This window comes from Stenotrophomonas sp. SMYL89, from assembly GCF_036319985.1.
GTDB classification, from domain to species: Bacteria; Pseudomonadota; Gammaproteobacteria; order Xanthomonadales; family Xanthomonadaceae; genus Stenotrophomonas; species Stenotrophomonas maltophilia_Q.
Genome location: NZ_JAWIRW010000003.1, coordinates 54,667 through 169,210, shown reverse-complemented (window position 1 = coordinate 169,210; position 114,544 = coordinate 54,667). Strand labels below are relative to the sequence as shown.

Genomic DNA, 114,544 nt, shown 5'->3' with positions numbered 1-114,544 from the left:
ATAGCGGGTCAGGTCGCGGTGCGAAGCATCGTGCAGGCCATCGCTGGCGTTGCCGCCGGCCGAGGCCAGGCGCGCTGCCGGTGAATCCACCTCGCTGCGCATGAAGTCCATGTCGGCCAGCACGCTCACCTTGCCCTGGCCATGGCGCAGGCGTGCGTACACGAGATCGCGATCACCGCCCCAACGGCGTTCGGCCTGCGCGCTGGCCGCAAAGCCCAGGGTAAAGCGGCGGCCACCGCAGAATTCAACGTGGCCCGGATCATCATCGACATGGAAAGGCTGGCACTCGCTGCGCTGGAACAGGCTGTCCACGCCCAGCCGGTCCAGCAACGGACCCTGCGAGCTGCTGGCGTCGTCCTCGGCCGGTGGCGGCGTGCGTACCAGCAGGTGTCCACCATCCTCGACCCAATCCAGCAGGGCATTGGCGACGGGCGGCGGCAGTTCGCTGCTGTCCTGCAGCAGCACCACCGTATCGTGCGGCCCCAGCGTCATCTGCTGCAGGTCCAGCCGGGGCAGTGAATGCACGTCGATGCCGTCGGCACGCAGGGCCTGGCCGAGCACGTACAGCGGGTTGTAGGCCGCCTCGCCCTGCGGTGGCAGCCGGATGGTCTCGGTCACGCGCTCATGCGTGCGCAGGTAGAGGATGGTCAGCGGCACGCCGAACAGCACCAGCACGCCCAGCAGCAACGACCAGAACAGGCGCGGGCTCATGCCTGCCACCCGTACTGCTGGCGCAGCGTTGCGGCCAGTGCGTCGAAATCGCTGCGGCTGGGCAGGCGGCCACCGTAAGCCGCGTACTGCCACATGCGAACGATGCGCGCGAACAGGTCACGGTCGATGGCGTCAGGCATGCGTCGCGATGCGCGCAGGCATTGTGCTTCGGTGGCGCCCGGCGGAAGCGCGATGCCGCTGCGCTCGCCCACGGTGCGCACGCTGGCACGGTAGAGCAGGGCCAGCGCCTGGCGTGGGCGCCCCTGGTCCCAGAGCAGGCCGGCCTGGGTGGCCACGTCCGGCGGCAGCACCAGGGGCAGTTCCACCTGTTCCTCCATCACCTGCGGTGGTGCATCGGCCTTGCGCCGGCCGCTGCCGCGCAGCCAGGGCAACCACATCCGCGCCGTCAGCAGCAGCACCAGCAGCAGGACGCCCAGCAGTCCCCACAGGCCCCACTCGGCCAACCGTGCCAGCCAGGCGATGCCCTCCTTGCGCGCCTTGCGTTCGCCCCGGGGGCTGCTGTCACTCTGCAGCTGCTTGTCGTCCTTCTTTTTTTCCCCGGCCTGTTCGATCGGCTTCCAGCGGGTGACCTGGCGGGTCGGGCGCTGCAGCGGATCCTCGTAGGCGCGATTCACCGCCTGGCGGAAACCGGCGGTGTCCACCGGCGTGCCACCGAAGATGGTGGCCGGCGTGTTGGCCGGGTCGATGGTCGGTTCTTCGTCGTGCTCTTCGGAGGCAATGCCGCTGTCGCTGGGTTTGCCCATGGCGCGTTCAGGCTCGGCATCTGCGTCCTGCGCGTGCACCGGGGCGGAGACCAGCGGCAGTGCCAGGCACAGCAGCAGGGCCAGCGTCGACGCCACCGGCAGCAGGCGATCGCGCAGGCGGCGCAGGGCGATTTCGACGTCCCAGGCTTCCATCTGCGTACGCCGGTTCAAGTACAGGCCAAAGCCCGCACCGACGAAGAACGGGCCGATCAGCGCCGAGGCCAGCCAGCAGGCCAGATTGAAACCGAAACGTGCCCAGGCCGGCGTGTCCTTGCCGATCATTTCCCACGCCGCACGCCAGGATTCGGACATCAGGTCCAGTGGCATGAACATGAACACTGCACCGATGGCACCGGACACCAGCACCGCTTCGAACGCCATGCAGGTCACGGTCAGCACTGTCGCCGCACCTGCGGCGCCGGCCGCCACCGCACGGCGGCGTGGACCGCGCTGGCCCGGTGCGTTGCCTTCCAGCAGGTTCACCGGCAGACACAGGCTGCGCAGCACGCTGAAACGACGCCAGCCCAGGTAGCCCCAGAAACCGGAGTTGCCCCAGTGGCGCTGCGCACGCAGCGCCGAAAGCGTGCTGACCGGTTCGCCGAAGATGCCGCGTGACAGCACATACAGCGGCGCACGCTCGAACAGTGGCTTGCACCACCACATCGCCAGCCAGGCCCAGCCGAAGGCATCCAGCCACCATCCCAGCGCGTTGAAGATCACGAACAACGGAGCACTGGCCAGCAGCCAGCTGCCCCACACGGCGCGCGCATGGCGGCGGGCGAGGGCACTGCCCAGCTCCATCGCCTCCCAGCCGCTGCGTGCACGCAGCACCACGTCAAGGCGGTCAATGCGCATGGCCGCTTCCACGCCCGCCACGCCACAGCCACAGCAGCACGCCGGCCCAGAGCACTCCGGCGACGCTGAACTTGATCCATGCGGGGACTTCGGCGATCGACGACCAGAACGCTTCGATGAAGGCCGCGACCAGCAGCATGAACGCCACGCCCAGGCACAGCCGGGCACCGATGCGTCCACCGTCGACCAGCGCATCCAGGCGGCTGCGCCGGCCCGGTGCCAGCAGTTTCATGCCCAGCTGCAGGCCGGCACCGCCGGCGATCACGATCGCGGTCAGCTCGAAGGCGCCGTGGCCGACCACGAAGCGCCAGAACGGTCCACCGTGCCCGATGTGCTGCAGGTGGCCGGCCACCGCCCCGATGGTGACGCCGTTGAACAGCAGCACCAGCAGCGTGCCCAGCCCCGCCAGCAGGCCGCTGGCGAACGTGCGCAGGGCAATGCTGATGTTGTTGAGGATGTAGTGGCCGAACATCATCCAGTCGGTGCCGCTGTCGCGGCCCAGTCGTTCGGCGGCAGGGTCGTACATGCGCTCCATCGCGGCGATCTGGCGGTTGTCCATCAGCGTGTGGATCAGGTCCGGGTAGACCTGTGCAAGCACGAAGCAGGCGATTGCCGGCAGCGCGAACATCGCCAGCGCTACCCACATGCTGCGTGCCTGGCTGCGCACGAGCAGCGGGAAGTCGGCCACCAGGAATTCCAGCGCGGCGCGCCAGCGCGTCGGCCGTGTGCGGTACAGCATGCTGTGGCCCTGCTGCATCAGCTGCTGCAGGCGCTGGACCAGCTGCGGGCTGTAACCGCGCTCGCGGGCCAGCGCCAGCTGCTGGCACAGGCGCCGATAGCGTTGCGGGACGGTGGCATCGTCCAGTGCCAGGCCGCTGGCCTTGCGGCGCGCACGGCGCGAGGCGCCGGCACGCAGCAGCAGCCACTGTTCCAGGTCCTGCCATTCCTGCTGGTAACGGGCGACGAACTGTTCCTGTTTCATCGCCGCCCCAGCAGCCAGTTGGCCATCGCATACAGGCGCAGCACACCGATCTGGCCCAGGCTGCCGGTCAGGGGTTCGGCGATGCCGGCCAACTCCTGCTGGCGGGGCGCGGACAGACGCGGGGCGCGCTCGGCGAAGGCCATCAGCGCGGCCTGTTCCTCCGGCCGCAGCGGCTGCGGCGGGGCCAGCACGCTGTCGATGGTAGGTGGCGGCGGCAGGTACAGGACAGGCGCGTGCACCACCACGGTGCCGGCCACCAGGTCGCCGAGGCGGCGGCCGTGCGGATCGAACAGGCTGCTGACCAGGCCCAGTGCATAGCCGAACGGCAGCATGTCCACCGTACGCAGCAGGTTGCGGGTGATCGCCGCCATCCAGCCCACGGGCGCGCCATCGCGGGACAGCACGCGCAGGCCCAGCGCGCGCTTGCCCAGGGTGCGGCCCCACAGCGCCTCGCACACGATCGGGTAGACCCAGTAGACCAGGAACATCAGCACCAGGTTGAGGCCGGAGCCGAATTCGTCCAGCACCGCCAGCGGAATCGCCATCAGCACCAGTGCCGCGATGCGCACACCAAGATCGACCAGCCAGGCCATGGCCCGCGGCAGCGGTCCGGCTACTGGCAACTGAAGCAGCACACCCTCCGGCGTCACCACCTCACGGTAGGTATCGAGCATCGGTGCGGCCATCAGCGCGATGGCCTTCGTTGCGGGCACCGGAGTCCTCTCCGGCTGGCAACCACAGGCATGGGGGGTCTCGACAGGTCCTGGTCGGGCCCAGACTTTAGCAGAGCCGCGTGGCGGCGTTGGCTGCTCAGCCCCGGTATTCGTCCTTCAGCCGCACGTAGTGGTCGGCCGAATAGTGCAGCGACTCGATTTCCTTGTCGCTCAGCGTGCGCGCCGGCCGGGCCGGGTTGCCGACCCACAGCTCGCCTTCGCCCACCACCTTGCCGGGGCCGATCACCGCGCCGGCACCGACGAAGCCATGGCGCTCCACGCGGGCACCGTCGAGGATGCAGGCGCCCATGCCGATCAGGCTGTAATCGCCGATGGTGCAGGCATGGATGATGCAGCCGTGGCCGACGGTCACGCCCTCGCCGATCAGGGTCGGGTAGCCGGCCTTGTTGTACGGGCTGTGGTGGCTGACATGGATGATGGTGCCGTCCTGCACGTTGGTGCGCGCACCGATGCGCACGTAATTGACATCGCCGCGGATGACCGTGCCCGGCCACACCGACACGTCGTCGCCCAGTTCCACATCACCGATGACGGTGCAGGCCGGGTCGATGTACACACGCTCGCCGAGGACGGGCATCTTGTCGCGAAAGGGGCGCAGCGGGTTCATCGGCATCTCCGGAAATCAGGGCGTTCGCGACGATGATACCTGCGTGGTGCGTTGTAGAGCCGAGCCCATGCTCGGCTCCCTACGCAGCCGAGCATGGGCTCGGCTCTACAGGGAGCTCAGGGTTCGTAGCTGTAGCCCATGCCGTACACCGAACGGATCGGCTCGCCTTCCATGCCGGCGTCGGCCAGCTTGCGGCGCAGGTTGCGCACATGGCTGTCGACGGTGCGGTCGACCACCACGCGATGGTCCAGGTACAGCCGGTCGAGCAGTTCATCGCGCGCCCAGATCCGGCCTGGCGTGGCCAGCAGCGTGCGCAGCAGGCGGTATTCCACCGGAGTCAGGTCCAGGCCCTTGCCGTTCCAGGTGGCGCGTGCGGCCGGCTCGTCGATGTGCAGGCCGCCGTTGGCACGCGCACCGGGGTCTGGGCGGTAGCGGCGCAGCACCGCCACTACCCGAGCGACCACTTCGCGCGGACTGAACGGCTTGCAGATGTAGTCGTCGGCACCGATCTCCAGGCCCAGCAGGCGGTCGATCTCTTCCACCCGTGCCGTGACCATGATCACCGGCACATCGCTGCTGGCGCGCAGTTCGCGGCACAGGTCCACGCCGTCGCGCTGCGGCAGCATCAGGTCCAGCAGCACCAGGTCGGGCTGGTAGCGCGCGAACGCGTCGATCACCTGGCCACCGTCGTCCACCCACTCGCTGGCCATGCCGGCAGCGGCCAGGTAGTCGCGCAGTACCGAGGCCAGGCGTGGCTCGTCCTCGACGATCAGGATCTTCGCGCACATGGCGGGCGACGTGCTCATGCAGGCTCCGGCAGGGTGATGACCACGCGCAGCCCGCCCAGTGGCGAGGGCTCGGCGTGGATGACGCCGTGGTGGGCGAGGATGATGTTGTGGCTGATGGCCAGGCCCAGCCCGCTGCCACCACTGGCGCGGTTGCGCGAACTTTCCACGCGGTAGAAGCGTTCGAACAGCAGCGCGCACTTGTCGGCAGGCACGCCCGGCGCGGTGTCTTCCACGATCAGCTGCACGCCGGCAGGCACGTGCGCTGCCTGCACGAGTACGCGGCCACCGGCGTGGGTGTAGCGCAGTGCATTCTCCAGCAGGTTGGCCAGCACCTGCTGCAGGCGCCGTTCGTCACCGGACACCTGCAACGGCGTGGCGGGCAGATCTTCTTCCAGCGCCAGGCCTGCATTGGCGAAGCGCACGCGCATGCCGTTGAGTTCGCTGCGCAGCAGCGCCGCCAGGTCCAGTGGCGCGAAACGGTACGCCAGGCCGCCGGACTGGGTCATCGACAGGTCGTGCAGGTCGTCGATCAGCTTGCCCAGCTGGCGGATCTCGCCCTGCAGGCCCACCAGGTTGGCGCGGTCCAGCGGACGGATGCCATCTTCGATCGCCTCCAGCTCGGCGCGGACCACCGCCAGTGGCGTGCGCAGTTCGTGCGAGATGTCGGCGATGAAGGCGCGGCGGTTGCGCTCGGTATCGTCCAGCGCCTGCGCCATCCGGTTGAAGTCGTTGACCAGTGCGTCCAGCTCATCGTCGCTGGTTCGCTCGATGCGGGTGCCGTAGTCACCGGCGGCCAACCGGTGGGTGGCCGCGGCCAGCTTGGCCAGGCGCTGGCGCAGCGCGCGCGACACCAGCCAGGCCAGCAGCACCGTCACCAGCAGCAGCGAAATGCCGATCACCCACCAGGCGCGCACCTGGGTGTTGTAGAAATTCAGGTCGTTGGTGGCGATGACGGTCTGGAACGGCACCATGCCCAGCCAACCGACGGTCTGCCCGTCCACCTGCACCGCATGCGGCTCGTCATCGCTGGTGGCGTCGGGGTTGCCGGCCACGAAGCGGTGCCGTGCATCGAACAGGCCCAGACGCGACGGCACGCCGGTCTGGTCGGACAGCGGCGGCACCGGTCCTTCGTGCCCATGGGCCAGGTCCGGGCGCAGCAGCCGCGCCCAGCGGTCGCCATCACCGTGCAGATGCTCCCAGCCACCGTGCTCGCGGTACTCGCGCTGCAGGTGGGGCATCAGCCGCTGCATGCGCAGGTCGCCCTGGTCGTTGAGGTAGTCCAGGAAGCCGGTCTGGAAGGCCACGCGGCTGGCAATACCGTTCACTGCCAGCACCAGCAGGCAGGCGGTGAAGATCGCGAGGAAGGTCTTCGCGGTCAGGCCGAATTTGAGTCGAATCTTCGCCATCGCGGAGGCCATTAGCGGCGCATGCGGCGCCGAAAGCAAGCGCCAGCTGAGCCGGTCGCACAATCTCCATATTCTCTGCACAGTTCCACGGCAGCGTGCACGGGTCTACGCAAGGCCCCTACGCCCCCCATGTCCCTCCTGCGCCCGCTGTCCCGTTCCCCGCGTCCCCTGCTGCTGCCCCTGCTGCTGGCCCTGGCGGCCTGTTCGGCGGGCAGGACTGAAGCACCGGCCATGCCCGAAGTGGGCGTCATCACGGCCAGCGCGCGGCCGCTGGCACTACAGCAGACCCTGCCCGGCCGCGCCGTGCCGTTCGAGATCTCCGAGGTGCGGCCGCAGATCGGCGGCCTGATCCGCCAGCGGTTGTTCACCGAAGGCCAACAGGTCAAGGCAGGGCAGCTGCTGTACCAGGTCGATCCGGCGCCATACCAGGCGGCCTTCGATACCGCCCGCGGCCAGCTGGCGCAGGCCGAGGCCACCGTGCTGTCGGCCCAGCCGAAGGCCGAGCGCACCCGCGCGCTGGTGAACATGGATGCGGCCAGCAAGCAGGATGCCGACGACGCCACCTCGGCGTTGAAGCAGGCGCAGGCCAACGTGATCGCCGCGCGCGCTGCATTGCAGGCCGCCCGCATCAACCTCGACTACACGCGGGTGACCGCGCCCATCGACGGTCGCATCGGCACCTCCAGCGTGACCGCGGGTGCGCTGGTCGCGGCCGGGCAGGACGCCGCGCTGGCCACCATCCAGCGGCTGGACCCGGTGTACCTGGATGTCACCCAGTCCAGCACGCAGATGCTGGCGCTGCGCAAGCAGCTCGATGCGGGCCTGGTGAAGGCCATCGATGGCAAGGCACAGGTGAAGGTGCTGCTGGAGGACGGCAGCACCTATGCGCATGAGGGCACCCTGGAGTTCGTCGGCAGCGCGGTGGATCCGGGCACCGGCAATGTGGTGCTGCGTGCGGTCATCCCGAACCCGGAGGGCCTGCTGCTGCCCGGCATGTACCTGAAGGCGGTGCTGCCGATGGCCACCGACGCGCGCGCGCTGCTGGTGCCGCAGAAGGCGGTGGTGCGCAACGAACGCGGCGAGCCGCTGCTGCGCCTGCTCGATGCCAAGGATCATGTGGTCGAGCGCCGGGTCAGCATCGGCCAGGTGGTCGGCAACCAGTGGCAGATCACCGATGGTCTCAAGTCCGGCGAACGGGTGATCGTCAGCAACGGCAGTGCGGTATCACTGGGCCAGCAGGTGAAGGCGGTGGCGGCCACGACGGCGCAGCTGGCGGCGATGCCGGCGATCGACCCGAACGGCAACACCGACGAAAAGTCGCACTGAGGCCTGCCGCGCATGGTTCGTTTCTTCATCGACCGGCCGATCTTCGCCTGGGTGATCGCCATTGCGGTCAGCCTGCTCGGCCTGCTTGCGATCCTGATCCTGCCGGTGGACCGCTATCCGCAGATCGCCCCGCCCACCATCACCATCCGCGCCACCTACACCGGCGCCTCGTCGCAGACCGTGGAAAACGCGGTCACCCAGGTCATCGAGCAGTCCCAGCAGAGCCTGGACCACCTGATGTACATGACCTCCACCAGCGCCTCCGACGGCTCGGCGCAGGTCAACCTGGTGTTCGCCACCGGCACCAACCCGGACACCGCGCAGGTGCAGGTGCAGAACCAGCTGCAGGCCGCCATGGCCACGCTGCCGCAGGCGGTGCAGCAGAACGGCCTGACCATCACCAAGTCCAGTGGTTCGATCTTCGAGGTGCTGTCGTTCACCAGCGAAGACGGCAGCATGGACAACTTCGATGTCGCCAACTTCATGGAAGCGCGCATCGATGACCAGATCAGCCGCGTCAGTGGTGTCGGCAACATCCAGCCGATCGGCCAGGAGTACGCCATGCGCATCTGGCTGGACCCGGAGAAGATGCGCCAGTACGCGCTGATGCCGTCGGACATCGAGACCGCGCTGCAGGCACAGAACACCGACGTCTCGGCCGGTGAACTCGGCGGCCAGCCGGCGCTGAAGGGCCAGCAGCTCGACGCCACGGTGACCGCGCGCAGCCGCCTGCACACGCCCGAACAGTTCGCGCAGGTGGTGCTGAAGGCCGATGCCAACGGCAGCGTGGTGCATCTGGGCGACGTGGCGACGATCGGCCTGGGCCCGGAGAGCTACGACAGCATCAGCACCTTCAACGGCAAGCCGTCGGCCTCGCTGGGCATTGAACTCAATGCCGGTGCGAACGCGATCGCCGTGTCCAAGGCCATCGATGCGCGGCTTCAGCAGCTGCAGAAGTACTGGCCGCATGGCTACACCGCCCACGTGGCGTTCACCACCACGCCGTTCGTGACCATCTCGCTGAAGGAAGTGATGATCACCCTGGTCGAGGCGATCATCCTGGTGGTGCTGGTGATGTACCTGTTCCTGCAGAACTGGCGCGCCACCCTGATCCCGACCATCGCGGTGCCGGTGGTGCTGCTGGGCACGTTCGGCGTGCTGGCCGCGTTCGGCTATTCGATCAACACGCTGACCATGTTCGCGCTGGTATTGGCCATCGGCCTGCTGGTGGACGATGCCATCGTGGTGGTGGAGAACGTGGAACGGGTGATGACCTTCGAAGGGCTGGCGCCGAAGCCGGCCACGCTGAAGGCCATGGGCCAGATCACCGGCGCGCTGGTCGGCATCGTGCTGGTGCTGACCGCGGTGTTCCTGCCGATGGCGTTCTTCAGTGGTGTCACCGGCGTGATCTACCGCCAGTTCTCGGTGACGATTGCTGCAGCGATGATCCTGTCGGTGCTGGTGGCGATGACCATCACCCCGGCGCTGTGCGGCAGCATCCTGCACCAGATTCCCAAGGGCGGCCATCCGCATGGCGACCACGGCGGCGAGCCGAGCCTGCTGGGCAAGTTCTTCATCTGGTTCAACCACCGTTTCGAGCGCACCTCCAACGGCCTGCGTCGTCGGGTGGATGGCTTCCTCGGCCGGCGCACGCTGGGGGTGGTGTTCTACCTGGTGCTGAGCGTGGTCACCGGCCTGCTGCTGTGGCACCTGCCGGGCGCGTTCCTGCCCGACGAGGACCAGGGCATGCTCAATGCACTGGTGAAGCTGCCGGCCGGCTCCACCCTGGAGCAGACCCGCGCGGTGATGGATCGTCTGAGTGCCGCCGCGGTGAAAGACGACAGTGTGCTGTCGATCCAGGCCACCGCCGGCTTCAGCGTGACCGGCAGCGGCCAGAACGTCGGCCAGGCCTTCATCCGCCTGAAGGACTGGGATGACCGCAAGGATGATGCCGATACCATCGCCGCGCGGTTGACCAAGGCCATGGCCAGCGTGCCCGATGCGCAGGTGTTCATCACCTCGCCGCCGGCCATCCTCGGCCTGGGTGATGCGGGCGGATTCACCCTGGAACTGCAGGACGAAGGCGGTGCCGGCCATGCCGCCGCCGTGGCCGCGCGCAACACCCTGCTGAAGGAAGCTGCCAAGGATCCGAAGCTGGTCAACGTGCGCTATGCCAGCCTGGAAGATGCACCGGTGTATGCGGTGAAGGTGGACGACGCCAAGGCGCAGGCGATGGGCGTGAATCCACAGGACATCAATGACACCTTGAACGCGGCGCTGGGCGGCGACTTCGTCAACAACTTCATCTACAAGGGCCGCATCAAGAAGGTCTTCATCCAGGGCACCGCCGAAGCGCGCATGCAGCCGCAGGACATCGAGCGCTGGAGCGTGCGCAACCAGGCCGGACAGATGGTGCCGCTGTCATCGCTGGTCAGCGCGCACTGGTCCAGCGCACCGGCCGCGCTGCAACGCTACAACGGCATCTCGGCGATGGAGATCACCGGCCAGCCGGCGCCCGGCGTCAGCTCCGGTGAGGCGATGGCCGAGATCGCGCGCCTGGCCGATACGCTGCCGGAGGGCTTCAGCCACGCCTGGTCGGACATGGCCTACCAGGAACAGCTGTCGGGCAACCAGGCACCGATGCTGTACGCCATCTCGCTGCTGTTCGTGTTCCTGTGCCTGGCCGCGCTGTATGAAAGCTGGGCGGTGCCGTTCGCGGTGATGCTGGCCGTGCCTGTGGGCGTGTTCGGCGCGGTGCTGATGATGAACCTGCGTGGCCTCAACAACGACGTGTACTTCCAGGTCGGCCTGCTGACCACGATTGGCCTGGCGGCCAAGAACGGCATCCTGATCGTCGAGTTCGCGCGCATCCTCGAACACCAGGGCAAGAGCACCCGCGAGGCGATCCTGCAGGCGGTCTACCTGCGGCTGCGGCCGATCGTGATGACCTCGCTGGCGTTCCTGATGGGCGTGCTGCCGCTGGTGTTCGCCACCGGTGCCGGTTCAGCCGCGCGCCGATCGCTGGGTACCGGCGTGGCCGGCGGCACGGTCGCCTCGATGGTGCTGGGCATGTTCTTCGTGCCGCTGTTCTACCTGCTGGTGCGCCGCCTGTTCCCGGGGCGCGCAGCGACTCACGCCACTGCCCCGGAGGCACGTCCATGAAGCCGATGCTGATGCGCGCCCTGGCGGCCGCAACGATGACCACCGCGCTGGGCGGCTGCGTGAGCATGGCGCCGCACTACCAGAGGCCCGAGGCCCCGGTGCCGGGGCAGTTCGGCAACGCGGCAACGGGCGAGGCTGATCCTGCGCTGGCGATGCCGGCATGGCGCGAGGTGTTCCTCGAACCGCGCCTGCAGCAGGTGATCGCGCTGGCGCTGCAGAACAACCGCGACCTGCGCGTGGCCGTGCTGCAGGTGGAGAAGGAACGCGCGCAGTACCGTATCCAGCGTGCGGCGCTGCTGCCGTCGGTGGATGCCAGTGGCAGCGTCACCCGCTCGCGCGTGAGCGATGCGAACAGTGAAGCCGGGGCCACCCAGGTAACCGAATCCGATGCCGTGCAGGTCGGCATCAGCAGCTGGGAACTGGATCTGTTCGGACGCATCCGCAGCCTGAAGAACGAGGCCCTGCAGAACTGGTTGGCCAGTGCCGAGAACCAGCGTGCGGCGCGCACCAGCCTGGTCGCCGAAGTGGCGACGGCGTGGCTGGCGCTGGCGGCCGATGGGCAGTCGCTGGCATTCACGCAACAGACCCTGGACAGCCAGCAGCAGACCCTGCAGCGCACCGAGGCCCGCCATGCGCAGGGGCTCGCCTCGGGGCTGGATCTGTCGCAGGTACAGACCAGCGTGGAAGCCGCGCGCGGCGCGCTCGCCAAGCTGCAGACACAGCAGGCGCAGGATCGCGATGCATTGCAGCTGTTGGTGGGGTCGCCGCTGGATCCGGCACTGCTGCCGACCGCGCAGGTGCTGGAGGGCAGCGTGGCACTGGCGCCGCTGCCTGCCAATCTTCCTTCAAGCGTGCTGCTGCAGCGCCCGGATGTGCTGTCCGCTGAGCATGCGTTGCAGGCCGCCAACGCCGATGTCGGTGCCGCGCGCGCTGCATTCTTCCCGACGCTGACATTGACTGCCAACTACGGCCACAGCTCCACCGCGTTGTCGACGCTGTTCTCGGCCGGCACCCGTGGCTGGTCGTTCGCGCCCAGCATCACCGCGCCGATCTTCCATGCCGGCGCACTGAAGGCATCGCTGGATGCCTCGAAGATCGGCAAGGACATCGGCATCGCGCAGTACGAGAAGGCGATCCAGCAGGCCTTCAGCGAAGTGGCCGATGCGCTGGCCACGCGTGACCACCTGACCGCGCAGATGGACGCGCAGCGCGCGCTGGTCGCCGCCAGCCAGCGCAGCTACACGCTGGCCGATGCACGTTACCGCACCGGGCTGGATGGCTACCTGCAGTCGCTGGATGCACAGCGCAGCCTGTATGCCGCGCAGCAGGACCTGATCTCGCTGCAGCAGCAGGAAGCGGGCAACCGGGTGACGTTGTTCAAGGTATTGGGCGGCGGCGCGGACGCACGATAGCGCGTTCGTTCCGGTAGCTGCCGACCTTGGTCGGCACGGAGGCCTTCATCCACGCATGGCGTGGATCTACCAGGGCGGGCGGCAGTAGATCCACGCCATGCGTGGATGAATCCCCGCCAATGCACGGTAGCGCCGGGCCATGCCCGGCGAGCGCAGCGGCGCGTTACGCCACGCGGCTGCGGCGCGCCCGCTCCAGGTGCACCAGCAGCAGCGAGATCGCCGCCGGGGTCATGCCGGGAATCCGCTGCGCCTGGCCGATGGTCTGCGGGCGCACGCGCTCCAGTTTCTGCAGCGCTTCGGCCGACAGCCCGCGCACGGTCGCGTAGTCGAACGCCTCGGCGATCGGCGTGGCCTCATGCCGCTGCTGGCGCTCGATTTCCTCGCGCTGGCGATCCAGGTAGCCGGCGTACTTCACGCCGATCTCCACCTGTTCGGCCACCTTGCCGTCGGCTACCGCCGGGCCCAGCGAAGGCACCTGCATCAGCTGCGCGTAATCCAGCTCGGGGCGCTTGATCAGGTCCAGCACATTGGTTTCGCGGCTGACCGCCACGCCCAGCGTGTCCTGCACTTCACGTCCCAGCGCATTGGCCGGGGTCGCCCACAGCGCACCCAGGCGCGCGCGCTCGGCGGCCACCGCAGCCTGCTTGGTCTCGAACGCGTTCCAGCGGCGGTCATCGACCAGGCCCATCTCTCGGCCGGCCGGGGTCAGGCGCTGGTCGGCATTGTCCTCGCGCAGCTGCAGGCGGTACTCGGCGCGGCTGGTGAACATGCGGTACGGCTCGTTGGTGCCGTGGGTGATCAGGTCATCCACCAGCACGCCCAGGTACGCCTCGTCGCGGCGCGGGCACCAGCCGTCCAGCCCACGCACCTGGCGTGCGGCGTTGAGGCCGGCCAGCAGGCCCTGCGCGGCGGCTTCTTCATAGCCGGTGGTGCCGTTGATCTGGCCGGCGAAGAAAAGGCCGTTGACCAGCTTGGTTTCCAGCGAGGCCTTCAGCCCGCGCGGGTCGAAGAAGTCGTACTCGATCGCATAGCCGGGGCGGGTGATGTGCGCGTTCCCGAAACCGCGGATGCTGCGCACCATCTCCAGCTGCACGTCGAACGGCAGCGAGGTGGAAATGCCGTTGGGGTAGATCTCGACGATGCCCAGGCCTTCGGGTTCGACGAAGATCTGGTGGCTGGCCTTCTCGGCGAAGCGCACCACCTTGTCTTCGATGGAGGGGCAGTAGCGCGGGCCGATGCCTTCGATCTGGCCGCTGTACAGCGGCGAGCGGTGCAGCGCGTCGCGGATGATCTGGTGGGTCTGCTCGGTGGTATGGGTGATCCAGCAGCTGACCTGCTGCGGATGTTCGTCCACCGAGCCGAGGAAGGACATCACCGGCCGAGGCGTATCGCCGGGCTGCTCGTCCATCACGCTGTAATCCAGCGAGCGACCATCGATGCGCGGCGGCGTGCCGGTCTTCAGGCGGTCGACCTGGAACGGACGCTCGCGCAGGCGCGCGGCCAGTGTGGTGGCCGGCGGGTCGCCCATGCGGCCGGCGGCGTACTGGGTCGGGCCGACGTGGATCTTGCCGGCCAGGAAGGTGCCGGCGGTCAGCACCACCGCCTCGGCGTCGAAGCGCAACCCGGTCTGGGTGATGACCCCGCGCACGGCGTCGCCTTCGATCACCAGGTCATCGACCGCGGCCTGGAACACCGTCAGGTTGGCCTGGCCTTCGACGATGGCACGGATCGCCATGCGGTACAGGTTGCGGTCGGCCTGGCAGCGGGTCGCGCGCACGGCCGGGCCCTTCGATGCGTTGAGCGTGCGCCACTGGATGCCGGCGCGGTCGGCGGCATGCGCCATCGCACCGCCCAGGGCGTCGATTTCCTTGACCAGATGGCCCTTGCCGATGCCGCCGATGGCCGGGTTGCAGCTCATCGCGCCCACGGTTTCGATGTTGTGGGTCAGCAGCAGGGTGCGCACGCCGGTACGGGCTGCGGCCAGCGCGGCTTCGGTGCCGGCGTGGCCACCGCCGATGACGATGACGTCGTAACGATGGAAGGACGGGTTCATGGGGGCTGTTCAGCTTGGGGCAGGCGCGGCCGGGGGCGGCGCCGGGGTGGCGATTTTAGCGCCATTCGGGGCCCGGACGCCGGCGCCGGCCCGTTGGCGGCGAAATCGGCCCTAAAGTTGGCAGGATTTTTGCAGATAACCCAATAGCACCCATCGTGGCTGGCGCCGAAGGCGCCCGTGACCGGAATTGGAACAGGGGCCGGTACAGGCGCACGATGGGGGAGCAGAGGGCCGGCAGTCGGGGGACTGTCCGGCCCTGTTTTTTTTGGGGCTGTAGGGAGAGCTTCATCCACGCATGGCGTGGATCTACTGAAACCGGGCCTGCGCGAATGGCGCTTGGACTGTCCCCAAAACAAACGGCCCCGCAATGCGGGGCCGTCTGCCTTCAGAGGTGCCGACATCCGACAGGGCCGGAACAGGGGGGATCCAGATGTTCCTGTCGGATATCGACGTAGAGCTTTTTGCGGCGGCCCGTGTCGTTTTTGTCACTTTGTGACGCGGGCCGTCACTGTCCGCGTAGATTGCGGCTTAGACCGTGTGAAATGCAAGACGGTTCAGCGCTCAACTGTGCGCTGCGTCGCACGATCCATGTTGCGCCAGGGGGAACCATTCATCCTCGGCGCACTCGGTGCCGGGGCCGGACGGGCCTGCGGCGCGGGCGCCGGCGGCTGCATGTTCGACTGCGGCGGGCGGCGCATCGAATCCATGTTCCGCCACGGGGAACCGCCGTTGTACGACGGCCGCGGCGGCGGCGGCGGCCGGTTCTCGCCACCGTTGCCGGGCGGGCGCGGCGGCGGGCGGTGGTTGTGCGGCGGACGGTAGATCGGGCGCGAGTAGTACGGGTTGCCATAGCCGCCGTAATAGCCGCCATAGCCACCGTAGTACGGGTAGCCGTAGTTGTAGGGATAGCCGGCCGGGTAGCGGTACTCCACCGACGGCGCGCCGTGGTAGTAGCCGCCACCGCGGCCACCGCCTACATAGTCGTAGGTGGTGCAGCCAGTCAGGCCCAGCAACAGGCCACCGGCAAGCAACAGGCGCATTTTCATGGTGGGTCCCCCCAGAGGACGGGTGTGCAGCCAGCTTCGTGCGCGGGCATTGAATCGGCCCTTAATTCGGCTGGCCAGGATGAATGGAGGCGTAGGCCCGCATGCTGGCATGACCTGTGCCCCGGTCGCCAGCGCAGGGGCATACGTTAATCTTGCGTCATGAGCGATTCACTGTTCCCCCGCGCCGATGACGTCCTGCTTGCTGCTGCGAGGATCGCCTCGCATGCCAGCGTGACCCCGGTGCTGCGCTCGCGCACGCTCGATGCAATGAGCGGCGCACAGTTGGCGTTCAAGGCCGAGCACCTGCAGCGCGGCGGCGCATTCAAGTTCCGCGGTGCCTGCAATGCCGTGTGGTCGCTCGATGCTGATCGCGCCAGTGCTGGCGTGGTGACCCATTCCTCCGGCAACCACGGTGCCGCGCTGGCCCTGGCCGCACGCACCCGCGGCATCCCCTGCCATGTGGTGGTGCCGGAAGGGGCGGTGGCCGCCAAGCTGGCCAACATCGCCCGCCACGGCGCCACGCTCTGGCGCTGCCCGCCGACCATCGCCGACCGCGAGGCCACCTGTGCCAGGGTGCAGGCCGATACCGGCGCGACCCTGGTGCATCCGTATACGGACCCGGCGGTGATGGCCGGGCAGGGCACTGCGGCCCTGGAACTGCTGCACAGCGACGGCCCGTTCGATGTGCTGGTGGTGCCGGTGGGCGGCGGTGGCCTGGCCAGCGGTACCGCGCTGGCCCTGCAGCACGCCAGTCCGCACACGCGGCTGATTCTGGCCGAGCCGGCCGGTGCCGATGACACCGCGCGCTCGCTGGCCACCGGCGAGCGCCATGGCGCGTTTACCCCGGACACCATCTGCGATGGCCTGCGTACCCTGATCGGCGCGCCCAATTTCGAGTTGCTGCGCGCCGCGGGTGCCGAGGTGATCGTGGTCGATGACGCCGCGACGCTGGTGGCGATGCGCCTGCTGTGGGAGGTGCTCAAGCAGGTGGTGGAACCCTCTTCGGCCACCGTGCTGGCTGCGGTGCTGGCGCAGCCGCAGCGCTTCGCCGGCCTGCGCGTGGGCCTGGTGCTGTCCGGCGGCAACGTCGACCTGCCAGCCCTGCGCTGGGAGGCGGCGTGAGCCGCGGGCGGCACCGCGAACGCACCGGCCTGCTGGGCTGGTTGTGGCGGCTGTTCGTGCTGCTGGTGATCTGGCTGCTGGGCGTGACCGCCTGGATCGTCTGGATCGGTGAACGCGACCAGGCCGCCAAGGCCGACGCCATCATCGTGCTGGGTGCCGCGGCCTATGACGCCAAGCCGTCACCGGTGTTCGAGGAGCGCATCCGCCACGGGCTGGACCTGTATGAAGCACGCTACGCGCCGCTGCTGATCTTCACCGGTGGCTATGGTGGCACCGGCGCGCGCTTCTCCGAATCGCAGGTGGCGCGGCGCTACGCGCTGAAGCATGGCGTGCCGGATGACGCGATCCTGATCGAGACCGCGTCGCGCAATACCGTGCAGAACCTGGTGGAAGCCAAACGCTTGATGGACCAGCGCAACCTGCACCGGGTGATCATTGTCAGCGACCCGCTGCACATGGCGCGCGCGCTGCGCCTGAGCAAGGCGCTGGGCATCGATGCGCTGGCCTCGTCCACACCCAGCACGCGCTTCCGCAGCTTCCATACCAGCTGGCGCTTCCTGGTGCAGGAAATCTACTTCTTCCACCGCGACCTGGTGCGCCCGCCGCTGAGTTCGCCGGCCAATACCTGAGCGGTGGCCGCCTGCTTTGGGTGGCTGCCGACCTTGGTCGGCACAACCTGCCAGATCGCGATGCCGCCGGCACTACCAGGCAGTCAGGTCTGCTTGCGCCGGATCGGAATTGCCGACACCGGCACCGAGGCCACGTCATGCCCGCCTTCGCGGATCGGCGCACCGGGGTCCGGTGCCCAGGCGTGGGCGTAGATCACTTCCCAGCTGCTGGGCAGCTTGCCGTCGGCGCCACGCATCGGTTCGTACGCGGCCGCGGCGGCAGCGAAACGTCCGCGCCCGGTCAGGGTATGGCGGCGGTCTACCCGCGCATTGGTCGCGCCCATCGCGCGCAGCTCGCGCATCAGCGATGGCAGGTCGTCGTAGGTCAGGGTGAACAGATCGCGGTCCAGCACCGGGTCGCGGAAGCCAGCCATCATCAGTGCATCGCCGAACTGCGCGATCTGCGCGAAGCGGCTCACGTGCGGGCGGTCGTCGGCGGCGGCGAAGGCTTCGTTGAGTTCGATCAGCGTTTCCGGGCCGAACGTCGAGCACAGCAGCAGGCCACCCGGCTTGAGCACGCGGCGGAACCCGGCGAACACCGCCGGTAGGTCATCCACCCATTGCAGGCACAGGTTGCTGAAGATCACGTCCACGCTGTTGTCGGCCAGCGGCAGCGCACTGGCATCGCCGCACAGGCGCTGGAACGGCTTCCACCAGCCGGCCTGGCGCTTGGCCTGGTCCAGCATCGGCAGCGCCACGTCCAGCGCGATCACCTGCGCCTTCGGCCAGCGCTTCTTCATCAGCGCACTGGCGTGGCCGGTGCCTGCGCCAATGTCCAGCACCACCTCGGGCTTGCGTGCCTCCAGGTAGTCCAGCGACTCGATCAGCCGCGACTGCACCTCGCGCTGCAGGGCGGCGGCAGCGTCGTAACTGGTGGCGGCACGCGCGAATGCGCGACGGACATGGCGGGCATCGAAGTGGGACGGCATTGCGAAAGTCTCTTAGAACGTACCGGGGTAGGCGCCGCCGTCGATCAGCAGGTTCTGCCCGGTGAGGTAACCGGCCTGTGCACTGCACAGGAAGGCGCAGGCGGCGCCGAACTCGTCCGGCGTGCCGAAGCGGCCGGCGGGAATCTGCTGGCGGCGGCGCTCGGCCACTTCCGCGGCGTCGCCGTCCTTGCCCGCACTGTGGGCGAAGTTGGCGCGCAGGCGATCGGTGTCGAACTGGCCGGGCAGCAGGTTGTTGATCGTGACGTTGTGGGCCACGGTGCGGCGCGACAGGCCGGCGACGAAACCGGTCAGGCCGCTGCGCGCGCCGTTGGACAGTGCCAGGATGTCGATCGGTGCCTTCACCGCCGACGAGGTGATGTTGACGATGCGGCCGAAGCCGCGCTCGATCATTGCATCCACGGTGGCGCGAATCAGCGCGATCGGCGCCAGCATGTTGGCATCCAGTGCGGCAATCCAGTCGTCGCGCTCGAAGGTGCGGAAATCACCCGGCGGTGGGCCACCGGCGTTGTTGACCAGGATGTCCACCTGCGGGCAGGCGGCCAGCGCCGCCGTACGGCCGGCCTCGGTGGTGACGTCGGCGGCGACGGCGCGTACCTCACCGGCACCGGGCAGTGCACGCAGTTCGTCGGCGGCGACCTGCAGTGCAGCCTCGCCACGCGCTACGACCACCACGTTCACGCCCTCACGCACCAGCGCGCGCGCGCAGCCCAGGCCCAACCCCTTGCTTGCGCCGCAGACCAGTGCCCAGCGACCAGTGATACCCAGATCCATGCGTCAGTCCTGCGGAATTCGGTAGGCGCTCATTGTCCGCCATCGGCCGGTGACAGGCGGGCAACGAAGTGTTGCAGGGCGGCGGCCACCTCATCGGCATGGCCGAGGAAGGGCGCATGGCCGCCGTGGGCGACGGTCAGTGACTGCGCGCCCGGGGTCAGCGCCGCAGCGGCCTGCATGGCGACCGGTGACACGAGGCGGTCGCGCTGGCCGGCGATCCACAGGCTGGGTTTGCCCAGCGTTGGCAGTGCACCGCGCAGGTCGGTGCTTTCGAGCAGGCGCAGGCCTTCCAGCAGGGCGCGTTCAGTGGGGGCACCGCGCTCGACCAGGCGCTGGCGCAGCGTGCGCAGCTCCTCGCGGGCGTGCGCCGAGCCCATCACGTCCAGCGCCAGGAAGCGCTCCAGGGTACCGCCGAAATCGTTGGCCAGCTCGCGCCCGAACTGCTCGAACACTGCCGGTTCCACCGCGTGCGGCCAATCCTCGCCACGCACGAAACGCGGCGTGGCGGCGATCATTGCCAGGCCGCGTACCTTCGGCAGCGTTGCCGCCGCGTGCAACGCTAACAGGCCGCCCAGCGACCAGCCGCACCACACCGCCGGTGGCGTGGCCGCAGCAATGGCGCTGACCACGAACGGCAGGCGCAGCGGCGTGGTGTCCTCGCGGCTGTGCCCATGGCCGGGCAGGTCGACCAGATGCAGGGTGAACTGGTCCGCCAGCCGCTGTACCAGCGGCGCGAACACGCCGCCCTGCAGGGCCCAACCGTGGATCAACACCAGGTCCGGCCCACGGCCGGTGACTTCAATATGCATGGGCAACGAAGCGGAACTCAGGCAAAAGCGGGCAGCGGCGGCGGGGCGGCTTCGCGTACGGCCAGGTCGAGGCGATCCCGCGCGTTGGCGATGGCCTCGACCAGGCCCCGCACCTGTTCCGGCGCATGCAGTGCGGACAGCGTAACGCGCAGGCGCGCCTTGCCTTCCGGCACCGTCGGCGGGCGGATCGCGCCGACCAGCCAGCCGGCCTGTTCCAGCGCCTTGGACATCGCCATGGCGCTGTGGTCATCGCCGCACAGCAGCGGCTGGATCGGCGTTTCCGAGGCCATCAGGTCCAGCCCGTGGCGGCGTGCTTCGCTGCGGAACAGCGCGATCAGGTCGGCCAGCTTGGAACGGCGCCAGTTGTCCCGGCGCGCCAGGCGCACCGCCTCGAGTGCAGCGGCGGCCATCGCCGGTGGCACGGCGGTGGTGTAGATGTACGGGCGCGCGGTTTCGGCCAGGTGCTCGATCAGATCGTCGCGGCCCAGCACCAGCGCACCGGAACCGCCCAAGGCCTTGCCCAGCGTTACCAGCTGCAGCGGTACGTCGTCCACGCCCAGGCCGGCGGCAGCAACGGCGCCACGGCCATCACCCACCACGCCCACGCCATGCGCGTCATCGACGTAGAACAACGCCTGCTGCAGGCGCGCGACCAGCGACAACGCACGCAGCGGCGCGATGTCGCCATCCATGCTGAAGACACCGTCGGTGGCGAGCATCGCCGCGCCGTCCGGCGCGTGCTTGAGCTGGCGCATCGCGCCTTCCGCATCCAGGTGCGGGTAGCGGCGCAGGCGCGCACCGGCCAGCCGCGTCGCATCGAGCAGGCTGGCGTGGTTGAGCTTGTCCTGCACGCATACGTCGTTCTCTTCGCTCAGCAGCGCCTGCTGCACCGCCAGGTTGGCGGCGAAGCCACTGCCGAACAGCAATGCACGCGGGTAACCCAGCCATTCGGCCACTTCGCGTTCGAGGGCGTCGTGCATCGCGTGGTGGCCGCAGACCAGGTGCGAGGCACCGGCACCGGCACCTTCGCGCGCAGCGGCGTCCTGCAGCGCATTGACCACGCTGAACTGCTGCGCCAGGCCCAGATAATCGTTGCTGCAGAAGCCGGTCAGCCACTGGCCGTCCACCTCAAGGCGCACGCCATCGCGACGGGTGACCGTACGTCGCGGGCGGCGACGGCCTTGGACATCGCGCAGAGCGCGCTGGGCGTGGAGGCGGGCGGTCAGGTCGGGGCGGGCCATGGTGGCTGAATGCGTCGACGGGGCGGCTAGGGTAGCGCGTTGCCGCGGCGCCTGCTTGCGGCCCGTCTCAGGCGGCGTGAGCGCAGCCGCAGCCGGGTGCATCGGCGCTGATATCGGCGTGCACGGTGCCGCCGTGGTCGTGGCCTTCGGCATCCACCTGCACCGCCATCGGCTGCAGCCCGAGCCGGGCGAACAGGGCCAGGTCGCGTTCGCTTTCCGGGTTGCCGGTGGTCAGCAGCTTGTCGCCGTAGAAGATGGAGTTGGCGCCGGCCAGGAAACACAGCGCCTGCAGTTCGTCACTCATCGCCTCGCGCCCGGCCGACAGCCGCACCATCGAGCGCGGCATGGCGATGCGGGCCACCGCGATCATGCGCACGAACTCGAATGGGTCCAGTTCGGCGCTGCCATGCAGCGGCGTACCCGCCACCTGCACCAGCTTGTTGATCGGCACCGAATCCGGATGCGCCGGCAGCGTGGCCAGCGCCAGCAGCAGGCCGACGCGCTGCGCGCGCGTCTCGCCCATGCCGACGATGCCGCCGCAGCAGGTCTTCAGGCCGGCATCGCGCACGTGTTCCAGCGTATCCAGGCGGTCCTGGTACTGGCGCGTGTGGATGATCGAATCGTAGTAGTCCGGCGCGGTGTCGATGTTGTGGTTGTAGTAGTCCAGGCCGGCGTCCTTCAGCGCACGCGCCTGCTCGCCGCTGAGCATGCCCAGCGTGGCGCAGGTCTCCAGACCCAGCGCCTTCACCCCGGCGATCATCGCCGCGACCTTCGGAATGTCTCGATCCTTCGGCGAACGCCATGCGGCACCCATGCAGAAGCGCGATGCACCGGCGGCCTTGGCCTGGCGTGCCTTGGCCAGCACCGCGTCGGTCTCCATCAGCTTCTGCGCGTTCACCCCGGTGCTGTAGCGCTGCGCCTGCGGGCAGTACGCGCAGTCTTCCGGGCAGCCGCCGGTCTTCACCGACAGCAGCGTGGACACCTGCACCTGCGAAGGGTCGAAGTGCTCGCGATGGACCGCTGCGGCGCGAAACAGCAGCTCTGGGAACGGCAGATCGAACAGCGCCTGCAGTTCGTCGTGTTGCCAGTCGTGGCGGATGGCAGCAGCCATGGCGGGACCTTGGGTACGAATGGAGCGAGGGCGGCAGTGTGGGTGGGTTGATGAATGCTGTCAACCGCGATGATGTTATTGTGGTTTACGGGTGGCCACTCCCATCAAGCTTGGCGGAAACGCCGCATTTCACCGCATCCTGCAAGGGCTTCGGCCAAAGTGGCCGCTGCCCAACGGAAGTGCTGGCGCGCAGACTCTTTCCCATGACCGATCTCCATCGTCTCCGCGGCCGCATCAGCGCGCTGGTCCTCAGCGAGGCCTGGCGCCGCCGCGCCGCGCTCTGGGGCGGTGCCGTGGCCGTGGCGCTGGTGGCGATCCTGTTCGCCAAGGCCAGCGATGCGGCCTTCCATCTGTTCCAGCGCATCACCTCGCACTCGCCGTGGTGGGCCCTGCTGCTCACGCCGGGCATCTTCGCGCTGCTGGCCTGGCTGACCTCCGGCGTGCTGAAACCCACGCGGGGCAGCGGCATTCCGCAGGTCATCGCTGCGTTGGACAAGCCCGATGAGCCATTCCGGAAGACCAATCTTTCGCCTGCGGTCTCAGCCGGCAAGCTGCTGCTGACCTCGTTGTCGCTGCTCGGTGGCGCGTCCGTTGGCCGCGAGGGCCCGACCGTGCACGTGGGTGCCAGCCTGATGTACCTGTTCGGCCGCTGGTTCGGCTTCAAGGATCCCCGCGAGCTCTCGCACTTCCTGTTGGCCGGTGGCGCTGCCGGTATTGCGGCGGCGTTCAACACGCCGCTGGCCGGCATCGTCTTCGCCATCGAGGAGCTCAGCGGCCGTTTCGAACATCGCTTCTCCGGCACCTTGTTGACCGCGGTGATCGTCGGTGGTGTGGTATCGCTCGGTCTGTTGGGCAACTACACCTATTTCGGCCATGTGAGTGCGCGTCTGCCGCTGGGCCAGGGCTGGCTGGCAATCCTGCTGTGCGGCGTGGTGGCGGGCCTGCTGGGAGGCCTGTTCGCGCGTGCGGTGCTGGCCAGTGCGGCGGGCCGCCCGCGCTGGCTCGGGCAACTGCGGCAGCGGCATCCGGTGCTGTTGGCCGCAGGCTGTGGTCTGGTGGTGGTACTGCTCGCCCTGGTCTTCGGCGAAGGCGCGTTCGGCACCGGCTACGAGCAGGCGCGCAGCCTGGTGCAGGGCCAGGCGGTGGTCGGCCACGAGTTCGGGTTGATGAAGCTGCTGGCCAATCTGGCCTCGTATGTGGCGGGCATTCCCGGCGGCCTGTTCTCGCCCGCGCTGGCGGTCGGCGCGGGACTCGGCCACAACCTGGCAGTGCTGATGCCGGGCGTGGACCCGCGTGCCTTTGTGCTGCTGGGCATGTGTGCCTACCTGACCGGCGTTACCCAGGCCCCCCTGACGTCGGCGGTGATCTCGCTGGAGCTGACCGACAGTGGCGACCTGCTGTTGCCGATCCTGGCGACGGTGCTGATCGCCCGTGGTGTGTCCGGGCTGGTGTGCAGGGTACCGATCTATCGCGGGTTGGCGGAGCTGTTGATGGTGCCGAAAGCGGTTCGAGATGTAGCTGCTGCGGATCCTCCTGCGCGATTGTGAAGCGGCGAAAGGCATGTGATCGTCGGCCATGCAACGCAATGACGAATACCTCTGGGTCGCGCCGATAGACAGCGATCATTGCTTCAATCAACGCGATCAATCAGCCCTCCATCTTCACTCCAGCGGTGAAGCTGATTCCGAGTTGCACCGTCTACCCGATGCCACGTGCGACGCAGAAGATGCGTCCACGCCGGGGCTGCACCCGGACCTGCATCGAGAGCGCGACCATGATCAACTGCCGTATCCGCAGCCTGGCGGCTGCCGTCCTGGCCCTGGCCAGTTCCCCCGCGCTGGCGTTGGCGGGCACCCCATTGCTGCCCAGCGAGCGCAGCATCGGCACCCTCGAACCGGTGGCGCGTTTCGAAGGCGCCATGCCCACCAGCGTGGCGGTATCTGAAACCGGGCGCATCTTCGTCAACTTCCCGCGCTGGGGCGATGAGGTGGCCTACAGCGTGGCCGAATGGCGCGACGGCCGCGCCGTGCCCTATCCGGATGCGCGCATCAACCGCAAGGACGATCCCGACCCGGCAGCACACTTCATCAGCGTGCAGAGCGTGGTGGCCGATGGCCAGGGCCGGCTTTGGGTACTGGACACCGCCGCACCGAGCTTTTCAGCGCCGCAGGCCGGCGGCGCCAAGCTGGTGGCGATCGACCTTGCCACCGACAGCGTGGCCAGGACACTGGTGTTCCCGGCCGACGTCATCGATGCGCGCACCTACGTCAACGATGTGCGCTTCGACTTCCGGGTCGGCCGCGAGGGCGTGGCCTACGTGACCGATTCGTCGCTGAGCGGTATCGGCGGCATCATCGTGATCGACCTCGCCACTGGCGCCGCGTCCAAGCGCCTGGTCGGCCACGTGTCCACCTCGGCCGATCCCGCCTTCGTGCCGATCGTGGAAGGGCAGCAGATGCGACTGCGTAACACCGATGGTTCGTCGGCGTCCTTCACCGTGGCCGCCGATGGCATCGCCCTGTCGCCCGATGGCGGCACCCTGTTCTATACGCCCTTGTCCAGCCGCCATCTGTACAGCGTGCCCACCGCCTTGTTGCGCGACTCCACGGTGAATGAGGCGACGCTGGCGGCAGCCGTGGTCGACCTCGGCGACAAGGGAGCGTCCGACGGCATGGAAATGGATGCCAACGGCCGGCTGTATACCAGCGACTACGAGCACAATGCCATCCATGCCCGCGACGCGCAGGGGCGGTGGACGACGGTGGTGCACGACCCGCGCATCCTGTGGCCGGATACGCTGTCGATGGGGCCGGACGGCTATCTGTATTTCACCGCCAACCAGCTGCATCGACAGGCCGGCTTCAATGGCGGCGTGGATCGCCGGCAGAAGCCCTACATGGTGTATCGCACGCGTGTGGATGCCGCACCTGCGCCGACGCGGTGAAGTGCCCCGTAAACGGGTAAGGATGCCTACGGGTTGAAGGGGGTGCGCCTGATGGCCCCGGGGCCGCGGCGCGATCACGCTGTAGCGCATGCCGGCCCTGTCCACGCCCACTCGTCTTCTGCAGGCAGCGCTTCGCGTGCTGCTGCCACTGCGCTGCCTGGTCTGTGGCGAGCCGGGCCACGATGAACTTGACCTGTGCAGCGCCTGCCTGGCCCATCTGCCCTGGGCCGGTCGTGCCTGCCTGCGCTGTGCACTGCCGTTGCCGGACAACGCCCTGATCGTCTGCGGTACATGCCGCGACGAGGTACCGCCGCAGGCCGCCACGCATGCCAGCCTGCTGTACCTTCCCCCCGTCGATCAGCTGTTGGTGCGCTACAAGTTCCACCAGGATCTGGCGGCCGGGCGCTTGCTTGCCCAGCTGATGCAGCGCGCACCACCGCCCTGGTCGTGCGCGCCGCTGGTGCCGGTGCCGCTGCATGGGCGGCGCCTGCGCCAGCGCGGCTACAACCAGGCCGCCGAACTGTGCCGGTTGCTGCCGATGCCCGTCTGGCAGGGGCTGTACCGGCGGCGGCATACCGCACCGCAGTCCGAACGCACGGCCGAACAGCGCAGGGAGAATCTGTTCGATGCGTTTGCTGTTCGTGGTCCGGTGCCCTCGCGGCTGACCGTGGTCGATGACGTGATGACCACCGGCAGCACGGTGATGGAGGTCGCCGAGACGCTGCGCCTGGTCGGCGCTGGGGAGGTGCGCGTGTGGGTCTGTGCGCGGGCGCCGTGATCGCCCTCTTCATCCACAGGGTCTAGGATGAGGCCGGTTCCGGATCGGAGGAGTGGCCATGAATTCCCCCTTGTCTCCCTTGTTATCGGCGGTTGGGCGCAGCTGGTGGATCCTGCTGTTGTACGGGCTCGTCGCACTGGGTTTCGGCATCGTTGCCATCGGCTGGCCGCTGTCCGCAGCGATGGCACTGGCCTGGACGCTGGGCGTGATGGCCATCATCGAGGGCGTCATCAGTCTGTTCGCATTGATCAATGGCGGCAGCGGCGCGTCCCGCGGCTGGCTGGCGCTGTACGCCCTCGCCTCGCTGGGCTTCGGTATCCTGGCGGTGATCAATCCGCTGGCCACCGCCAGCGTGCTGGTGCTGTTCCTGGCGGCGTGGCTGCTGGTGGCCGGCATCTATCGCATCGTGTTCGCGATCCGCGTGCGCAAGCAGATCCAGGGCGAATGGTTGCTGATCCTCAGCGGCGTGCTGGCCGTGGTGCTGGGCCTGTTGTTTGCGGCCAACCCGTATGCCGGCGTGGCGGTCACCACGCTGTGGATCGGTATCGGCAGCCTGCTGTACGGCCTGCTGCAGGTGCTGGTGGCATTCAAGCTGCGGAAGCTGAAGTGAGAACGGCGCTTCCGCTGTTGCTGGGCGTGGCCTTGACCCTGGCCGGCTGCATGCCGGGCGCCACGCCCGCAGTGCAGACAGTCGAGCGCCATGCACCGCGCCCCGGTGTGGATGTGCGCCTGAGCGCGGTCGATGCGGATGGCAAGGGCACGCAAGCGCAGTGGCAGGGCGAGACCCTGGCGCTGCGCGAGCCGCCGATTGCCGGCAGCGCCGATATCGCCGATGTGCGCTACGTGCTGGACGAGGGCCAGCAGCCCGGCCTGCAGATCCGCTATCGACCCGAAGCGCACCAGCGCATCCACGATGGCACGGCAGCACTGGTGGGCCAGCGAGCAGCGATCAGTGTGGATGGCCGCGTGCTGATGGTGGCGACGGTGAAAGGCCCGTTCGGTGAATCGATGATGCTGAGCGGGCTGCCGAGCATTGCCGAGGCACAGGCGTTGGCGAAGCACATCACCGGTCAGTAACGGGCGCGCCAACACCACCGCGTTACGCGCGAGGTCGACCAAGGTCGACCGCTACCGGGCGAACCGTGCCTCGATTTCTTCCAGTGACTTGCCCTTGGTCTCCGGCAGCCAGAACGCGGCTACCAGGAAGAACACGAAGGTGCAGGCTGCCCAGAACACGAACATGCTGGCGTAGCCGTAGTGGCCCACCGTGGGCAGGAAGATGGCGGCGATGGTGGTGGATACAAACTGGTTGATCAGCAGTGCGATGCTCATGCCATTGGAACGGATGCGGTTCGGCATCAGTTCCGACAGTGCCAGCCACACGCATACGCCGGGGCCGACCGCGAAGAACGCGACGAATACCAGGATGCAGGCGGCCACCGCCCAGCCATGTGCAGGCGGCGGCACCGGGCCGATGCGGGCCTGTTCGATGCGCAATGGCGCCTGGCCGGCACTGGCCGGGTCGGCGAACGGGTTCAGATGCAGTTTGCGGAAGAACGCACCAATCACGCTGTCGGGCTGCACGGTGCCAGCGCGCTCGATGCGCAGCTCGCGATCGGCCAGGTTGTCGCTGCGCAGGGCGCGCACATTGGTGAAATCACCGTAGGCGTAGGACACGGTCAGCTGCATCGGCCGGCCCTGGCTGTCGGTGCCATTGCTCAGGCGCTGCCACTGCGCATCATCCAGCACCAGCTGCAGGCCGTCGCCGCTGACCGCCGCCTGCAGCTGCGGCTGCACATCGGCGCGACCGCGTTCGGCCTGGAAGAACAGCGTGGCCGCCGCCAGCAGGGCGACGCAGATACCGCCGCTGCCCAGCATCAGCAGGAATTTGCGGCCCTTGCGGTCGACCAGCAGCAACGCGACCACGGTCATCACCGCGTTGAGCAGCTTGATCGCCACGTCGGCGCCGTTGGCCACTGAACCGGACAGGCCGGCCTGGTTGAGGATGTTCACCGCGTAGGCCAGCACCGAATTGATGCCGGTGGCCTGGGTGCAGGCCAGCACCACGCAGGCGAGCAGGAACGGCACCACATAGCGGCGGCTGAGCAGCGGATCGCGCTTGCCTTCGCTGCTGCTCGATTCCGGCGCCTGGATCTGGGCCAGCGTGGGCTCGACATCTGCGGCGGGCAGGACGCGCTGGAGGCTGCGGCGGGCTTCATCGATGCGACCGCGGCGCACCAGCCAGCGTGGTGATTCGGACAGCCAGAAGATGCCGGCACAGAACAGCAGGCCCGGCGCCAGGCAGGTCCAGAAGATGGTGCGCCAGGCGTGGTCCTTCACCGTGAACAGTTCCTGCGCCTGCTGCGCGACCGGCAGCGAACGCACGGCTTCGGCGGCGGCATCCACGGCGTGGGCGTGGTACAGGCCGATCAGGGCTGCCAGCACCAGGCCAACGGTCAGCAGCAGCTGGAACATCGCCGCGCCGCGCCCGCGTCGCTCGGGGCTGAGCACTTCAGCCAGGTACAGCGGAATCACGACGCCGATCAAACCGCCACTGATGCCCTGCAGCAGGCGTCCCAGCAGCAGCGGCGTGTAGCCGGAGGCCAGTGCCATGATCGGAATCGAGGCGGTGAACAGCAGGCCGGCCAGCAGCATCGCACCGCGGCGGCCGATCAGGTCGGCAACCATGCCGGCGAACAGCGAGGACAGCACGCTGCCCAGCAGCACCGCCGCCACCACGAAGCCGAGCTGCTGGCTACTGAGCTGCCAGGCGTGGCTGGCAGTTGCTTCAAGATAGGGCAGGGCGCCGGCGATGATGCCGATGTCGATGCCGTACAGCAGGCCACCCAGGCCGCCGATGAAGAGCAGGTAGCGTACGGGCCAGCGCGGAGCGGTGGAAGCGGGTACGGCAGGTGCGGCGGCTGCGGTCATCGGCGTATTCCTGGAATAACGGGGATGGTGCGTGGCTGATGCAAGGCGCTTGCGCGCTTCATGTAGAGCCGAGCCATGCTCGGCTTGCCGCGCGAAGCGCGGCGCGGACGTCGTCGATGTCGGTGCGAAAAGCAGCCGAGCATGGCTCGGCTCTACAGACGTGCGTCGCCTAGTGCAGGTCGATCACGCGGCCACCGACCACGACCTGCTGCAGGCGCAGTTCGGCGTCCAGCACCACCAGGTCGGCGCGGGCGTCGGGCGCGATGCGGCCGCGATCGCCCAGGCCCAGGTAGTCGGCCGGGAAGGTGGAAACGCGTTGCGAGGCATCGGCCAGCTCCAGGCCCACCTGCACCAGGTTGCGCAGCGCCTGGTCCATGGTCAGTGCACTTCCTGCCAGTGAACCGGTCGCCAGGCGCACGCAGCCGCCGCACTTGTGCACGCGTTGCTCGCCCAGCGCGTATTCGCCATCGGGCATGCCGGTGGCGGCGGTGGCGTCGGTCACCGCGTACAGGCGCGGGATCGCGCGCGCGGCCAGGCGGATCACGCCGGGATGGATGTGCTGCAGGTCGGGAATGATCTCGGCGTACTGCGCATGTGCCAGTGCCGCCGTCGCAATGCCCGGGCGATAGTGATCGACGCCGGTCATGCCGTTGAACAGATGGGTGAAGCCGGAGGCGCCGGCCTGCAGCGCAGCAACACCTTCTTCGTAGGTACCGGCGCTGTGACCGAGCTGCACGCGGATGCCCATTGTCGAAAGCGCGGGAATCAGCGCGGTGTGCTCGCCGATCTCCGGCGCCAGCGTCATCACCCGGATCGGTGCCAGCGCGTGCAGCTGCTGCACCAGCGCCAGTGTTGCTTCGATGGTGCGGTTGGGCTGCGCACCCAGCCGCTGCGGGCTGATGAACGGCCCCTCCAGATGCACGCCGGCAATACAGGCGGCCTCGGCGTCGGGTGCCGCCATGGTCGCGGCCACGCCCTGCAGCGCGTGCTCGATCTCATCCAGGCCAGCGGTCATGGTGGTCGCCAGCAGCGTGGTGGTACCGAAGCGCAGGTGCGTACGGGCGATGGTGCGTGCCACGTCGCCGCCCTGCATCAGGTCCACGCCGGCGGCGCCATGCACATGCAGGTCGATGAAGCCGGGCAGGATCACCGGCAGCTGCAGATCGCCGGCGCCGCTGTGGTCGTCCACCTGCAGCTGGCGCACGTCCGAATCGAAGTGGACCTGGCCACGCCGCCAGCCCAGCGGGGTGAGGATGCGGCCATGCAGGGAGCGGGTGTCGGTCATGCGGCGGGCTCGGCGATGATCACTTCAATGCCCAGCCGCTGCAGTCCCTCGCGGGAGGCGTCGTCGATGCCGGCATCGGTGATGATGGTGTGGATCTGATCCAGCAGAGCGATGCGGTGCAGGCTGACGCGCCCGAACTTGGAGGCGTCGGTCAGCACCACGATGCGGCGTGCACGCTCGACCATGCGATGGTTGAGGCGGGCTTCGGCTTCGTCATGGGTGGTCAGGCCGAACTGCAGGTCCAGGCCGTCCACGCCCAGGAACAGCGTGTCGAAGCTGTAGGAGTTGAGGCTGGCTTCGGCCTGGCTGCCCTGCAGCGACAACGACTGCTGGCGCAGCAGGCCACCAGTCAGCAGCACGTTGATGCCCGGCGCGTTGGCCAGTTCCCAGGCGATGTTCAGCCCGTTGGTCATCACCGTCACGTCGCGCTGCGTGCGCAGGTGGCGGGCCAGGGTCATCGTGGTCGAGCCGGAGTCGATGATGATGTTGTCGCCGGGCCGCACCAGGCGCGCGGCACACGCACCGATCGATTCCTTCAGCGGCAGGTTCAGTGCGTCCTTTTCGTGGATGTCCTGTTCCTGCGGCGGCGTGCGCACCAGCGTGGCGCCACCGTGGGTACGGTTGGCCAGGCCCTGCGATTCGAAGTGGGTCAGGTCGGCACGGATGGTCACCGCCGACACGCCGAAGCGCTCGACCAGATCGGCCACCTGCACCGCGCCGTGCTCGATCAGCAGCTGCAGGATCTGTTGTCGGCGGGAGCGGGTGTTGCGCATGGCCATTCTCGGTGTCGCGGGGAAAGGTAGAGATTAGCCGTTCGCAGCAGCGGCAGCAGCCGAGCCTGCGTTCTGCGTGCGGGTTCCGGCCTGGTTGGCGCTGCACGCACGGGCGTACTCGCCCAGGCACAGGCCGATACGGTGCTGCACCAGTGCGGTGGGGGTGTTGGCGAGGGTGCCCTCGCGCACGGCACGGTACTGCTCCGGCAGGTACTGGCTGAGCAGCACCAGCGGCGGCGCGTGCCGTTCCAGGTTGGCGAACAGGGTCTGCACCGCCTGCACCAGCGCGGGCTCGCCCCAGTAGTAGCGGCAGCGGTCGCTGAAGGAATAGCTGCGCAGCAGGCGCAGCGCTGCCTCATCGCCCTGGTAGTAGGACTGCCAGTACTTCGGCTGCGCCACCATCACTTCATCCAGCACCTGCGGCAGGCGCGAGCACTGCGCCGCCGGCAATAGTTCGGCCTCGATCGCGGCCAGCGCGAACAGCGCTTCGCGGTAGGCGAAGGTCGCCGCCGGGCCGACCTTGAGGATGGCGAAGTGGTCGCGCACCAACGCGTGCAGGCCGCTTTCGCGCTGGTAATCGGTGGAATGCGCTTCGAACACGATGCGTGGCTGCTGTTCGAGGAAGTCAGCCAGCGCGCTGGCAGCGGCCGCGTCGTACTCGTGCACGCTGCTGTGGTCGAAGTCCACGCCCGGCTGCACGACCATCGCGATCACGCGCTGCCACGCGTCGCGCAGCAGCGGCGTGTCGAACGCCTGCTGGTGGATGGCCAGGGTCTGCGCGGCGGCGGCCGGCGTGGTCACCTGCAGGCCCTCGGCCAGCGAGGCTTCGCCACCGGGAATCGGCACCTCGGTACCGATCACGTAGACCGGCGGCGGCAGGCCATGATCCGCAGCGGTGCGCTCAGCGATTTCAGCCAGCTCGGCCGAACGCGCTGCGACGATGGCGTCCGGCAGCGGCACCGGGTCATCGGCGCAGGACATGCTGCAATCGAGGTGGATCTTGTGGAAACCGGCGGCGACGTAGGCTTCGATCAGCACGCGCGCGTGGGTCATCGCTTCGGCAGCCGGGCGCTTCTGCCAGGCATTCGGGCCGAGGTGGTCGCCACCCAGGATCAGCCGCTCGCGCGGGAAACCTTCCTCATCGGCCAGCGTGCTGACGTAATCGCGGTACTGCGGCGGAGTCATCCCGGTGTAGCCGCCGAACTGGTCGACCTGGTTGGAGGTGGCCTCGACCAGCAGCACGGTGCCGTGCGCCAGCGCCACGTGCATGGCCGCACGCAGCACCTGCTCGTTGCTGCAGCAGACGCTGTACAGGCCGACGTTGGCACCGGCGCGGTGGGAGGCAAGCAGGGTCTGCAACGGGGACATGGTCAGGCTCCGGTCAATCAGGAAAACGAGGGTTGGCAGGCGAGCAGGGCGGCACCACGGGCGCCACCGGCATCGCCGAAGCGCGGCGGCACGATCGGCGGAACCTGCACGCCGTTGAACAGATGCGCCGAGACGGCGGTTGGCAGCTGCTGGTACAGCGGTGCGTACTGCGACAGGCCGCCGCCCAGCACGATCACGTGCGGGTCCAGCGCCAGCACCAGCGCGGCCAGGCTGTGGCCAAGCAGATCGCGGTGGATGTCGAGCGCCTGGCGCGCACGCGCGTCGCCGGCCTCGGCCAGGGCGATCACCGCGCTGGCATCCACCGCACTTCCACCCAGATGGCGCTCGATCATCGCCAGCCCGCTGCCGGACACGTAGCGCTCCACGCAGCCCTGCAGGCCGCAGGCGCAGTCGATCAGTGGCAGGCCATGGCGCTGCAGCAGGTGGCCGGGCACGCTCCAGTGGCCCCATTCGCCGGCCAGGCCGTTGAAGCCGGACAGCAGGCGACCCTGCAGGCAGAAGCCGCCGCCGGCGCCGGTGCCGAGGATGGCGCCGAACATGCTGGGATAGCCGTCGGCGGCACCGCCGTGTGCTTCCGACAGGGCAAAGCACTGCAGATCGTTGCCGAAGTGCAGCGGGCGCTGCAGGCGTGCCTGCAGGTCGGCGGCCACGCTGTGGCCGGTCAATGCCGGCACATTCGCGCTCAGCTGGCGGCCGCTGCGGTGATCGCGCACGCCGGGCAGGGCGATGCCGATGGCCGCATCACTGCGACCCAGCGCGGCATCGGCCTCGGCGACCAGGGTCACCACCGCCTGCAGGAAACCGTCGTAGTCGCCCTGCGGCGTGCTGACCCGACGGCGCCAGGTGACCTGCATCGCCGCATCGCACGCCACCAGCTCGATCTTGGTGCCGCCGATGTCGATGCCGTAGCAGGCGTGGGCGATCAGCTCAGCCATGGTGGATGGTGACGCCCTTGACGACGCGGTTGACGGTGCCGTCCGGGAACGGGTTGTCCGGGGTCAGGCCGAGTGCGGCCGAGCGCTGCAATGCGAACAGCTGCGCGAAGCCCAGCCACACCGGCGCCAGCCAGGGGTCGTCGAATGCAGTGTGAAGCGGCGGCACCACAAGGGTGTACTCGTCATCGGCACCGATATCCGAGTGCGGGCCGATCGCCAGCACCTGGCCGGCCACGCCGTCGCGGCGCAGTTCTTCCAGCAGGTCCTGTTCGTAGCGGCGCGCCAGTGGCTGCACGCTGCGCAGCACCACCACCAGCGTATTGCCGTCCAGCGTCGACTTCGGGCCGTGGCGGAAGCCCAGCGGCGTGTTGGCCAGTGCCAGCACGCGGCCGGCGGTCAGCTCCAGCACCTTCAGTGCACACTCGCGGGCCAGCGCTTCCAGCGGCCCGCTGCCAAGATAGATCACGCGGTTGAACGGGCCCTGCGCAAGCGTTGCCACCGGTGCATCCCACTGCGCTTGGCCTTCACGGGCCAGCGCGGCGACCTGCTTCAGGCGTGCCACGCGGGCATCCCACGACGAGCGGTCGAACACAGTCAGCGCAGCCAGCAGCATGCAGGTCAGGCTGCTGGTCATCGCGAACGCGCGGTCGCAGCTGGCCGAGGGCATCAGCAGGGTGCAGGTATCTGCGCGGCCGGCGCCGCGGCGGGCGAGTTCGCCATCGGCGTTGCAGGTGATGTCGAGGAAGCGTGCGTCATCCACATCGGCGCGCACGCGGTCCACCGCAGCCACGCTTTCCGGGCTGGAACCACTGCGGCCAAACGACACCAGCAGGGTCGGGCGGTCGCGCTGCAGGTACAGCGCCGGGTGGGTCAGCAGGCTGGTGGTGTGCACCACGCGCACCTCGGCCGGCCACTGTGCATTGATCGCGTCGGCCACCATTTCAGCGATGAAGCCGGAGCTGCCGGCGCCGGTGAACAGCACGCGCTGGTTCGGGTCATTGAGGCTGTCGCCGAGGAAGGCCTGCAGGCGGTCGCGGGCACGCGACAGGTCCTGGGCGAGGGATTCCCACAGCGCAGGCTGCTGGGCGATTTCGGTAGCGGTATCGGCTCCGCCCAGGCGCTGCCAGGCGGACACATCGGAAAGCAGGGTGACGTCCATTCGGAGGTTCCAGTTGGGCCAGCGCACCATCTGCGTTTTCTTTCGAAATGTCAAATAGCGAAAGCAAAAAGAAAGAAAATGTGACTACGGCTTCGCTCTGACCAGAGCACGTCGGAAAACGCAAGAATCCGCCGGATGCCGTATCGCACAATGCTTAACAGGCGGCTGCAAGCGCTTACACAAAGTATTGCGACGCAACAACTTTCGTTTCAATGGAATATATCTTCCTTTTTCCTTTCAATTTGTTGACATCTTTCGAATCGCTGCCCTAGAGTCGGCCCAATCGCTTTCGAAACGCCCGGTGAACGGGTTGGGAGTCCGCGTGGAAAACTGCGTTCGTCGCTCGCCGCTGATGCTGGCCCTGTTGCCGGCATTGATGCTGGCGTCCATGCCGGCCCGGGCCGAGCCGGTCGGCAACCTGCGTTCGGTCAGCGCCAGCGACAGCCGCGATGGCGTGCGCGGCTGGGACCTGCAGACCGACAAGGGCGCGCGCATCCGTATCGAACTGCCGGCCACCGACATCATCCGCGTGCAGGCCGGCCGCAACGGCAAGCTGACCGGCGCCGGCGACAAGGCCGCGCCGATCGTGCTGCCGCAGCCCAAGACGAACGTGCAGGCGCAGCTGGAAGAAGACGCGCAGGAAATCCGCGTGCGTACCGATGCGCTGGTGCTGCATGTGCAGCGGCAGCCGCTGCGCATGCGCCTGGAACGTCTGGACAACGGCCAGCCCACCGCGCTGTGGCAGGAACTGCAGCCGCTGGACCTGGATGCCGCGCAGAGCGTGCAGGTGCTGTCCTCGCAGGCTGACGAAGGCTATTTCGGTGGCGGCCAGCAGAACGGCCGTTACCAGTTCAAGGGCCGCGAGCTGGACGTGTCCTACTCCGGCGGCTGGGAAGAGGGCGACCGTCCCAGCCCGGCACCCATGCTGCTGAGCAGCCGGGGCTGGGGCATGCTGCGCAATACCTGGAGCGATGGCAGCTACGACCTGCGCCAGCCCGACCAGGCCACGCTGCTGCACCGCGAAGACCGTTTCGACGCGTACTACTTCGTCGGCGCCGACCTGCCCAAGCTGATCGAGCGCTACACCCAGCTGACCGGCCGCCCGAACATGGTGGCGCGCTGGGCGCTGTCCTATGGCGATGCCGATTGCTACAACGACGGTGACAATGCCAAGAAGCCCGGCACCGTGCCCGAAGGCTGGAGTGACGGCCCGACCGGCACCACGCCGGATGTGATCGACTCGGTGGCCAAGCAGTACCGCGAGCACGACATGCCCGGTGGCTGGATCCTGCCCAACGATGGTTACGGCTGCGGTTACAAGCAGCTGCCGGAAACGGTGAAGGGGCTCGCCGGCTACGGTTTCCGCACCGGCCTGTGGACCGAGAACGGTGTCGACAAGATCGCCTGGGAAGTGGGCAAGGCCGGCAGCCGCGTGCAGAAGCTGGACGTGGCCTGGACCGGCAAGGGCTACCAGTTCGCGATGGACGCCAACCGCCAGGCGTTCAACGGCATCCTCGACAATTCCGATTCGCGCCCGTTCCTGTGGACGGTGATGGGCTGGGCCGGCATCCAGCGCTACGCTGTGGCCTGGACCGGCGACCAGAGCAGCAGCTGGGACTACATCCGCTGGCACGTGCCGACCCTGGTCGGTTCGGGCCTGTCCGGCATGGCCTATGCCAGCGGTGATGTGGATGCGATCTTCGGCGGCAGCGCCGAGACCTTCACCCGCGACCTGCAGTGGAAGGCGTTCACCCCGGTGCTGATGGGCATGAGCGGCTGGTCGTCGAACGCACGCAAGCACCCGTGGTGGTACGACGAGCCCTATCGCAGCATCAACCGCGATTACCTGAAGTTGAAGATGCGCCTGACCCCGTACATGTACGGGCTGGTGCACGAGGCCGCGCAGACCGGCGCGCCGCCGGTGCGTGGCCTGATGTGGGACAACCCGCGCGACCCGCACGCGCAGGATGAAACCTACAAGTACCAGTTCCTGCTCGGCCGCGACCTGCTGGTGGCGCCGGTGTACCGCAGCCAGGCCGCCAGTCGTGGCTGGCGTCGCGACATCCACCTGCCGGCCGGAGGCTGGATCGACTACTGGGATGGCCGCCGCGTGCAGGCCGGCGCCGACGGCCGCCAGCTCGACCGCCAGGTGGACCTGGCCACGCTGCCGGTATTCGTGCGTGCCGGTGCGATCCTGCCGATGTACCCGTCGATGCTGTTCGACGGCGAGAAACCGCTTGATGAAGTGACGTTCGACCTGTACCCGCAGGGCGACTCGCAGTACACGCTGTACGAAGACGACGGCAACACCCGCCGCTACCAGCAGGGCGAGTCGAGCACGCAGCGGATCCGCGTGCAGGCGCCGGCGCAGGGCAGTGGCCCGGTGCAGGTGCAGATCGATGCGGTGCAGGGCAGTTACAACGGCCAGCTGGCGCAGCGCCGCTACGGCCTGCGTGTGCTCAGCCGCCAGGCACCGCGTGCGGTGCAGGCCGGTGGCCGCGTGCTGCCGGTGCTGGCTGATGCCGCTGCGTTCAACGCTGCGGCTGAAGGCTGGTACTTCGATGCTGCCGAGCGTCGCGGCACCCTGCATGTGCGGACCGCCAGCCAGGACATCCGCCAGCCGCTGCAGCTGCAGCTGGACTTCGCGGTCGCCGCCGCCGCTGCCGACGATGCCTATCCGGCGGCACCGGTGCTCGGCCGCGAACTGCCGGCCGACAGCCTGCTGGTGGTCAACCGCCCGGCCGAAGAACCCGGCCACGCGCTGGAAAATGCCTTCGACGATGATCCCAACACCTGGTTCCGCAGCGTGCGCAACCAGGCCGTGCGCACCGGTGCGCATGAGTGGGTGATCGGGTTCGGTGAGCGGAAGATGATCGATGGCATCGACATCGCGCCGCGCAACGACAAGAACTGGAAGCACGGCCAGGTGCGTGACTACGAGGTGTACCTGGGCGACAGCAATGGCGAGTGGGGTGAGCCGATCGCACGTGGCCGCCTGCAGTTGAAGGAGGGCGTGCAGCGCATCGACTTCCCGGCCCATGCCGGCCGCCTGCTGCGCTTCCGCGTGCTGAGTGTGCAGAACCCCGAAGGCGACGGCGCCAGCAGCACCGACCCGATGGTCACCGCCGCGCAGGGCAGCGCCCGTGCCTTCGATGCGCTGCAGCCGCGCGACGTCGGCCCGATCGCATTGTCCACCTTCCACATCCTCGAACACCAGGAACCGGAGCGACCGGCCCGGCAGCGCTATCTCTCCGAGCTGCCGGTGCCGGCCGCGCTGGCCAGCCAGGTGCGCGCCGACCAGCCGTTCCGTGGCGATGCCGGCATGCGCATGAACGGCCTGCAGTTCCGCCGTGGCCTGGGCGTCGGCGCCAACAGCCGCATTGACCTGCGCCTGCAGGGCGGCTGGCACCTGCTGCGCGCCGACCTCGGCATTGACGACGCGTGCCGCAGCGCCGGCGGCCTGCAGTTCCAGGTCTGGGGTGACAACCGCCTGCTGTACGACAGCGGCCTGGTGAAGGCACCCGGCGTGGTCAAGCCGGAGCTGGACATCCGTGGCCTTTCCACCCTGAGCCTGCGCACGCTGGGTGCGCAGGGCAGCCAACCCGCCCAGGTCTGTGCCAACTGGGCCAACGCCGTGCTGATCGGCCAGGAGGGCGACTCCGCCAGCATCGTCGCCCCATGACCCCCTCGTAACACCGCTCCTCCCCCCGCCCATTCCGACTACGGCCCTCATGGCCGTGGCCCGGGAGCGTTTTGCCCGCCGAACGCCCACGCGCTCACTTATTGCGCTGCACCCCTGCCAGGAGAGAACCCCGATGTTGCCCGCACGCCACCACCGCCCCCCCTGTCGTTCGATCGCTCCGCTGTCGCTGGCCATCGCCGGCGTGCTGCTGTCGGTCGCCGTTCCTGCCTTCGCCCAGGAGAGCAAGGACAAGGCCACCGACCTGGCCCGCATCGAGGTCACCGGCTCGAACATCCGCCGCACCGACGTTGAAACCGCCTCGCCGGTGCAGGTGATCAGCAAGCAGGACATCCAGAACATGGGTGCGCGCACGCTGCTGCAGGTGCTGGACAACCTGCCGGCCGCCCGCCCGGCGCAGCAGGACGCGCGCTCGCTGTTCACCGGCTCCGACGGTGCCTCGCAGGCCAACCTGCGTGGCCTCGGCGCGCAGGGCACGCTGGTGCTGCTGAACGGTCGTCGCCTGTCGTACTACGGTGCACCGGCCGGCTTCCAGACCCAGTTCGTCAACATCGATGCGATTCCGGCTGCGGCCATCGAGCGCATGGAAGTGCTGACCGACGGCGCCTCGGCGGTGTACGGCACCGACGCGGTGGCCGGCGTGATCAACGTGATCACCAAGCGCAACTTCCAGGGTGCCGAGGTCAGCTTCACCAACGACACCTCTTCGCGCATCGACTCCTACGGCGAACGCCAGGCCAGCATCACCGCCGGCTTCGGTGACCTGGCCGAGAACCGCTTCAACATCTACGGCGCGGTGAACATGTACCGCCGCGACGCGATCCCGCTGAGCGATTTCTACGACAAGCGGCCCGACCAGTACTACGTCAACAATCCGAACTACCTCAACAACCTGCGCCTGGGCGTGGGCAGCAAGCCGGGTGAATTCAATCCGGGTACTTACTTCGCCTTCGATCCGGTCACCGGCCGCCGTGTGCAGGAAGCTGCGCCGGGTTGCAGGAACGTGCTGACCAGTGAAGCGGCCGGTCCGCGTTGCGTCTGGGAAACCTGGATGAACAACGAGATCGACGCCGGTGCCAAGTCCGAGCGCAACACCGCCTACCTCAACGGCACCTTCCTGGTCGGCGACAGCACCGAGATCTTCGCCGAGGCGACCTACACCGACATCGACCTGCGCGCCAACGGCGGTACGCCGCGCACCTACGGCACCACCACCGGCAACCCGACCAGCTGGTTCTCGCGCAATACCGGCAACACCGTCAACCAGTTCCTGTACCCGTTCCTGGGCCCGAACAACGAGTACAACCACGCCAGCCCGCAGATGAAGGCGATGATGGGCGGTGTGGTCGGCCTGAACTACCTGCTGCAGGATGCCGGCCCGAACTATTTCGGCCAGCGCAATACCGACAAGAGCTACCGCGTGCTGGCCGGTGCGCGTGGCAATCGGGGCGACTGGAACTGGGAAACCGCGTTCGCCAGCGCCGGCACCCACTCCACCACCTACCAGACGATCAACGTCAACACCAAGGGCTTCGAGAAGGCCTTCGGCCCGTACACGATCGATCCGGGCACCGGCCGCGTGATCATCTCCGACCATCCGGCGTACAAGTTCGGCGAGATCAGCGAAGCCAACGCCGCACTGATCCGTGAAGCGTTCCCGACCTTTGACATCCAGTCGTGGACTCGCCTGCACACCCTCGACGGCAAGATCGAAGGCCCGCTGTTCCAGCTGCCGGCCGGTGAGATGCGTGCGGCATTCGGCTTCAACGCCAGCCGCGAAACCTTCTACACGCCGGGTAACGCCGATGCAGCCAACGGCCTGATCACACAGCAGGGCGGCTCGTGGTTCGACGGTAAGCGCAACACCTACGCGCTGTTCGCCGAGACCGTGGCACCGATCACCGACAAGCTGGAGCTGGATGCTGCGGTGCGCGTGGACAAGTACCCGAACTTCAGCGCCAACGTGGCGCCGAAGATCGGCTTCAAGTACCAGGCGTTCGACCAGCTGATGCTGCGCGGTACCTATTCCACCGGCTTCCGCGCACCCAGCCTGGCCGAGTCCGGCAATGGTGGTGTATTCGCGCAGCTGGGTGGCTTCCGCGACGAGCTGCGCTGCAACGAGACCAACGCCATCGCCAACCTGTTGCTGAAGTCGCAGCGGCCGGGTGATGTCGACCTGGGCAAGAACATGCTGAACGTCGACTGCAGCCGCACCGTGGCCCGCATGACCCAGCCGAACAAGGACCTGAAGCCGGAGAAGGCGAAGATCGCCACCCTCGGCTTCGTGTACGAGCCGGCGAGCTGGCTGTCGGTGTCGGCCGACTACTGGTTCATCTACCGCAACAACGAAATCGTCGCGCCGGACTATCGCCGCATGGAAGACATCATCTCGATGTCGCGCTCGCCGATCACCGACAGTGACCGTGCCAACCTGGCCCAGCTGGCGGCGATGTGTGCCGATCCGGCCAGTGGCGTGAGCTGCCCGTCGGTGCTGCCGGGCTACTCGGCCGGCAACGTGGCCAGCGTGGTGGGCCAGTACAAGAACCGTGGCAAGACGCTGATCGACGGTTTCGACATCGATGCGCGCAGCCGCTTCTCGCTGGGTGACTGGGGCAACCTGAACATCGGCCTGGCCGCCACCATTGCCAACCGCAACCGCTTCTACATGGATGCGGAGAATGGCTGGTACTACGGCGACGTAGTGGGCTACTACAACAACCCGCGCCTGCGTGCCACGCTCAATGCCGACTGGACCTACAAGCAGGTCACCACCAGCATGTTCGTCAACTACGTGGGCGGCACCAAGTGGGCCACCGACCAGGTCGATGAAGTGAGCAACAACAAGGAAACCTGCACCGGCGGCTACCTGGCCCTGCAGAAGAGCAAGTGTGATGGTGCGCCGTCGTGGTGGACCGCCAACATGAGCGTCACCTGGCGCCCGGATGATGCCTGGAACCTGAGCTTCACCGTCAAGAACCTGTTCAATCGGCTGCCGTTCTACGATCCGAACAGCTTCCTGGGTGACTCCAGTGACTACGCAACCATCTTCGGCCGTGGTTACAGTGTGACCATCGGCTACCGTTTCAAGTAATTCCGTTTGCGTGACCTGGCGTGCCGGCTGCGGCCGGCACGCTGCCAAGAGGAGAGATGTTTGCCATGAAGCGTAGGGAATTCATCGCGGCCAGTGCCGCTGTCGCCGCCAGCAGCCTGCTGCCGCAGACCCCGGCCTGGGCGCGTGGCCGAAAGGTGCGCCTGGCCATGATCGGTACCGGCATGCGTGGCCTGGTGCTGCTGAAGGAGCTGGTGCGCCGCGACGACGTCGAGGTGGTCGCGCTGTGCGACATCGAACCGATCATGCTCGGCCGTGCCATGGACATGGTGGCCAAGGCCGGCAAGCCGGCTCCGAAGACCTACGGCCAGGACCGCGATACCAATGCCTGGAAGCGCCTGCTGGAACAGAAGGGCATCGATGGCGTGATCATCGCCACGCCGTGGGAATACCACGCGCCGATGGCGATTGCCGCGATGCAGGCCGGCGTGGCCGTGGGCTGCGAAGTGGTGGCCGGCATCACCCTGCAGGACCACTGGGATGTACTGAAGACCCAGCTGAGCACGGGCACCCCGTACATGCTGCTGGAGAACGTCTGCTACCGCCGCGACGTGATGGCCGCGCTGCAGATGGTGCGCCAGGGCCTGTTTGGCGAACTGGTGCACCTGCAGGCCGGTTACCAGCACGACCTGCGCGGCGTGAAGTTCAATTCCGGCGACCCGAACCAGCCCTACGACAGTGGCGTGGAATTCGGTCCCAAGGGCTGGAGCGAAGCACGCTGGCGCACCGAGCATTCGGTGCAGCGCAATGGCGAACTGTACCCCAGCCACGGCATTGGCCCGTGCGCGATGTACACCGGCATCAACCGTGGCAACCGCTTCACCCACATCAATGCATTCGCGACCAAGGCCCGCGGCCTGCACGAATACACCGTGGCCAAGAGTGGCGGCACCACCCACCCCAGCACCAAGGTCAAGTTCAAGCTGGGCGACATCGTCACCACCACGCTGGCCTGCGAGAACGGCGAGACCATCCTGCTGCAGCACGACACTTCGCTGCCGCGCCCGTACTCGATGGGCTTCCGCGTGCAGGGCACCAAGGGCCTGTGGATGGATGTGAACCACTCGATCCACATCGAAGGCCGCAGCCCGCCGCACCAGTGGGAAGAGTTCAAGAAGTACCAGGACGAGTACGAGCACCCGCTGTGGAAGCAGAATGCCGATACCGCCGCCAGTGCCGGCCACGGTGGCATGGACTGGTTCGTCATCCATGCGTTTGTTGAAGCGCTGAAGGCCAAGGCGCCGATGCCGATCGACATCTACGACGCGGTGACGTGGAGCGCGATCACGCCGTTGAGCGAGCAGTCGATCGCCAACAGTTTCCAGACGCTGGAGTTCCCGGACTTTACTGCTGGTGCGTGGAAGCAGCGCAAGCCGATCTTTGCGTTCGACGGCAGGTACTGACCCGTACTTATAGAGTCGAGCTATGCTCGACTGGCGTGAAGGCAACGCCGGGCACTGCCTGGCGTTGCTGCCCTGCAATGGCAAGCCGTTACCGCGACACCTTGATCTGCGTCAGCCGTCCCCCGGACGCCCTGGCATGCGGTACGCGGAACATTGCACCCGGTTGCACGAGTTCGGCCTGCTGCATCATCTTTGGCCACCACTCCAGAAGACGTGCTGCGCGCTCGTAGTGGTTGAACGTGCTCCAACCTTTGGCCAGCACGAATACAGTCAGGCCGAGGCGTGCGATGGCCTCGCGCTCTGCAGGCCTGCGATGATGATGATCCTGGGTAACGTGCACGCGGATGCCACGCTGGGTGGCCGCTTCGAAGAGTTCGAGGTCGGTCGTGCCGGGCTTCACGAACTCCCTTACGTGGCAGACTTCGTGCTGGTACGTTCCTGCAATGGCGTCGATGGCCCGAGCCAGCGCGGGCGGAAGATTCTCATCGATCTGCGCCTTCAAGGCGCGGCTCGATTCTCGAACTGCAGTGCTTTCTTCACCGCAGTCAGAGGCAGGTCATACAGCTTGGCCACGCGACGCTCGTCGCCACCTTCGGCGCGCAGCGCCTCAACAATGGCGATGGTAGGAACCCCCGATTCGGAAAGGATGGGCTGACCAAAACTGCGCTGGGGATCAAACACCACCGCGCGGGAGCCCTTCAGTGGAAACCATCGTTCGGCACGATCATCGATGCCCAGTTCGATGCCGTCACGCAGTGAAGGTGCGATGACCTTGCGCATCACGTCCTGGCGCTTCACCACATCCACCAAGGCGGCATCGCCGCTGTCGCCCACGAGCTCCATGAAAATGCGGCGCCCATCGGTCTTGAAGCTGGTGCTGGTGAAGGGGTACTCCTTACCGAGCCGCTCGTTCAGCTCTACGATGGTTCGCCGTACCAGGTTGAGTGGCACGCCACATGCGACGAATGTGCGGACGAAGCGCAGCTCGATCAGATCGCGAAAGCCAATGCCATCGATCTCTGAATCGGCCCATTGCGACTTCCACAGGGGAGGGTGGGCTTCCGGATTCCCGTGCTTCCGGCCCTGGTAGCCCTTCAGCCACCGGCGCAGTTCCGATGAGCTGCCACCAATGAAGCGCGCGGCATCGGCGTAGGAATAGAGACCGACGCCGAGGCTGTCCCGTGCTGGCAAGGCGATACCCATGGCAGTGAGTCTACTCAATCCGAATGGAGCTGGAGTACAGAGCCACATTCTGCGCCCCGCAGGACTCATGAAATGAGAACGGGGACGTGCGTGGGCGAATCTGCCCGGTGATTGGCAGGCCGATGCCGACAAGGAAATGGCGCGCCCGGAGGGATTCGAACCCCCGACCAATGGCTTCGGAAGCCACTACTCTATCCGGCTGAGCTACGGGCGCGTTGTAGAACCGCCGCGCCGTCGGCCAGTGCCGGGGCGGGCATCGCAGCGCCATGAGGCGGTGCGGGACCGGCATTCTATCCAGTTTCGCCGAACAAATCTCCCCCCACGGGCAAAGCCCTGCCGGAGGGGCAGGAGTATCCTATCGGCATGGCTGATACCCCCCTCACTTCGCCGCAGTCGCCGGCGACGCCGCGTTGGCGGCATTACTGGAGTCTGATGCGCGCTGATCGCCCGATCGGCACGCTGCTACTGCTGTGGCCCACCTGGTGGGCGTTGTGGCTGGCCGCGGGCGGCCTGCCGCCGCTGTGGCCGCTGTTCGTGTTCACCGCCGGCGTGTGGCTGACCCGCTCGGCCGGTTGCGTCATCAACGACTACGCCGACCGCTGGCTCGACCCGCATGTGGAGCGCACCAAGGCGCGCCCGCTCGCGACCGGCGCGATCAGTGGCCGCGCCGCGCTGGCCCTGTTCGCGGTACTGATGCTGGTGGCGTTCGGCCTGGTGCTGACCCTGAACGGGCTGACCATCGGCCTCAGCTTCATCGGCGTGTTCCTCGCCGCCAGCTACCCGTACCTGAAGCGCTACACCCACCTGCCGCAGGTCTACCTGGGCATGTCGTTCGGCTGGGGCATCCCGATGGCGTTTGCCGCCGTGCAGGGCGAAGTGCCGATGCTGGGCTGGCTGCTGTACGCCGGCAACATCCTGTGGTCCACCGCCTACGACACCTGGTATGCCATGGTCGACCGCGAGGACGACCTGAAGATGGGCTCGCACTCCACCGCGATCCTGTTCGGCGACCTGGACCTGGTCATCCAGGGCGTGCTGTACGCGCTGTTCCTGGCCACCATGGCGCTGGTTGGCGTGCGCGGCGGGCTGGGCGGTTACTACCTGGCTGGCGTGGCCGTGGCCACGGTGCTGGTGGTCTACGAGTTCTGGATCTGCCGCACCCGCGAGCGCGGTCCGTGCTTCAAGGCGTTCCTGCACAACAACTGGGTGGGCGCCGCGCTGTTTGCCGGCATCGCCGTGGACCTGGCGCTGCGTTGAGAAGCGCAGCCGAGCGTAGGCTCGGCTCTACAGCTGACAGTGCTTCTGTAGCGCCCGAGCCCATGCTCGGGCGGCGGCGCACAGCGCCGGGCCTTCCGCCACCTACGACCAATAGGTGGCAGACAGCCCGCACCCTACCGCCCAGAATCGGGCCATCGAACCTGGGAGGGTAGGCGATGGCCTCGACGGCAGCAGTACAGGACGGCTGGATGGCGCGCGCAGCGCTGCGCTCGGCCGCCTGGGCGGAAAAGTGGTTCCCCGACGCGTATGTGTTCGCGGTGCTGGGCGTGGTCATCGTCGCGCTGGCCGCGATGAGCTTCGGTTCGACTCCGCAGGCCACCGCCAGCGCCTTCGGTGACGGCTTCTGGAGCCTGATCCCCTTCACCATGCAGATGGCCTTCGTGGTCATCGGTGGCTACGCCGTGGCGACCGCACCAGTGGTCGCGCGCTTCATCGACTTCCTGGCCCGGGTGCCGCGCACCGGCCGTGGTGCGGTGGTGTACGTGGGCCTGGTCAGTATGCTCGCCTCGCTGCTCAGCTGGGGCTTCTCGCTGGTGTTCGGCGGCCTGCTGGTGCGCGCGCTGGCCCGCCGCATCGAACTGCGCATGGACTACCGCGCGGCCGGTGCTTCGGCCTACCTCGGCCTGGGCGCGGTGTGGGCGATGGGCCTGAGCTCGTCGGCCGCGCAGCTGCAGGCCAACCCTGCCAGCATGCCGCCGGGGCTGGTCGAGATCACCGGCGTACTGCCGTTCACCGAAACCATTTTCCTGTGGCAGTCGATCGCACTGACCGCGGTGCTGATCCTGGTCTCGCTGCTGATCGCCTGGTTGACCGCACCGGCCGCCGGCAGCGCCCGCACCGCTGAAGACTTCCCCGGCGCCGCGCAGGCCGAGCCGGAGCCGCTGCAGCGCCGCACGCGCCCGGGCGAATGGCTGGAATACAGCCCGCTGCTGACCGTACTGCTCTCGCTGCTGGCGTTCGGCTGGCTGTTCAACGAGTTTGCCAACAAGCCGGTGGTCACCGCCATCGCCAACCTCAACACCTACAACTTCCTGTTCATTTCGCTGGGCCTGCTGTTGCACTGGCGCCCGCGCAGCTTCCTCAACGCGGTGGCCAAGGCGGTGCCCAGCACCACCGGCGTGCTGATCCAGTTCCCGCTGTACGGTGGCATCGCGATGATCCTCACCCACGCTGCCGGTGGCGACGGGCAGACACTGGCGCACCGGCTGTCGAGCCTGTTCGTGCACGTGGCCAGCACCGATACCTTCGCGCTGGTGATGGGCGTTTATTCGGCGGTGCTCGGCTTCTTCGTGCCCTCCGGTGGTGGCAAGTGGATCATCGAGGCGCCGTACGTGATGCAGGCCGCCAACGAACTGAAGGCACACCTGGGCTGGGCGGTGCAGGTCTACAACGCGGCCGAAGCGCTGCCGAACCTGATCAATCCGTTCTGGATGCTGCCGCTGCTGGGCGTGCTGGGCCTGAAGGCACGCGACATCGTCGGCTTCACCTTCATCCAGCTGCTGGTGCACATTCCGCTGGTGCTGGGCCTGCTGTGGCTGCTGGGCATGACCCTGGCGTATGTGCCGCCGGTGATGCCCTGAATGCTGGGCTGGCTTGCCTGCGTGAGTTGGGAAGCCAGCCTCCTTCCGCGCGTGTTTCCGGCTGAGAACGCCATGAATGCGCGCCATGCTGACTACTGCATGAGCACATGCCGAACCCGCATGAATCCTTCAGATGCTTGCGCCACAAGGGTTTCTGCGCGTTCATTGACAGGCGTACACACAGATGTAGCCGCCCACCCACGCGTGATTAACCATTCGCTGCAGACGATGGCCACGTCCACCGCATTCCGCGAGTGGCTTTGGAGATCGGACATGGCACAGCAGAACCAGAACCCGAACCAGAAGCAGCAGGGCCAGCAGAACCAGCAGGATCAGCAGCAGGGTCGTGGCCGCGACCAGCAGCAGCAACAGCAGCAGGAACAGCAGCAGCGCAACCAACGCAACCAGCAGCAGGGTGGGCAGGACGAGGAAGAGTGACCTCGCTACCCCCTCCGGTGATGCGAAGCCCCGCCCCGTGCGGGGCTTTGCTTATTCCAGCACGCCGACACGCTGCAGCACCGGCGCCGCCGACATGTCGTTGGGATTGGTGCCAGGCTGGTCCTGCGGCACGTCCATGCCCATCCCACGATACAGGTCGACCCAGTGCTGGGCGATCTCTCCAGTCTGCGGGTTGCGGAAATTCATCGGCTGCAATGCGAACACATGGTGCGCGCGGAAGGCGCGTTCGATGAAGTCCGAGCAGTAGTAGCTGTCCTCGTTCAATACATACGACGTGTTGTACGGCTTGCCCAGCATCGTGCGCGCGGTGGCGACGGCGTCCTTGATCGCGTCCCGCTGCGGCGCGCGCAGGCGATAGACCACGACCTGCCGCTGCTTGGCACGCGCGTCCTGGCGGAACTCGGCCAGCGACTGCCGGCGCGACCCCTTCTCGTCCGCGTGCAGCACCTCCCAGCCTTTCGGCGCCGAGGCCACCAGTGCTACGTGATCGAAGCTGGTCGAACCCTGCTTGCCGGTGGCATCGTCGATGGCCGCGCTCAGGCCGCTGCGGCCGGCGGTGACAAACAGCAGGTCGCCTTCGTGGACATCGACGGCCCTCGCCACGCCCGGCCACAGGGCGGGCAGCAGCAGGCCGATCAGGAGCAGGAGGCGATGCATGGACAGTCTCGGACAGGCGGAGTGCCGGAATTGTAGGGTGCGCGCTAGCATGGAGCGACCGGACTGGATTCAGGATGAGCCCATGCGTCGATACCCCTCTCCCGTCATGCTGATGCTTGCCTGCAGCATGGTAGTCGCGGCCTGCAAGCCCGCGCCGCAGGCCATGCCCATCGATCCCGCACCCGCTGAGCCTGTGCCGGCCACTACGCCTGCGGTGATCACGCTGGCCCCGGCACCCGCGCGCAGCGAATGCCCTTACCCGGAATTCGACGCCTTCCTGAAGCACTTCGGCAATGAGATCACGCTGCAGGAAAAGGCCACCGCCGACCCGCTGCTGGACAGCTATATCGATGCCGAGGCCGAGCCGGAACCACGCAAGGTGGAAAGCCGGCTGGCGTTGGCCGACGTCGAGTGGCCGGTGATGCCGGATCCTGCCGCACTGGCTGGGCAGGGCCGCGAGCTGCAGGTCAACGCGCTGGCCGATGGGCAGCGCCAGGTGCAGATCCGCACCCCGGACAGCAGCGACCAGCAGACCTATACCTTCGCGCAGACACCTTGCTGGACCTTGGTCAAGCGTGAGGATGAGTCGATCTGAGACCCGATCCGGCACAGGCAGGATGGGGGAGCGGCTGCTAGGCTCGAGGCCTGACCCAGGCAGGGAGAGGCCGATGCAGATTCGCAGGATGCGTACTACCACCGCCATTGCCGCACTGCTGGCGATGGTGCCTTTCAGCGGCCTGCGCGCGGAGTCGCTGCACGCCGACGATCGCGCCTACTTCGCCAGCGCCACGGCCGAACAGACCGCGCGTGATGCGTTGGGCAGGCAGCTGGAGGCCCTGCAGCATGCTGCGGGCATCGCACCCGCGGAACGTTTCCAGCAGGCCGAAACCATGGAGGCGCGGTGCCTGCGTCACCACAGCTACCTGCACCTGCAGGCTGCCCGCAATGCGCGCGATCATCGACCGGCACAGGCGCTGGACCAGATGATGGGGCTGTGCAGCCGCATCGCCCGTACCGGTCGCGCCGCGCTGCGCGAGGCGCCTGCGGACGCGGCCTGGGCCGCACCGTATGCCTTCCTGCGCACGCGCGCATTGAAGGAGGCCGCCGCCCCAGCCAATGCCACGCTGGATGAAGCGGTGGATGCATTGGCTGATCCGGCGCTGGACAGTTTCGCGCGCCTGCGCGGGCAGATCCTGCGCACGGCCGAGTACCCGCAGGTCGAGCGCGATGGGCGGCATTGGGATGCGGGGCGTGACAGGCAGGCGCTGGCCCGGCATCCAGATCGCGTTGTGCGCGAGGCGGGATGGAAGGGGTACTGGCAGGGCCTGCAATCGCGCCGCGAGCCGATGGCCTCGGTGCTGCTGGGCCTGGTGCAGGTGAACGATGCGACCGCGCGTCTGCAGGGGCAGGGCTCCGCGCCGGCGCGGGGCTATCAGCACATGGGCCTGGATGCAGCGACGGTGGACGCCACGTTGCGGGCGATCGAACAGCATGCAGGGGATCGCCGCGCCTACCAGGACATGCTGCTGCGCCACGCGGTGCACTCCGGCATCGATGCACCGCAGATCTGGGATACCACGGTACCCGACGCCGGGTACACGCCGCCGGTGCTGACACTGGCGCAGCTGCGCGACAACGCCGCAGAAGCGATGCAGGGGCTCGGGCCGGCGTACGTCGCCGAACTGCGTGCGCTGCTTGATCCGGCCAACCACCGCATGGACCTGGCCACCGAACGTGGTGAGCGCAGCCAGGATGCATTCCCGTTGAACGCACCCGGCGCGCCGGCGATGCTGTTCGTTGGTGTGCGCAGCGGTGATCTGGAAAGCGATGTCGAGATCGCCCATGAAGCCGGCCATGCCCTGCACGGCGAGTGGATGCAGCGTGGCCATGCCTCGCCGTTGCAGCGCAATGGCAGCCCATGGCTGACCGAGGCGTTCGCCATCTACAACGAGCTGCGTTTCCGCGACCAGCTGTACCAGCAGGCACAGGACCCGCGTGCAAAGGCCTACTACCTGAAGTCGCTGCTGGACGACCTGGTGCTGCAGCTGTTCACTTCATCGGAGGAGGCGCAGCTGGAGCAGTCGATCTATCGGGGCGTGGCCGACAACACGCTGGGTACCGCCGATGACCTCGATGTACTGACCGACCAGGTGCTGGCGCGCTTCGGCCAGCAACCGGAGCGCTACCCGCAGCTGCGCAACAGCTGGATCGGCAAGCGCCTGATGTATGACGACCCGAACTATCTGGTGAACTACCTGTATGCGGGACTGCTGGCGGTGCAGCTCTACGTGCAGGACCAGCGCGACCCGGAGAGTTTCCGCCAGCGCTATCTCGCTGTGCTTGGCGAAGGCTTTGATCGCGCGCCGAACGAGCAGGTGGCGCAGCTGCTGGGGCACGCACCGGACTGGCCGGCCATGGTGGAGGCCGATCTGCAGGTGTTCAACCAAGCGGTTGCGCAGTTGCAGGCGCTGCATGTGCAGATCGAGGCAGGGCAGGGCACATGAGGATGCCGCGCAGGGCGACGCGCACCTGGGCCACGGCATGGCTGCTGGTACTGCTGTGCCTGTTGCCGGGGATGGCGATGGCCGCAGCCGCAGTACCGGCACTGGATGGTCCAGTGGTGGACACCGCCAACGCACTGTCGGCGGATACCCGCGACACACTGCGCACGCAGGCACTTCAGTTGCAGGCGCGCACCGGCTCGCAGCTGCAGGTGCTGGTGGTCGACCATGTTGGCGACGAGGGCATCGAGGCATACGCACAGCAGGTGTTCGACCAGTGGCAGCTGGGCCGCAAAGACGTTGACGATGGCGTTCTGCTGCTTGTGGCCGTGCAGGATCGCCGTGTACGCATCCAGACCGGTTACGGCCTGGAGGGCGCGATTCCCGATGCCTATGCCGCCCGCATCATCGACAAGGCGATCGTGCCGCGTTTCCGCGATGGCGACCTTGACCAGGGCCTGCTGGATGGAACGAAGATCGTGGTCGCGCTGATCGATGGCGAGGACCTGCCGGCATGGGGAGAGCCATCGATGCGCAACGTGCTGCCGGCCGATTGGCGCAGCGCGGACTCGGTGGTTGCACTGACGCTGCTGGCCGGCTTCCTTGCGGGTCTGTGGCGCTCACCGCCCTCGCGGCCGGCGCCCAGGACGCTGGACGACTTCGCATGCAGGCGTCGCGAGCGCCGGCGTGGGGCGCCGCGCGAGGTCACCACGTCGCAGGCGCGCCCGAAGCCATTGCCGGCCTGGGCCCGCCCGCTGCTGGTGACGGCTTTGGTGGCCGCGGGCCTGCTGGCGGCGGCCATGTGGGCGCCACGCCAGGCACTGGCAGCGATCTGCATCGTCTTGGCGTTGTGCGTACCGGTGGCGAGCCTGCTCGGCTGGTGCTGGCGCCGCAGCCGAGGCCTGCGCGTCGTGTTGCTGGGCATGCTCGGGGTCAGTGCGGGTTTCTGCGTGGTGATGCTGCTGCGTGGACAGTTGCCGCCCAGCCTCGCCCTGCACACGCTGCTGGACCTGGCCGTGGGCATTGCCGCGATGCTGGTGTTCTTCCTCGTACAGGCCTGCCGTGCGCGCTGGCACAAGGACCGCAGCAGCTTCGGGGTGCGGTTCGCAGTGCTCTTGCTGCTGACCGCGGGCTACGCGATCGTCGCACTGCTGGCCATTGATCGGGCCGATCCGGTTGCACGCCTTGCAGCCACGATCGGATGGGGTGCCGGCACGCTCGTGCTGTACTTCGCTTGGGTCTTCACCATGCTGCCAGGTGAGAAGGCACGCGGCGGCCGCAGTTCATCCGGTGGCCACCGCAGCGCATCCAGCACCTCGTCGTCGAGTTCATCTTCGAGCAGTTCCAGCAGCTGGTCCGGGGGCGGTGGCCGCAGCGGGGGAGGCGGTGCATCGGGCAGCTGGTAGTTCAGGCTGCCTGTACGCGCCAGCCGAGTGCAGCGTCCTCCACGACACCCGGGCCGGCTACCTCGCCGACCCGCACCTGCAGTCCCTGCGCATTGGGGAGGTCCTTCTGCTCCGGGAACCAGCGGCGATCGGCCGCCACCACGATCAGCAGGCCTTCGTCGTCGCCCATCGGCGCGAACTGCGCCGAAGGCGGGCTGATCGGTTGCAGGCCGAACCGCAGGCTGGACTGTTCGCGCACGGCATCGACATCGTGACTGGGCAGGCCGACCTCGCTCAGGCAGGTCAGTTCGCTGCCGTGGAAGGCGCCCTGATGCAGACTGGCCGGCAAACGGCGGCGGCCGATCAGTTCCAGGATCAGGCCATCAGGGCCAGTGAAGTACACGGACTGGGACTGCCAGCTGCTCTCCAGCGCGAAGTAGTCCAGTCCCGCCGGATTACGTTGCAGCGGCGTCCGCTCACGCAACCAGGTCATCGCCTCGCTGAAGCGGTTGTCCGGTACGTTGAAGGCCAGGTGCACGCCCCCGACCGGATGATCACCCGCCGGCTGCAGTTCGATCGTGCTCCAGCCGATGTGCACATGATTGCCGACCACGCGCTGCTGCAGCACATCGTGGAAGTAGCTGGCCACGGCACCGACGTCGGAGACCGGCAGGGTGAGGTGCAAAAGGCGCATGAACGTTCCTCCGTGGACGCGACCACTGTAGCTCCGGGCCGTGCCTGGCGGCCACTAGCGCAACGCGTCTGCGAAGAACCGCACCGCTTCATCCACCGCTTCCTGGTGGGTTTTCGCCCTGGGGACCGACGTGTTGCACAGCCCGGGCAGCCTCTGCCCGCCGACAGCGGTACAGGCCGCCAGGAAGTCGTAGTGACCCACGTCCGGCAGGCGTTGCAGCGTTGCGCGCGGAATCTGTGCCTGTGCGGCCTCACCATTGGTCTCCGGTGGCGCGACAGCGTCTGCGGTCCCCAATATGATCGACACCGGCTGCCGCAACGCGGACAGCTGCGCGGGCGCGAACGCCTGCACGATGGCGGGTGCCAGCAGGAACACGGCACGCACGCCGGGGATCGTGCGCTGTGCGTCGGCCTCGGCGATCCAGGGGGCAAGCGCGGGTGAAGCCGCAGCGGCCCGGCGTGCCTGCATCGTGTGCGTGGCCGCCTCCTGTTGCGGTTGGCAGACGCCGTCATCCGGGTGTGCGGTGCAAAAGGCCAGCAGTCGCTGCAGGCTGGGCCGTGCACCGGCGGCCAGCAGCGCGGTGTAGCCACCGGCCGAGAAGCCGACCACGCCCAGCCGTTCAGGATCGACATGCGGGCCCAGGATCGGATCGGCCTGCACGGCGGCCAGCGCAGCGCGCAGGTCATCCGCGCGCAGCCAGCTCAGCATGCTGCCGGCCAGCGTCATCTCGTCGGCACCGTTGTTGCCGGGATGATCCACCGCGATCACCAGATAGCCGTCCCGCGCCAGCGCCGTGCCCAACCAGCCCATTATGCGTGCGCTGCCGCCGTTACCGTGCGACAGCAGCAGCGTCGGCAGGCGAGCCCCCGCGACGTGAGCATCCATCGCTGCGCGTCCGACCTCGAACAGCGGCGCGTCGGGCGGGCCGATGGTCAGGGCGGTTTCCCGGCTGCCGGCCACCGCTGGGTACCAGACCGTGTAGCGCAGCGCATCGTGGTGCTGCGCATCGCGTACAGCTGCGCTGGCCACGGTGGTGGCGCCGTGGCGCTCGCCGGCCGCCTGCGTCTCGCTGCCCTCGGCGATGGCAGTGGAGACCATGAGGATCATTCCCAGCACAGCGGCCATCATGCGCATCTTCAATTCCTTGTCAGTTGGGGTGCTCGTCGACTGGCAGCCAGATCTCCACGCCGCCGTTGCCGGTGTGCTCATCAAAGCGGCTGTCGTAGCGTTCCAGGTCCGGTGCCTCGGCCAGGCTCAGGCCGGATCCTGGCAGGTAATGGTCCAGCAGCCAGAACCAGGTCGAGCGGATGGCCGAGATGTGCCCGCCGTGCCAGGCCACAAGATAGCGGCGCGCCGGCACGTCCATCCGTTGCCAGTGCGCCGGCACGGTCGGCAGCGCGTTGGCGGGCAGTGCGGCAATGTAATCGAAGCCGCCATCGTCATCACTGTTCCAGCACACGCCGAAGCTGATCGGCGCCGGCGTCGGCCATTCCCGATTGAGCTGCGCCCACTGCCCGGGTATCGCGCCGCCACTATCGCGGGTATGCCGCATGCCGATGCCCACTACCTGGAATGCGGGCGTGTCGAGCAGTCGTGGCGCTTCACCGCAGGGCGCCGGCGCATCGTCCACGCGGATCGCCTGTACCAGCGCCAGGCCATCGGTGCCCTGTTCGCGTACCCGCTCGGGTGTCTGCCCGAACTGCTCGCTGAAGGCACGGGTGAACGCGGCATGGGTGGAATAACCGGCCCCCAGCGCGACCTGCAGGATGTCACCGGCGCCGTTGGCCAGCCGCTGCGCAGCAGCGGTCAGGCGCCGTCCCCGCAGATAGCGCACCACCGAGGTGCCAGTGCGGGCCTGGAACAGGCGCGACAGATGGAACGGCGACAGCCCCGCTGCGGCGGCGATATCGGCCAGCGCCAATGGCTGGTCCGCATGGGTTTCGATGTACCACAACGCCTTGCCTGCCGCGCTCATCCTGCCGTTCCCGAATCCGATGCCAGGCACAGTAGCGGATCGGCAGGCGCGGCGTTTAGCAGTTCTTGCGCTGCCGGGGCTTCGCGTCTGCCCGCGTACCGGCAACAATGCGTGCTTCATGGACGTATTGGGGGGGCAGGGAGATGCGATCAACGACGTGGGATGCCAGGCCGGTGGAACCGATCCGATGATGGACTTGGTGGTTACACAGTGGCTGTTGCCCTGGCTGTTGACCCTCGCATTGCTACTGCTGATGTGGCGCTGCGCGCCGTACTGGAAGGGCAATGCCTGGGTATACCGCGCCGGCTTCGCGCTCCTGGCCGGGCTGCTGACACCGACGTTGATGCTGGCCGGTCACGGCGTTCTGCCGGTTCCGACCGTCGGAGGAGTGGTTACGGTGTTGCTGCGGTTGGAGTGGATCGGCGATCTGGACTTCAACCTCCTGGCGGTCGGCACCGACAACATCTGGTTCCTGTTCACACCGTTCCAGATGGTGTCCATTGGCATGCTGTTCTTTCCACTGCGGACGGCACGGCCGGCTCGTCTTGGCTTCGGCGGCAAGACCACGGACTAGCCCCCACGCCGCGAGGCGCCAATGCTCATCCACGCATGGCGTGGATCTACTACTCCGGCCTGGGTCGGCACATGCGGGACCTGCCAGTAGATCCACGCCATGCGTGGATGCCTTTCGCATTGATGCGCGACCCCGCATCAAGCTGTCGCACTGACGTCATGGCTCCTTCACAGATCGCGCCGAGACTGCGCGGCTTGTCCAGCCCTGTTGTTTCCGAACACGTGCTGGCCCTGTCGCGTCCTCCCGGAGCCCTGCCGTGCATCGTTCGAAGCTTTCGCGTTCCATCCTCCTTGCCCTTTCCATGGCCAGCGCAGGAGGCGCGATCGCAGCGGAGGCCGATGCGGTCGATGCCAGCAGTGGCAGCCGCGCCGTGCCCACCCAGCTCGATGCGATGCTGGTCACCGGCACCCGGGCCTCCAACCGCACCCAGTTCGAAACGCTGGCGCCGGTGGATGTGTTCACCAAGGAAGACATCACGTCCGTTGAATCCACCGACCTGAAGGACGTGCTGGCGCAGCTGGTGCCGTCGTTCGTGGTGCAGCGCCTGCCGATGGCCGATGGCCAGGTGTTCGTGCGCCCGGCCACCCTGCGCGGGCTGTCGCCGGACCAGACCCTGGTGCTGGTCAACGGCCGCCGCTTCCACCGCAGTGCGCTGCTCGGCAACCGTGGCGCGCAGGCCGCCGACCTGGCGCAGATTCCGACCAGCGCGATCAAGCGCATCGAGGTGCTGCGTGATGGTGCCTCGGCGCAGTACGGCTCGGATGCCATCGCCGGCGTCATCAACATCATTCTCGAAGACGGCCCCGGCACCGAGATCACCGCCGGTTACTCGCAGTATGCGCAGGGCGATGGTGCCTCGCGCGACTTCAGTGCGCGCACCGGCTGGTCGCTGGGCGACTATGGCAGCCTGGTGCTGTTCGCTGAATCCTCCAATTCCGATGCCACCTCGCGCACCCGCCAGCGCCCGGATGCCATCGCGTTCCAGGCCGCACATCCCGAGCTGGCGGTACCCAACCCGGTGCAGCGCTGGGGCCAGCCGGAACTGGAAAGCCGCCGCGTCGGCTTCAACGTGAAGGCCAACGCCAGCGACACACTGGAGCTGTATGCGTTCGGCCTGTACAGCCACAGCGACGGCGTCAGCGATTTCAACTGGCGAAACCCGGATACCACCACCGGTGCCTACCGAACCACCACCATTTTCCCCGGCTGGAACCTGCGCTCGCTGTATCCGGTGGGCTTCAGCCCGCAGTACGGCAATGTCCAGAACGATCTGCAGCTGGTCGGCGGCCTGCGCGGCGAGATCACGCCCAAGCTGCGCTGGGATGTCAGCGCCTCGTATGGCCGCAACGCCATCGACTACAGCTTGAAGAATTCGATCAACGCCTCGCTGGGTCCCGCCAGCCCGACCGCGTTCGACCTCGGCCGCCTGACCCAGACCGAGAAGAACGCCAACGCCGACTTCAACTACGAGTGGGACGTGGCCGCGCTGTCCAAGCCGATCAACGTCGCCTTTGGTGGCGAGTTCCGCCAGGAAACCTACCAGGTCCGCGCCGGTGATCCGGCCTCGTACGCGGTGGGCCCGGGCGCGGCCGCGGGCCTGGAGGCCAATTCCAATGGCGCGCCGGGCTTCTCGGCCAGCCAGGCCGGGCAGTGGACCCAGCGCAGCAAGGCCGCCTACGTGGACATGGAAGTGCCGCTGGGCGAGCGCTGGAGCATTGGCGCGGCCAGCCGCTACGAAGACTTCTCCAGCTTTGGCAGCACGCTGGATGGCAAGCTGTCGGCGCGCTTTGCGATCACCCCGGACGTGGCCCTGCGCGGCACCGTGTCGACCGGCTTCCGCGCACCGACGCCGGCGCAGCTCAACACCACCAGCACCAGCCAGGGCCTGGACACGCGCACGCTGCAGATCTTCACCAGTGGCCGCCTGTCGCCGAACGATCCGCTGGCGCAGCTGCTTGGGGCCAAGCCGTTGAAGCCTGAAGAATCGCGCACCGCCTCGCTGGGCCTGACCTGGCGCACCGACCTCGGCCTGTCCGGCTCGGTGGACGTCTACCAGATCAAGCTCACCGATCGCTTCAGCCAGTCGGCCAGCTTCGCCATTCCGGCCGGTACGCCCAATCCACTGGGCTACACCTCGGTGAACTACTTCACCAACGACTTCGATACCACCACCACCGGCGTGGACGTGGTCGGCAACTACCTGCGCGATCTCGGCGCCGGCCGCATGACGCTGACCCTGGCCTACAACTACAACCGCACCCGCGTGGACAACGGCAGCACCTCGGTGGCCACCAACGAAACCCAGCGCGTGCTGTTCGAGGACCGCCTGCCCGAGCACAAGGGCAGTCTGACCGGCAGCTGGGACATCGGTGCCTGGTCGCTGATGGCGCGCATGCGCTACTACGGTGCCTGGACCGACTCCAGCGGCAACGCGGTGGGCGACATCTACCAGCGCTTCGGTGCGATGAGCTTCCTCGACCTGGCCGTGGGGTATCGCATCAACGAGCACCACAGCCTGCGCGTGGGTGCCGACAATGTGTTCGATCGCTACCCGGATGAGGCCACGTTCCAGGCCAGCCGTGGCCTGGTCTACTCGCGCAACGCGCCGTACGACACCGACGGTGCCAACCTGTACGCGCAGTACCGGTTGACCTTCTGATGGACGCTCGTCGTCGTTCCCTGCTGCGCGCCGGTGCATTGCTGCCGGCCGCAGCGGCGCTGCCTTCACTGCCGGCCAGCGCCACTGCGCGTTACGCTTCGCCGATGGAGATTCCCGCGACGACCGTGGCGCCGGAAGTACTGGCCCGCGATGAAAACCATTGGGCCGCCGTGGCCAGCCACTTCGACATCACCGACGAAGTGAACCATCTGGAGAACGGCTACTGGGGCGCGATGGGGCGTGAGACGCTGACCAGCTATCAGCGCCATACCGCCGAGGTGAACCGTGGCAATGCCTGGTATGGGCGCCGCGCGTTTCCGGCGCAGTACATGGCGGTACAGCGGCAGGTGGCCGAGCTGCTGGGTGTGGGTGCGGATGAGATCGCACTGACGCGGGGGGCCACCGAGGCGATGCTGGCGTTGATTGGCGGCTACAACCGCCTGCAGCCCGGCGACCAGGTGCTGTATGCCGACATCGACTACGACAGCATGATCGGCGCGATGCGCTGGCTGCAGCAGCGTCGTGGCGTGCAGGTCGAGCGCATCGCGCTGCCATCGGTGCCCGACCACGCACAGATCGTGCAGGCCTACGAGACTGCATTCGCGCGATTGCCGCAGCTGAAGCTGGTGCTGTTGACCCAGGTCAGCCATCGCCACGGGCTGGTGCTGCCGGTGGCGGAGATTGCCGAGCGTGCACGTGTGCGTGGTATCGATGTGATCGTCGATGCCGCGCACGGGTTCGGCCAGATCGACTATGCGGTACCGCAGCTGAAGTCTGATTTCGTCGGCATCAACCTGCACAAGTGGATCGGCGCACCGGTCGGTGTCGGCGCGCTGTACGTGCGCAAGGGGCGCGTGGCGGACCTGGATCCCTACATGGGCGAGACCGACGATGGCCGTGTCGGCAGCCGCGTGCACACCGGCACGGTCAACTTCGCGGCATACCTGGCGCTGCCGCAAGCGATCGCATTGCACCAACGCATCGGCGTGGCCAACAAGCAGGCGCGCCTGCGCTACCTGCGCGAGCGCTGGACGGTACCTGCGCGGCAGATGGCGCATATCGAAGTGCTGTCTTCGCCGGACCCGGCGCTGGCCAGTGCATTGGCCAGTTTCCGTCTGCGCGGCCACACCTCGGTGGAACAGAACCAGGCACTGCAGAGGCGCCTGTTGGATGAACATCGGATTTTCACCACGTATCGCGATGGCCTGGAATCGGGTGCCTGTGTACGGGTGACGCCGTCGGTGTTCACCCGGCCGGAGCAGATGGATGCGCTGGCGCGGGCCCTCTCTGCCCTGGCCTGACCCTGCGCTGGTAGGTGCCAACCAAGGTTGGCATCTACCGAAGCGGGTCCCGTAGATCCACGCCATGCGTGGATGCTCTTCGCCTATCGATCAATCGCCGGCAACGCATCCGACAACAGCAGCCGGTCAATCCGCCGCAACGCGCCTTCCAGCTGCCGGCGGTCCGCTGCCAGCCCCAGCGACAGCCGCACGCCGTTCTGATGCTGTACCCCGGGCGGGCAGAACGCCGATGACGGTGCGATCGCCAGCCCCTGCAGCTGCGCGGTACGCACCAGGGTGGCATCGGTCCACGGCGCCGGTATCCGGCACCAGGCATGCAGGCCCTCGGCACGCTGCAGCAGCGACGGTGCCAGCAGATAGCGCGCCATGCGCACGCGCTCGCGTGCTTCGCTGCGCACCTGCGCAAGCAACGATTGCGCCGAGCCATCCAGCAGCAGCTGGCTGGCCAGCGCCGACACCAGCGGATGGCCCATCAACCGTGTTGCCCGCAGCGCGGCTGTCATCGCTTCGGCGTGTGCGGCACTGGGGCAGTGCACGAACGCGGTGCGCAGGCCGGGGCTGATCACCTTCGACAGCGTTGCCACGTAGAACACATGGTGCGGCGCCAGTGTCGCCAGCGGTGTTGGCGCGTCCTCGGCAAGGTGCCAGTACGGATCATCCTCGATCGCCAGCAGGCCTTCGCGCTCCAGCACCTGCACCAGCGCCTCACGCCGCTGCAAGGGCAGTGTCAGGGCGGTCGGGTTCTGGCAGGTGGGGTTGAGATAGACCAGCCGCGCGCCGCTGTCGCGTGCCTGCCGCGCCAGCGCTTCAGGGCACATGCCGTGCTCGTCGCCGTCCACCGGCAGCAGCCGACGCCCCAGCGCCGCTGCGGCCTGCAGCAGCCCCGGATAGACCAGCGCATCGCACAGTATCGTATCGCCATCGCGGCCCTGGCTGACCAGGATCGCGGCCAGCGCCACCTGCGCGCCCTCGGTCAGCAGCAGGCAGTTGTCATCCACGGTGCCGAGCATCGGTTGCAGCCAGCGCGCCGCGGCATGGCGATCAGTGGGGTTGCCGCCACCCAGGTGATAGGTCATCAGGTTCGGTGCGTTGCTGCGCGCAAGCACGGCGGCGGCACCACGGCGCAGCGTCTCCGCCAGCGCGTCGGCATCAGGCACCGGCGGCACGTTCATGCTCAGGTCCACCACCTGGTCGAAGCCGGCCTTGGGCGGTGCGATGAAGCTGCCCTGCGGTCCGCGCGCTTCGATCAGGCCACGCTTGCGTGCTTCATCGAAGGCGCGGGTGACCGTGGTCAGGTCAATGCCCAGTTGCTGCGCCAACGCACGCTGCGAGGGCAGGCGCTGGCCGGGGGCGAGGCCACCGCGACGCACCGTGCGTTCCAGTGAGTTGACGATGCGCAGGTAGATCGGCCCGCTGTGCGCGAGCACGTCCTGCACCCACTCGCGCGCTGCGACATCCGGTCGCGGCATGTACGGAGCATGTCGGGGCGTATCGTTGCTTCCAACGGCGGGAGCCTGTCCATAACCATCGGTCGGTTCGGACAGGTGACCGCCGTTGTTGTTTGCGGCGGTCGCGCCACTCAGAGCCAGTGATGTCATTGCGCGTCCTCAGCGCTTGGCCTGCCACGGGCAGTAGCAGCCCACGGCAAGCAGTCCTTTGGGGCGCACGGTTTCACCGCGCACCAGTCTGTCCAGCAGCGGTTCGACGAAGCTGTTGGCCGAGTTGCAGACCATGCCGATGCTGTACGGCCCGGCGTAGGCCAGATGGCCCTGCCGGTCCCAGATCGCCACCGCAGGGCTGGCCGGGATGTGCTCGATTCCATCGATGGTCGGCAGGTTGATCACCTTGTTGCGCAGCGGCTCGGGCAGTTCGCCCTGCGTGCCAGGGCGGCGGATCGCGTAGAAGTCGATGCCGGCGCGGCGGTACATGCTGATCAGGTAGCTCAGGTGTGCACCGGTCTCCCGGTTGCAGACCGCACATGCCGGGTCCCAGAAATGCACCACGCGGATGCGGCCGCTATCTCCGGCAAGATCAGCCGGCAGGCGCAGTTGCGAGTCGTCGAAGACGATGGCCTGTTCGGTGAACGTGGATTGCGCGCTGTAGCCGAAGTACTGCCACAGTGCAGCCGCCACGCCTGCCATGAACAGGCAGGCGAGGGCGATCATCGTCGGCAGCAGCAAGCGGCGGCGCGGCGCGGCTGCGCCCATCAGGAGTCTTCCCTTCCGAACTTGTGCACGTACTGCTTGCGCATCTCGCGGCAGGAATCGGCCTGCGCGCGGCGCTGGATCTCGCTACGCGACGGATCCTCGCTGCGCTGCACGCACTGCTCGATGGCGTGGCGCTCGGCGGCCTGCACGTCCACGGTCTGCGGCTGCAGGCAGACCCAGGCCAGTGCGGCCAGCATCAGCACCACAAAGCCACCGCACCCCGCCATCACCAGGTGGAACTTCAGTTTCTCGGCGCGCATCGATGCACGTTCCTTCATCCATACATTGCATACAAAATATCATCTTGTATGGATGGAGTGCCATCTACCCGGTTCAGACGATGGCGTTATGCCGGGCCTCGGGCGCTTCAGACAGGATCTCATTCAGCTTCGCCAGCGCCCCGGCCAGCGCGCCCTGGTCGACCGCGCCGCCCAGCGACAGGCGGATCGCGTTGCCCGGTGGCGGCTCCTCCACGCTGAAGGCGTCGGAGCTGGCGATGCCCAGCCCCTGTTCCTGGGCGGCCTGGATCAGCCGGTATTGGTCCAGCCGTGGCGGCAACGGCAGCCACACGTGCAGGCCGGCCGGATGGGCCTGGGCACGGGCGGGCAGATACCGGGCGGCAATGGCCTGGCGCTCGCGCAGCTCCTGCTGGAAGCGCTGCACCATGTCCTGGGCCTGGCCACTGCGGATCCACTGCGAAGCCACCGCCACCATTGACTGGGTCGGCATCAGGGCGATCGCGCGCAGCGCGTCCAGCACCGGTTCCATCGGTTCGCCGGCCGGCACCACCAGGTAGGCGGTGCGCAGGCCCGGTGCCAGGCACTTGGACAGGGTGGAGATGTAATACACCGGGCAGCCGGCATCGCGCTGGGCGGCCAGCGGCGGTGCGGCGTCCCCGGCCAGCAACCAGTAGGGATCGTCTTCGATAACGGTCAGATCGTGGCGCTTGGCGACATCCAGCAGGGCCTGCCGGCGCTGCGCCGACATCGTTGCCGTGGTGGGGTTCTGGATGGTCGGCACCAGATACAGCAGGCGCGGGCGGCGCAGCTGGCAGGCTTCTTCCAGAGCTTCGGGCAGCATGCCTTCGGCGTCCATCGCCACCGGCACCACGCCCCGCTGCAGCACGCGCGCGGCGGCCAGCAGGCCCGGGTAGGTCAGCTGCTCGGCGGCGATCAGCTCGCCTGGCTGGGTGCGGGCCAGGATCAATGCGCACAGCGCGGTCTGCGCACCTGGGCAGATCACTACCTGGTCGGCGCCGACCGTACCCAGCATCGGTGCCAGCCACTGTACGGCGGCGGCGCGGTCCTCGCGGGTACCTGCGCCGACGTGGTAGCTCATCAGTTCGCCCTGGCCCAGCTGCTGGCCCACGTGCTGGAAACCGGCCTCCATGCCCTGCGCGAACGGCGCGCTGCCCAGCAGCGGCGGGATGTTCATGCTCAGGTCGACCGAGGTGCTGCGGTTGCCGGCCGACAGCGCGATGAAGGTGCCGCCGGCCCCCTGTGCATCCAGCAGCCCGGCCTGGCGCAGTTCGGCAAAGGCGCGGGTGACCGTGGTCAGGTCCACGCCCACCTGCTGGGCCAGGTCGCGCTGCGGCGGCAGGCGGTCGCCCGGGCGCAGCACGCCGTCATCCACTGCCTCGCGCACCTGCTGGGCAATCTGCAGGTACAGCGGGCCGGCGCCCTCGCGGAAGGGGCGGACCCAGGTGCGATTGGGGTGTTTCAGGCGGCGGCCGGCGGCAGGTGGCGTCATCGGTCAGATTTTTCCATACGTGCAGATGCACAAGTCCATACAATGCTGTATCTTGTATGGGCTTGATTGGAGTGGTTCGCCTGCTTGTAGGCGACCTCGTACCCACAGTGTAGCCGCTCCACGCCCGGGCGCTGCGCGCAGGCGAGCCGGTCAAGCGCGCTTCTTCAACAGGGTTGACCTCCAATGAATATCTGCTGGAACCGCATCCGCCTGGCGCTGGTCGCCCTGGCCTGCGTCGGCCTGTCGGGCTGTGACTGGGTGCTGCTGGATTCGAAGGGCATGGTCGGGCTCGCCCAGCGCGACCTGATCCTGATCTGCATCGGCCTGATGCTGATCGTGGTGATACCGGCCATCGTGCTGACCTTCGTGTTCGCGTGGCGCTACCGCGCCGGCAACACCAAAGCGAAATACACGCCGGACTGGTCGCACTCCACCAAGGTGGAAATCGTGGTCTGGGGCGTGCCGCTGATCATCATCGCGGTACTGGCGGTGATCGTGTGGAAGTCCACCCACGAGCTCGACCCGTACAAGCCGCTGGACGTGGCTGGCGAACCGCTGCACGTGGACGTGATCGCCACCGACTGGAAGTGGGTGTTCGTCTATCCGGACCTGGGCATCGCCACGGTCAACCAGCTCAACTTCCCGGCCAACCGCCCGCTGGCATTCAACATCACCTCCAACTCGACGATGAATACCTTCTTCATCCCGCAGCTGGGTGGGCAGATCTACGCGATGGCCGGCATGCGCACGCAGCTGCACCTGATCGCCAACGAGCCCGGCCAGTTCCGTGGCATGTCCGGCAACTACAGCGGGCATGGCTTCTCGAACATGAAGTTCATCGCCACCGCCAGCAGCAACGAAGACTTCGAGCGCTGGGTGGCCGAGGTGCGCAGCGCGCCGGACGCGCTCAGCTTCACGCAGTTCAAGGCGCTGGCCGCGCCGTCGAAGAACGCACCGGTGCAGCACTTCTCCAGTGTTGAACCACTGCTGTTCAAGAAGGTCATCGACCAGTTCATCGGCGTTGGTGAAAACACCGCTGCCGCCACCCCGGCGGGCGCTGCCGGCGGTGCCCAGGTTTCCCAGGAGTAACGAACATGTTGGGTAAATTGACGTGGGAGGCCGTGCCGCTGCACGAGCCGATCGTCGTGGTCACATTGGCGGCCATGGTGCTGGGTGGCCTCGCGCTGCTTGGCGCGGTGACGTACTTCAAGCTGTGGGGCCCGCTGTGGCGTGACTGGTTCACCACCGTGGACCACAAGAAGATCGGCATCATGTACGTGGTGGTGGCGCTGGTCATGCTGGTGCGCGGCTTCGCCGATGCACTGATGATGCGCGCGCAGCTGGCCGCGGCCGGCCCAGGCAGCGACGGATTCCTGCCGCCCGAGCACTACGACCAGATCTTCACCGCGCACGGCGTGATCATGATCTTCTTCGTGGCCACCCCGTTCGTGGTCGGCCTGATGAACATCATCGTGCCGCTGCAGATCGGCGCGCGCGACATGGCGTTCCCGTTCCTCAACGCCTTCAGCTTCTGGATCTTCGTGGTCGGTGCCGCGCTGATGATGATCTCGCTGGGCGTTGGCGAATTCGCCATGACCGGCTGGGTGGCTTATCCGCCGCTGTCGGGCATCGAGTTCAGTCCAGGCGTGGGTGTCGATTACTACATCTGGGCGTTGCAGGCCTCCGGCATCGGCACCTTGCTGACCGGCGTCAACCTGTTCATCACCATCCTGCGCATGCGTGCGCCGGGCATGACCCTGATGAAGATGCCGGTGTTCACCTGGACCGTGCTGGTCACCAGCGTGATCATCATCGCCGCCTTCCCGATCCTGACCGTGGCGCTGGGTGCGCTCACCCTGGACCGCTACCTGGACTTCAACTTCTACACCAACACGTTGGGTGGCAACCCGATGATGTACGTGAACCTGGTGTGGGCCTGGGGCCATCCGGAGGTGTACATCCTGGTGCTGCCGGCGTTCGGCATCTTCTCCGAAGTAACCGCCACGTTCGCGCGCAAGAAGCTGTTCGGCTACAAGTCGATGGTCGGCGCCACGCTGGCGATCGGCATCCTGTCGTTCATCGTCTGGCTGCACCACTTCTTCACCATGGGCTCCGGTGCCAGCGTCAATGCCTTCTTCGGCATCATGACGATGATCATCGCCATTCCCACAGGCGTGAAGATCTTCACCTGGCTGTTCACCATGTACGGCGGCCGCGTCGAGTTCAGCGTGCCGATGCTGTGGACCATTGCCTTCCTGGTCACCTTCACCATCGGTGGCATGACCGGCGTGCTGCTGGCCATCCCGGGCGCGGACTTCCTGCTGCACAACAGCCTGTTCCTGGTCGCGCACTTCCATAACACCATCATCGGCGGCGCGCTGTTCGGCTACCTGGCCGGCTTCGCCTACTGGTTCCCGAAGGTGTTCGGATTCACCCTCAACGAGCGCCTGGGCAAGTGGTCGTTCGCGTGCTGGGTGATCGGCTTCTACCTGGCCTTCATGCCGCTGTACATGCTGGGCTTCATGGGCATGACCCGCCGCATGAACCAGTACGACAACCCGGCGTGGACGCCGTACCTGATCGCCGCCTTCATCGGTGCGCTGTTCGTGTTCGCGGGCATCATCCTGATGCTGGTGCAGATCTACGTGAGCGTGCGCGACCGCAAGCGCAACCTGGACCTGACCGGCGACCCGTGGAACGCACGCACGCTGGAATGGGCCACGCCGTCGCCGCCGCCGTTCTACAACTTCGCCGTGGTGCCCAAGGCTGATGAGCTGGACGCCTTCCACGAAGCGAAAAAGCGTGGCCTGCCACCGCCGCCGAAGAAGTACGCGCCGATCCACATGCCGAAGAACACCGGCGTGCCGCTGATCCTCAACATCTGGATCCTGGTGCTGTGCTTCGCCCTGGTCTGGCACATCTGGTGGATGGCCGCGGCCAGCTTCATTGCGATGATCGTGACCCTGATCGTGCGGTCCTACGACGAGGACGTGGACTACTACGTCAGTTCCGAAGAGGTGGCGCGCACTGAAGCGGCCAACCTGGCCAAGCTGAAGGAGGTACGCGCATGAACCTGTTGACCCGCCCCGAGCTGGCCAGCGACACGCAGGCGCACGAGGACCACCACGAGCACGACCACAGCCACGAGCAGGGCGGCATGAAGGTGTTCGGCATGTGGGTCTACCTCATGTCCGACCTGGTGCTGTTCGGTTCGCTGTTCGCCTCGTATGCGGTGCTCAGCACCGCCTACGCCGGCGGCCCCACCGGCAAGGACCTGTTCTCGCTGCCGTTCGTGATGGCCGAGACCTTCCTGCTGCTGGTGTCCAGCATCACCTACGGCCAGGCCGTGCTGGCGATGCATCGTCACGATGCATCGGCGGTGCTGCGCTGGCTGGGCGTGACCTTCGTGCTCGGTGCCTCGTTCATCGGCATGGAGATCTACGAGTTCTCGCACCTGATCCACGAAGGTGCCGGCCCGAGCACCAGTGCCTACCTGTCGGCGTTCTTTGCCCTGGTTGCCACCCACGGCCTGCACGTAGCCAGTGGCCTGATCTGGATGGCCGTGGTGATGCACCAGGTCTACCGCCGTGGCCTGACCCCGACCAACATCACCCGCGTGTCGTGCCTGAGCCTGTTCTGGCACTTCCTGGACCTGGTGTGGATCTGCGTCTTCACCTTCGTCTACCTGATCGGAGCCTTCTGACATGGCCCACGTCGAAACCTCGCGCGCCGGCAATGCGCACGGCTCCACCAAGTCCTACCTGATCGGCTTCGTGCTGTGCGCGCTGCTGACCGTGGTGCCGTTCGCGCTGGTGATGAACCCGGTGCTGTCGCGGCCGCTCACGCTGTTCCTGCTGGTCGGCTTCGCGGTGGCGCAGATCCTGGTGCAGCTGGTCTATTTCCTGCACATGGACCGCAAGTCCGAAGGTGGCTGGAACCTGGCCAGCTTCGTGTTCACCCTGGTGATCCTGTTCATCATCGTCGCGCTGTCGGTGTGGATCATCTGGAGCATGCACTACCACATGATGATCAACTGACCGTGGCCGGGGTGATCGGCACGGATCGCGCGATCACCCCGGCACCTCAGCCCTCTTTTCCCCCAAGGGCAGGCCTGACCGAGACCCCGCCCGCATCTGCGTTGGTGGTACCCGTGAAGCGTCCTGCTGCTGTTGTCCGTTCGTTGTTCTCTCCCCGTTTCCGCCTGCCGCTGCTGGCAGGCCTGGCCATCGGCCTGCTGGCTGGCTGCAGTGCGCAGTCGCGCATGGACTTCTACTCCAAGGACATCGCCTGCGAAGAACTTGGCCAGCAGTGGTCGATGCCCGATAGCCACGGCACCGTGCGTGGCCCGAAGGACCTGCAGGGGCAGGTGACCTATCTGTTCTTCGGTTTCACCAGCTGCCCGGATGTGTGCCCGACCACCATGGTCGAGTTGAGCCAGGTGAAGCACCTGATGGGCAAGGACGCCGACCAGCTGCAGGTGGTGTTCGTCAGCGTCGACCCGGCGCGTGATACGCCGGAGGTTGCACGCACCTATGTGGAAGCCTTCGACCCCAAGGCGATCGCACTGGTCGGCAACGAAGCGCAGTTGGCCGCGATGGCCAGCGACTTCAAGGCGTTCTACGAGAAGGAGCCCGGCCAGGTGCCGGAGACCTACACCATGAGCCACATCGCCGGTGGCTACGTGTTCGACCGCCAGGGCCGCCTGCGCCTGTTCGCGCCCTATGGCATGCCGGTGGACAAGCTGTTCTCCGACGTGCAGCGCCTGCTGCTGGAGCCGGCACATCCGGCGGCAGGCAATGACGCGCTGGCCAGCTGCAGCCTCAAGCACAGCGACACGCTCGCCGCCCGCTGACGCTGGTGTGTGCCAACCTTGGTTGGCACAGGTGTAGAGCCGAGCCGATGCTCGGCTCCGGGCTCACCGTGCACCCTGCAAACAGCAGCCGAGCATAGGCTCGGCTCTACATGCTCGCCGCTCGGTGAGTGCCGACCGTTGGTCGGCACACTCCCACACCAATCCCCCGGCCGGCCAGGAGAGCCAACCGGCCGGGGGCACCACTCAACGCCTTACTTGGTTTCTTCCCACTGCACCACGTCCGGCTCGGCCGCCTTGATGCCGGCGGTCGACAGCAGCTTGGTGGTCGCATCCAGCGCCGCGTTCACCGACGGGTACTCCACAATCGCGCGGCCCGAGGCCTTGGACACCTTCACCACGGTGCCGCCGGTGGCGGCGGCCGCACGCTGGGCCGAGGCCGCATCGGTGAAGAACACCTTGACCCGCGAGGTCGCCACCACTGGCGCACCATCGTTGGAGACAGCGGCCGCAAACTTGCTGGCACCGGCATCCGCACGTGCGGCCACACCGGTAGACGCATCGGTGGACCGCTTGCTGCGGGTGCCGACGGCCGCCGCGCTGGCATCAGCCCCGGTGGTGATCCGGAACTGGCCGCCGCTGGCCTGCTGCACGGTTGCCGACGGCGCCAGCTGGAAGCGCGCGCCGCCCACATTGAACGAACGGCCGGTGGCCTCCGCCTTCAACTGCTGCGTGTCTACGGTCGACAAGGTCTTCGCCGCAGGTGTCTGGCCCGAGCTCTGTGCCCAGGTGGTGGTGGTCATCGCCGCGAGGGCGAGGGTGCTCAACAGAATGGTCGTCTTCATCATCAGTGCCCCAGAACGCGGATCTTGAAGAATTCGAGGTTGCCACGCGATGCAGCGTTCGCGGCCTGCCCCAGGTCGGTGACTTCCAGCGTCCAGGTGCCCGTGGCGTTCTCATCCAGGAAGGCATTGCTGGACAGCAGGTCCCAGTTGGTGAAGTTGCGCTGGACACCATTGAGGCCAGAGCCGATCGCGGTGAATGCCGGCTGCACCACGCTGCGCGTGCCACTGGGCGAGACCAGCACGAACTGCAGCTGGCGGGTGTTGCTGTGGTTGACCCGGAAGCCCAGCTGCACGCTTTCGATGTTGCGCGCGCCATTGGCCAGCTGGAAGGTCAGGCGTGCAGCGGCGGCCGAGGTGTTGCCGATAGCCACGGTGCGTGTCGTGTTGCGCCAGCCGCTGTCCACCAGTGCACCCAGCGACTGGAAGTTCTCGGCGACCTCCACTGCACGGGCGGCGTTGACCACGCCGAAGCCGTACCAGTTGCTGTAGGCGCGGCCGGCGGCATTCACCGTCCAACCCGGCACCAGCACGCGGCCATCGGAGTGCGTGACCGCCGCCCGGTTCGGGTCATTGCGGGTGGCGGTGGTGGCCAGGATGTACTTCACATCGCGGTAGGACAGGTTCGGATTTGTCTCCAGCAGCAGTGCCGCCACGCCCGACACCATCGGCGTGGCCGCCGAGGTACCGTTCATCTTGCCGGTGTAGTTGCAGGTGCTGTCGATGGCGGACTGATCGCCGTCCAGTGTATTGCGCAGGCTCGTGTTCTTGTTGCTGCCCTGTGCGCAGCCGGTGACGTCGGTGGTGAGAATGGCCGGATCGTAGCGGATCGCCAGCTGCCCCGGCACGACCTGCCGCTGCCAGCCATTCTCGCCGCCGAAGCCGGACACCCACAGCGCCGAGCCGGTGGACGAGTAGGACGAGCGCACGCCATCGGCGCGCACGGCGGCAACGGTGATCACGTTGAACAGGTTGTTGCGTGGATCGCGGCCGGCTGGAATGCAACCGGTGTTGCGGTTCTTGGTGTCTGCCGAGCAGATGTCGGTGCCATCCGAGCGTGCGCCGTTGTTGTGGTTGTTGCCGGCGGCTTTCACGTAGATGCCACCGCGCCCGCCACGGGTGCCGGACATGGCCTGCTCATAGGCGGTGATGTCGTTCTGGCTGTAGGCCAGCGGCAGGTTGGGGTTGCCCGGGCTGGAGCCCCAGCTGTTGTTGAATACCCCCACGTCGGCCACTTCGGCGCCGTCCCACCACGAGTACTCGATGTTGGAGTTCGAATTGCCCTGGGCATTGGATGCCAGGAAATTGAAGCCCTTGAGTGTGGCCGCCGAGGCAACGCCGCGCACGCCCAGGTTGTTGGCGCCCACCGCACCGGCGATGCCGCCGACCATGGTGCCGTGATTGTCGCGGTCCGGATTGGACGGTGAAGGATTGTTGCTCTGGTTGGCGAAGTTCTTGCCCGCGACTGCCGCGACGTTGGCGGCCAGGTCCGGGTGGGCAATCTGCAGGCCGTCATCGACGATGGCGATGGTGACGCCCTGGCCACGGATGCCATTGCGGAACAGGCCATCCACGTTGAGATCGTTGCCGGCCACCGGCAGGGTATCGCCCAGTACGGCCTGCCCGGTGTTGAGCAGATGCCACTGGCGTCCGGCCAGCGGATCGGCCTGCTGGGCCTGGGCGGTGACGGCCAGGCTGCCCAGTACAAGGGCGGTGGCCAAGGCCAGGCGCGCGGAGCGCGGTGGCGCGTTGCGTTGCGTGTGTCGCTTCATACACGAATCCTTCTGTTGTGAATCGGCATGGCAGGACGGCGGGGCGGAACTGCCCCATCGCAACGAGCCAAACGCGACACAACGAAGAACCCCCTACCTCTTCACACACCCAATCTGCAGATGTGCCAATTGCGTCACAAACACTCATTCCGCGGGGTAATGACAACTGCACATTTCTATAGAGCTCTGTAGAGCCGAGCCCATGCTCGGCTGCTTTGTACATGTGCCTGTCCGATCAGCCGAGCATGGCTCGGCTCTACAGAAGTGGTGTCATCGCGCTGCTTCACATCCCGCTGTGCTACTAAACCCAGAGCACCCCTTCCGCGTCGGAGCACGATGATGGTCAATCCGCTCGCCCAGGCCCATCGCGGCCTCGGCACCACGCTGTTCAGCCTGTTGAACCCGATACCCTTCGGCTTCTTCGTCGGCGCGCTGATCTTCGACGCGATCTATCTCAACAGCGCCGAGGTGATGTGGGGCAAGGCGGCCGCCTGGCTGATCACCTTCGGCCTGCTGATCGCCATCATTCCGCGCCTGATCAACCTGTTCGCGGTCTGGCGCCGCAGCGGTACCGCCACCCGCATCGACCGCATCGACTTCTTCCTCAACCTGGTCGCGGTGGTGCTGGCCATCTGGAACGCCTTCGTGCACAGCCGCGATGCCTATGCCGTGGCGGTGCCGGGCACGATCCTGTCGGCGTTGACCGTGGCCCTGATCGCCCTGGGCCTGATCCTGCTGTCGTTGCAGCCGCCGGTGCTGCAGGGAGGTCGTCATGGCTAAGCACATCCTGCCCACCGTCGCCGCGCTGGCACTGGCCGTCACCCTGTCGGCCTGCGCCGGCAAGGCTGAATACCATCCCGCCGACCAGTCCGGCGCAAAGCCGCCGCTGCCGGCGCCGAAGAACTTCCTGATGCCGCCGATGCAGGTGCCCAAGGGCGTCGGCTGGGCTGATGGACAGACCCCCACGGTGGCAGAGGGCCTGAAGATCGAACGCATCGCCGCCAACCTGCAGCATCCGAGGCGGCTGCTGACCCTGCCCAATGGCGATGTACTGGTGGTGGAAGGCAACGGCCCCGGCGAAGAACCGGTCACCACGCCCAAGCAGTGGATTGCCGGCAAGGTCAAAGCGCGCTCGGGCAAGGCCGGCAAGGGCGGCAACCGGGTCACCCTGCTGCGCCGCTCGCCGGGAACGAACACCTGGACCCAGCACGTCTACATCGAGGGCCTGCACTCGCCGTTCGGCATCCAGCTGATCGGCGACACGCTGTACGTGGCCAACACCGGCAACATCATGCAGTACCACTACGTACCCGGTGAAACCCGCATGTCCGACAAGGGCCGCGAGTTCACCGATCTGCCCAGCACCATCAACCACCACTGGACCAAGGAACTGCTGGCCAGCCGCGATGGCCGCAAGCTGTATGTGGGTGTGGGCTCCAACAGCAACATCACCGAGAACGGCCTGGCCGTCGAATACCGCCGTGCGGTGGTGCTGGAAGTGGACGTGGCCACCCGTGGCAGTCGCATCTTTGCGTCGGGCATCCGCAACCCGACCGGGCTGGACTGGGAGCCGAGCACCGGCAAGCTGTGGGCAGTTGCGAACGAACGCGATGAGATCGGTGCAGACCTGGTGCCGGACTACCTCACCTCGGTGAAGGAAGATGGCTTCTACGGCTGGCCCTACAGCTACTACGGGCAGCACGTGGACGAACGCGTGCAGCCGCAGCGGCCGGACCTGGTGGCCAAGGCAATCGTGCCGGACTATGCCATCGGCTCGCACGTGGCACCGCTGGGCCTGCTTTTCTACACCGGCCAGGCGCTGCCGGCGCAGTACCACGGCGGTGCCTTCATCGGCGAGCACGGCAGCTGGGACCGCTCGCCGCTGAGCGGCTACGAAGTGGTCTACGTACCGTTCAAGGACGGCAAGCCGACCGGGCGGCCGCAGACCGTGGTCAGCGGCTTCGCCTCGAAGGACGAGAAGACCCTGATGGGCGCGCCGGTGGGCATGGCGATGGACGCCGAAGGCGCGCTGCTGGTGGCCGACGACGTGGGTGACGTGGTGTGGCGGGTGTCGGCCAAGTAGTTCTGTAGAGCCGAGCCCATGCTCGGCTGCTCTTCGTTCGGTGCACGGAAACCCGCGCGGTGCGCGCGTAAGCCGAGCATGGGCTCGGCTCTACAGTTCCGCAGTACCGCTGCGGAACCCGCTGAACACCGACTCGGCGGCAAACCCGACGCCACCCAGCAGCACGCCGAAATACACCATCGTGGCCACCACGAAGGCGTAACCGGCCGCCACCGCTGCGCCATCGCGCTGGATGAAGCCGATGGCGAAGGACATCAGTGCCAGTGCGGGCAGCGTGTTGCTGAAGGGAATCGGGCCGGCCGGCGCCATCAGCAGCAGGGTGGCCACGACCAGCGCCAGATTGTTCAGGCGCATCATCTTCTTCGAACGCACCATCACCGCCAGGCGCATCGGCCGCGACAGCCGCTCCATGCGGTGCACCCACTTCAGTGCACGGCCAAGGTTGGCCTTCAGCTTGTCGGTGGCGATCTCGCGGCGCGCCAGTTTCTGCGGCACCCACAGCGGGCGGTTGCGTACCCGGCTCAGGCCGATCAGAAGGATCGAGGCGCCGAACACGGTGCTCAGCCCGGGAATCGATACGGGAATGATGAAGATGGCCGAGAGCAGGATCACGATCAGCAGCAGGCCTTCATCGCCCAGCGCGCTGAGCAGGGTACCGACGCTGACCTGTTCGCCGGGCAGCTCGTCGATCATCTGCTCGATCTGCTGGGCCAGGGGCGCGCTGTCGTTGGTTTCGGGGGCACGGTAGGTCATGCGTCGCAAGGTTCTCCAGGGAAGGGCGGTCAGTGGGCCGTCCTGCGGTGGGGGACGCACAGGCTCCTGCAGTATCCCGGCCAGCGTGGGCAAAGAGGTGAACCGGGCATGAGGGGGTAAACTGGCGTGCCCCGCACGAGTTGAACGCAATGGATATGGGCCGCAGGCAATCGACCATCGAACTGGTCGCCATCGACATGGATGGCACCCTGCTGGACCCAGCCCATCGGCTCACCGCCCGGGCCACGCAGGCGATTGCGCAGGCACGCGCGCTGGGCGTGCACATCGTGCTGACCAGCGGCCGCCCGGTGCCGGGCCTGGCGCCATTCCTGCACGAACTCGGCATCGATGGCGACGATGACTACTGCATCGCCTGCAACGGCGGCCTGGTGCAGCGCATCGGCACCCGTGAAACCGTGGTCGAGTACCCGCTCAGCTTCGCCGACTTCCTGTTCTGCGAGCAGGTGGCGCGCGAACTGGGCGTGCACTTCCAGGCGCTGGACAGCCAGCGCATCTACACACCCAACCAGGACATCAGCTGCTACACCGTGGCCGACTCGCATCTTTCGCGGATGCCGCTGTCGTACCGCCGCGTGGCCGACATGGACCCGTCGATGTCCTTCATCAAGCTGATGATGATCGACGAGCCCGAGGTGCTGGACGCCGCCATCGCGCGCCTGCCCAGCGAACTGACCGAGCGCTTCGCGGTGCTGAAGAGCGCACCGTTCTTCCTGGAAGTGTTCGACCACCGTGCAGGCAAGGGACCGAGCCTGCAGAAGCTGGCCGAGCACCTGGGCATCGACCGCGCCAACGTGATGGCCATCGGTGACCAGGAGAACGACCTGACCATGCTGCAGTACGCCGGTACCAGCGTGGCAATGGGCAATGCCATCGACGCGGTGAAGGCGGTGGCGCGGTTCGAGACCAGCAGCAATGCTGATGAAGGCGTGGCGCGCGCGATTGAGCGCTTCGTTCTGCAGTAACCGCGGGTCCCCATGCTCTGGTAGGTGCCAACCTTGGTTGGCACACGCAATCGGCAAGCGCCGACCCAGGCTATACCCACGTATAGCCCACCCATCCCCACCGCCATCGGCGCTGTACCACGGTGCAATGGCGGATGCGGCAGTGCGATGCAAGACTTTCGCACGTCGAAATCACGCCATCGAATTCTGAGGCAGAGGATCGTCTTCCTCTGCCACTGACCGGCGCGGACAGCGCCGTCACACCCTCAACGCAATCGCACCGCCAGCCAGGCGCCGACACCGGCGCTGCAACGCGCTGGGCGTGCGCCTGCGCCGCACTCCCCCTGCACCTTGGATCTGCTCATGAACACCCCGCCCACGACGCGCCTCGCCCTGGCGATCATCACGGCCATTGCCGCCCCTGCGTATGCCGCCGACTCGGCCGAGACCGCGCACGACACGCCCACCACCTTGAATGCCCTGCAGGTGATCGCCACACCGCGCGGCGCCGCCGTTGCACCGACCCAGGTGGTTGGCCCGAACCGCTACATCATCAAGGCCGAAGACCTCGACGCGATGGTCAGCGGCAACAATGGCCTGGCCATGCTCAAGCAGGTGCCCGGCGCCAGCTACACCGCCACCGACGGCCTGGGCCTGGACATCTCGGCCACCAGCCTGTTCGTGCGTGGCTTCCGCATGAATGAAATGGGCATCACCTTCGAGGGCGTGCCGCTGAACGACAACGGCTTCCTCTCGCTCACCGGCACCAGCGTGGTGAACGTGGGCGTGCCCGATGGCATCGGCGCGATCACGATCAGTCCCGGTGGCGCACCGGTCAGCGTGTTCTCCAGCAGCGTCAACGGCGGCAGCCTGGAATACCGCCTGCGCGAGCTGCAGGACACGCCCAGCCTGCGCGTGAAGCAGGGCGTGGGCAGCAACAGCACGCTGGTCACCACCGTGTCCGGGCAGAGCGGCCAGCTCGGTGAGCACGGCCCGAAAGTGCTGGTCGACCTGCAGCGCGTGTCCGCCGACAAGTACCAGGGCGAAGGCACGCAGAACTTCCTGCGCGGCGACCTGAAGCTGCAGCAGGACGTCGCCTGGGGCGATGTCACCGTGTTCCTGTCCGACAGCAAGGCCAAGGTCTGGGGCTACAACAACATCTCCTTCGACATGATCCGCAAGCTCGGCTGGAAGGCCGACATCTTCTACCCGGATTACGCGTGGGCCTGGTACGTGGCCTCGCCGGAGAACGCAGACAAGTCCTGCGGCGCCTACACCTGCGGTGAGCTGTCCGAACTGATTCCGTACGACACCGGCCAGATCACCCGCGACCGCGTGTCCTCGATCAACCACCGCTTCCAGATCACCCCGGCACTGCGTGGCAACGTGCAGCTGTACAACGCCAACAGCCACACCCAGGCCACGCTGACTGACCCGACCGTACCGTCGCCCAACGGCGCACCGTTCTCCGAACAGGTCCAGACGCCGCGCCTCAACCGCCTGGGCGGCATGGTCAACCTGCAGTTCGAGACCGGCGCGCACACCTTCACTGCCGGTTTCTGGCAGGAGAAGAGCAAGGCCGCGGCCAAGACCGAGTGGTACCAGCAGCCACTGCTGGGCGAGGGCCCGCCGCTGAAGGCCACCGGCCCGTTCGACGTGTACGGCCCCGCGTTCAAGACCGACAACGCATCGAGCTGGGTGACCCGCTCGCGCCAGTTCTACCTGCAGGACGACATCGTGCTGAACGACACGCTGAAGCTGGGTGTCGGCTTCAAGGCCGTGGACTTCCGCACCAGCGGTGGCGGCCTCGGTGATGCCAAGGACCGTCCGGTGAACGGCACGCTGCGCGCGAAGAGCAACTTCCTGCCACATGTCTCGCTGTTCTGGAGCCCGACTGAATCCACCGATGCGTTCATCGACCTGGCCAACACCATGAACGGCTACCGCGTGGCCCAGCGCGGCAACATCGGTTACACCGCCTCGGCATGGACCATCACCGACCAGGAGGAGTTCGACCGCGTGGCCGGTACGCTGCGCCCGGAGAAGAACTGGAACCTCACCGTGGGCGCATCACACCGCTTCGACCGGCTGACGATCACCGGCGATGTGTTCTACAACGACATCCGCAACCGCCTGCTGTCGGCCGCCATCGGCACCCAGTTCACGCAGATCAACACCGTGCGGCTGATGCCGAAGATGCACGTGATCGGTGCCGACCTCGGCATCACCGCCGACTTGACCGACCACCTGCAGTTCTACCAGGGCGTGGCCGTGGCTCGTTCGTACTACGACAGCGATTTCGTGGTGGGCGATACGGTGTACCCGATCAAGGGCAATGCCCAGCCGGGCTACCCACAGATCTCGCTGGTCAGCGACCTGTCCGCCCACTTCGGCGACTGGCGCTTTGGTGCCACCAGCACCTCCTACCTGCGCCAGCCCTTCACCTACGAGAACGACATCCGCGTGCCCACGTTCTGGCAGGTCAATACCTATGCGGCGTATCGTTTCGGTGCGGACAGTGCAGTACCCGGGCTGGAGCTGCGGCTGGACGTGAGCAACCTGTTCAACCGCCACAACATCGGCACCGCCACCATCGCCGGCTCGTCGTTCTCGGGGGATTACCAGACCCTGCAGCGGAGTGCGCCCCGGCAGCTGATGTTCAGCACGTCGCTAACCTTCTAGGTAGATCCACGCCATGCGTGGATAGTTGACCCAAACCCGCCAAGACCCCCCCCTTGCGCAATCAACAGGGATTTTCTGGCGGCGACGCAAGGTTCCCACAATGTTGATGGGTCATCCTGTTGGCATGGCACAGCACAACCCGCGAACCCCGCTGTTCGGCATCCGGGGCCCAGGACGGCCCCGGCAGGCGCTGTCCGTAGCGCCTGAAATCGACCTGCGTGCCGAGTACCAGTTCTGGCACGTCTACGAACGCGTAGTCCGCCCGCTGCCCGGCGGTGGGCTGCGGAAGGCCTGGCTTGTGTGCCAGAAGGTGTATCGCGACCGTTGGCAGCACCCGGACGACAGCGACGAGGCGGCGTTGTCGAGGGTGGTGTTTGGCGGGAACATGACGGCTGACCGGGCGTCGGAGCTGGCGGAGCTGCACGCGCTGGTCAGCCGTCGGGTGGCGCTGCTGGCGAGGCGTGGGCGGATGGGTACTGCGGCTTGATTTGCAGGGATGCTCCTGGCGACGCCGGATTGCCATGAACCGCCCTGGCGCCCTCGCACCATCCGCAGCCATGACCTGCTATGGCATTGTCCCAACCGCTGTCATGACCTTCTCTGGATAGAGTCGACTGTTAGTCGACTGCTCTACTCATCGGCTCCGCGGAAATCTGCGCTTCGCGCGCGAGTCGACTAACAGTCGACTCTACCAACGTCCTCTCCAACGGGTGCTTCTAAGGCTTTCCCCGGTCCAGCTGCCGGTACCCGATCGCCTCAGCCAGATGCGCGGTCTGGATGTCCTCGCAACCCGCCAGATCCGCAATCGTGCGCGCCACGCGCAGAATCCGGTGCATCGCCCGTGCGGAAAGCTGCAGACGCTCGATGGCCTGTTCAAGCATGTCCTGATCGCCCTCGCTCAGTAGGGTACACGCCCGCAGCGCTGCCGGCGGCAGATGCGCATTGAGCCCTCCACGCGCCTGCTGCCGGGCATGGGCGGCTTCCACCCGCGCACGTACTGCAGCACTCGGTTCACCCAGCGGCGTGCTCTCCCGCAGCTCCACCGCGTCCATGCGCGCCACGCTGATATGCAGGTCAATACGGTCCAGCAGTGGGCCAGAGACGCGCGCACGATAGCGGTTGATCCGTTCATCGCTGCACAGGCAACGGTTGCTGCGGTCACCGGCCCAGCCACACGGGCAAGGGTTCATCGCTGCCACCAGTTGGAACCGCGCGGGATACTGCACGCTGCGTGCCGCGCGGGCGATGCGGATGTGACCGGATTCCAGCGGCTCTCGCAGAGTCTCCAACGCACTGCGGTTCCATTCCGGAAGCTCGTCCAGGAACAGCACGCCGTGATAAGCCAGCGAGATTTCGCCGGGGCAGGGCGGGTTGCCGCCGCCCACCAGCGCCGCCGCACTGGCACTGTGATGTGGCGCCCGAAAGGGCCGCTGCCGCCATCGTCTTGGGTCCAGCCCTTCGCCACTCACCGATGCAATGGCGGCCAGCTGCAGTGCTTCGACTTCCTCGGTATCCGGCAGCAGACTGGGCAGACGCGAGGCCAGAAGTGTCTTGCCGCAGCCAGGACTGCCGATCAACAACAGATGGTGCCCACCCGCTGCGGCCACTTCCAACGCGCGCCGTGCGTGCGCCTGCCCGCGCACGTCGGCCAGATCGGGCAGTGGCAACGGTGTCGTGTCTGCGCGCTCCACGGTTGGCAACAGGCGCGGATTGCCCAGTCCGGCGCAGCATTCCAGCAACGTACGCGCTACTCGCACATCGGCGTGCTCGGCCAACGCAGCCTCTGCGGCATTCCCCGGAGGCACCACTAGGATGCGCCCAGCCTCGGCGGCGGCAATTGCGGCGGGCAGTGCACCTGCTACCGGCCGCAGCTCACCGGTCAGGCCAAGCTCGCCCAGAAACTCATACTGCAGCAGCGACTGCGGATCGACCTGGCCGCTGGCCGCCAGAATGCCCAGCGCGATGGCCAGGTCGTAGCGCCCACCTTCCTTGGGCAGGTCGGCGGGGGCGAGGTTGAGCGTGATGCGCCGCTGGGGAAAGTCGAAGCGTGCACAGAGCAGGGCGGCACGCACGCGTTCGCGGGACTCGCGCACGCTGGTTTCGGCCAAGCCCACGATCTGAGTGACAGGCAGGCCGCCAGAGAGATGCACTTCCACCCGCACCAGCGGGGCATCGACCCCGGCGCGGGCACGGCTGTGGACCAGCGCCAGGCTCATGTGTGGTTTCCTGCAGAGGGGCGCTTGATCGTGCGGCAGGTGCGCTGCGGGGAGCTATCGGGAATTGCTGGTGAAGTGGCTAGGAGGATTCTGGCCGGTGTTCGCCTGGTGCACACTCGCCAGAGCACCCAGAGCACGCCTCGACCAACAGTGGCTCTGCGTCTTCCTAGAGCAACCGTCCCAGTTTCCGCTGAGAGTTCATCCAACGCTCGAAGCTGATGCGCGCGCGTTCGCTATCCGGCACTCGCCAGACTGCATCGATCATGCTGGCTACCCAACAGGACGACTGCTGATTGAACTGAGGAAGTCCGAACATGAAGATCAGGCCTTGACAGGGATGCTTCAGTTCGAGTGATCATCCGCATGAACGGAAGCTGAGTCGTTTGTCGCCCTTCATCCAAGGATGTAACGGACATGATTTCTGCCAAGGACCGGCGGGGGGAAAATGCTCCCTGCAATGTTTATCCGGGCTCGCCGCTTTGCTCGCTCATCGTTGGCTTGGCACTTGCGCTGGGAGTCGGGTTCCACGTCTCAGCCCAGGATGGACTCTTCAACTACCAAGAGTATGAGAAGAAGGTAAAAAGCGCGCAGTCGCTTGCCGCCATATCCGCAGATGAGGTATTCGGGGATCGAACTTCCGGCTTCGACGGCAGCACCGAGTTCCTCGTTGAAGACGTGTCCATACCTGGCAATTTCGACCTTCCGGTCAGCATCGCCCGCCGCTTTGGAGTTGAGGCCGTCAACCGAGGATCTCGCTATAGCGAGGCCAAAGGGCTGACGCTGTTTGACGATTGGGAAATCGTCGTTCCCCACATGTCGGGCGTATGGACCAAGGGGGCTGGATGGATTACGGGCGATCCAGGGGCGCAGACCACACAGCGTTGTTCGGTCAATAAGGCGCCCTACCTATTGGAGACCTGGGGCTATACCAATATCGGCTTCGGCATTGACGTGAAGTGGCATGGCGGAAATGGCGAGGAGCTTCTGATTGCCGACGATCCGTCCCATGCCACGGCACCAGGCTTGGAGGCGCCCAAGTGGATGACGGCTTCGAGAGCACGGTTCACCTGTTTGGCTGCAACACGAAACGGATATCCGGGCGAGGCGTTTATTGGGCACACCCCGGATGGGAAGAAGTACTTCTTCGACTGGGGTGTGGAAAGGCCCTATGCAACAGCTCAGTTCAGTGATGGCGCTGCCAATCGTTCGGTGGGGCGTAAGCGGGTCTATCTTCTGGCGTCGCGTGTGGAGGACCGTTATGGGAATTGGGTGTCCTATAGTTACAACGGAGACAAACTCACTAGCATTCAGTCCAGCGACGGTCGCCGGATTGACCTGAGCTATGACGGCGACGGTCGGGTGACCAGCGTGCAAGCCAATGGGCGCATATGGCGGTATTCGTATGTTGGCGACACGGACGGGAACGACGGTGGCTTGTCCCAGGTCACGCTTCCGGATGGCTCGGCGTGGGCTTACAGTCATCGCGGACGCCTCCAGTCCAGTTTCCCTATCCGTAAAGCCGACGATGAGGGCGGGTGCGAAATACGGGCCGGTAGTGAGCCCCCTCCTACGCAGATGACGGTGGTCGCCCCCTCGGGTGCGCAAGGCATATTCGACTTTGAAATGGAGTTGTTCATTCGCTCCGATCCTTGCAATGGACTGACACCCTCGCACTACCAAGCGTGGTCTTTGAAGAAGCGCACCATCACCGGGCCCGGACTGTCTCCGATGGTCACTACGCGAAGCTACAACCTGCAGTTGCCGGGAAGCGGCCGCTGGTCCAGCCTGACCAAGCCGGATGGAACGCAGATTCGCGAGCGCTACGGTGCCAATCCAGCTCTGAACGAGCGAAAGCTCATGCAAAAGCAGGTTCTGGACGCAGCTGGCCAAGTGGAGCGTGACGAGCTCTACACCTATACGTTCGGTTCCGAGACCGGTCCGTTCAGTACGCGGGTCGGGCATTCCATCGGGGTGCAAGCGGGTCAGTTCTTGGCGGGCATGCTGAGCGCTCTCAGTGAAAGCACATTCTCTCAAGATGGCGATACCTACCGCGTGGTCTACAGCGATTTCGATCGCAAGGCCCGTCCGGCACGCGTGAGCTATACCGGTCCTTCTGGTACCAAGGCTGAGATACGAGAGCATCTGGATACGGCCAGCCCTTGGGTCTTGGATCAGGTGCTGAGTGTCAAGGAGGCTGCGTCGGGAAAGATCACCACACAGTATGCCTATGACGGTATGGCCAAGCCGAATGCCGTCTATCGGGCCGGGGCTTTGCTGCAGAGTGTTACTTATGCGGCGGATGGCACGATCAGTGCAGTGCGCGATGGAAAGGGGAACGAAACGCAGATCCAGGACTGGTATCGCGGCGTGCCGCGATTGGTCATCAATCCCGATGGCACCACCAATCGCATGTCGGCAGATGGAAACGGGTGGATCACTTCCACCACGGACGCGCTACAAAGGACTACTTCCTATCTGCACGATCCGATGGGTCGCGTGCGCGAAGTCCAACCGCCGGTCGATGAGAACCAGTGGGCCAAGACTACCATCTCATTCCGTCAGGTCGCGGCCGATGAGTACGGCCTTTCGCCGGGGCACTGGCGAGTCGATAACGCCCAAGGGGCACGGCGCCAGGAAACCTATCTCGACGCACTCTGGCAGCCGCTCCTGGTGCGCGAATACGATGCAAACAACGTCGCCGGCACGCAGCGGTGGGTCAGGAACGCATACGACAGCGAAGGTCGCCTGACGTTCACCTCTTATCCTTCAAGCGATAGCACGGTGGCGACCGGTACCTGGACCGAGTACGACGCGCTGGGGCGGAAGACCTCTTCGTCCCAAGACAGCGAGCAGGGCCTGCTGATTACAACCATTGGCTACAGCAGCAATGCCACCACCACAGTCGTGGATCCACTCGGCCATCAGACCATCACCCGATTCGATGCGTTTGAAGGCCCGGACTACGGGAGGCCTGCGCAGATCATTCGTGCCGATGGCAGCAAAGTCAGCATCAAACGAAATGCTTTTGGCCTTACCACCGAAGTAGCCCAGTCCGCCAACTAAAAGGCATGTCAAGGATGGCAAGCGTGAACGCTGAAAAACTGCGCATGGCCGCGGCGGTTCTGCTGGGGCTGATGATCATCTTCCTATGCCAAGTGGCACACGCTGACGCTTGGATTGAACTTACGGGGCCAGCCCAAACCTCCTACACGGCACCAGCAACCTATCAGTTGCAGCTCAAAAGTGGCGTCACAAGTACCGGCCCCAAAGCGGAGTATCTGGAAGACATACAGCTCACGCGCAATGGCCAAGTGATCTCCCGACTTCCGAACGGGACCTATACCGAGAACGGTCTGTCGGCGGGCACGTATCAGTATGTCTACAAGGCATTTGGCGTGCGCAACTTCAACGGCAATGAGTCTTCCCGACAACTAATCTCACCCACGATCACGGTCACGGTGGCGGCACCGCCAACCCCTTTCGACGGCGCGGAGTACGTCTCTGCAAGCTGGCCTAACTCGGCCGATAGAGGAACCCCATTCAGCGGTACCGTCACCTTCCGGAACACGGGCAACACAACGTGGCGAGCAGTGGAAGGCTATCGACTGGGGCAGGCCGAGCGCTACGTTTCCGGCGCTACGAAGCTAGGAATTGCCGAGGTTGCTGTACCTCATGACGTGGCTCCGGGTGGCACAGCGACGTTTACGTTCAACGGAGTAGCGGCCAGTGAGAACGGGCCGACAACGCTCCAATGGCAAATGAACCGGAATGGTGCTCGCTTTGGTAGCACCAGCAGCGAGCAGACCTTTGAGACGACCGGAAGGCTCAATCGCGGCGTCATGTATGAGCAAGAGGTTCCGACCAGCATGGAGGCCGGGCGGACCTATCGCGTCAAGCTGAAGTTCGTCAATACGGGCAATACCACGTGGTCGGCGTCTGCGGGCTATGCATTGGGTTCCTGGAATCCCAATGATAATGTCCGGTGGGGCAGGGCGCGGGTTCCAATGCCGAATGAAGTCAGTCCACAGCTGCCTGCGTTCTTTGAATTCGATGTGGTAGCTCCTTCATTGCCGGGCGTCTACAGCTTCCAATGGCGATTGCTGGAAGAGGGCAAAGAGTGGTTTGGTCGGGAAAGTGACAATGTCCAGGTCACCGTCAATGGGCCGCCGTCCAAGGTAATTGGCAATATCGATGGCGTCACCAGCGACGGTCAGATCCGAGGATGGGCGTGTTCGACGGGCATTGATTCGTCGATCGACATTCATGTCTACACCGGTGGAGCCGCCGGCAGTGGCGGGACGATCTTCCTGACCGGTAAGGCCGACTTGGCGAGTGAGCCGGCCGTAGCTACGTCCTGCAAGGCCGGAGGCAATCATCGCTTCTCGCTTCCAATGAGCAACGAGCAGCGCCGCCAGCGGGCTGGGCAACCGATCTATGTCCATGGAATTTCTCCCGTTGGACAACCCAACAACACCATTGATGGTTCCGGTGCGTTCGTCGTTCCCGCAGCGCCCAGTGGCACTCTGTCTGTGTCCCCTGCGATGTGCCAGATTGCAGCTGGTGCGCAGACCTGCAACGTCACCCTGACCTGGTCGGCCACGGACTCCCGTGCAGAACTCAAGCGTGATGGCGGTTCTGTGGTCGGCAGCGGAGCGAGCGGTTCCATCGTGGTGCCGATTGGCTCCGGCACGAATCGATTCACGCTTTCGGTCGCCGGCGATGCAATTGCCCAGGCGGCGGCCACTGCCAAAGCCGCTCCTACCTTGCCAGTCAATCCAGACAATCCGGCCCCGACCGTGGCCCGGCGATACGTCTACGACGACAACCTTCGGTTGTGCAAGGTCATCGAGCCAGAAACCGGGGCGACCGTGTTTGGCTACGATGCGGCCGGCAATCTTGCCTGGAGTGCGAGCGGGCTGGAGTTGCCCAGCCTGACCGAATGCAACCGTGAGGCGCCGCAGATTGCAGCGCGCCGCGTTTCACGCAACTACGATGCCAGCAATCGCCTGCAGACGGTGGTCTATCCCGATGGTCTGGGTGATCAGCAGCTTGAGTACACACCTACGGGCCAGCTGAAGACTGAGAGGGTCTTCAATCAGGACCGTGTGCCAGTGGTGACCACCCGTACCTACAACTCTCTCGGGTCGGTGGTCAGTCAGAGCCGTGTCATAGGCAGCGCGAGCGCCCGAACGCTGGCATTTGGCTATGACCACATGGGTCAGCATGTTCGTACGGACTACCCCGATGGCTACTCCGTCCAGCAATCCTTGAATGCTCTGGGCCAGCCCGTGCGGCTACAGGATGGCACTGGCGCCGTACTCGCCAGCAACATCGCCTACTTCCCCAGTGGTGAAACCGCCGCGCTGACCTACGGCAATGGCATCGTACGTGGCGTAACCGAGAATGCGCGACAGTTGACCAGCCGCATCGTTGACAGTGGCATGGTCGATCTGAACTACAGCTATGACGCGACGGGAAACATCAGCCAGATCAGCGATGCCGTACGCGGCGACTCCTGGAAGATCAGCTTGGGCTACGATCGCCTTGATCGATTGATTCAGGCCCGCGCGCCGGCATTTGGTGGGAATGGGCAGTACACGTTCGGCTATGACACGTTGGACAACATCGTCTCGATGCGATTGCCAGGGAAGCGGGAGCGCACGTTCCATTACGACACCCGCAATCGCCTGGAACTGCTGCGGGACCCCAGCGGTAACGGCGTCTCTGGCTTCTCCTACGACGCGGCAGGCAATCTGGCGGTGCGTAACGGCCAGACGTTCACCTACGACATGGGTGGCCAGCTCCGTTCCGCCGGAGATGTACAGAAATACTTCTACGAAGGAGCCGGACTGCGTGCTTACGCAACAGCATCAACGTCGGCACCGACATCAGAAAATTCACCCATCTTGGGCCAGGCGCCCATCACGGGTAGCCACAACTGGGATGTATCCATTCCAGAGCGCGGTGGCGGTGAACTTGGTTTCTTGGCGAGTGATCTGGATCGCTCCTGGCAGTATCTCGTGGGTGGGGAGCTGATCGAATCCACCCAAGGTGGGGAAACGTCCGACTACATCTACCTCGGCAAGAGACTGCTGGCTATTCGCACCAGCTCTGCCACGGGGGCAACGCTCACCTATCTTCATCACGATGCACTCAATACGCTTGTGGCAACGAGCAGGGCTAATGGAGAGGTGCTGACGCGTCACTTCTGGTCACCATATGGAGAGGCAGACGCGGCGCCTGCTGCGAAGATTCCAGGCTACTCAGGCCATCTTGCGGATCCCGACACGGGACTGGTCTACATGGGGCGGCGCTACTACGACCCACAACTGGCGAGGTTCATTTCTCCCGATCCGTTAGCTGCTAGCACCTCCGGAGGGCCAAATTTCAATCGCTATCGGTACGCCAGCAACAACCCATTCCGATTCTCTGATCCCACGGGCGCGTGTGACCAGGCAACCGGGTCACATATGTGCAATGGCAGCTGGTTCGCCGGGGCAAACCTGACCGGTGCGCCGTCGCCGACACCTGGCGGAGTGCCCCAGCACGATCCCAACGCCCCCGCGCCTGCAGAGACCGTCAAGGCTACAGGCCTGGGTGCCATTGAGGAGTACTTTTCTGAACGGAATTTCTTCATCGGACAGGGGAGCTTGACCGATTTCGATGCCGTGTCGGAGGCGATCGTCGTTCCGTTGATGAACTCTCCAACGGGATCAACGGCTGCTGGTGGCCTCAAGCTCGCCTCCATCATGGTAGTGCTGCGTGGGGGCAATGCAGCGAGAGGCTTTGGGAATCTCTCGCGTGCGGGTGAGTTTGGCATTGCATCCTACAACTCTCTGAAGAGAATGGTAGGTACAGGGTCTGGGTTACAAGTTCACCATCTTATTGAGAAGCGGTTTGCAGGTGTTATGCAAGTGAAGGAGGGTGAAATGCTTTCGGTTGTGGTGACTAGAACGGAGCATCAGGTCTTTACCAATCAGTGGCGATCGATGTTTCCGTATGGCAGGCCGCCACCGAGCCAAGCCCAGATAATGGACGCCGCAAGGTCAATTTATGCCAATCATCCCGCCATCCTTAAATCTTTGGGACTCTGATAGCATCGTGACATGAAGATCAAGTATCGATTTGCTTTCACTTGGAGTGAGGCACGTGCTTTGCAGCTCCGTGCTCTAGGTTTGAAGGTTCAGCCCCCGGCTGATCCTCGTCCTGAAGTCGGTGGTATTGCTGTGAGCTTTGCTTTGGAAGGTGCGCCAGGGTGGAGTGAAGCTTGTAGCTTGATTCGCTCGTGGAATGGTGCAACTTCTGTGACCACGGAGTTTACTGCTGCGGAGATTTCGGAAGCCGCACACTGCGCGCTTCAGGTTGTCCACGCCAGCGGCTACCCACAGCCAGAAAGAGATTTTCTGTATCTTGAGCAGGCGTACGACCTGAGCGCGCGATGTCCAAAATGTGGCGAAGGCGCAGTTCAGGTGGCGCCGTTCCGGATCAAGAAGACGTTGAAGTGGGGGCGGAATGCCTTTCTGAAGCTGAATTGGGTAGAGGAAGCTTGCTTCATGCAGACTTCCGTTTGGTCAGAACATCTTCGCCCCCTGGGTATCGGAGTGCTTCCGGTTGAGGACACCAAAGGAAGCCTCTTGGATGAGGTTGTTCAACTCGATCTTGGGCCTGTGGTTCCGCTGTGTATGGGCGAGCTGGATGGAGTTCGTTGCGAGAAATGCGGCAGGGAACGCTACCAATGGCATGACCGCGGCTTTTTCCCGTCAATCAAGAACCCTCCAGATGTGCCGATCTTCCGTAGTTCGCAGCGTTTCGGGGTCGAGCATCAGTCGGCGAACGCAATGATTGTGAGTGCGACAGTAGCGAACGCCATCAGAGCTGCAGGATTGAGAGGTGTCGAGCTCTGGCCTTGTGCGCCGGCAGGATAGACTTTGCAGAGCAGTTTGGCGGTGTTTCAGAGCATGGTCATATTGAGGAATGTGACAAGCGCGTCTGCATGGTGGATTTCCACTTGCCACTTGCCACTTGCCGCCGGCGCCGCCGCACTGGCGCTGTGGTGCCCGGAGTGGAGGCTGCCGCCATCGTCTTGGGTCCAATCCATCAGGTTGCGCCGGCCTCGGCCGCCACAATCGCGGCCGGCAGTGCGCCCACCACCGGCCGCAGTTCACCGGTCAGGCCAAGCTCGCCCAGGAATTCGTACTGCAGCAGCGACTGCGGATCGACCTGGCCATTGGCCGCCAGAATGCCCGGCGCGATGGCCAGATCGTAGCGCCCACCTTCCTTGGGCAAGTCGGCAGGCGCGAGGTTCAAGGTGATGCGCCGCTGCGGAAAGTCGAAGCGGGCGCAAAGAAGGGCAGCACGCACGCGCTCACGGGACTCACGCACGCTGGTTTCGGCCAGGCCAACGATCTGGGTGACAGGAAGGCCGCCAGAGAGATGCACTTCCACCCGCACCAACGGGGCATCGACCCCGGCGCGGGCGCGGCTGTGGACCAGTGCCAGGCTCATGTGTGGATTCCTGCAGAGAGGCGCTTGATCGTGCGGCAGGTGCTCTGCGCAGGGATATCGGGATTTGCTGGTGGCGCAGCTAGGAGGATTCCGACAGGTGCCTGGAGCGTGCCTTGTTCCTGTGCGGAAACCCGTCTCTACAACGTGAGCGCCGGAGATCGCCCGGTATCAAGTGGATCGGCGTTGATCAGCCAGAACTGCTGCCATCAACCCATCCGCGGCCCCGGCCGGCTCTCTTCCTGCTGCCGCTCCTGGGCTTGCGCCAGCTGCTGCGACCGCTCCCGGTCCTGGCCGCCGAGGCTCCGGTTGGCCGCTGCATACTGCTGCTCCGGTGCGACCGCCAGGGCGTCCTGTGTTGGCATCTGCGCCCGGTTGGCGGCGGGGTCCGATGACGCGCCCGGTCCGGAGCGTGTCACGAACAGCGTGGTGCCCGCAGCACGGGTATCGGTGGCTTCACTCAATGCCGCGTCTACTTTGTCGCCGGGCTTGAACCCGGCGTCTGCCGCAAGCCGGTAGGCGCTGGCCAGCAGGCGGTCGCTGCTCTGGTCCCACGGCTTGTTGTTCTTCTCATCCAGCATCGCTACCGACGAGCGCAGCTGTTCCAGCAGCCCGCTGCCATCTGGGCGCAGGGCTGTGCTGTGGTGCCGTTCTACGTCAGCGTCGTGCTGCGTGGCAGGCCTGGAGGTGTGTGGCGGCGATGCATTCGGTGCGGGCTCAGGTGAAGTTGGCGCGCGCGGCAAGGCATCCGCGGGCTGCTGTTCGGCAGTCGAGTGCTGCACGTGTGCCTGAGCAATCTCCTCTGGCGTGGTGATGCAAACGATCTGCATGCGCTCGTCATCTTTCCCAGCCAGTGTGGCCAGCGAGCCATCCTTCTGTACCTGCAGCGTGAACGTGCCGAAGTCGGGCACGGCGCGTGCGTGATCCTGTGCAACGGCGGCTACGGCGTCATCAATCTCTTCGGCACTGTGCACAATGCCGGCACTACGGTAGGCGTCCACCACCTGGCTGCGCAGGCTGTACTCGGTTGGCGTGGGGTTGGCCCGGGCGATGTCGGCCATGGACGTCAGCTCCTGTACGCCGGCCTGCTGGCTCTGTCGCGTACGATTGAGCTCCTCGATGATGCTGCCCTCGGCCGGGTTGGTGCCGTACACCCAACCCGGCGTTTGCCACTGCCCGTTGGCGTCCTGCGTGTACTTCTCGCCGTTGGAAGCGTGCAGGGGCTGCGTCTGGGTCAGCGCGTTGGTGATCACCTCCGGTACCGGCTCAATGGTGGCGAACTCGTGCCAGTTGTACTGGTTGAACGCCACCTGGTAACGGGCGGCGAGCGCCTCCGGCGTGTTCAAGGCGTTCTGGGCAATGATGCGCTGCGATTCCCGTTCCAGTTGGCCGGATTTTTCCGGGCTTACGGGCACGGTGTAGTCGAAAGGGACGCGCCCATCAATCATCGAGTGGATGGAGAGGTTCCATTCGCCGTTGTGCGGATTGCGCACGTAGTGGCGGTTGGTTTCAAACGGCTCGCGCGGCGGCGTGCTCTCGCCGCCTGCATCGAGCTTGAAGGGGTTCTGCGGCTTGGGCAGGTTGGCCATGCCCAGTGAATAGGAGTCGTTGGCGGCTTTGTAGTTCAGTTCATCCAGCAGCCGGCCACCGGCGACCATGGTGGTCTCGCGGTAGCTTCCGTCGGGCTGCGGCGTGCGCACGCTGCGGCTCCAGGTGCCCTTTGCATCTTCCGGATCGCGGCTCCATTCGTTGCCGTTGCGGTCCACCTGGGTGTAAACGGCTTTCTTGTCCTGGTACTGGGCCCAGTACTCACCGGCAAAGCCACCGGCCACCCCGCCCAACAGCCCGGTAGCCAGCGCACCTGGCCCGGTCCACGAGCCGGTAACCAGGCCGTACCCCGCGCCCAACAGGAAGCCGCCGCCAAAGCCGCCCGCGGTACGCCCCACGAAGTGGGTGGCAGCAGATTTTGCGCCGGCGTCGTTGCCCTCGCTGCGCAACTCGGCCACGCGGTGGCCGGTGATGGCGAAGTCCACGGCCAGAGCGGCGACGCCAGCGGCACCGAGTACGCGCGCGCCGGTAATCTGTCCGCGCCCGGTGGCAGCTTCGGCGGCACCTTCCGCAGCGCCCGTTCGCCCAGCAGAGCCAGCCAGTTCCGGAGCCGTGGTTGCCGGGCCAGGGCGCACGAGGGTCAGTGGCATCTCCGGGTTGAACGCAGTGCGTACCCGGGCGGCGGTCTGCTCGCTCAACGGCAGGCGGCCGCCCTGGTTGGCCTCTTGAATGGCGGTGCCCAACGATGCGCGGCCACCCCAGCGCTCGCTCAGGGTGGAGTTGCCGGGTTCGTCGATGGCATCCAGAGCCAACCTCACATTGGCCTCGGACTGGGTGACGCCGCGCCAGCGTAACTCGGACGGATTGAGCGTCTTCAGTTCCGCGATCTGCGTGGCGTGGGTGCGCTGGTAGCCGTCCAGATCAGAGAAGAAGGTGCGGACCTTGGCGTTGGCTTCCGCCGGGGTCATGTTCTCGGGCGTGTTGGTGACCAGGTCGCCGTTGAGGATGCCGGCGCGAAGCGTGAATTCCAGGTTCTGGATGCGGGCACCCATACGCTCGGCCGCGGCGGCCCGCACATCCGGCGGAGTCTCCTTCGACAGCAAGGCTCGGCCATCGGATGTTTCCGCGAGGTCGTCGAGAACGAACTTCAGTTGATCCGAGTACGCACTCAACGGGCCGCCCGAGTGTGGCGAAATACTCAACCTGGTCGCCAGCGCAGGGTTCGCGGGCAGGTTGAGAATGTTGTTGGGTCCGTGGAGCGCGAAATGACCGCTCCTGGCAAGCGACTTCAGTAGCTGGCTTTGCTCGAACGCAATCTGTTCGATCAGATGGTGTCCCTGAAAAACCGGTGTGTCGGCCATGCGCACCACCTCATTCAAGAATCCGTTTGAAAGAGCTCGTCTTAAATATCGGCTACATCGCGCAGCCGTACGCCGGAAAAGCTGGTGGCACTCAACGCATCAAACATCACGCGGTCGCAGATGGGCGGTGCGCCCATGCGCTCCTGGCGGAAGATATGGGCATCCCCCACAACATCCTGTTTAAACACCAGGCTGGCGCCGCCGACAAGGCTGTAAAGTTTCTCGTCCTCGCCGGTCTGATAGTTGTGGTCGAGCTTGATCCTCACGCGGGAAGCGGCTTCGTCCAGGGCATCGAGCCTGCGCAGCACATTGCCCAGGTAGTACTGAGGGCCGGGGCTGCCGTCGGCAAGGCTGAAGTCGCAGGCCACAAAGGCAAACGCCGCGGCGTCCAACTGCTCAAACAGCTGCTTCAACGGCTCCGACACAATCCAGATGCCAGCGAGCTCTTCCAGATCGCGTGGCATTCCGCCCTTCTCAGGTACATGAACCAGATGGGGGCGTTCCGGATACTGGCCGGGCGTTCCATCAGGACGCGAGATGACATTCATCCCCGGATCGATCAGCTTCTCTTCGTTGGCGATCTCTATACCGGGAACCCCGCCGTTGCTCAGCAAGCCTGCGTCAATCAGGAAGAATTCGCCCTTGTGAGATGCGGCTTCGGCTGAAACTTCGGTGGCGGTCGATTCGGTCACGGGGGCTTCCATCATGGATGCGGGGGTAGAACGGGAAAAGCCGTTGAGCCGATGCTAGCGGGGCTTCAGCGCAGCCACAAGTTGCGCCGAAACGGTGCCGGCGGCACGTGATTCACGCGATTCTTCGGGGACGTCGGAACAATGCCGAGGATGATGCTGCCATTCCTTCCACTGCCTGCAATGGTCTGCTGGACGGACGGAATGACGAGGGAGGTTCCGGCCAAGGGCGGCCTGGGTCCTTGAACGTGCATCGCTGGTCATCAGGCACCGACCTGTCAAGGCGCCCAAGCCGTGCCTCGACCCACGAAGGCTCCGCACGCTCCACCAACAACCGGCCCTCACTCTGGTGCAGATCCAACCACCGCTCGAAGCTGGCACGTAGACGCTCGATGTCCGGCGCCCGCCACCGCGCATCGGCAGGCATGCGGATCAGCACGCGCGAGGGCGCGTTCTCCACGTCCAGCACCAGAACGCCCTTGCAGCGGATCTCGAAGGACGTCAACCCGGCATAGCGCGTGTGCAGTTCAAAGCCTTCCTGCGCCTTCGCAGTGACGAAGCCCAGCGCATCACTGTGCAGCAACCGGTAATCGGCCGGTTGCAGCTTCTGGTAGGCCCACACCTGATCGCCCGCGGGCTCGGGCCACGCTGCCCATACTGCGCCGATCACCGCCATGCACGCCGCCACAGCGGCAAGACCGTACTGCTTCATTCGTCACCCCGCACATAGGTAGAAGGGCATGCGTTGCTGGCGGGGCGCTCAGTCCCTTGGCCGAACCCGCTCGTGGATGAAAGCGGTAAGTGCCAGGTCGGCCATCACCAACCCCTCCATCACCCGGTCGCCCACGTATTGCTCGGGCTCGCCGTTCTGGCGCGTGCGCTCGGCCGCCAGCAGGATCTCCTGCACGATGCGCTGCCCGGTGAGCGCGCAGTCGGCGTCGGACAACTGCATCTGCCGGCTGCGCAGGTGATGGCGCTCCGGCCAGGGCTGGCCGTCGGCCGCAGCGCCCGCGCCGATGGCGTGCAGGATGGCGATGAGGCTGTTGGGGTCCGGGGCCGGGGCGGCCGAGGGCGCTTCCTGGATGGGGCGCGGGGGAGGGGAGTGCGGTGTGGTCATGGCGGGCTCCGTGCAAGCAGGCGGAAGCCGCCACCGATAAAGGTGGCGGGCAGGGCGTGGCTCGAAAACCGGTGTGTGATGATCGCCGGCGGGCACGAGGCCCCCACGCCCCGCCCGCCATAGCCGGCAGACGGATTGCCAGCCGGCACCACGCAAGGTGATACCGGCTGGCAAGCGCAAACTTCATCACAACAACGGGTTTTCGAGTCCCGGCCACCGATGCACGGTGGCGGAGCAACGATTACTCGTCGTTGTGTGGAATGCCAAGGGATAGGGGGCAATGCCGCCAAAACCCGAGACGTTTTTGGCATTGTCGCATAGCGTGGAAAGGGGCGAGAGCCTTGGCGGGCTAGGCGTACAGGCACTTCTGGAACGGAGTCTTCAAATTCTTCCGCCAGAGACGCCAAGCGCGGCAAAAGCGACAGCACTCGCCCATCGGACATGCGTGATCGCTCATGCAACCGAACCGTTGCGACACCCGCTAGATGGTTTAAATGACTTCCTGCCTATTGAACCTACCGAGTGCCGCGCGCAATCTGACTACCGCTGTAGTCACTCAAGGCCGCCCTGCCCGCAGCAGCAAGGTTCTGCAGCGTTCGAATGGATTCCACCCACTGGCGCAGGCCAAAACAAGGATCACTGCACGTGCAACGTCGCAGCCGACTGCTTCTCTCCGCGGGTCTGGTCCCGCTTCCGTGGTTCATGTTCTGGACCAGCGTTGCCGCCGTGTTCGCACCGGGCTACAACCCGCTTGCGCAGCACGCCAGCGAGCTGCTGCAGGCGCCAACGCTCGCAAGCATCTGCGCCAGGATTGCCGCCATCGGCTCTGGCGTAGGCTTCGTGGCGTTTGCCATCGGGGTATGGCGGGAGTCCGGCCGCCGGATTGCCGTCGGCGCGATCTGCTGGATGATCTTTGGCATCTCCATGCTGACCAACGGGCTCTGGCCCATGGGCCATCCGATGCACGGCTTCTACACCATCGGTATCGCAAACATCATTGCACCGGCGATGTCGCACATCGAATTGAGCGCTTGGTCTGCCAACCGAAGGGCGTACGCCGTGACCGCTGTGGTGAGCATCGGGGCCATCGTCTATCTCTGGTTGAACGTGGTGGGAGTGGATCCGGAGGGGCTCAGGGGGCTGACCCAGCGCGTGTTCTCGTCGATCAACTCGCTGTGGCCATTCCTGGTTGCGCTGTACCTGCTGCGAAGGGATTCAAGCGCGCTGAAGGCGCAGGCTGCGCATTGATGGAAGGGTATGCAGACATTTGGGCGACGATTGAGCGTGCGGAGTTGAGAGCAAGATGAGGATTTTTCGCCGCCAGCTGATCTACGTCAAAGTGCACCAGCACCATTTTACTGCGCGGTTGGTCGGTGGAGACAGGACCATCCGTCGCCAGTGTCATGCCCTTGGCAATCGCGCGGGTCCGATCAAGGACTTCTCGAATATCCGGCCCCTGCTCAAGGCGATCTTCTCGGAACTCATGCCTGGGTTCTGTCTCGTCAAGCCGTGGGCGATTCTGCACTTCGATCCGGTTGAGTACCCGGTCACGAAGGAAGAACTGGCCGGGTTTCAGAAGGCTGCCATGCAAAGCGGCGTGAGCTTCTGTTTTCTCTCCACCTGGGAGCAGCGGCATGAAGACAAGGATGTGTTGGAGATGTTCAAGTAGTGCCGGCCCGATACTTCGTTCCAGGCCAAGCAAATTCGTGGTTGGACCTGTTCGAGGCACTGCGAGAGTCCGCTATTGGCCGAAAGCGGATGTGCCGCCACCAGGCAACGCGGCAAAGAGTGTTGGCGCCCGCGCTCGACCCAAAGCGCACCCTCGAAGTCGCTAGTGCTGGTCTCGTCGATCCGGCGATACGTCGGCTTGTAAGCCTGACTCAGTAGACCTAAGATCGAGGCGTATAAAGTGGACAGCCCGCCATACGGTACTCTGTGGATAAGCCGTATAGCCAGACCCACGGGTCCGGCTATTAGTTAGATAGTTAGCTCTCAGCACCCAACTATGTCGACTGAAGAAGTATTCATCAGCTATAGCTACGACTCACCCGCTCATGTGCAGCGCGTACTTGAGCTGTCCAATCGCCTCCGTAGCGAAGGCATAGATTGCGTTCTTGATCAGTATGAAGAGTCGCCATCGGAAGGCTGGCCACGCTGGATGGACAAGAAGATTCGTGATGCAAAGCATGTACTAATCATTTGCACAGAGACATATCTGAAGCGCCTGATGGGCGACGAAGCTCCCAATAAGGGGCTGGGCGTCAAATGGGAAGGAACTATTGCTTACCAGCACCTCTACAACTCAGGCTTAGACAACCAAAAGTTCATCCCCGTTATTCTCGAGGAGACGGACTACCCGTTCATTCCTGTTCCACTTCAGCCATACACCCATTACAACGCCTCAGAGCCGGTGCGTTATGACCGCCTATACAAGCGCCTGACCGGCCAGTCGCATATCGAAAAACCAGAACTTGGTCAAAGGCGTCCGTTGCCATTTAAGCCGGTAAAGACCGACCCAAAACTTTTCTTTATTTCACCAATAGACATTGATCTATGGAACGAAGCGAAGTGGCGGGCGACCTTTTTCATGTTCGCTCAAGGTGTGCCACCTGTCCTCGGATTGGCATTCTTAAATGAGGAAGCCGCTCGAAAGATATTCAAAGGCTGGCGAGATCGCTTCGGCGACAACGATGACCATGAGGAGATTCGCGTGTCCATTATTGAAGGTGATATTCCCGGCGAAGATCCAGGCTACACCGTAATCGTTGGCCCAGACATTGATGGTTTTTCGGCTCGGTACAAAGAGTCGGGGATTGAGATTAAAGATGACTTATTGATGTGCGTCAGTCGTCTCAATCGCATGACACCGCCGCCTGAGAGCATGAATCTTGAAAACTTCAAAGCTGGCTATAGGGCTCATAAAACTTACTATCTGGTTCCTGGGGTAATCTCAGAAGGTAACAGCCAGATGAAGCCGCTCACTGACCTCGCAATCTTTAAGAGCAAAGTTCAATTCAGGCATGTAAGTGAGATTGGCGAACACGACGTTGATACGATAATATTCAAAGATCCAGAGTGCGAACTGAAATAGCTGAGAGCTAACAATTCATTCAAGCCAACGCTGCTTAGCGGCCCGGCTTAATTCAAGACTTAGACGCCGAGGAAGAACTGCGTGGAAGAGTCGAAATTTCAGGAGCTACTTGCTGTAAATAAGGCAGTGATTGTTCACTTTTCCCATTTTGCGGAGATGGCACACGCTGTCGAATTTCCATGCGACCTCCAGCATGCGATTAGCGCTTTTGAGAACGAGACAAGATCGTGCTGTGCGATCTCACCCGGACACTCCATGGATCTTCCAGGAGCTGTCGGCGTAATTTTCGCTCCAACCTTCGAGCAAGTGCTATCTGTTCTTGCACATGATTCCGGATCATCGGACTTCGGCGGAACCGAAAATTCAGGCGGCAATTTCCCCACTGAGAAAACAATAGTCGACAGCTTCGACGCGCCTTATGGCGGGTACAACGAGTGGAGAATTCGCGGCGCCAAACCGATAGGAATATTTGTTGCCAATCCGAGCGATATCACAGTCAAGAAAAAGCAGGAGCTCTCCTTCAATGGAGAGCATATTGTGACCTTCGGCTGTGAGTCCATATCGCTCTCATCGGTTCACTCGTCATTTCTAGACCTGCAGATATTCACCATGAGCCCCAATGGGCTAGTCAAGATCACCCCGATTGACACCTAACAATCCATTCAAACCGACGCCGCTTCGCGGCCCGGCTTAGTTTCAGTGTTCTACGTCCGCTTCTGGCAGGAAGCGGAGATGCCCGTGTCAGAGAGCGTTACGAAACCTGCTACTGGGCACTTACGTCTTTTCAACTGGAACCTTGCCATGCAGCAAGCGATTAATTTTCGTCTGGTTGGTTCCAAAGTGCCCGGCAATCTTCTCTTCACTCATTCCCCGGCGCTTCATATCGCTGATCGTGTCCACGTCTTTATCAGTAAAATTCTGAGTTACTTTAGACTCAATACAAGTCTTCAATTCATCGACCTGTTTCTGAATACTCTGAAGCTTCATAATTGAATCTAACGCTTCTTGAGGTGTTTTAAACATTCCCTTTGACATATCATCAATCATAGATTTCTTAGTGGCAGTGAGCTGATCTGCTGCTGCATTCAGATTTGCCACGGTCGCACGTGTGAATTTCGCTTCTGCATTAGCATTAGCAACAATTGAAGCAACAACATAGTCTTCTGGCCGAGACATGTTCCGTACCCATTAAGCATGCTGAGAAAGTGAATGAATAGTCTATTCATTCACTTTCCGGGTGTCAAGGCGCAAGCGGCTGTCATGGCTACAGAAGTTAGCGGGCTCAACGGCCTAACAAGGCCTTCAAGCGGAACTCCTGTCGCGAGTCGGCATGATTCCTAAGATCCCATTAGAAGTGACTTCAACTGCCTCGCGTATGCAAGGCAGGAACAGACTTCGTCTGTTGTCACTTAACCGAGGCACTCAGCACTGGTGCGAGCGCTGGGTTCTCTTGGGCAAGCTAGCCACGCGGCGAGGCCGCACCCGACCCCAATGCGGGTTAACAAAGCTCGTCAAAGCTGAATCTGCTTCGCTGGTCGATTGAGCTCTGCAGTCGCGAACGTCTGCAACTGGCCGAAAGCGGACATCGTTCGACAACCTGCTGCATTGATCTTCCGTCAGCCAAAGCACGGGTCTCTCCTTCCCTCAGTTGATGATCTCCCCACTCCCTGACGCCACAAATTCCTTCAACTGCCGAACGAACTCCGCGTCATAGAGCTCCCACTCCGTAATCTCCCCCACCACCCGCAACGGCTGCGCACTCCGATACGACCGCGTCGGATTCCCGGGAAACTTCTTGTTGGTCACGTTCGGGTCGTCCTCAAACGGCCCGGTCGGCTCCACCACATACACGCGCGGCCGCCCTTCACCCCGGGCCATCTCCGCAGCCAGCCCGGCGCCCTTGGCAATCGTGGTGAAGTAGATGTGGTTCATCACCACACTGTCGCGATAGTTGGACCTGAAGCCCGCGCTCAGCAGTTCGCCCACCGCGAGGTCAGCGCGGGTACCGTGATAGAACGGCCCGGCGACCTGGTCGCAGGTGTCATGCGAAACGGGTGTCCATTCGGTGTCCTGCGTCATCGCTGCTGCCCCTCTCTGTGCTGCCGGATCGACAGGCCGGCGAGTCTAGGGCGTCCGGTGGGCCTTGCTGCAAGGCCCCATCCGGGAAATAATCTGTAAACGGGAGGCGCGGTGCGCCTCTTTTTTTCATTCTGCGGCGCCGCGGCCTTCCAGCTCGCGTACGGCCTGTTCCAGCGCGTCCAGCTTCTCGCGGGTCTTCAACAACACTGCGCGCTGCACTTCGAACTCCTCGCGGGTAACCAGGTCGAGCTTGGCCAAGCCCGCCTGCAGCGCGCTCTTGAAGGTGGCCTGCAACTCCTCGCGCGATTCGCGCAGGCCCGGCGGCACCAGGTCGCTGAGGCGACGGGCGAGGTCATCGATTTGATTCAGGTCGATCATGGGGTGCTCCGTGGGGGTGGGCCCGTGCATCCGGCGCGGGCAGGCCGATCCGGCACAAGGATACTGCCGGCACCCATTGCTCGGACAGGCCGCAGCGGCTTCGCACGGGCCACGTTCAGGCGCTATCCTCCACGCCGGAAGACAGGAGATAGACGATGAAGATGGTCATGGCGGTGATCAAGCCGTTCAAGCTCGACGACGTGCGCGAAGCGCTGGCCGAGCGTGGGGTTACCGGGATTACGGTGACGGAAGTGAAGGGCTTTGGTCGCCAGAAGGGCCATACCGAGCTGTACCGCGGCGCCGAGTATGTGGTCGATTTCCTGCCGAAGGTGAAGCTGGAAGTGGCGGTGACCGATGACCAGGTTGAAGCGGTGGTCGAGGCCATCGTGAAGGCGGCGGGCACCGGCAAGATTGGTGACGGCAAGGTGTTCGTGTACGACCTGGGCAGCGTGGTGCGTATTCGTACCGGTGAACTGGACGCGGACGCGTTGTAAGCAGCCGGCGGGAATCTGTAGAGCCGAGCCCACGCTCGGCTGCATTTCGCGCGATGCAGGAACAGCAGCCGAGCGTGGGCTCGGCTCTACAAAGAGCGGTAACGCGGTCGAGCGAGCTCGACCCCTACCGCCGCTTGGCCCACGTGTAGAACCGCTTCCAGCCCTGCCGCACTGCAGCTACCCAGCCCGGGTCGGCCACCAGCGCGGCCTGCGCAGCACTCGGCGCTTGGCCGGTCACGCGCTGGCGGATCTTCAGCAGGTTCTTCATGTCGCTGCGGCGCATCTGCCGGCTCAGCGGGTTGCGGCGCAGCCAGCGCGGGGCGCGCCAGGCCGAGGTGAAGTCCAGCAGCACCGGCACGCCGCCGCTGACCACCACGTTGGTGCCATGCAGGTCGTTGTGGGTGATGCCGGCGGCGTGCAGGCGGCTGAGCGCGTGCTGCAGCTGCTCGAACACTTCATTGCCCACGGCCTGTGCGCTGCTGAGCGTCTGGCCGGGAATGAATTCCATGCCCAGTGCCAGGCCACCGAGGGTGCCGAGCAGGGCCGGGGCGTGCTTCCAGCCGCCCAGGCGCTGCAGCATGCGCGCCTCGCGGCGGACCATCAGCCGGGCGACGGGCGACAGCGGGGTGCCGCGATAACGGGAATAGTCCTTGATGACCGCCTCGCGCCCGTCCAGGCAGGTGCGGTAGACATCGGGGGCCAGGAAACGCTCGCCGCGCTTGAGCAGCAGCGGCGCCGCGGCGTCATCGCCGCAGGAGGAGAGGGGCGTAGCAGGGAGGTACATATCAGGGTCTCGGACGACCCGGTGGGCGGCGCAAAGCGTCAAGCGAACCGGTGTTACAGGGAGTTACTAAGTTTTCGTTAATTTTAGTACTCGCCAGTTCGCTATTCCACGATTTGTCGGAGAAATGTCGGGGTCGTGGCTGGAACAGTTCGTCACGCAGAATCGGACAATTCCGTCTCACTTATAAGGCTTGCCCAGTTGAATCAAGGGGTTGGTTGCGCTTTTGGCCCATTCATCGGCGCCGCGCTGAATGCCACGCACGTCCGGCTTGACCCCGGCGCACGGCCTGCCGACCATAAGCTGTTAATTCGCGACATCGGCGGCCGCCCCTCCATGGCACGTCCCCGTCCCCTGCCGCGTTCCCCACCGGTGCTGGCCGCCTGGCCGTGCATCGCCCCCGTTTCCCGATCCGGCCGCGGCTGGAGGAAAGTGCTTTGACTATCAAGATCGTACTGGCAGTGCTGTTCGTGGCCTGCGTGCTGTACATCCACTTCCGTGGCAAGGTCCGCGCGCGCTGGTCGCGCCAGCTGCTGGACCACTCCAGTTTCATGGCCCCGATCAACGTGGTCATGTACATGTTCTCGAAGGTGCCGACCACGCCGTTCCTGGACCCGGGCAAGGAGTTCCCGCAGCTGGAACCGCTGCGCCAGAACTGGCAGATGATCCGCGACGAGGCGCTGGCGCTGCGCGATGCACAGAAGATCGCCGCTTCCAGCAGCTTCAACGATGCGGGTTTCAACTCGTTCTTCCGCCGTGGCTGGAAGCGCTTCTACCTGAAGTGGTACGGCCCGTCGCACCCGTCGGCGAAGACGCTGTGCCCGAAGACCGTGGCGCTGATCGAGTCGATTCCGGACGTGCGTGCGGCGATGTTCGCGCAGCTGCCGCCGGGCAGTGAACTGCGACCGCACCGCGACCCGTTCGCCGGTTCGCTGCGCCTGCACCTGGGCCTGACCACGCCCAACGACGATGGCTGCTACATCGAAGTGGACGGCATCAAGAAGAGCTGGCGCGATGGCGAGTGGATGATGTTCGACGAGACCTACATCCACCATGCGCACAACGAGACGCAGGAGGATCGCGTGATCCTGTTCTGCGACATCGCCCGTCCGCTGCGTTTCGGCCTGCCGGGCCTGTTCAACCGTGCGGTGGCGGCCACGCTGCTGGCCGGCGGTGCTTCGCCGAACCTGCCGGGTGACCCGACCGGTGGCGTCAACAAGGCATTCGGTGGCCTGTACAAGGTGCGCCTGAAGGCCAAGGCGCTGCGCGAGCGCAGCGTGGTGGCCTACCAGCTGATCAAGTGGGGCCTGGTGGTGGCGGTGATTGCCGGTATCTGGGCGCTGTGATCGAACCGCCGCCGGGTCGCGCGCGGGGGATGTTGTAGAGCCGAGCCCATGCTCGGCTGCTTCTGCGCGAAATGCAGCCGAGCATGGGCTCGGCTCTACAGAAAGCAGAAACCCGCGCTGTCGCCAGCGCGGGTTTTTCTTTTACTTCAGTGCCGCCTGCACGAACGGCGGGGTCACCAGCACGCCGGTGTGCAGCGCGGCGGTGTAGTACAGGGTGTTGAAGGTCTTGGCGGCCGAGTCGGCCTGGCGGAAGTCGAAGCTGCTGTCGCCCTTGCGCGCCATGGTCACGCTCCACCAGCCGGTCGGGTAGCACGGCTGCGGGAACGGCAGGGTCTTGAACGAGCCGAAGCCGGCCTTGCCCATCTCGGCGCGCATCTCGTTGATCAGGTCCAGCTGCATCAGCGGCGACTCGGACTGCTGCACCAGGATGCCGTCGTCCTTCAGGGCCTTGAAGCAGCTCTCGTAGAACGCCTTGTTGAACAGGCCTTCACCCGGGCCGACCGGATCGGTCGAGTCCACGATCACCACGTCCACGCTTCCGGCCGGGCAGTTGGCCATGTAGGCCACGCCGTCGTCGAACAGCAGCTCGGCGCGGGCGTCGTCATTGGAGTCGCACAGTTCCGGGAAGTGCTTGCGCGCCATCACGGTGACCTGCTCGTCGATATCGCACTGGGTCACGCTTTCCACGCCGGTGTGCTTGAGCACTTCGCGCAGGGTGCCGCAGTCGCCGCCACCGATGATCACCACGCGCTTGGGCGCGGCGTGGGTGAACAGCACCGGGTGGCTGATCATCTCGTGGTAGAAGAAGTTGTCCTTGCTGGTCAGCATGATGGCCCCGTCGATGGTCATCAGGTTGCCCCAGTCGGTGGTCTGGAAGATCTCGATCTTCTGGAACGGCGACTGCACCTCGTCCAGCTTGCCGGTGATGCGGTAGCCGATGGCCGAGCCGGTGCGCTCGAAGTGTTCGATGTACCAGTTGTTGCTGTCAGTCATTGGAAAACAGTCCTGTTCGGAGGGGTGGAGCCGGGCTGGCGGGCGGGGCCGCGTGGCACAGATGCCACATCCGGACGGATCGGCCCGTTCAGGTTGAAACCTGTCACGGGCGCGGGCGCGCATGATAACGAACCTGTGGGCATATAGGCGTTATCATGCCCCCCCTTTTATTGCCAACAAGGCCGACTGAAATGACCGATTGGTCCCTCGACCAAGCCCGCAAGACCTACTCGATCCCGCATTGGGCGGATGGTTACTTCGACGTGGATCAGGCCGGGCACATGGTGGTGAGACCGACCGGGGCGGACGGCCCGGTGGTGTCGCTGCCCAAGGTGGTGGACGCTGCGCGCGCCGCCGGCGCCAAGCTGCCGCTGCTGGTGCGCTTCCCCGACATTCTCGGTCAGCGCCTGGGCAAGCTGCAGGCGGCCTTCGCCCAGGCCCAGCAGGACTGGGACTATGCCGGCGGCTATACCGCTGTGTACCCGATCAAGGTCAACCAGCACCGCGGCGTGGCCGGCACCCTGGCCAGCCACCACGGTGAAGGCTTCGGTCTGGAAGCGGGCAGCAAGCCCGAGCTGATGGCCGTGCTGGCGCTGTCGCGCCCGGGTGGCCTGATCGTCTGCAACGGCTACAAGGACCGCGAGTACATCCGCCTGGCCCTGATCGGTCGCAAGCTGGGCCTGCAGACCTTCATCGTCATCGAGAAGCCGTCCGAGCTGAAGCTGGTGCTGGAAGAGTCCAAGGCGCTGGACGTGAAGCCGGGCCTGGGCGTGCGCATGCGCCTGGCCTCGCTGGGCGCCGGCAAGTGGCAGAACAGCGGTGGCGACAAGGCCAAGTTCGGTCTGTCACCGCGCCAGCTGCTGGACCTGTGGAAGTCGCTGCGCGATACCGAGTACGCCGACTGCCTGAGCCTGCTGCACTTCCACATGGGCTCGCAGATTTCCAACGTGCGCGACATCGCCAACGGCATGCGCGAAGCTACCCGCTATTTCGTCGAGCTGTCACAGCTGGGCGCGAAGATCACCCACGTGGACGTGGGCGGTGGCCTGGGCGTGGACTACGAAGGCACCCGTTCGCGCAGCTTCTGCTCGATCAACTACGGCCTGAATTCGTATGCCAGCAACATCGTGCAGCCGCTGGCCAGCGCCTGCGAAGAGCACGGCCTGACTCCGCCGCGCATCGTGACCGAGTGCGGCCGCGCGATGACCGCACACCACGCGGTGCTGATCGCCAATGTCTCTGAAGTGGAGCAGGCGCAGGAAGGCCGCGTGCCGGACCAGCACGACGACGAGCCGGCGGCGATCCGCCACCTGCGCGAAATCCATGAGGAACTGGACGTGCGCCCGGCGGTGGAACTGTTCCAGGAAGCGCAGCACTTCCACGCCGAAGGCCTGGCCAGCTACGCGCTGGGCCAGATCGACCTGCCGCAGCGTGCGCGCATCGACGACCTGTTCTATGCCATCGCCCACGGCGTGCGCGCGCGCCTGAGCTACGACGAAAAGAGCCATCGCCCGGCGCTGGACGAATTGAACGAGCGCCTGGTCGACAAGTACTTCGTCAACTTCAGCGTGTTCGAATCGATTCCCGATGCCTGGGCGATCGACCAGGTGTTCCCGATCGTGCCGATCGAACGCCTGAACGAAACGCCGGACCGTCGCGGCATCATCGCCGACATGACCTGCGATTCCGATGGCATGGTCAAGACCTACGTTGAGAACGAGAGTCTGGACAGCTCGCTGCCGCTGCACGCGATCAAGCACGGCGAAAGCTACCGCATCGGTTTCTTCATGGTCGGCGCCTACCAGGAAATCCTGGGCGACATCCACAATCTGTTCGGTGATACCGACGCGGTGGAAGTGCTGGCCGACGCCGATGGTTATGCCATCACCCAGCAGCGCCGTGGCGACACCACCGACGTGATGCTGGACTACGTGGGTTACAGGCTGGACGACCTGCGTGCGGCGTATGCCCAGCGCGTGGCGGCGGCCGATCTTTCGCCGGAACGTGCGCAGGAACTGTCGGAAGCGCTGGAAGCGGGCCTGACCGGCTACACGTACCTGTCCGACGAACCGCTGGTCTGATGATTACGGGAACGCCGGGCATGTCCCGGCGCTACCGGCCCCGATGAGCGCGCGCGCGATCTTCCACCTGTTCCTGCATGCCGCCGTGCCAGCCCTGCTGGCATGGCTGTTCTGGCGCAAGCGTTTCGCCTCGGCGTGGTTGCTGATGCTGCTGGGCTGGGTGATCGACCTGGACCACCTGCTGGCCGATCCGATCTACGCGCCCAACCGCTGCAGCATCGGTTTCCACCCGCTGCATACGGCCCCGGCCATCGCCGTCTACGCGGGGCTGTGCGTGCCGAAGAAAACGCGGCTGTTCGGCATCGGTTTGATCATCCACATCGTGCTGGACGCGATTGACTGCTGGTGGATGCATCACCGTTGATGGGGAACTGAAATGCCCGGCGAAGGCGGTAGAGTCGACTGTTAGTTGACTGCTCTTTGCTGAGGCGCTGGGAAATCCCGCGCTACGCGCAAAAGTCGACTAACAGTCGACTCTACCCGCTTGGCGTTCCAGCGCCAACGAGTCACCCCGCTGGCAACCACACCGTCGCCCGCAAACCTGGCTGCGCATTCTCCAACGCCAACCGCCCGCCGTAGCTGGCGGCGATATCGCCCGCGATCGCCAGGCCCAACCCGCTGCTGCCTTCACGCTCATCCAGCCGCACACCACGCTGGGTGACCCGTTCCAGCGCGTCTGCAGCCAGGCCGGGGCCGTCATCGCGCACTTCGATGCGTAGCTGCCCTTCGCTGGTTTCTGCTTCGACAGTGACCTGCCGTTGCGCCCAGCGCCCGGCGTTGTCCAGCAGGTTGCCCAGCATCTCTTCCAGGTCCGCACTGGCACCGGCGAACTGCAACGCCGGATCGATATCCGCCGCCGTGAACGCAATGCCACGTTCGCCATGCACGCGTGCCATCAGCCGGCACATCGCCTGCGCGACGGCCGCCACGTCGGTGCGTTGGCGATGGTCGGCGGCCAGTCCGGCAGCAAGGTAACGGTCGACGCTGGCCTGCATGCGCGCACTCTGCTCGCGCACGGTGGCACGCCAATGCGTACCGTCGCCGTCGGCCTCGGCGGCCAATACGCTCAGCGGAGTCTTCAGCGCATGCGCCAGATCCTGTGCACTGGTGCGTGCCCGCGCGACCATGCGCTGCTGGTGCTCCAGCAGCGCGTTGAGTTCTTCACCCAGCGGTGCGACCTCCGCGCCCAATCCGCGCGTTTCGATGCGCTGCGCATCACCGCGCCGTACGCGTTCCAGCTGCGCACCGAGGCGATGCAGCGGGCGCAGGCCGAAGTGCACCTGGCTGGCCAGCACCGCCAGCCACGCGGCGACCAGCACGCCCAGCGCGATGGCGGTGCGCTTGCGGAATGCAGCAACATCCGCGTCCAGTGCGCTGCGATCGGTGGCGACCACCGCCACGAACGGTTCGCGGGCGCGTGGCAGGCGCACCTGCTGCACGCGTGCGCGCAGCGATTGCTGCAGCGGCCCGGCCAGGTTGCGGGGGGGCGGGCCAGTGGCGGTGGCGGGAAGCGTTTCATCCCACAACGAGCGTGACTGCAGCAGCACGCGGCCGTCGGCACCGGCGATCTGCCAGTAAGCCCCGGAGAACACCCGCTGGAAGCGCGCATCGTTCGGTTCCTGGCGCAGCTGCAACTGGCCGTCGGGGGTGACTTCCATCTGCGCGACCAGGGTCAGCATGTCCTGCTGCAGTTCGTGGTCCAGCCGATCACGCGCGCTGCGCTTGAACAGTTCGCCCAGCAGCGCACTGGCCAGCAACGAGACCAGCAGCAGGCCGACGCCACCGGCCAGCAGCAGGCGCCGCCGCAGCGAGGGCTGCCGCGTCACGGCGCCGCCAGCCGCCAACCCTGGCCGCGCACGGTCTGGATCAGTTCGGTACCGAGCTTGCGGCGCACGCGCCCGAGCAGCACATCCAGCGCGTTGGAGTCGGGATCCAGCCCGCCCTCGAACACCTGTTCGCCGAGTCGATCACGGCCGATCACCTGGCCGCTGTGGTGGATGAAGTAACTGAGCAGGCGGAACTCCTGCGGGCTCAGCGCCAGCGGCTGTCCGTCCAGTTCGAAGCGACCGGCGTTGACGTCCAGCTGCAGTGGCCCGCAGTGCAGGCGCGGGCTGGCGTGGCCGTGGCTGCGGCGGATCAGGGCGCGCAGGCGCAGCACCAGTTCGTCGGCCTGGAACGGTTTGGTCAGGTAGTCGTCGGCACCGGCATCGAAGCCGGCCAGCTTGTCGTGCCAGCGCCCGCGCGCGGTCAGCACCAGCACCGGGAAGCCGCGGCCGTTGCTACGCCAGCGCTCGATCACGCTCAGTCCGTCCAGGCCGGGCAGGCCCAGGTCGACGATGGCCGCCTGCAGATCTTCGATCTGGCCGATCTCTTCGGCCTGGCGGCCATCGGCAACCACATGCACCACGTAGCCGGCCTGCTCCAGCAGGGGCACCAGGCGCTGCGCCAGCGCGGCATCGTCTTCGGCCAACAGGATGCGCATCAGTCGTCCAGCTCCGTCTTCAGCAGCTTTCCGCTGCGCGCATCATAGTCCAGCTCCACCACCACGCCGTCAGCGCGCAGGATCTCCACTTCGTAGACGCCGTCGTCCAGCTCCACTTCCAGCAGTTGCCCCGGGTAGCGCTTGAGTGCATCGCGCACCACGCTTTCCAGCGGCACGTAACGGCCTTGCTGCACGGCACGGCGCGCGACCTGCTGCGCCGGATCCTGCACGGGCGCAGCGGCGGTCGGGGTGTTGGCCAGGGCCAGCAGCAGGGGCAGGGTGGCGAGCATCGCGGGCGCATGAGGGAAGGGGGAACAGGCGTGAGTGTGCAGCGGCTGACTAACAGCGGGCTAACAGCGCCGGCTAAGGGGCTGTTAACCACCCCGTGCATCGTGGCGTTGCCGGGATGGTCCGGCCATGAACACGAACAGGAGAATCCCCATGTTGAAGTCGCTTGCCCTCGCCACCGTCGCCGCCCTGGCCATCGTACCGGCCGCTCAGGCCGCACCGCTGGGCATGGCCCAGGTTGAACAGACCCTGCGCAAGGCCGGTTACACCCAGATCCACGAGATCGAGCGTGATGACAGCCTGTGGGAAGCGGACGTGAGCCGCGCCGATGGCCGCTTCAGCGAGGTCTACGTGGACCCGAAGACCGGCGAGATCTTCGACGAGCACAACGGCCGCGCGCTGCTGACCACCGAGCAGGTGCTGGCACGGGCACAGGCACATGGCCTGCGCGAGATCCATTCGTTGGAACGCGATGGTGCCACCTGGTCGCTGGAAGCGCGCAATGCCCGCAACCAGAAGGTGGAAGTGCGCCTGAGCGGTTACGACGGCCGCATCCTGCACAGCGAGCGCGATGGCTGGCTGGATTGACGTTGGCTCATGTAGAGCCGAGCCCATGCTCGGCTTTGCGGCCAACCGTAGCCGAGCATGGGCTCGGCTCTACAGGAGCTGGCTTACCAGCCGAACGGCGGCGGGTAGTCCCAGTAGCCCGGGCCACGGCCGTAGTAGCCGCCATACGGACCGAAGAAGCCCGGGCCCTTGCCTTCGCTCACGTGGATGTTGACGTTGACCCCGTGGGTCTTGCCCTCATCGGTGGTGTAGTTCTTGCTCAGGTTCAGCGTGGCGGCGTTGTAGTGGCTGTTGCCGCCATTCTTGGAATAGCCGATGCCGGTGGTGAAGCTGCCGGACACCTTGACCTTGTCGTCGGTCACGTCGGCGATCTTCGCGTCGTCGTGCACGCGCGGGCCGCTCTTGTCGCCGTAGTACGTGCCCGGCGGGTCCTGCTGCAGGGCTGGGTCGTTGAGGTAGCGCATCGGCGCCTGCGGCAGCGTCAGGTCCAGGCCGGCCGCCTGCGGCGCGGTGGCGCCTGCGGCGGACTGGGCCAGCACGGTTCCCGGAAGGGCCAGGCACAGCAGCAGGGTCAGGCACAGCAGCAGGGTCAGGGGGCGGATCATGACAGCGCTCCAGCGGACAGGTGGCCACGCAACACGCGGCGGTACAGGCCGACGCTAGCAGGGGCTGCTTGAATGATGCCTGTCGGTACCGGATTGGGGTAGAGCCAGGCCATGCCTGGCTGCAGGTCACAACCGCCCGAACCCGAACAGCCCCGCCAGTGGATGCGTGCGCCGTTCGATCCGGGCCCGCAGCAGCTGCGCGCCGATCATCGAATAGGTGATGCCGTTGCCACCGTAGGCCATGGCGAAGTGCACCCGCGGTCCCCATTGTTCGTGCGGGCCGAAGAACGGCAGGCCATCAGCGGTCTCGGCGAAGGTGCCGCCCCAGGAGAACGCCGGCACCGGGTCCAGCCGTGGGAACCAGCGCAGCAGCTGCTTCATCAGCTGGTCGGCCTTGCTCTGAACGCGCCGGTCGCGGCGGGCGGGGATGTCGATGGCGTCGTCCAGCCCGCCCACCAGCAGGCGACGGTCGCCGGTGGCGCGCAGGTACAGGTAGGGGCGGGCGCTCTCCCAGACCATCGTGTTGCGCAGCCGGCCGAGCACGTCCGCATCGATGGGATCGGTGATGAAGGCGTAGCTGCTGCGGTTGCGTGCGACCCGTTGCTTGAGCCAGCGCTGGTTGGCATAGCCCATGGCCAGCACCACGTGGCGTGCGCGGATGGTGGCACCGGCTTCGGTACGGGCGGTCACCCCGCGCGCGGTAGCATCGAGGCTGTGCAGTACGGTGCGGTCATGCACATGGCCGCCGCGCCGACGCAGGCGCTGCAGCAGCGCATAGGTCAGCCGATACGGATCAACCCGGGCCGCCTGCCGGGTCAGCAGGGCGCCGCCGGCCCCAACGTCGAAACGTTCCTGCAGTTCCCCGGGGCCAAGCCAGCGGGCATCCAGGCCGATGCCGCGACGGGCATCGCCTTCGGCCATCAGGCGCGGCACGTCGCGATGGCGGCTGGCCAGGTACAGGCTGTCCATCCGCTGGAAATCCACGTCCTTCAGGCCCCGCGCCACATCGCCCAGCGCCGGAATGGCCTCGGCACAGGCAAGGTAGGCCCGTGCGGCGGCGTCATGGCCGTAACGCTGTGCCAGTTCCAGCAGATGGGTATCGATCTCGTACTGCAGCAGCGCGGTGCTGGCGGCGGTACTGCCCCAACCGATGTCGCGCTGCTCGATGACCGCCACCTCGTGGCCGTGGGCGGACAGTTCGTCGGCGATCAGCGCACCGGTGATGCCACCACCCACCACCAGCACGTCGCAGCGCAGGTTCTCTTCCAGCGGTGGGAAGGCGTGGATCAGGCCGTTGCGAACCGCCCACCATGGGTAGCCACTCTTGAGGTCCATGGGCGTGCGCGGCTCAGGCTGTCGGGCGACCGGTATGCGGGGTGTGGATCAGTTCGGACAGATCGAAGCCCTGCAGGCGGGCAGTCGCCAGATAATGGTCCTGCACGGTCGCGTCCAGGCGTGGCTCGCGCGCCATCAGCCACAGGTACTTGCGGTCCGGGCTGCCGACCAGCGCGACGCTGTAGTCCGGGGCGACCTGGATCACCCAGTAGTCGCCCTTGGCGAATGGCAACCAGCGCAGGCCCTTGGGCAGGAAGCTCACCTCCAGGCGCGCGCTGTCGTTGTCGACGGCACAGGCCTCGCCGGTGGCTTCCTCGACCTCGCCGTCCATGCGGCAGCGGTTGGTGACGCCGACGTTGCCGTTGTCGAGCAGGGTGTAGTGCGCCGACACGTCGGTGCAGCCTTCCGGTTCGTGGCGCATCGGCAGGCGTGCGATCTCGTACCAGGTGCCCAGGTAGCGGGGCAGCTTGAGGTCGGTGACGGTCTTCAGCGGCGGGTGGTCGGTCATCGGCGGTCGTGGCAGGGGTGGGCCTCCACGATGCCGATGGCCTTGCCATGGGCGGGTGAAGCCGGGGCGATGGCCGTGTCCAGAAGGTTCCGTCGCTGCTGCGGCGTGCCCGTTGTCAACGGTGCGGCGGTATGCTGCCACCAGCGCCGTGTTTTCCTGATCCAACCGAAGTGGAGGTGCCGATGTACCAGGTGATCCTGTTGAAGAGTGAATCCGCGTTCGCACGCGAACAGTGGCCGCAGGTCGACGACCTGGTGGACTACGAGGGCGTCAGTTACAGCCTGCGTGCCGGCCCGCGCCAGCCACTGCCGACCGACCACGACTGGCACCCGGTGGCGGTGTATGCGCCCGATGAGATCACCGAGGAAGAGTTCCAGGACTGGTACGCGCTGCAGCAGCCCACGGTGGAAGAGCTGCGGTTGAAGTACTGATACCGCCACGGGGCCACGCATCCGCCCTTTACCGTCTGTGCCGTATAGTCGCGCGCAGGCGCGGTGGTCCGCGCGAAACGGTGTGGCTGGCGTGTCTTCTTTCCTGCAATCGATCCGTGCACGGGGGCCTTGGCTGGTCCTGCTGCTGTGCACTGCCTTCCTGCTGTCGGCACCGGTGCTGGCACAGGATGAGGACCCCACGCCGAAGCAGCAGCTGGCGGATATCGATGCGAAGCTGAAGGAAGTCGACCGCAAGCGTGGTGATGCCGCGGCCATCGAAACATTGGCCATGCTGTCCGAGGACGCTTCGAAGGCCCGGCGTGACGCCGAGGCGCTGGAGAAGTCGCTGCAGCCGCAGCTGGACCGTCTCGACGAACAGCTGGCGCAGCTGGGCACGCCTGCCGAGGGCGCCACCGAGCCGCCCGAACTGGCGGCGCAACGGCGCATCCTCAACAAGCAGCGCGACGGACTGGCCGCATCGGTGGCCCAAGCCAAGACCAGCGCGGTGCGTGCCCAGCAGCTGGCGACCGACATCGACCAGCAACGCGCCGCGCAGCGCACCGAAGAGCTGGGGCAGAAGGTGGCCTCGCCGCTGTCGCCTGCGCTGTGGAGCAAGGTGGCCGAGCGCCTGCCGATCGATATCGCACGCGTTGCGCCGCTGGCCGAGCAGGGGCGTGACACGCTGATCGCTGGCATCGGCGCCAATGGCTGGGGCACGCCGCTGCTGGGCCTGGTGGCCGCGCTGGTGATGATGTTCCCGCTGCGGTTGTGGCTGCGCCGCCTGGGGCGGCAGTTCGCCGCGTCTGACCGCGCGCCTGATGGCCGCCTGCGCCGGTCTGGCCTGGCCATGTGGCTGCTGCTGGTGGGCACGTTGCTGCCCGGCTATGCCGTAGTGGTGCTGATGGCGGCGCTGGACGCCGTTGATGCGATCGCACCGCGCCTGCAGGTGGTGGCCGACGGGTTGGAAACCGCGACCTTCCGCGCCGCGTTCATCGCGGCGCTCAGCGCCTGCCTGCTGGTGCCCAAGCGCCCCTCATGGCGATTGTTGAATCTGGACGACACCGCCGCACTGAAATTGCGCAAGTACGCCTGGGGCGCGGCGGCGCTGGCCTGGCTGAGCGCGGTGCTGGTCGCCCTCGATCAGGCCACGCGCACCAGCGACGTCACCACGGTGGCGCTGGATGGCCTGATTGCACTGACCTACCTCGGCCTGATCATGGCCATGCTGGTGACGCTGGCGCGCCTGCACCGCCGGCAGACCGCCGAGGCCGAAGCCAAGCTGGAAGCGCAGGCGGACGGGCAGGGCCCGAGTACACCGGTGCGCCGCAGCAGCTGGCTGGTGCTGGCGCGCGTGGCAGGCAACATCGCGGTGGTGGCAGCGATCATCGCCACGCTGCTGGGCTATCTGAATTTCGCCAAGTTCGTGAACCAGCAGCTGATCGGCGGCAGCATCGTGGTGCTGGCGGCGACGCTGCTGTTCAAGTTCGTCGATGACCTGAGCACCTGGATGCTCAACGCCGACAGCAAGGTTGGCCAGACCATCCTGCTCAGCACCGGCCTGAGCGTATCGCGGCTGGAGCAGGCCGGCGTGCTGCTGTCGGCAGCACTGCGCACCATCGTCGTACTGATCGCGCTGCTGGCGCTGGTGGCGCCATTCGGCAACATCGGCGCAGTGGTCGAGCGGTTCTCGTCGCTGTTCACTTCTGGGTTCGATATCGGCGGAACCAAGCTGGAGCCGGTGCGCATCGTGCTGGCCGTGCTGGTGCTGCTGGCCGGCCTGGCGGTCACCCAGCTGGTGCAGCGCTGGCTGACCGACACCTACCTGCCCAAGACCGAACTGGACCTGGGCGCACGCAATTCGGTGAGTACGGTTGCCCGCTATGTGGGCATCATCATCGCGGTGATCTGGGCGCTGAGCGCGATGGGCTTGCAGCTGAGCAAGCTGGCATTGCTGGTCAGCGCGCTGTCGGTGGGTATCGGCTTCGGCCTGCAGGTGATCACCCAGAACTTTGTTTCCGGCCTGATCCTGCTGGCCGAGCGCCCGGTGAAGATCGGCGACTGGGTGAAGCTGGGTGACCAGGAGGGCGACATCCGCCGCATCAGCCTGCGATCGACCGAGATCCAGGTGGGCGACAAGTCGACGCTGATCGTGCCCAACTCCGAGCTGGTCACCAAGACCGTGCGCAACATGACGATGGGCAACAACCAGGGCCGCATCCAGATCCAGTTCGCGGTACCGCCCAGCACCGATGTCGGCAATCTGCGGCAGGCGCTGCTGGATGCGTACACCGCGCACACCAACGTGCTGAAGCAGCCGGCGCCGACGGTCTACATCGACAGCATTGCCGGTGGCCAGATCACCATCAACAGCTTCGCGTACGTGGCCAGCCCGCGGCAGGTCTACGCCACCCGCAGCGATCTGTACTTCAGCCTGCTGCAGATCCTGGCGGAGCGGAACATCCCGCTGTCGACCCCGACCGATATCCACATCACCCGCGATCCGCAGGAGTAGGGGTTTATTTGCAGGGCTGCGCCCTGCACCCGCCGAAGCAACGGCCGAAGCAACAGCAACGGCAACAGCGTGCATTCCGTGGGATGGCGGGGTGGGTCCGGTTGCGGGAGACGCCGTAAACCCATCCTTGGGGGGTGGGCCGCGCCATCCCCCCCGCGCCCCCCCCCCCCCCCGCACCCACCCCGCCTTCGACAGTTTTCCGCGATCTGTCGGAAATACTATTGGGGTCAGATCCGTTTTCCTCCGGAAAACGGATCTGACCCCATTTTGATTTTCGATATCTGACAGATTGTGTCGACCAAGGTCGACACCCACCAACAGCACACGAAATCTGTCAGAGGTGGGGCGGTGTCGGAGTGCGGGGTGTCAGCCGCATGGATGCGGCTGCCAAGCCTACAGGGACGTACTTGCGGCGTCCCCGCACTCCGGCATCGCCCCGCCCAACCACGGAATGCACGCTGTTGCCGTTGCTGTTGCTCTTGCTTCGGCTGTTGCTTCGGCGGGTGGCAGGGCGCAGCCCTGCAAAGAAACCCCTACCCCCGCGGTCGGCTGCGCGAGGGCACCAGTGCGAACGTATCCACCGCCAACTTCTCGGCATGGTTCAACCACGCGCGGATCTCCAGATCGTCCACTTCGTGGTCCAGCCCGAACGATACGTTGATCTTGCCATTGGCATCGGGCTGCACCCACTGCTGGGCCAGCACCACCTTGCGCTGCGACGACACCGCCTCGATCCAGAAACCGCGATCCGGGCGCGTGCTCGCCACCAGCTGCAGCATGTACTGGCCGGCGCGGGTGCGGCGGCCCTTCTGCGTGATCATGTGCGCCTGGCGCACGCTCGGGCGCGGGCCCTGGAAGGCGTCCAGCGGTGCATCCACGGCAATGCCGCCACGCAGGTCGTTGTCACGGTAGAGCTTGATGCCGTTGTCGCGGTTGACCAGCAGGGCGCACCAGTCGCCATCGGCCGAGCCGTCCTCGAACGCGGTACAGCGATCGACATAGGCCAGGGTATTGTCCGGGTCGGCATCATCGAACTGGCGTGAGGTGTTTTCCAGATATACCGACTTCAAACCCCAGTCCTTGTCGTACTCCAGCAGAACCGGTGGCTGCACATGCTGCAGGCCGACCACCACCTGGTCGTCGCCGTCGATCTTCAGTTCACGGGTCGGTTCACCCAGCCACAGCGAACGGGCGAACGCCAGATACTGCGGGTAGTCGCGGCCACCGTCGCGGCGCGCGGCGACGCTGGCGCTCGGCGCGCGCTTGTCATCCAGCAGCGAGCGGCCAAAGCCCATGGTCTGCAGGTTCGGGTCGAGCAGGCTGAGCAGGGTGGCGCCGGAGTCCAGCGTTGAACCGTCTTCCACCGCCAGCTGGCGAGGCGTCACGCCGTCGCCGAGGAACAGCAGCAGGTTTTCGCGCTGCTGCTTGGCCAGCACATGGCTGAGATCGTTGGGCATCGCCAGATGATCGGAAGCGATCACGATCAACGTGTCCTTGCCATACGGGCTGGCCTGGATGCGCTCGACCAGCTGCGAGATCAGGCGGTCGGTGCACTTGAGTGCATTGAGCAGGCCGATGTTGCCGTACTGGCTCTGGTAGCGCTCGCCCTTGCACGACACCGGCAGGTGCCCGGCCGGGTGATGGGTATCCATGGTCAGCGTGGTCAGCATGAACGGCGAGCCGGCACGCGAGAGCTGCTCGAAGCGCTGGTAGGCGGTGTCCAGCAGCACGTCATCGTGCACGCCCCAGGCCGAGTAATGGATGCGGCCGATCTTCTTCTGCTGCTTGAACCAGGCCAGGTCATGCACTTCATCGAAACCGTGGCTGGCCAGGAACTGGCCCTTGCCGGCGAACTGGCCGTTGGCACCGCCAAGATAGTGGTTGGTGTAGCCCTGCTGCTTCAGGTAGTCGCCGAGGCACACCGCCTTGGGCAGGAAGCTGCCCATGCGGTCCATGCTGTTCTCATCGCCCTGCGAGGTGGTCAGCGGTACGCCGCACATCGACGACACCAGGCCGGCGATGGTCCAGCCGCTGCCTTCGGCCGAGGCCAGGCCACGCACGTCCAGCGACTCGGACGCCAGGCGGTTGAG

At 65.9% G+C, this 114,544-nt stretch carries 96 protein-coding genes, 1 tRNA gene and 1 pseudogene (2 of these 98 running past the window's edge); 46 read left to right on the top strand and 52 right to left on the bottom strand.

Annotated elements, in window-relative coordinates:
- The 7 genes from V3B41_RS05240 to baeS form a co-directional block, all read right to left on the bottom strand.
- On the bottom strand, positions 1 to 711 hold the 5' portion of the coding sequence (locus tag V3B41_RS05240) for a DUF4350 domain-containing protein (protein WP_329860329.1). It extends 474 nt beyond the left edge of the window; 711 of the gene's 1,185 nt are visible here — the first part of the coding sequence; its start codon is at positions 709 to 711; its stop codon lies beyond the left edge, outside the window.
- On the bottom strand, positions 708 to 2,330 hold the full coding sequence (locus V3B41_RS05235; protein ID WP_295547512.1) for a DUF4129 domain-containing protein: 1,623 nt from the start codon (positions 2,328 to 2,330) through the stop codon (positions 708 to 710). Before V3B41_RS05235 ends, V3B41_RS05240 begins: the two co-directional genes overlap by 4 nt.
- A complete protein-coding gene (locus V3B41_RS05230) occupies positions 2,320 to 3,312 on the bottom strand; it encodes a stage II sporulation protein M (protein WP_049428944.1) in 993 nt (330 codons plus the stop codon). Before V3B41_RS05230 ends, V3B41_RS05235 begins: the two co-directional genes overlap by 11 nt.
- The gene (locus V3B41_RS05225; RefSeq protein WP_049428951.1) at positions 3,309 to 3,998 is read right to left on the bottom strand and encodes an RDD family protein; all 690 of its coding nucleotides are present in this window, start codon (positions 3,996 to 3,998) and stop codon (positions 3,309 to 3,311) included. The genes V3B41_RS05230 and V3B41_RS05225 overlap by 4 nt, the downstream gene beginning before the upstream one ends.
- A 124-nt stretch (positions 3,999 to 4,122) precedes the next feature.
- On the bottom strand, positions 4,123 to 4,653 hold the full coding sequence (locus V3B41_RS05220; protein WP_049428950.1) for a gamma carbonic anhydrase family protein: 531 nt from the start codon (positions 4,651 to 4,653) through the stop codon (positions 4,123 to 4,125).
- Between the two features lie 116 nt (positions 4,654 to 4,769).
- Positions 4,770 to 5,459 (bottom strand): response regulator, encoded by a 690-nt coding sequence (locus V3B41_RS05215; protein WP_049428943.1) that lies wholly within the window; start codon positions 5,457 to 5,459, stop codon positions 4,770 to 4,772.
- Positions 5,456 to 6,859 carry a sensor histidine kinase efflux regulator BaeS gene (gene baeS / locus V3B41_RS05210; protein ID WP_049428942.1) on the bottom strand — a complete coding sequence of 468 codons (1,404 nt, stop codon included), beginning with the start codon at positions 6,857 to 6,859 and terminating at the stop codon, positions 5,456 to 5,458. The genes V3B41_RS05215 and baeS overlap by 4 nt, the downstream gene beginning before the upstream one ends.
- Positions 6,860 to 6,976: 117 nt before the next feature.
- Between baeS and smeA the strand changes: the two genes are divergently transcribed.
- The 3 genes from smeA to smeC are packed head-to-tail and all read left to right on the top strand — an operon-like array spanning position 6,977 to position 12,747.
- Positions 6,977 to 8,173, top strand: coding sequence for a multidrug efflux RND transporter periplasmic adaptor subunit SmeA (smeA, locus tag V3B41_RS05205; protein ID WP_329860324.1), 1,197 nt, complete (start codon positions 6,977 to 6,979; stop codon positions 8,171 to 8,173).
- Positions 8,174 to 8,185: 12 nt separating this feature from the next.
- Complete coding sequence (gene smeB / locus V3B41_RS05200; protein WP_329860322.1) at positions 8,186 to 11,335, top strand: multidrug efflux RND transporter permease subunit SmeB; 3,150 nt, start codon at positions 8,186 to 8,188, stop codon at positions 11,333 to 11,335.
- A complete protein-coding gene (gene smeC, locus V3B41_RS05195) occupies positions 11,332 to 12,747 on the top strand; it encodes a multidrug efflux transporter outer membrane subunit SmeC (RefSeq protein ID WP_329860320.1) in 1,416 nt (471 codons plus the stop codon). Before smeB ends, smeC begins: the two co-directional genes overlap by 4 nt.
- 163 nt (positions 12,748 to 12,910) lie before the next feature.
- Here the strand turns inward: smeC and mnmG are convergent, their stop codons facing one another.
- Positions 12,911 to 14,800, bottom strand: a complete 1,890-nt coding sequence (gene mnmG / locus V3B41_RS05190; RefSeq protein ID WP_329860318.1) for a tRNA uridine-5-carboxymethylaminomethyl(34) synthesis enzyme MnmG — start codon at positions 14,798 to 14,800, stop codon at positions 12,911 to 12,913.
- Positions 14,801 to 15,354: 554 nt separating this feature from the next.
- Positions 15,355 to 15,846 carry a hypothetical protein gene (locus V3B41_RS05185; RefSeq protein ID WP_100443712.1) on the bottom strand — a complete coding sequence of 164 codons (492 nt, stop codon included), beginning with the start codon at positions 15,844 to 15,846 and terminating at the stop codon, positions 15,355 to 15,357.
- A 159-nt stretch (positions 15,847 to 16,005) separates the two neighbouring features.
- Here V3B41_RS05185 and V3B41_RS05180 point away from each other — a divergent pair, with 159 nt between their 5' ends.
- Together V3B41_RS05180 and V3B41_RS05175 are read left to right on the top strand one after the other, a co-directional pair.
- Positions 16,006 to 16,968: a pyridoxal-phosphate dependent enzyme gene (locus V3B41_RS05180; protein ID WP_295547500.1), complete on the top strand. Its 963-nt coding sequence runs from the start codon at positions 16,006 to 16,008 to the stop codon at positions 16,966 to 16,968.
- The gene (locus tag V3B41_RS05175) at positions 16,953 to 17,597 is read left to right on the top strand and encodes a YdcF family protein (protein WP_049432036.1); all 645 of its coding nucleotides are present in this window, start codon (positions 16,953 to 16,955) and stop codon (positions 17,595 to 17,597) included. Before V3B41_RS05180 ends, V3B41_RS05175 begins: the two co-directional genes overlap by 16 nt.
- A gap of 83 nt (positions 17,598 to 17,680) precedes the next feature.
- Here the strand turns inward: V3B41_RS05175 and bioC are convergent, their stop codons facing one another.
- The 5 genes from bioC to bioB form a co-directional block, all read right to left on the bottom strand.
- Positions 17,681 to 18,565, bottom strand: a complete 885-nt coding sequence (bioC, locus tag V3B41_RS05170; protein WP_049431867.1) for a malonyl-ACP O-methyltransferase BioC — start codon at positions 18,563 to 18,565, stop codon at positions 17,681 to 17,683.
- Positions 18,566 to 18,577: 12 nt separating this feature from the next.
- Positions 18,578 to 19,357, bottom strand: a complete 780-nt coding sequence (locus tag V3B41_RS05165; protein ID WP_049431869.1) for an SDR family oxidoreductase — start codon at positions 19,355 to 19,357, stop codon at positions 18,578 to 18,580.
- A 29-nt stretch (positions 19,358 to 19,386) separates the two neighbouring features.
- Positions 19,387 to 20,166, bottom strand: coding sequence for a pimeloyl-ACP methyl ester esterase BioH (gene bioH / locus V3B41_RS05160; protein WP_049431870.1), 780 nt, complete (start codon positions 20,164 to 20,166; stop codon positions 19,387 to 19,389).
- A gap of 17 nt (positions 20,167 to 20,183) precedes the next feature.
- Positions 20,184 to 21,407 (bottom strand): 8-amino-7-oxononanoate synthase, encoded by a 1,224-nt coding sequence (gene bioF, locus V3B41_RS05155; RefSeq protein ID WP_049431871.1) that lies wholly within the window; start codon positions 21,405 to 21,407, stop codon positions 20,184 to 20,186.
- 67 nt (positions 21,408 to 21,474) lie between these two features.
- The gene (gene bioB / locus V3B41_RS05150) at positions 21,475 to 22,518 is read right to left on the bottom strand and encodes a biotin synthase BioB (RefSeq protein ID WP_049431874.1); all 1,044 of its coding nucleotides are present in this window, start codon (positions 22,516 to 22,518) and stop codon (positions 21,475 to 21,477) included.
- Between the two features lie 203 nt (positions 22,519 to 22,721).
- Between bioB and V3B41_RS05145 the strand changes: the two genes are divergently transcribed.
- The 5 genes from V3B41_RS05145 to V3B41_RS05125 all read left to right on the top strand — a co-directional run bounded on the left by V3B41_RS05145 (position 22,722) and on the right by V3B41_RS05125 (position 27,317).
- Complete coding sequence (locus V3B41_RS05145; protein WP_329860312.1) at positions 22,722 to 24,065, top strand: chloride channel protein; 1,344 nt, start codon at positions 22,722 to 22,724, stop codon at positions 24,063 to 24,065.
- A 227-nt stretch (positions 24,066 to 24,292) separates the two neighbouring features.
- Positions 24,293 to 25,462: an L-dopachrome tautomerase-related protein gene (locus V3B41_RS05140; RefSeq protein WP_197632375.1), complete on the top strand. Its 1,170-nt coding sequence runs from the start codon at positions 24,293 to 24,295 to the stop codon at positions 25,460 to 25,462.
- Positions 25,463 to 25,550: 88 nt separating this feature from the next.
- The gene (locus V3B41_RS05135; protein ID WP_197619443.1) at positions 25,551 to 26,240 is read left to right on the top strand and encodes a double zinc ribbon domain-containing protein; all 690 of its coding nucleotides are present in this window, start codon (positions 25,551 to 25,553) and stop codon (positions 26,238 to 26,240) included.
- Between the two features lie 58 nt (positions 26,241 to 26,298).
- Positions 26,299 to 26,850: an HdeD family acid-resistance protein gene (locus V3B41_RS05130; protein WP_049431885.1), complete on the top strand. Its 552-nt coding sequence runs from the start codon at positions 26,299 to 26,301 to the stop codon at positions 26,848 to 26,850.
- Positions 26,847 to 27,317 carry a hypothetical protein gene (locus V3B41_RS05125; protein WP_049431889.1) on the top strand — a complete coding sequence of 157 codons (471 nt, stop codon included), beginning with the start codon at positions 26,847 to 26,849 and terminating at the stop codon, positions 27,315 to 27,317. The genes V3B41_RS05130 and V3B41_RS05125 overlap by 4 nt, the downstream gene beginning before the upstream one ends.
- A gap of 51 nt (positions 27,318 to 27,368) precedes the next feature.
- Here V3B41_RS05125 and V3B41_RS05120 read toward each other — a convergent pair whose 3' ends face one another.
- The 6 genes from V3B41_RS05120 to V3B41_RS05095 all read right to left on the bottom strand — a co-directional run bounded on the left by V3B41_RS05120 (position 27,369) and on the right by V3B41_RS05095 (position 34,712).
- Entirely contained in the window at positions 27,369 to 29,171 is a 1,803-nt protein-coding gene (locus V3B41_RS05120; RefSeq protein ID WP_329860308.1) for an MFS transporter, read from the bottom strand.
- 169 nt (positions 29,172 to 29,340) lie between these two features.
- Positions 29,341 to 30,456, bottom strand: coding sequence for an N-acetylglucosamine-6-phosphate deacetylase (gene nagA / locus V3B41_RS05115; protein ID WP_197619449.1), 1,116 nt, complete (start codon positions 30,454 to 30,456; stop codon positions 29,341 to 29,343).
- Positions 30,453 to 31,229 carry a DeoR family transcriptional regulator gene (locus V3B41_RS05110; RefSeq protein WP_049432038.1) on the bottom strand — a complete coding sequence of 259 codons (777 nt, stop codon included), beginning with the start codon at positions 31,227 to 31,229 and terminating at the stop codon, positions 30,453 to 30,455. Before V3B41_RS05110 ends, nagA begins: the two co-directional genes overlap by 4 nt.
- A gap of 33 nt (positions 31,230 to 31,262) precedes the next feature.
- A complete protein-coding gene (locus V3B41_RS05105) occupies positions 31,263 to 32,597 on the bottom strand; it encodes a D-tagatose-bisphosphate aldolase, class II, non-catalytic subunit (RefSeq protein WP_049431898.1) in 1,335 nt (444 codons plus the stop codon).
- Between the two features lie 17 nt (positions 32,598 to 32,614).
- A complete protein-coding gene (locus V3B41_RS05100) occupies positions 32,615 to 33,553 on the bottom strand; it encodes an ROK family protein (protein WP_049431901.1) in 939 nt (312 codons plus the stop codon).
- Positions 33,546 to 34,712 carry an SIS domain-containing protein gene (locus tag V3B41_RS05095; protein WP_049431904.1) on the bottom strand — a complete coding sequence of 389 codons (1,167 nt, stop codon included), beginning with the start codon at positions 34,710 to 34,712 and terminating at the stop codon, positions 33,546 to 33,548. The genes V3B41_RS05100 and V3B41_RS05095 overlap by 8 nt, the downstream gene beginning before the upstream one ends.
- Positions 34,713 to 35,034: 322 nt before the next feature.
- Here V3B41_RS05095 and V3B41_RS05090 point away from each other — a divergent pair, with 322 nt between their 5' ends.
- From V3B41_RS05090 to V3B41_RS05080, 3 genes are all read left to right on the top strand, one after another.
- Positions 35,035 to 38,394 (top strand): TIM-barrel domain-containing protein, encoded by a 3,360-nt coding sequence (locus V3B41_RS05090; protein WP_329860304.1) that lies wholly within the window; start codon positions 35,035 to 35,037, stop codon positions 38,392 to 38,394.
- A gap of 133 nt (positions 38,395 to 38,527) precedes the next feature.
- The gene (locus V3B41_RS05085; protein WP_005414779.1) at positions 38,528 to 41,503 is read left to right on the top strand and encodes a TonB-dependent receptor; all 2,976 of its coding nucleotides are present in this window, start codon (positions 38,528 to 38,530) and stop codon (positions 41,501 to 41,503) included.
- 65 nt (positions 41,504 to 41,568) lie between these two features.
- On the top strand, positions 41,569 to 42,924 hold the full coding sequence (locus tag V3B41_RS05080) for a Gfo/Idh/MocA family oxidoreductase (protein WP_197650190.1): 1,356 nt from the start codon (positions 41,569 to 41,571) through the stop codon (positions 42,922 to 42,924).
- Positions 42,925 to 43,012: 88 nt separating this feature from the next.
- Here V3B41_RS05080 and V3B41_RS05075 read toward each other — a convergent pair whose 3' ends face one another.
- From V3B41_RS05075 to V3B41_RS05065, 3 genes are all read right to left on the bottom strand, one after another.
- Entirely contained in the window at positions 43,013 to 43,426 is a 414-nt protein-coding gene (locus V3B41_RS05075; RefSeq protein WP_049431911.1) for a DUF5615 family PIN-like protein, read from the bottom strand.
- Positions 43,423 to 44,127 carry a DUF433 domain-containing protein gene (locus V3B41_RS05070; RefSeq protein ID WP_049431914.1) on the bottom strand — a complete coding sequence of 235 codons (705 nt, stop codon included), beginning with the start codon at positions 44,125 to 44,127 and terminating at the stop codon, positions 43,423 to 43,425. Before V3B41_RS05070 ends, V3B41_RS05075 begins: the two co-directional genes overlap by 4 nt.
- A gap of 137 nt (positions 44,128 to 44,264) precedes the next feature.
- Positions 44,265 to 44,341 (bottom strand) — tRNA-Arg (locus V3B41_RS05065).
- A 149-nt stretch (positions 44,342 to 44,490) separates the two neighbouring features.
- Here V3B41_RS05065 and ubiA point away from each other — a divergent pair.
- The 3 genes from ubiA (at position 44,491) to V3B41_RS05050 (ending at position 47,423) form a co-directional block, all read left to right on the top strand.
- Positions 44,491 to 45,384 (top strand): 4-hydroxybenzoate octaprenyltransferase, encoded by an 894-nt coding sequence (gene ubiA / locus V3B41_RS05060; RefSeq protein ID WP_329860300.1) that lies wholly within the window; start codon positions 44,491 to 44,493, stop codon positions 45,382 to 45,384.
- Positions 45,385 to 45,560: 176 nt separating this feature from the next.
- Positions 45,561 to 46,985 carry a TIGR00366 family protein gene (locus tag V3B41_RS05055; RefSeq protein ID WP_295547462.1) on the top strand — a complete coding sequence of 475 codons (1,425 nt, stop codon included), beginning with the start codon at positions 45,561 to 45,563 and terminating at the stop codon, positions 46,983 to 46,985.
- Positions 46,986 to 47,258: 273 nt separating this feature from the next.
- Positions 47,259 to 47,423, top strand: coding sequence for a hypothetical protein (locus V3B41_RS05050; protein WP_005414774.1), 165 nt, complete (start codon positions 47,259 to 47,261; stop codon positions 47,421 to 47,423).
- Positions 47,424 to 47,474: 51 nt separating this feature from the next.
- Here the strand turns inward: V3B41_RS05050 and V3B41_RS05045 are convergent, their stop codons facing one another.
- On the bottom strand, positions 47,475 to 48,101 hold the full coding sequence (locus V3B41_RS05045; protein ID WP_049431922.1) for a YiiX/YebB-like N1pC/P60 family cysteine hydrolase: 627 nt from the start codon (positions 48,099 to 48,101) through the stop codon (positions 47,475 to 47,477).
- An 82-nt stretch (positions 48,102 to 48,183) separates the two neighbouring features.
- On the opposite strand from V3B41_RS05045, the gene V3B41_RS05040 reads away from it, so the two are divergent.
- From V3B41_RS05040 to V3B41_RS05030, 3 genes are all read left to right on the top strand, one after another.
- The gene (locus V3B41_RS05040) at positions 48,184 to 48,696 is read left to right on the top strand and encodes a hypothetical protein (RefSeq protein ID WP_197619459.1); all 513 of its coding nucleotides are present in this window, start codon (positions 48,184 to 48,186) and stop codon (positions 48,694 to 48,696) included.
- Positions 48,697 to 48,769: 73 nt separating this feature from the next.
- Positions 48,770 to 50,605: a M3 family metallopeptidase gene (locus V3B41_RS05035; protein ID WP_197619461.1), complete on the top strand. Its 1,836-nt coding sequence runs from the start codon at positions 48,770 to 48,772 to the stop codon at positions 50,603 to 50,605.
- A 2-nt stretch (positions 50,606 to 50,607) separates the two neighbouring features.
- Positions 50,608 to 52,008 carry a TPM domain-containing protein gene (locus tag V3B41_RS05030; protein WP_329860438.1) on the top strand — a complete coding sequence of 467 codons (1,401 nt, stop codon included), beginning with the start codon at positions 50,608 to 50,610 and terminating at the stop codon, positions 52,006 to 52,008.
- A 1-nt stretch (position 52,009) separates the two neighbouring features.
- Here the strand turns inward: V3B41_RS05030 and V3B41_RS05025 are convergent, their stop codons facing one another.
- From V3B41_RS05025 to V3B41_RS05015, 3 genes are read right to left on the bottom strand one after another with little or no spacing between them, the layout of a single operon-like run.
- A complete protein-coding gene (locus V3B41_RS05025; RefSeq protein ID WP_049431932.1) occupies positions 52,010 to 52,681 on the bottom strand; it encodes a VOC family protein in 672 nt (223 codons plus the stop codon).
- A gap of 54 nt (positions 52,682 to 52,735) precedes the next feature.
- Positions 52,736 to 53,815, bottom strand: coding sequence for an alpha/beta fold hydrolase (locus V3B41_RS05020; protein WP_329860295.1), 1,080 nt, complete (start codon positions 53,813 to 53,815; stop codon positions 52,736 to 52,738).
- 13 nt (positions 53,816 to 53,828) lie between these two features.
- Positions 53,829 to 54,656 (bottom strand): AraC family transcriptional regulator, encoded by an 828-nt coding sequence (locus V3B41_RS05015; RefSeq protein ID WP_329860293.1) that lies wholly within the window; start codon positions 54,654 to 54,656, stop codon positions 53,829 to 53,831.
- Here V3B41_RS05015 and V3B41_RS05010 point away from each other — a divergent pair.
- From V3B41_RS05010 to V3B41_RS05000, 3 genes are all read left to right on the top strand, one after another.
- Positions 54,625 to 55,230, top strand: coding sequence for a hypothetical protein (locus tag V3B41_RS05010; protein WP_285310175.1), 606 nt, complete (start codon positions 54,625 to 54,627; stop codon positions 55,228 to 55,230). The two genes, V3B41_RS05015 and V3B41_RS05010, sit on opposite strands and share 32 nt — an antisense overlap.
- A gap of 256 nt (positions 55,231 to 55,486) precedes the next feature.
- Positions 55,487 to 57,889, top strand: coding sequence for a TonB-dependent receptor (locus tag V3B41_RS05005; RefSeq protein ID WP_329860290.1), 2,403 nt, complete (start codon positions 55,487 to 55,489; stop codon positions 57,887 to 57,889).
- Positions 57,889 to 59,190, top strand: coding sequence for an aminotransferase class V-fold PLP-dependent enzyme (locus tag V3B41_RS05000; protein ID WP_329860288.1), 1,302 nt, complete (start codon positions 57,889 to 57,891; stop codon positions 59,188 to 59,190). Before V3B41_RS05005 ends, V3B41_RS05000 begins: the two co-directional genes overlap by 1 nt.
- Before the next feature lie 83 nt (positions 59,191 to 59,273).
- Here V3B41_RS05000 and V3B41_RS04995 read toward each other — a convergent pair whose 3' ends face one another.
- From V3B41_RS04995 to V3B41_RS04980, 4 genes are read right to left on the bottom strand one after another with little or no spacing between them, the layout of a single operon-like run.
- The gene (locus tag V3B41_RS04995) at positions 59,274 to 60,788 is read right to left on the bottom strand and encodes a PLP-dependent aminotransferase family protein (RefSeq protein ID WP_329860286.1); all 1,515 of its coding nucleotides are present in this window, start codon (positions 60,786 to 60,788) and stop codon (positions 59,274 to 59,276) included.
- 9 nt (positions 60,789 to 60,797) lie between these two features.
- Positions 60,798 to 61,397 carry a DUF6436 domain-containing protein gene (locus V3B41_RS04990; protein ID WP_049431947.1) on the bottom strand — a complete coding sequence of 200 codons (600 nt, stop codon included), beginning with the start codon at positions 61,395 to 61,397 and terminating at the stop codon, positions 60,798 to 60,800.
- On the bottom strand, positions 61,397 to 61,675 hold the full coding sequence (locus V3B41_RS04985; RefSeq protein WP_238378652.1) for a hypothetical protein: 279 nt from the start codon (positions 61,673 to 61,675) through the stop codon (positions 61,397 to 61,399). Before V3B41_RS04985 ends, V3B41_RS04990 begins: the two co-directional genes overlap by 1 nt.
- A 55-nt stretch (positions 61,676 to 61,730) precedes the next feature.
- A complete protein-coding gene (locus tag V3B41_RS04980) occupies positions 61,731 to 63,146 on the bottom strand; it encodes a PLP-dependent aminotransferase family protein (protein WP_197619473.1) in 1,416 nt (471 codons plus the stop codon).
- 183 nt (positions 63,147 to 63,329) lie between these two features.
- On the opposite strand from V3B41_RS04980, the gene cyoA reads away from it, so the two are divergent.
- From cyoA to V3B41_RS04955, 5 genes are all read left to right on the top strand, one after another.
- Positions 63,330 to 64,235: a ubiquinol oxidase subunit II gene (gene cyoA, locus V3B41_RS04975; RefSeq protein ID WP_010482114.1), complete on the top strand. Its 906-nt coding sequence runs from the start codon at positions 63,330 to 63,332 to the stop codon at positions 64,233 to 64,235.
- Positions 64,236 to 64,240: 5 nt separating this feature from the next.
- Entirely contained in the window at positions 64,241 to 66,217 is a 1,977-nt protein-coding gene (gene cyoB / locus V3B41_RS04970) for a cytochrome o ubiquinol oxidase subunit I (RefSeq protein WP_006474876.1), read from the top strand.
- On the top strand, positions 66,214 to 66,849 hold the full coding sequence (gene cyoC / locus V3B41_RS04965; RefSeq protein ID WP_197619477.1) for a cytochrome o ubiquinol oxidase subunit III: 636 nt from the start codon (positions 66,214 to 66,216) through the stop codon (positions 66,847 to 66,849). Before cyoB ends, cyoC begins: the two co-directional genes overlap by 4 nt.
- Position 66,850: 1 nt before the next feature.
- Positions 66,851 to 67,183 carry a cytochrome o ubiquinol oxidase subunit IV gene (cyoD, locus tag V3B41_RS04960; RefSeq protein WP_005411473.1) on the top strand — a complete coding sequence of 111 codons (333 nt, stop codon included), beginning with the start codon at positions 66,851 to 66,853 and terminating at the stop codon, positions 67,181 to 67,183.
- A gap of 143 nt (positions 67,184 to 67,326) precedes the next feature.
- Positions 67,327 to 67,998: an SCO family protein gene (locus tag V3B41_RS04955; protein ID WP_049431951.1), complete on the top strand. Its 672-nt coding sequence runs from the start codon at positions 67,327 to 67,329 to the stop codon at positions 67,996 to 67,998.
- 212 nt (positions 67,999 to 68,210) lie between these two features.
- Here the strand turns inward: V3B41_RS04955 and V3B41_RS04950 are convergent, their stop codons facing one another.
- Together V3B41_RS04950 and V3B41_RS04945 are read right to left on the bottom strand one after the other, a co-directional pair.
- Complete coding sequence (locus V3B41_RS04950; protein ID WP_049431953.1) at positions 68,211 to 68,804, bottom strand: hypothetical protein; 594 nt, start codon at positions 68,802 to 68,804, stop codon at positions 68,211 to 68,213.
- Positions 68,804 to 70,570, bottom strand: coding sequence for a S8 family serine peptidase (locus V3B41_RS04945; RefSeq protein ID WP_049431957.1), 1,767 nt, complete (start codon positions 70,568 to 70,570; stop codon positions 68,804 to 68,806). Before V3B41_RS04945 ends, V3B41_RS04950 begins: the two co-directional genes overlap by 1 nt.
- Positions 70,571 to 70,909: 339 nt before the next feature.
- Here V3B41_RS04945 and V3B41_RS04940 point away from each other — a divergent pair, with 339 nt between their 5' ends.
- Together V3B41_RS04940 and V3B41_RS04935 are read left to right on the top strand one after the other, a co-directional pair.
- On the top strand, positions 70,910 to 71,350 hold the full coding sequence (locus tag V3B41_RS04940) for a DUF2231 domain-containing protein (RefSeq protein WP_049431961.1): 441 nt from the start codon (positions 70,910 to 70,912) through the stop codon (positions 71,348 to 71,350).
- Entirely contained in the window at positions 71,343 to 72,653 is a 1,311-nt protein-coding gene (locus V3B41_RS04935; RefSeq protein WP_049431963.1) for a sorbosone dehydrogenase family protein, read from the top strand. Before V3B41_RS04940 ends, V3B41_RS04935 begins: the two co-directional genes overlap by 8 nt.
- 90 nt (positions 72,654 to 72,743) lie before the next feature.
- On the opposite strand, the gene V3B41_RS04930 is transcribed toward V3B41_RS04935, so the two are convergent.
- Entirely contained in the window at positions 72,744 to 73,406 is a 663-nt protein-coding gene (locus tag V3B41_RS04930) for an exopolysaccharide biosynthesis protein (protein ID WP_049431964.1), read from the bottom strand.
- Positions 73,407 to 73,555: 149 nt separating this feature from the next.
- On the opposite strand from V3B41_RS04930, the gene yidA reads away from it, so the two are divergent.
- The 3 genes from yidA to V3B41_RS04915 all read left to right on the top strand — a co-directional run bounded on the left by yidA (position 73,556) and on the right by V3B41_RS04915 (position 77,537).
- A complete protein-coding gene (yidA, locus tag V3B41_RS04925) occupies positions 73,556 to 74,389 on the top strand; it encodes a sugar-phosphatase (protein WP_329860280.1) in 834 nt (277 codons plus the stop codon).
- A gap of 342 nt (positions 74,390 to 74,731) precedes the next feature.
- Positions 74,732 to 77,050 carry a TonB-dependent receptor gene (locus tag V3B41_RS04920; protein ID WP_329860279.1) on the top strand — a complete coding sequence of 773 codons (2,319 nt, stop codon included), beginning with the start codon at positions 74,732 to 74,734 and terminating at the stop codon, positions 77,048 to 77,050.
- A gap of 100 nt (positions 77,051 to 77,150) precedes the next feature.
- On the top strand, positions 77,151 to 77,537 hold the full coding sequence (locus V3B41_RS04915) for a hypothetical protein (RefSeq protein WP_049431970.1): 387 nt from the start codon (positions 77,151 to 77,153) through the stop codon (positions 77,535 to 77,537).
- A 229-nt stretch (positions 77,538 to 77,766) separates the two neighbouring features.
- Here the strand turns inward: V3B41_RS04915 and V3B41_RS04910 are convergent, their stop codons facing one another.
- Entirely contained in the window at positions 77,767 to 79,266 is a 1,500-nt protein-coding gene (locus V3B41_RS04910) for a YifB family Mg chelatase-like AAA ATPase (RefSeq protein ID WP_329860276.1), read from the bottom strand.
- Positions 79,267 to 79,680: 414 nt separating this feature from the next.
- On the opposite strand from V3B41_RS04910, the gene V3B41_RS04905 reads away from it, so the two are divergent.
- From V3B41_RS04905 to V3B41_RS04895, 3 genes are read left to right on the top strand one after another with little or no spacing between them, the layout of a single operon-like run.
- Positions 79,681 to 82,329, top strand: coding sequence for an RHS repeat domain-containing protein (locus tag V3B41_RS04905; protein WP_197632390.1), 2,649 nt, complete (start codon positions 79,681 to 79,683; stop codon positions 82,327 to 82,329).
- A gap of 23 nt (positions 82,330 to 82,352) precedes the next feature.
- The gene (locus V3B41_RS04900; RefSeq protein WP_329860274.1) at positions 82,353 to 86,360 is read left to right on the top strand and encodes an RHS repeat-associated core domain-containing protein; all 4,008 of its coding nucleotides are present in this window, start codon (positions 82,353 to 82,355) and stop codon (positions 86,358 to 86,360) included.
- Positions 86,361 to 86,372: 12 nt separating this feature from the next.
- Complete coding sequence (locus V3B41_RS04895) at positions 86,373 to 87,191, top strand: hypothetical protein (protein WP_152906612.1); 819 nt, start codon at positions 86,373 to 86,375, stop codon at positions 87,189 to 87,191.
- A gap of 181 nt (positions 87,192 to 87,372) precedes the next feature.
- Here V3B41_RS04895 and V3B41_RS04890 read toward each other — a convergent pair.
- From V3B41_RS04890 to V3B41_RS04870, 5 genes and pseudogenes are all read right to left on the bottom strand, one after another.
- Positions 87,373 to 87,771: pseudogene (locus V3B41_RS04890) on the bottom strand (magnesium chelatase domain-containing protein); the annotation flags it as partial.
- Between the two features lie 206 nt (positions 87,772 to 87,977).
- Positions 87,978 to 90,677 (bottom strand): XVIPCD domain-containing protein, encoded by a 2,700-nt coding sequence (locus tag V3B41_RS04885; protein ID WP_329860271.1) that lies wholly within the window; start codon positions 90,675 to 90,677, stop codon positions 87,978 to 87,980.
- Positions 90,678 to 90,718: 41 nt separating this feature from the next.
- Positions 90,719 to 91,381 carry a DUF1629 domain-containing protein gene (locus V3B41_RS04880; RefSeq protein WP_197632391.1) on the bottom strand — a complete coding sequence of 221 codons (663 nt, stop codon included), beginning with the start codon at positions 91,379 to 91,381 and terminating at the stop codon, positions 90,719 to 90,721.
- 100 nt (positions 91,382 to 91,481) lie between these two features.
- A complete protein-coding gene (locus V3B41_RS04875; protein WP_329860268.1) occupies positions 91,482 to 92,042 on the bottom strand; it encodes a cold-shock protein in 561 nt (186 codons plus the stop codon).
- 84 nt (positions 92,043 to 92,126) lie between these two features.
- Positions 92,127 to 92,483, bottom strand: a complete 357-nt coding sequence (locus V3B41_RS04870; protein ID WP_295567354.1) for a hypothetical protein — start codon at positions 92,481 to 92,483, stop codon at positions 92,127 to 92,129.
- 645 nt (positions 92,484 to 93,128) lie between these two features.
- On the opposite strand from V3B41_RS04870, the gene V3B41_RS04865 reads away from it, so the two are divergent.
- From V3B41_RS04865 to V3B41_RS04850, 4 genes are all read left to right on the top strand, one after another.
- A complete protein-coding gene (locus V3B41_RS04865; protein ID WP_329860436.1) occupies positions 93,129 to 93,731 on the top strand; it encodes a DUF998 domain-containing protein in 603 nt (200 codons plus the stop codon).
- Between the two features lie 55 nt (positions 93,732 to 93,786).
- The gene (locus tag V3B41_RS04860) at positions 93,787 to 94,152 is read left to right on the top strand and encodes a hypothetical protein (RefSeq protein WP_197620752.1); all 366 of its coding nucleotides are present in this window, start codon (positions 93,787 to 93,789) and stop codon (positions 94,150 to 94,152) included.
- A 336-nt stretch (positions 94,153 to 94,488) separates the two neighbouring features.
- A complete protein-coding gene (locus V3B41_RS04855) occupies positions 94,489 to 95,574 on the top strand; it encodes a TIR domain-containing protein (RefSeq protein WP_197620754.1) in 1,086 nt (361 codons plus the stop codon).
- An 81-nt stretch (positions 95,575 to 95,655) separates the two neighbouring features.
- Positions 95,656 to 96,228, top strand: coding sequence for a hypothetical protein (locus tag V3B41_RS04850; RefSeq protein WP_197620756.1), 573 nt, complete (start codon positions 95,656 to 95,658; stop codon positions 96,226 to 96,228).
- A gap of 120 nt (positions 96,229 to 96,348) precedes the next feature.
- Here the strand turns inward: V3B41_RS04850 and V3B41_RS04845 are convergent, their stop codons facing one another.
- The 3 genes from V3B41_RS04845 to V3B41_RS04835 all read right to left on the bottom strand — a co-directional run bounded on the left by V3B41_RS04845 (position 96,349) and on the right by V3B41_RS04835 (position 98,031).
- Positions 96,349 to 96,750 (bottom strand): hypothetical protein, encoded by a 402-nt coding sequence (locus tag V3B41_RS04845; RefSeq protein ID WP_197620758.1) that lies wholly within the window; start codon positions 96,748 to 96,750, stop codon positions 96,349 to 96,351.
- Positions 96,751 to 97,218: 468 nt separating this feature from the next.
- A complete protein-coding gene (arr, locus tag V3B41_RS04840; protein ID WP_197620760.1) occupies positions 97,219 to 97,653 on the bottom strand; it encodes an NAD(+)--rifampin ADP-ribosyltransferase in 435 nt (144 codons plus the stop codon).
- 126 nt (positions 97,654 to 97,779) lie between these two features.
- Complete coding sequence (locus tag V3B41_RS04835) at positions 97,780 to 98,031, bottom strand: accessory factor UbiK family protein (protein ID WP_197620762.1); 252 nt, start codon at positions 98,029 to 98,031, stop codon at positions 97,780 to 97,782.
- 155 nt (positions 98,032 to 98,186) lie between these two features.
- Between V3B41_RS04835 and V3B41_RS04830 the strand changes: the two genes are divergently transcribed.
- Positions 98,187 to 98,525 carry a P-II family nitrogen regulator gene (locus tag V3B41_RS04830; protein WP_005411374.1) on the top strand — a complete coding sequence of 113 codons (339 nt, stop codon included), beginning with the start codon at positions 98,187 to 98,189 and terminating at the stop codon, positions 98,523 to 98,525.
- Positions 98,526 to 98,649: 124 nt separating this feature from the next.
- Here V3B41_RS04830 and V3B41_RS04825 read toward each other — a convergent pair whose 3' ends face one another.
- A complete protein-coding gene (locus tag V3B41_RS04825; protein WP_197620764.1) occupies positions 98,650 to 99,309 on the bottom strand; it encodes an RIO1 family regulatory kinase/ATPase in 660 nt (219 codons plus the stop codon).
- A 434-nt stretch (positions 99,310 to 99,743) separates the two neighbouring features.
- Here V3B41_RS04825 and V3B41_RS04820 point away from each other — a divergent pair, with 434 nt between their 5' ends.
- On the top strand, positions 99,744 to 100,652 hold the full coding sequence (locus V3B41_RS04820) for an aspartyl/asparaginyl beta-hydroxylase domain-containing protein (RefSeq protein ID WP_049432008.1): 909 nt from the start codon (positions 99,744 to 99,746) through the stop codon (positions 100,650 to 100,652).
- 141 nt (positions 100,653 to 100,793) lie between these two features.
- Here the strand turns inward: V3B41_RS04820 and speE are convergent, their stop codons facing one another.
- On the bottom strand, positions 100,794 to 101,645 hold the full coding sequence (gene speE, locus V3B41_RS04815; RefSeq protein WP_049432009.1) for a polyamine aminopropyltransferase: 852 nt from the start codon (positions 101,643 to 101,645) through the stop codon (positions 100,794 to 100,796).
- Positions 101,646 to 101,836: 191 nt separating this feature from the next.
- Here speE and speA point away from each other — a divergent pair, with 191 nt between their 5' ends.
- Entirely contained in the window at positions 101,837 to 103,726 is a 1,890-nt protein-coding gene (gene speA, locus V3B41_RS04810) for an arginine decarboxylase (RefSeq protein ID WP_329860261.1), read from the top strand.
- Positions 103,727 to 103,769: 43 nt separating this feature from the next.
- Positions 103,770 to 104,090: a DUF6122 family protein gene (locus V3B41_RS04805; RefSeq protein ID WP_049432014.1), complete on the top strand. Its 321-nt coding sequence runs from the start codon at positions 103,770 to 103,772 to the stop codon at positions 104,088 to 104,090.
- Positions 104,091 to 104,232: 142 nt separating this feature from the next.
- On the opposite strand, the gene V3B41_RS04800 is transcribed toward V3B41_RS04805, so the two are convergent.
- Genes V3B41_RS04800 through V3B41_RS04790 form a run of 3 tightly spaced genes read right to left on the bottom strand, consistent with a single transcriptional unit; the run spans position 104,233 to position 106,498 of the window.
- Positions 104,233 to 105,552: a sensor histidine kinase gene (locus V3B41_RS04800; RefSeq protein ID WP_295547303.1), complete on the bottom strand. Its 1,320-nt coding sequence runs from the start codon at positions 105,550 to 105,552 to the stop codon at positions 104,233 to 104,235.
- Positions 105,549 to 106,208, bottom strand: a complete 660-nt coding sequence (locus tag V3B41_RS04795; protein ID WP_295547300.1) for a response regulator transcription factor — start codon at positions 106,206 to 106,208, stop codon at positions 105,549 to 105,551. Before V3B41_RS04795 ends, V3B41_RS04800 begins: the two co-directional genes overlap by 4 nt.
- Positions 106,208 to 106,498, bottom strand: a complete 291-nt coding sequence (locus tag V3B41_RS04790; protein WP_049432022.1) for a PepSY domain-containing protein — start codon at positions 106,496 to 106,498, stop codon at positions 106,208 to 106,210. The genes V3B41_RS04795 and V3B41_RS04790 overlap by 1 nt, the downstream gene beginning before the upstream one ends.
- Before the next feature lie 151 nt (positions 106,499 to 106,649).
- On the opposite strand from V3B41_RS04790, the gene V3B41_RS04785 reads away from it, so the two are divergent.
- Positions 106,650 to 107,084, top strand: coding sequence for a PepSY domain-containing protein (locus tag V3B41_RS04785; protein WP_043034271.1), 435 nt, complete (start codon positions 106,650 to 106,652; stop codon positions 107,082 to 107,084).
- An 83-nt stretch (positions 107,085 to 107,167) separates the two neighbouring features.
- On the opposite strand, the gene V3B41_RS04780 is transcribed toward V3B41_RS04785, so the two are convergent.
- The 3 genes from V3B41_RS04780 to V3B41_RS04770 form a co-directional block, all read right to left on the bottom strand.
- Positions 107,168 to 107,668, bottom strand: a complete 501-nt coding sequence (locus V3B41_RS04780) for a hypothetical protein (protein ID WP_329860256.1) — start codon at positions 107,666 to 107,668, stop codon at positions 107,168 to 107,170.
- A 126-nt stretch (positions 107,669 to 107,794) separates the two neighbouring features.
- Positions 107,795 to 109,003: an FAD-dependent oxidoreductase gene (locus V3B41_RS04775; RefSeq protein WP_197620795.1), complete on the bottom strand. Its 1,209-nt coding sequence runs from the start codon at positions 109,001 to 109,003 to the stop codon at positions 107,795 to 107,797.
- 13 nt (positions 109,004 to 109,016) lie between these two features.
- Positions 109,017 to 109,511: a lipocalin family protein gene (locus V3B41_RS04770; protein WP_049432030.1), complete on the bottom strand. Its 495-nt coding sequence runs from the start codon at positions 109,509 to 109,511 to the stop codon at positions 109,017 to 109,019.
- Between the two features lie 182 nt (positions 109,512 to 109,693).
- Between V3B41_RS04770 and V3B41_RS04765 the strand changes: the two genes are divergently transcribed.
- Positions 109,694 to 109,942, top strand: a complete 249-nt coding sequence (locus V3B41_RS04765; RefSeq protein WP_006474562.1) for a hypothetical protein — start codon at positions 109,694 to 109,696, stop codon at positions 109,940 to 109,942.
- Between the two features lie 82 nt (positions 109,943 to 110,024).
- On the top strand, positions 110,025 to 112,454 hold the full coding sequence (locus V3B41_RS04760; RefSeq protein ID WP_197633356.1) for a DUF3772 domain-containing protein: 2,430 nt from the start codon (positions 110,025 to 110,027) through the stop codon (positions 112,452 to 112,454).
- A gap of 533 nt (positions 112,455 to 112,987) precedes the next feature.
- On the opposite strand, the gene V3B41_RS04755 is transcribed toward V3B41_RS04760, so the two are convergent.
- Positions 112,988 to 114,544, bottom strand: the 3' portion of a protein-coding gene (locus V3B41_RS04755; RefSeq protein WP_197632774.1) for a phosphoglycerol transferase I. Its footprint extends 549 nt past the window's final position; the window shows 1,557 of its 2,106 coding nt (coding positions 550-2,106); its start codon lies beyond the right edge, outside the window; its stop codon occupies positions 112,988 to 112,990.

Bases quoted from the DNA above. Each gene is read 5' to 3' on its own strand.
- V3B41_RS05095 (WP_049431904.1), bottom strand. From the start codon at position 34,712: ATGGACGTCACCCTGCTTTCCGATGTGTCCGCCTGGCAGCGCCTGGGC.
- V3B41_RS04945 (WP_049431957.1), bottom strand. From the start codon at position 70,570: ATGAAGCGACACACGCAACGCAACGCGCCACCGCGCTCCGCGCGCCTG.
- cyoC (WP_197619477.1), top strand. From the start codon at position 66,214: ATGAACCTGTTGACCCGCCCCGAGCTGGCCAGCGACACGCAGGCGCAC.
- V3B41_RS04770 (WP_049432030.1), bottom strand. From the start codon at position 109,511: ATGACCGACCACCCGCCGCTGAAGACCGTCACCGACCTCAAGCTGCCC.
- V3B41_RS05165 (WP_049431869.1), bottom strand. From the start codon at position 19,357: ATGGATCTGGGTATCACTGGTCGCTGGGCACTGGTCTGCGGCGCAAGC.
- V3B41_RS04785 (WP_043034271.1), top strand. From the start codon at position 106,650: ATGTTGAAGTCGCTTGCCCTCGCCACCGTCGCCGCCCTGGCCATCGTA.
- V3B41_RS05050 (WP_005414774.1), top strand. From the start codon at position 47,259: ATGGCACAGCAGAACCAGAACCCGAACCAGAAGCAGCAGGGCCAGCAG.
- smeC (WP_329860320.1), top strand. From the start codon at position 11,332: ATGAAGCCGATGCTGATGCGCGCCCTGGCGGCCGCAACGATGACCACC.
- yidA (WP_329860280.1), top strand. From the start codon at position 73,556: ATGGATATGGGCCGCAGGCAATCGACCATCGAACTGGTCGCCATCGAC.
- V3B41_RS05010 (WP_285310175.1), top strand. From the start codon at position 54,625: ATGTACCACAACGCCTTGCCTGCCGCGCTCATCCTGCCGTTCCCGAAT.
- bioF (WP_049431871.1), bottom strand. From the start codon at position 21,407: ATGGCCCGCCCCGACCTGACCGCCCGCCTCCACGCCCAGCGCGCTCTG.
- V3B41_RS04870 (WP_295567354.1), bottom strand. From the start codon at position 92,483: ATGACCACACCGCACTCCCCTCCCCCGCGCCCCATCCAGGAAGCGCCC.
- V3B41_RS05100 (WP_049431901.1), bottom strand. From the start codon at position 33,553: ATGGCTGAGCTGATCGCCCACGCCTGCTACGGCATCGACATCGGCGGC.
- V3B41_RS04835 (WP_197620762.1), bottom strand. From the start codon at position 98,031: ATGATCGACCTGAATCAAATCGATGACCTCGCCCGTCGCCTCAGCGAC.
- V3B41_RS04915 (WP_049431970.1), top strand. From the start codon at position 77,151: ATGTTGATGGGTCATCCTGTTGGCATGGCACAGCACAACCCGCGAACC.
- V3B41_RS04880 (WP_197632391.1), bottom strand. From the start codon at position 91,381: ATGGAAGCCCCCGTGACCGAATCGACCGCCACCGAAGTTTCAGCCGAA.
- bioC (WP_049431867.1), bottom strand. From the start codon at position 18,565: ATGCCGTCCCACTTCGATGCCCGCCATGTCCGTCGCGCATTCGCGCGT.
- V3B41_RS05220 (WP_049428950.1), bottom strand. From the start codon at position 4,653: ATGAACCCGCTGCGCCCCTTTCGCGACAAGATGCCCGTCCTCGGCGAG.
- V3B41_RS04885 (WP_329860271.1), bottom strand. From the start codon at position 90,677: ATGGCCGACACACCGGTTTTTCAGGGACACCATCTGATCGAACAGATT.
- V3B41_RS04780 (WP_329860256.1), bottom strand. From the start codon at position 107,668: ATGATCCGCCCCCTGACCCTGCTGCTGTGCCTGACCCTGCTGCTGTGC.
- V3B41_RS05120 (WP_329860308.1), bottom strand. From the start codon at position 29,171: ATGACCGCAGCCGCCGCACCTGCCGTACCCGCTTCCACCGCTCCGCGC.
- nagA (WP_197619449.1), bottom strand. From the start codon at position 30,456: ATGACCGACACCCGCTCCCTGCATGGCCGCATCCTCACCCCGCTGGGC.
- V3B41_RS05045 (WP_049431922.1), bottom strand. From the start codon at position 48,101: ATGCATCGCCTCCTGCTCCTGATCGGCCTGCTGCTGCCCGCCCTGTGG.
- V3B41_RS05135 (WP_197619443.1), top strand. From the start codon at position 25,551: ATGCCGGCCCTGTCCACGCCCACTCGTCTTCTGCAGGCAGCGCTTCGC.
- V3B41_RS05070 (WP_049431914.1), bottom strand. From the start codon at position 44,127: ATGGGTATCGCCTTGCCAGCACGGGACAGCCTCGGCGTCGGTCTCTAT.
- cyoA (WP_010482114.1), top strand. From the start codon at position 63,330: ATGAATATCTGCTGGAACCGCATCCGCCTGGCGCTGGTCGCCCTGGCC.
- V3B41_RS05180 (WP_295547500.1), top strand. From the start codon at position 16,006: ATGAGCGATTCACTGTTCCCCCGCGCCGATGACGTCCTGCTTGCTGCT.
- V3B41_RS04990 (WP_049431947.1), bottom strand. From the start codon at position 61,397: ATGGGCGCAGCCGCGCCGCGCCGCCGCTTGCTGCTGCCGACGATGATC.
- V3B41_RS04765 (WP_006474562.1), top strand. From the start codon at position 109,694: ATGTACCAGGTGATCCTGTTGAAGAGTGAATCCGCGTTCGCACGCGAA.
- V3B41_RS04805 (WP_049432014.1), top strand. From the start codon at position 103,770: ATGAGCGCGCGCGCGATCTTCCACCTGTTCCTGCATGCCGCCGTGCCA.
- arr (WP_197620760.1), bottom strand. From the start codon at position 97,653: ATGACGCAGGACACCGAATGGACACCCGTTTCGCATGACACCTGCGAC.
- V3B41_RS05000 (WP_329860288.1), top strand. From the start codon at position 57,889: ATGGACGCTCGTCGTCGTTCCCTGCTGCGCGCCGGTGCATTGCTGCCG.
- smeA (WP_329860324.1), top strand. From the start codon at position 6,977: ATGTCCCTCCTGCGCCCGCTGTCCCGTTCCCCGCGTCCCCTGCTGCTG.
- V3B41_RS05230 (WP_049428944.1), bottom strand. From the start codon at position 3,312: ATGAAACAGGAACAGTTCGTCGCCCGTTACCAGCAGGAATGGCAGGAC.
- V3B41_RS04995 (WP_329860286.1), bottom strand. From the start codon at position 60,788: ATGACATCACTGGCTCTGAGTGGCGCGACCGCCGCAAACAACAACGGC.
- V3B41_RS04795 (WP_295547300.1), bottom strand. From the start codon at position 106,208: ATGCGCATCCTGTTGGCCGAAGACGATGCCGCGCTGGCGCAGCGCCTG.
- V3B41_RS04980 (WP_197619473.1), bottom strand. From the start codon at position 63,146: ATGACGCCACCTGCCGCCGGCCGCCGCCTGAAACACCCCAATCGCACC.
- V3B41_RS05145 (WP_329860312.1), top strand. From the start codon at position 22,722: ATGACCGATCTCCATCGTCTCCGCGGCCGCATCAGCGCGCTGGTCCTC.
- V3B41_RS05130 (WP_049431885.1), top strand. From the start codon at position 26,299: ATGAATTCCCCCTTGTCTCCCTTGTTATCGGCGGTTGGGCGCAGCTGG.
- V3B41_RS04790 (WP_049432022.1), bottom strand. From the start codon at position 106,498: ATGCTCGCCACCCTGCCCCTGCTGCTGGCCCTGGCCAACACCCCGACC.
- V3B41_RS04935 (WP_049431963.1), top strand. From the start codon at position 71,343: ATGGCTAAGCACATCCTGCCCACCGTCGCCGCGCTGGCACTGGCCGTC.
- V3B41_RS05080 (WP_197650190.1), top strand. From the start codon at position 41,569: ATGAAGCGTAGGGAATTCATCGCGGCCAGTGCCGCTGTCGCCGCCAGC.
- V3B41_RS04830 (WP_005411374.1), top strand. From the start codon at position 98,187: ATGAAGATGGTCATGGCGGTGATCAAGCCGTTCAAGCTCGACGACGTG.
- V3B41_RS05105 (WP_049431898.1), bottom strand. From the start codon at position 32,597: ATGTCCCCGTTGCAGACCCTGCTTGCCTCCCACCGCGCCGGTGCCAAC.
- smeB (WP_329860322.1), top strand. From the start codon at position 8,186: ATGGTTCGTTTCTTCATCGACCGGCCGATCTTCGCCTGGGTGATCGCC.
- V3B41_RS04950 (WP_049431953.1), bottom strand. From the start codon at position 68,804: ATGATGAAGACGACCATTCTGTTGAGCACCCTCGCCCTCGCGGCGATG.
- V3B41_RS04920 (WP_329860279.1), top strand. From the start codon at position 74,732: ATGAACACCCCGCCCACGACGCGCCTCGCCCTGGCGATCATCACGGCC.
- V3B41_RS04910 (WP_329860276.1), bottom strand. From the start codon at position 79,266: ATGAGCCTGGCGCTGGTCCACAGCCGTGCCCGCGCCGGGGTCGATGCC.
- V3B41_RS05030 (WP_329860438.1), top strand. From the start codon at position 50,608: ATGCCGCGCAGGGCGACGCGCACCTGGGCCACGGCATGGCTGCTGGTA.
- V3B41_RS05110 (WP_049432038.1), bottom strand. From the start codon at position 31,229: ATGCGCAACACCCGCTCCCGCCGACAACAGATCCTGCAGCTGCTGATC.
- V3B41_RS04940 (WP_049431961.1), top strand. From the start codon at position 70,910: ATGGTCAATCCGCTCGCCCAGGCCCATCGCGGCCTCGGCACCACGCTG.
- V3B41_RS04845 (WP_197620758.1), bottom strand. From the start codon at position 96,750: ATGTCTCGGCCAGAAGACTATGTTGTTGCTTCAATTGTTGCTAATGCT.
- bioB (WP_049431874.1), bottom strand. From the start codon at position 22,518: ATGGCTGCTGCCATCCGCCACGACTGGCAACACGACGAACTGCAGGCG.
- V3B41_RS04985 (WP_238378652.1), bottom strand. From the start codon at position 61,675: ATGAAGGAACGTGCATCGATGCGCGCCGAGAAACTGAAGTTCCACCTG.
- V3B41_RS05235 (WP_295547512.1), bottom strand. From the start codon at position 2,330: ATGCGCATTGACCGCCTTGACGTGGTGCTGCGTGCACGCAGCGGCTGG.
- bioH (WP_049431870.1), bottom strand. From the start codon at position 20,166: ATGCATATTGAAGTCACCGGCCGTGGGCCGGACCTGGTGTTGATCCAC.
- cyoD (WP_005411473.1), top strand. From the start codon at position 66,851: ATGGCCCACGTCGAAACCTCGCGCGCCGGCAATGCGCACGGCTCCACC.
- V3B41_RS05215 (WP_049428943.1), bottom strand. From the start codon at position 5,459: ATGAGCACGTCGCCCGCCATGTGCGCGAAGATCCTGATCGTCGAGGAC.
- V3B41_RS04930 (WP_049431964.1), bottom strand. From the start codon at position 73,406: ATGACCTACCGTGCCCCCGAAACCAACGACAGCGCGCCCCTGGCCCAG.
- V3B41_RS04775 (WP_197620795.1), bottom strand. From the start codon at position 109,003: ATGGACCTCAAGAGTGGCTACCCATGGTGGGCGGTTCGCAACGGCCTG.
- ubiA (WP_329860300.1), top strand. From the start codon at position 44,491: ATGGCTGATACCCCCCTCACTTCGCCGCAGTCGCCGGCGACGCCGCGT.
- V3B41_RS04825 (WP_197620764.1), bottom strand. From the start codon at position 99,309: ATGTACCTCCCTGCTACGCCCCTCTCCTCCTGCGGCGATGACGCCGCG.
- speA (WP_329860261.1), top strand. From the start codon at position 101,837: ATGACCGATTGGTCCCTCGACCAAGCCCGCAAGACCTACTCGATCCCG.
- V3B41_RS05140 (WP_197632375.1), top strand. From the start codon at position 24,293: ATGATCAACTGCCGTATCCGCAGCCTGGCGGCTGCCGTCCTGGCCCTG.
- V3B41_RS05185 (WP_100443712.1), bottom strand. From the start codon at position 15,846: ATGAAAATGCGCCTGTTGCTTGCCGGTGGCCTGTTGCTGGGCCTGACT.
- speE (WP_049432009.1), bottom strand. From the start codon at position 101,645: ATGACTGACAGCAACAACTGGTACATCGAACACTTCGAGCGCACCGGC.
- V3B41_RS04860 (WP_197620752.1), top strand. From the start codon at position 93,787: ATGAGGATTTTTCGCCGCCAGCTGATCTACGTCAAAGTGCACCAGCAC.
- V3B41_RS05055 (WP_295547462.1), top strand. From the start codon at position 45,561: ATGGCCTCGACGGCAGCAGTACAGGACGGCTGGATGGCGCGCGCAGCG.
- V3B41_RS05225 (WP_049428951.1), bottom strand. From the start codon at position 3,998: ATGGCCGCACCGATGCTCGATACCTACCGTGAGGTGGTGACGCCGGAG.
- V3B41_RS05025 (WP_049431932.1), bottom strand. From the start codon at position 52,681: ATGCGCCTTTTGCACCTCACCCTGCCGGTCTCCGACGTCGGTGCCGTG.
- mnmG (WP_329860318.1), bottom strand. From the start codon at position 14,800: ATGAACCCGTCCTTCCATCGTTACGACGTCATCGTCATCGGCGGTGGC.
- V3B41_RS05035 (WP_197619461.1), top strand. From the start codon at position 48,770: ATGCAGATTCGCAGGATGCGTACTACCACCGCCATTGCCGCACTGCTG.
- V3B41_RS05020 (WP_329860295.1), bottom strand. From the start codon at position 53,815: ATGCGCATGATGGCCGCTGTGCTGGGAATGATCCTCATGGTCTCCACT.
- V3B41_RS05085 (WP_005414779.1), top strand. From the start codon at position 38,528: ATGTTGCCCGCACGCCACCACCGCCCCCCCTGTCGTTCGATCGCTCCG.
- V3B41_RS04895 (WP_152906612.1), top strand. From the start codon at position 86,373: ATGAAGATCAAGTATCGATTTGCTTTCACTTGGAGTGAGGCACGTGCT.
- V3B41_RS04905 (WP_197632390.1), top strand. From the start codon at position 79,681: ATGATTTCTGCCAAGGACCGGCGGGGGGAAAATGCTCCCTGCAATGTT.
- V3B41_RS05015 (WP_329860293.1), bottom strand. From the start codon at position 54,656: ATGAGCGCGGCAGGCAAGGCGTTGTGGTACATCGAAACCCATGCGGAC.
- baeS (WP_049428942.1), bottom strand. From the start codon at position 6,859: ATGGCCTCCGCGATGGCGAAGATTCGACTCAAATTCGGCCTGACCGCG.
- V3B41_RS04875 (WP_329860268.1), bottom strand. From the start codon at position 92,042: ATGGCGGTGATCGGCGCAGTATGGGCAGCGTGGCCCGAGCCCGCGGGC.
- V3B41_RS04855 (WP_197620754.1), top strand. From the start codon at position 94,489: ATGTCGACTGAAGAAGTATTCATCAGCTATAGCTACGACTCACCCGCT.
- cyoB (WP_006474876.1), top strand. From the start codon at position 64,241: ATGTTGGGTAAATTGACGTGGGAGGCCGTGCCGCTGCACGAGCCGATC.
- V3B41_RS05040 (WP_197619459.1), top strand. From the start codon at position 48,184: ATGCGTCGATACCCCTCTCCCGTCATGCTGATGCTTGCCTGCAGCATG.